Annotated in this window: 96 protein-coding genes and 3 pseudogenes (1 of these 99 running past the window's edge); 59 read left to right on the forward strand and 40 right to left on the reverse strand. The window is 70.7% G+C overall.

Annotation, left to right across the window (positions count from 1 at the left end; genetic code table 11):
* Window positions 1-627 precede the first annotated feature (627 nt).
* From ACXJMZ_RS08140 to ACXJMZ_RS08200, 13 genes and pseudogenes are all read left to right on the forward strand, one after another.
* Complete coding sequence (locus tag ACXJMZ_RS08140) at window positions 628-1,143, forward strand: hypothetical protein (RefSeq protein ID WP_457029289.1); 516 nt, start codon at window positions 628-630, stop codon at window positions 1,141-1,143.
* 80 nt (window positions 1,144-1,223) lie between these two features.
* Window positions 1,224-1,706: a hypothetical protein gene (locus tag ACXJMZ_RS08145; RefSeq protein ID WP_457029290.1), complete on the forward strand. Its 483-nt coding sequence runs from the start codon at window positions 1,224-1,226 to the stop codon at window positions 1,704-1,706.
* Window positions 1,707-1,797: 91 nt separating this feature from the next.
* Entirely contained in the window at window positions 1,798-2,796 is a 999-nt protein-coding gene (locus ACXJMZ_RS08150) for a DUF2637 domain-containing protein (protein ID WP_457029291.1), read from the forward strand.
* Window positions 2,759-3,607, forward strand: coding sequence for a phosphoadenosine phosphosulfate reductase domain-containing protein (locus ACXJMZ_RS08155; RefSeq protein WP_457029292.1), 849 nt, complete (start codon window positions 2,759-2,761; stop codon window positions 3,605-3,607). The genes ACXJMZ_RS08150 and ACXJMZ_RS08155 overlap by 38 nt, the downstream gene beginning before the upstream one ends.
* Window positions 3,604-4,935, forward strand: coding sequence for a hypothetical protein (locus ACXJMZ_RS08160; RefSeq protein ID WP_457029293.1), 1,332 nt, complete (start codon window positions 3,604-3,606; stop codon window positions 4,933-4,935). Before ACXJMZ_RS08155 ends, ACXJMZ_RS08160 begins: the two co-directional genes overlap by 4 nt.
* Window positions 4,936-4,994: 59 nt before the next feature.
* Window positions 4,995-6,005, forward strand: a complete 1,011-nt coding sequence (locus tag ACXJMZ_RS08165) for a helix-turn-helix transcriptional regulator (protein WP_457029294.1) — start codon at window positions 4,995-4,997, stop codon at window positions 6,003-6,005.
* A gap of 735 nt (window positions 6,006-6,740) precedes the next feature.
* On the forward strand, window positions 6,741-11,756 hold the full coding sequence (gene mobF / locus ACXJMZ_RS08170) for a MobF family relaxase (RefSeq protein ID WP_457029295.1): 5,016 nt from the start codon (window positions 6,741-6,743) through the stop codon (window positions 11,754-11,756).
* A gap of 603 nt (window positions 11,757-12,359) precedes the next feature.
* Complete coding sequence (locus ACXJMZ_RS08175; protein ID WP_457029296.1) at window positions 12,360-12,905, forward strand: hypothetical protein; 546 nt, start codon at window positions 12,360-12,362, stop codon at window positions 12,903-12,905.
* Window positions 12,906-13,241: 336 nt separating this feature from the next.
* On the forward strand, window positions 13,242-14,012 hold the full coding sequence (locus ACXJMZ_RS08180; RefSeq protein ID WP_457029297.1) for an HNH endonuclease: 771 nt from the start codon (window positions 13,242-13,244) through the stop codon (window positions 14,010-14,012).
* 220 nt (window positions 14,013-14,232) lie between these two features.
* A pseudogene (locus ACXJMZ_RS08185) lies at window positions 14,233-15,294 on the forward strand (IS630 family transposase).
* A 746-nt stretch (window positions 15,295-16,040) separates the two neighbouring features.
* On the forward strand, window positions 16,041-16,982 hold the full coding sequence (locus ACXJMZ_RS08190; RefSeq protein ID WP_457029298.1) for a hypothetical protein: 942 nt from the start codon (window positions 16,041-16,043) through the stop codon (window positions 16,980-16,982).
* Window positions 16,983-17,154: 172 nt separating this feature from the next.
* Window positions 17,155-18,603: a hypothetical protein gene (locus ACXJMZ_RS08195; protein ID WP_457029299.1), complete on the forward strand. Its 1,449-nt coding sequence runs from the start codon at window positions 17,155-17,157 to the stop codon at window positions 18,601-18,603.
* Between the two features lie 306 nt (window positions 18,604-18,909).
* Window positions 18,910-19,068 (forward strand): hypothetical protein, encoded by a 159-nt coding sequence (locus ACXJMZ_RS08200; protein WP_457029300.1) that lies wholly within the window; start codon window positions 18,910-18,912, stop codon window positions 19,066-19,068.
* 5 nt (window positions 19,069-19,073) lie between these two features.
* On the opposite strand, the gene ACXJMZ_RS08205 is transcribed toward ACXJMZ_RS08200, so the two are convergent.
* The 3 genes from ACXJMZ_RS08205 to ACXJMZ_RS08215 are packed head-to-tail and all read right to left on the reverse strand — an operon-like array spanning window position 19,074 to window position 20,503.
* The gene (locus ACXJMZ_RS08205) at window positions 19,074-19,466 is read right to left on the reverse strand and encodes a hypothetical protein (RefSeq protein ID WP_457029301.1); all 393 of its coding nucleotides are present in this window, start codon (window positions 19,464-19,466) and stop codon (window positions 19,074-19,076) included.
* A 15-nt stretch (window positions 19,467-19,481) separates the two neighbouring features.
* Window positions 19,482-19,910 (reverse strand): hypothetical protein, encoded by a 429-nt coding sequence (locus ACXJMZ_RS08210; protein WP_457029302.1) that lies wholly within the window; start codon window positions 19,908-19,910, stop codon window positions 19,482-19,484.
* Window positions 19,911-19,939: 29 nt separating this feature from the next.
* Window positions 19,940-20,503 carry a hypothetical protein gene (locus ACXJMZ_RS08215; protein WP_457029303.1) on the reverse strand — a complete coding sequence of 188 codons (564 nt, stop codon included), beginning with the start codon at window positions 20,501-20,503 and terminating at the stop codon, window positions 19,940-19,942.
* A gap of 173 nt (window positions 20,504-20,676) precedes the next feature.
* On the opposite strand from ACXJMZ_RS08215, the gene ACXJMZ_RS08220 reads away from it, so the two are divergent.
* Complete coding sequence (locus ACXJMZ_RS08220) at window positions 20,677-21,009, forward strand: hypothetical protein (protein ID WP_457029304.1); 333 nt, start codon at window positions 20,677-20,679, stop codon at window positions 21,007-21,009.
* A 16-nt stretch (window positions 21,010-21,025) separates the two neighbouring features.
* Here ACXJMZ_RS08220 and ACXJMZ_RS08225 read toward each other — a convergent pair whose 3' ends face one another.
* Window positions 21,026-22,237 (reverse strand): PIN domain-containing protein, encoded by a 1,212-nt coding sequence (locus tag ACXJMZ_RS08225; RefSeq protein WP_457029305.1) that lies wholly within the window; start codon window positions 22,235-22,237, stop codon window positions 21,026-21,028.
* Window positions 22,238-22,489: 252 nt separating this feature from the next.
* Entirely contained in the window at window positions 22,490-23,671 is a 1,182-nt protein-coding gene (locus ACXJMZ_RS08230; RefSeq protein ID WP_457029306.1) for a PIN domain-containing protein, read from the reverse strand.
* Between the two features lie 173 nt (window positions 23,672-23,844).
* Here ACXJMZ_RS08230 and ACXJMZ_RS08235 point away from each other — a divergent pair.
* A pseudogene (locus ACXJMZ_RS08235) lies at window positions 23,845-24,279 on the forward strand (transposase); the annotation flags it as partial.
* A gap of 122 nt (window positions 24,280-24,401) precedes the next feature.
* On the opposite strand, the gene ACXJMZ_RS08240 reads toward ACXJMZ_RS08235, so the two are convergent.
* Complete coding sequence (locus ACXJMZ_RS08240; protein ID WP_457029307.1) at window positions 24,402-27,845, reverse strand: NACHT domain-containing protein; 3,444 nt, start codon at window positions 27,843-27,845, stop codon at window positions 24,402-24,404.
* A 421-nt stretch (window positions 27,846-28,266) separates the two neighbouring features.
* Between ACXJMZ_RS08240 and ACXJMZ_RS08245 the strand changes: the two genes are divergently transcribed.
* Together ACXJMZ_RS08245 and ACXJMZ_RS08250 are read left to right on the forward strand one after the other, a co-directional pair.
* Window positions 28,267-28,533: a transposase family protein gene (locus ACXJMZ_RS08245; protein WP_457029518.1), complete on the forward strand. Its 267-nt coding sequence runs from the start codon at window positions 28,267-28,269 to the stop codon at window positions 28,531-28,533.
* Window positions 28,534-28,621: 88 nt separating this feature from the next.
* Complete coding sequence (locus tag ACXJMZ_RS08250; RefSeq protein ID WP_457029308.1) at window positions 28,622-29,020, forward strand: hypothetical protein; 399 nt, start codon at window positions 28,622-28,624, stop codon at window positions 29,018-29,020.
* On the opposite strand, the gene ACXJMZ_RS08255 is transcribed toward ACXJMZ_RS08250, so the two are convergent.
* Both ACXJMZ_RS08255 and ACXJMZ_RS08260 read right to left on the reverse strand, forming a co-directional pair.
* Window positions 29,012-29,647 (reverse strand): hypothetical protein, encoded by a 636-nt coding sequence (locus ACXJMZ_RS08255; protein WP_457029309.1) that lies wholly within the window; start codon window positions 29,645-29,647, stop codon window positions 29,012-29,014. The two genes, ACXJMZ_RS08250 and ACXJMZ_RS08255, sit on opposite strands and share 9 nt — an antisense overlap.
* A gap of 307 nt (window positions 29,648-29,954) precedes the next feature.
* Window positions 29,955-32,150, reverse strand: coding sequence for a HEAT repeat domain-containing protein (locus ACXJMZ_RS08260; protein WP_457029310.1), 2,196 nt, complete (start codon window positions 32,148-32,150; stop codon window positions 29,955-29,957).
* Window positions 32,151-32,385: 235 nt separating this feature from the next.
* Between ACXJMZ_RS08260 and ACXJMZ_RS08265 the strand changes: the two genes are divergently transcribed.
* On the forward strand, window positions 32,386-32,595 hold the full coding sequence (locus ACXJMZ_RS08265; protein ID WP_457029311.1) for a hypothetical protein: 210 nt from the start codon (window positions 32,386-32,388) through the stop codon (window positions 32,593-32,595).
* Window positions 32,596-33,188: 593 nt separating this feature from the next.
* Here ACXJMZ_RS08265 and ACXJMZ_RS08270 read toward each other — a convergent pair.
* Together ACXJMZ_RS08270 and ACXJMZ_RS08275 are read right to left on the reverse strand one after the other, a co-directional pair.
* Window positions 33,189-33,450: pseudogene (locus ACXJMZ_RS08270) on the reverse strand (tyrosine-type recombinase/integrase); the annotation flags it as partial.
* Window positions 33,451-33,536: 86 nt separating this feature from the next.
* Entirely contained in the window at window positions 33,537-35,486 is a 1,950-nt protein-coding gene (locus ACXJMZ_RS08275) for a S53 family peptidase (RefSeq protein ID WP_457029312.1), read from the reverse strand.
* 290 nt (window positions 35,487-35,776) lie between these two features.
* Between ACXJMZ_RS08275 and ACXJMZ_RS08280 the strand changes: the two genes are divergently transcribed.
* A complete protein-coding gene (locus ACXJMZ_RS08280) occupies window positions 35,777-36,658 on the forward strand; it encodes a hypothetical protein (protein ID WP_457029313.1) in 882 nt (293 codons plus the stop codon).
* A gap of 63 nt (window positions 36,659-36,721) precedes the next feature.
* On the opposite strand, the gene ACXJMZ_RS08285 is transcribed toward ACXJMZ_RS08280, so the two are convergent.
* Entirely contained in the window at window positions 36,722-37,231 is a 510-nt protein-coding gene (locus tag ACXJMZ_RS08285) for a hypothetical protein (protein ID WP_457029314.1), read from the reverse strand.
* Between the two features lie 202 nt (window positions 37,232-37,433).
* On the opposite strand from ACXJMZ_RS08285, the gene ACXJMZ_RS08290 reads away from it, so the two are divergent.
* A complete protein-coding gene (locus tag ACXJMZ_RS08290) occupies window positions 37,434-37,805 on the forward strand; it encodes a hypothetical protein (RefSeq protein WP_457029315.1) in 372 nt (123 codons plus the stop codon).
* Between the two features lie 132 nt (window positions 37,806-37,937).
* Here ACXJMZ_RS08290 and ACXJMZ_RS08295 read toward each other — a convergent pair whose 3' ends face one another.
* Entirely contained in the window at window positions 37,938-38,291 is a 354-nt protein-coding gene (locus ACXJMZ_RS08295) for a hypothetical protein (protein ID WP_457029316.1), read from the reverse strand.
* A gap of 32 nt (window positions 38,292-38,323) precedes the next feature.
* A complete protein-coding gene (locus ACXJMZ_RS08300; RefSeq protein ID WP_457029317.1) occupies window positions 38,324-45,619 on the reverse strand; it encodes a polymorphic toxin-type HINT domain-containing protein in 7,296 nt (2,431 codons plus the stop codon).
* Window positions 45,620-46,417: 798 nt separating this feature from the next.
* On the opposite strand from ACXJMZ_RS08300, the gene ACXJMZ_RS08305 reads away from it, so the two are divergent.
* Window positions 46,418-50,116, forward strand: a complete 3,699-nt coding sequence (locus ACXJMZ_RS08305; protein ID WP_457029318.1) for a LamG-like jellyroll fold domain-containing protein — start codon at window positions 46,418-46,420, stop codon at window positions 50,114-50,116.
* Between the two features lie 63 nt (window positions 50,117-50,179).
* Here ACXJMZ_RS08305 and ACXJMZ_RS08310 read toward each other — a convergent pair whose 3' ends face one another.
* Entirely contained in the window at window positions 50,180-50,479 is a 300-nt protein-coding gene (locus ACXJMZ_RS08310) for a DUF3303 domain-containing protein (RefSeq protein WP_457029319.1), read from the reverse strand.
* 130 nt (window positions 50,480-50,609) lie between these two features.
* On the reverse strand, window positions 50,610-52,442 hold the full coding sequence (locus ACXJMZ_RS08315) for a cholesterol oxidase substrate-binding domain-containing protein (protein ID WP_457029320.1): 1,833 nt from the start codon (window positions 52,440-52,442) through the stop codon (window positions 50,610-50,612).
* Between the two features lie 442 nt (window positions 52,443-52,884).
* Between ACXJMZ_RS08315 and ACXJMZ_RS08320 the strand changes: the two genes are divergently transcribed.
* The 4 genes from ACXJMZ_RS08320 (at window position 52,885) to ACXJMZ_RS08335 (ending at window position 57,232) form a co-directional block, all read left to right on the forward strand.
* Window positions 52,885-53,169: an acylphosphatase gene (locus tag ACXJMZ_RS08320; protein ID WP_457029321.1), complete on the forward strand. Its 285-nt coding sequence runs from the start codon at window positions 52,885-52,887 to the stop codon at window positions 53,167-53,169.
* A gap of 84 nt (window positions 53,170-53,253) precedes the next feature.
* Entirely contained in the window at window positions 53,254-54,180 is a 927-nt protein-coding gene (locus ACXJMZ_RS08325; protein ID WP_457029322.1) for a pseudouridine-5'-phosphate glycosidase, read from the forward strand.
* Window positions 54,177-55,067: a carbohydrate kinase family protein gene (locus ACXJMZ_RS08330; protein WP_457029323.1), complete on the forward strand. Its 891-nt coding sequence runs from the start codon at window positions 54,177-54,179 to the stop codon at window positions 55,065-55,067. The genes ACXJMZ_RS08325 and ACXJMZ_RS08330 overlap by 4 nt, the downstream gene beginning before the upstream one ends.
* Before the next feature lie 164 nt (window positions 55,068-55,231).
* Window positions 55,232-57,232, forward strand: coding sequence for an oxidoreductase (locus ACXJMZ_RS08335; protein WP_457029324.1), 2,001 nt, complete (start codon window positions 55,232-55,234; stop codon window positions 57,230-57,232).
* A gap of 16 nt (window positions 57,233-57,248) precedes the next feature.
* On the opposite strand, the gene ACXJMZ_RS08340 is transcribed toward ACXJMZ_RS08335, so the two are convergent.
* Window positions 57,249-57,383, reverse strand: coding sequence for a hypothetical protein (locus tag ACXJMZ_RS08340; protein WP_457029325.1), 135 nt, complete (start codon window positions 57,381-57,383; stop codon window positions 57,249-57,251).
* 256 nt (window positions 57,384-57,639) lie between these two features.
* Between ACXJMZ_RS08340 and gcl the strand changes: the two genes are divergently transcribed.
* Window positions 57,640-59,421 carry a glyoxylate carboligase gene (gcl, locus tag ACXJMZ_RS08345; protein ID WP_457029326.1) on the forward strand — a complete coding sequence of 594 codons (1,782 nt, stop codon included), beginning with the start codon at window positions 57,640-57,642 and terminating at the stop codon, window positions 59,419-59,421.
* 95 nt (window positions 59,422-59,516) lie between these two features.
* Here the strand turns inward: gcl and ACXJMZ_RS08350 are convergent, their stop codons facing one another.
* Window positions 59,517-60,914 (reverse strand): RICIN domain-containing protein, encoded by a 1,398-nt coding sequence (locus ACXJMZ_RS08350; protein ID WP_457029327.1) that lies wholly within the window; start codon window positions 60,912-60,914, stop codon window positions 59,517-59,519.
* A 250-nt stretch (window positions 60,915-61,164) separates the two neighbouring features.
* Here ACXJMZ_RS08350 and ACXJMZ_RS08355 point away from each other — a divergent pair, with 250 nt between their 5' ends.
* From ACXJMZ_RS08355 to ACXJMZ_RS08400, 10 genes are all read left to right on the forward strand, one after another.
* Window positions 61,165-63,018 carry a ricin-type beta-trefoil lectin domain protein gene (locus ACXJMZ_RS08355; RefSeq protein WP_457029328.1) on the forward strand — a complete coding sequence of 618 codons (1,854 nt, stop codon included), beginning with the start codon at window positions 61,165-61,167 and terminating at the stop codon, window positions 63,016-63,018.
* Between the two features lie 109 nt (window positions 63,019-63,127).
* Window positions 63,128-63,970: a S1 family peptidase gene (locus ACXJMZ_RS08360; protein WP_457029329.1), complete on the forward strand. Its 843-nt coding sequence runs from the start codon at window positions 63,128-63,130 to the stop codon at window positions 63,968-63,970.
* Window positions 63,971-64,111: 141 nt separating this feature from the next.
* Window positions 64,112-64,486 carry a sortase-dependent protein gene (locus ACXJMZ_RS08365; protein ID WP_457029330.1) on the forward strand — a complete coding sequence of 125 codons (375 nt, stop codon included), beginning with the start codon at window positions 64,112-64,114 and terminating at the stop codon, window positions 64,484-64,486.
* Between the two features lie 71 nt (window positions 64,487-64,557).
* Complete coding sequence (locus ACXJMZ_RS08370) at window positions 64,558-65,079, forward strand: class F sortase (protein WP_457029519.1); 522 nt, start codon at window positions 64,558-64,560, stop codon at window positions 65,077-65,079.
* An 81-nt stretch (window positions 65,080-65,160) separates the two neighbouring features.
* Window positions 65,161-65,931, forward strand: coding sequence for a hypothetical protein (locus tag ACXJMZ_RS08375; RefSeq protein ID WP_457029331.1), 771 nt, complete (start codon window positions 65,161-65,163; stop codon window positions 65,929-65,931).
* Window positions 65,928-66,650 carry a two-component system response regulator CseB gene (gene cseB / locus ACXJMZ_RS08380; protein WP_457029332.1) on the forward strand — a complete coding sequence of 241 codons (723 nt, stop codon included), beginning with the start codon at window positions 65,928-65,930 and terminating at the stop codon, window positions 66,648-66,650. The genes ACXJMZ_RS08375 and cseB overlap by 4 nt, the downstream gene beginning before the upstream one ends.
* On the forward strand, window positions 66,647-67,867 hold the full coding sequence (locus ACXJMZ_RS08385; RefSeq protein ID WP_457029333.1) for an ATP-binding protein: 1,221 nt from the start codon (window positions 66,647-66,649) through the stop codon (window positions 67,865-67,867). The genes cseB and ACXJMZ_RS08385 overlap by 4 nt, the downstream gene beginning before the upstream one ends.
* Window positions 67,868-67,923: 56 nt before the next feature.
* Complete coding sequence (locus tag ACXJMZ_RS08390; protein WP_457029334.1) at window positions 67,924-68,544, forward strand: TetR/AcrR family transcriptional regulator; 621 nt, start codon at window positions 67,924-67,926, stop codon at window positions 68,542-68,544.
* Window positions 68,531-70,165, forward strand: coding sequence for an acyl-CoA dehydrogenase family protein (locus ACXJMZ_RS08395; protein WP_457029335.1), 1,635 nt, complete (start codon window positions 68,531-68,533; stop codon window positions 70,163-70,165). Before ACXJMZ_RS08390 ends, ACXJMZ_RS08395 begins: the two co-directional genes overlap by 14 nt.
* Complete coding sequence (locus tag ACXJMZ_RS08400) at window positions 70,158-71,045, forward strand: amidohydrolase family protein (protein ID WP_457029336.1); 888 nt, start codon at window positions 70,158-70,160, stop codon at window positions 71,043-71,045. The genes ACXJMZ_RS08395 and ACXJMZ_RS08400 overlap by 8 nt, the downstream gene beginning before the upstream one ends.
* A 14-nt stretch (window positions 71,046-71,059) precedes the next feature.
* Here the strand turns inward: ACXJMZ_RS08400 and ACXJMZ_RS08405 are convergent, their stop codons facing one another.
* Complete coding sequence (locus tag ACXJMZ_RS08405; protein ID WP_457029337.1) at window positions 71,060-71,542, reverse strand: DUF2269 family protein; 483 nt, start codon at window positions 71,540-71,542, stop codon at window positions 71,060-71,062.
* 204 nt (window positions 71,543-71,746) lie between these two features.
* On the opposite strand from ACXJMZ_RS08405, the gene ACXJMZ_RS08410 reads away from it, so the two are divergent.
* On the forward strand, window positions 71,747-73,150 hold the full coding sequence (locus tag ACXJMZ_RS08410) for a choice-of-anchor A family protein (RefSeq protein WP_457029338.1): 1,404 nt from the start codon (window positions 71,747-71,749) through the stop codon (window positions 73,148-73,150).
* Window positions 73,151-73,165: 15 nt separating this feature from the next.
* Here ACXJMZ_RS08410 and ACXJMZ_RS08415 read toward each other — a convergent pair whose 3' ends face one another.
* Window positions 73,166-73,663 carry an ATP synthase F0 subunit B gene (locus ACXJMZ_RS08415; protein WP_457029339.1) on the reverse strand — a complete coding sequence of 166 codons (498 nt, stop codon included), beginning with the start codon at window positions 73,661-73,663 and terminating at the stop codon, window positions 73,166-73,168.
* 153 nt (window positions 73,664-73,816) lie between these two features.
* On the opposite strand from ACXJMZ_RS08415, the gene ACXJMZ_RS08420 reads away from it, so the two are divergent.
* The 4 genes from ACXJMZ_RS08420 to ACXJMZ_RS08435 are packed head-to-tail and all read left to right on the forward strand — an operon-like array spanning window position 73,817 to window position 79,572.
* The gene (locus tag ACXJMZ_RS08420) at window positions 73,817-74,167 is read left to right on the forward strand and encodes a CU044_2847 family protein (protein WP_457029340.1); all 351 of its coding nucleotides are present in this window, start codon (window positions 73,817-73,819) and stop codon (window positions 74,165-74,167) included.
* Between the two features lie 9 nt (window positions 74,168-74,176).
* Window positions 74,177-76,009, forward strand: coding sequence for a VMAP-C domain-containing protein (locus tag ACXJMZ_RS08425; RefSeq protein ID WP_457029341.1), 1,833 nt, complete (start codon window positions 74,177-74,179; stop codon window positions 76,007-76,009).
* A 16-nt stretch (window positions 76,010-76,025) separates the two neighbouring features.
* A complete protein-coding gene (locus ACXJMZ_RS08430; protein WP_457029342.1) occupies window positions 76,026-77,033 on the forward strand; it encodes an AAA family ATPase in 1,008 nt (335 codons plus the stop codon).
* Entirely contained in the window at window positions 77,023-79,572 is a 2,550-nt protein-coding gene (locus ACXJMZ_RS08435) for an SAV_2336 N-terminal domain-related protein (protein ID WP_457029343.1), read from the forward strand. Before ACXJMZ_RS08430 ends, ACXJMZ_RS08435 begins: the two co-directional genes overlap by 11 nt.
* Here ACXJMZ_RS08435 and kynU read toward each other — a convergent pair.
* Both kynU and ACXJMZ_RS08445 read right to left on the reverse strand, forming a co-directional pair.
* On the reverse strand, window positions 79,565-80,803 hold the full coding sequence (kynU, locus tag ACXJMZ_RS08440; RefSeq protein WP_457029344.1) for a kynureninase: 1,239 nt from the start codon (window positions 80,801-80,803) through the stop codon (window positions 79,565-79,567). The genes ACXJMZ_RS08435 and kynU overlap by 8 nt on opposite strands.
* Window positions 80,800-81,633, reverse strand: a complete 834-nt coding sequence (locus tag ACXJMZ_RS08445; RefSeq protein ID WP_457029345.1) for a tryptophan 2,3-dioxygenase — start codon at window positions 81,631-81,633, stop codon at window positions 80,800-80,802. The genes kynU and ACXJMZ_RS08445 overlap by 4 nt, the downstream gene beginning before the upstream one ends.
* Window positions 81,634-81,787: 154 nt before the next feature.
* Between ACXJMZ_RS08445 and ACXJMZ_RS08450 the strand changes: the two genes are divergently transcribed.
* A complete protein-coding gene (locus ACXJMZ_RS08450) occupies window positions 81,788-82,222 on the forward strand; it encodes an Lrp/AsnC family transcriptional regulator (protein ID WP_057238959.1) in 435 nt (144 codons plus the stop codon).
* Window positions 82,223-82,229: 7 nt separating this feature from the next.
* Here the strand turns inward: ACXJMZ_RS08450 and ACXJMZ_RS08455 are convergent, their stop codons facing one another.
* The 4 genes from ACXJMZ_RS08455 to ACXJMZ_RS08470 form a co-directional block, all read right to left on the reverse strand.
* A complete protein-coding gene (locus tag ACXJMZ_RS08455; protein ID WP_457029346.1) occupies window positions 82,230-82,856 on the reverse strand; it encodes a MarC family protein in 627 nt (208 codons plus the stop codon).
* Between the two features lie 61 nt (window positions 82,857-82,917).
* A complete protein-coding gene (locus ACXJMZ_RS08460; protein WP_457029347.1) occupies window positions 82,918-83,316 on the reverse strand; it encodes a RidA family protein in 399 nt (132 codons plus the stop codon).
* A gap of 10 nt (window positions 83,317-83,326) precedes the next feature.
* Entirely contained in the window at window positions 83,327-84,079 is a 753-nt protein-coding gene (locus ACXJMZ_RS08465; protein ID WP_457029348.1) for an IclR family transcriptional regulator, read from the reverse strand.
* Entirely contained in the window at window positions 84,076-85,095 is a 1,020-nt protein-coding gene (locus tag ACXJMZ_RS08470) for a sugar kinase (protein ID WP_457029349.1), read from the reverse strand. Before ACXJMZ_RS08470 ends, ACXJMZ_RS08465 begins: the two co-directional genes overlap by 4 nt.
* Window positions 85,096-85,210: 115 nt before the next feature.
* On the opposite strand from ACXJMZ_RS08470, the gene ACXJMZ_RS08475 reads away from it, so the two are divergent.
* Genes ACXJMZ_RS08475 through ACXJMZ_RS08485 form a run of 3 tightly spaced genes read left to right on the forward strand, consistent with a single transcriptional unit; the run spans window position 85,211 to window position 88,691 of the window.
* Entirely contained in the window at window positions 85,211-86,470 is a 1,260-nt protein-coding gene (locus ACXJMZ_RS08475; protein ID WP_457029350.1) for an alanine racemase, read from the forward strand.
* On the forward strand, window positions 86,470-88,068 hold the full coding sequence (locus tag ACXJMZ_RS08480) for an N-acyl-D-amino-acid deacylase family protein (RefSeq protein WP_457029351.1): 1,599 nt from the start codon (window positions 86,470-86,472) through the stop codon (window positions 88,066-88,068). Before ACXJMZ_RS08475 ends, ACXJMZ_RS08480 begins: the two co-directional genes overlap by 1 nt.
* Window positions 88,065-88,691: a bifunctional 4-hydroxy-2-oxoglutarate aldolase/2-dehydro-3-deoxy-phosphogluconate aldolase gene (locus tag ACXJMZ_RS08485; protein WP_457029352.1), complete on the forward strand. Its 627-nt coding sequence runs from the start codon at window positions 88,065-88,067 to the stop codon at window positions 88,689-88,691. The genes ACXJMZ_RS08480 and ACXJMZ_RS08485 overlap by 4 nt, the downstream gene beginning before the upstream one ends.
* A 3-nt stretch (window positions 88,692-88,694) precedes the next feature.
* On the opposite strand, the gene ACXJMZ_RS08490 is transcribed toward ACXJMZ_RS08485, so the two are convergent.
* Window positions 88,695-88,988, reverse strand: coding sequence for a barstar family protein (locus ACXJMZ_RS08490; RefSeq protein ID WP_457029353.1), 294 nt, complete (start codon window positions 88,986-88,988; stop codon window positions 88,695-88,697).
* A gap of 99 nt (window positions 88,989-89,087) precedes the next feature.
* Here ACXJMZ_RS08490 and ACXJMZ_RS08495 point away from each other — a divergent pair, with 99 nt between their 5' ends.
* The gene (locus ACXJMZ_RS08495; RefSeq protein WP_457029354.1) at window positions 89,088-89,642 is read left to right on the forward strand and encodes a DoxX family protein; all 555 of its coding nucleotides are present in this window, start codon (window positions 89,088-89,090) and stop codon (window positions 89,640-89,642) included.
* Here ACXJMZ_RS08495 and ACXJMZ_RS08500 read toward each other — a convergent pair.
* Window positions 89,639-90,079: an N-acetyltransferase family protein gene (locus tag ACXJMZ_RS08500; RefSeq protein WP_457029355.1), complete on the reverse strand. Its 441-nt coding sequence runs from the start codon at window positions 90,077-90,079 to the stop codon at window positions 89,639-89,641. The two genes, ACXJMZ_RS08495 and ACXJMZ_RS08500, sit on opposite strands and share 4 nt — an antisense overlap.
* Before the next feature lie 97 nt (window positions 90,080-90,176).
* Here ACXJMZ_RS08500 and ACXJMZ_RS08505 point away from each other — a divergent pair, with 97 nt between their 5' ends.
* Window positions 90,177-90,569, forward strand: a complete 393-nt coding sequence (locus ACXJMZ_RS08505; protein ID WP_457029356.1) for a VOC family protein — start codon at window positions 90,177-90,179, stop codon at window positions 90,567-90,569.
* A gap of 14 nt (window positions 90,570-90,583) precedes the next feature.
* Here ACXJMZ_RS08505 and ACXJMZ_RS08510 read toward each other — a convergent pair whose 3' ends face one another.
* The 4 genes from ACXJMZ_RS08510 to ACXJMZ_RS08525 form a co-directional block, all read right to left on the reverse strand.
* A complete protein-coding gene (locus ACXJMZ_RS08510; protein ID WP_457029357.1) occupies window positions 90,584-91,585 on the reverse strand; it encodes an NlpC/P60 family protein in 1,002 nt (333 codons plus the stop codon).
* 86 nt (window positions 91,586-91,671) lie between these two features.
* On the reverse strand, window positions 91,672-92,172 hold the full coding sequence (locus ACXJMZ_RS08515) for a hypothetical protein (protein ID WP_457029358.1): 501 nt from the start codon (window positions 92,170-92,172) through the stop codon (window positions 91,672-91,674).
* A gap of 82 nt (window positions 92,173-92,254) precedes the next feature.
* Window positions 92,255-93,130 carry a M56 family metallopeptidase gene (locus ACXJMZ_RS08520; RefSeq protein ID WP_457029359.1) on the reverse strand — a complete coding sequence of 292 codons (876 nt, stop codon included), beginning with the start codon at window positions 93,128-93,130 and terminating at the stop codon, window positions 92,255-92,257.
* On the reverse strand, window positions 93,127-93,510 hold the full coding sequence (locus tag ACXJMZ_RS08525; protein WP_457029360.1) for a BlaI/MecI/CopY family transcriptional regulator: 384 nt from the start codon (window positions 93,508-93,510) through the stop codon (window positions 93,127-93,129). Before ACXJMZ_RS08525 ends, ACXJMZ_RS08520 begins: the two co-directional genes overlap by 4 nt.
* Before the next feature lie 99 nt (window positions 93,511-93,609).
* Between ACXJMZ_RS08525 and ACXJMZ_RS08530 the strand changes: the two genes are divergently transcribed.
* The 3 genes from ACXJMZ_RS08530 (at window position 93,610) to ACXJMZ_RS08540 (ending at window position 96,881) form a co-directional block, all read left to right on the forward strand.
* Complete coding sequence (locus ACXJMZ_RS08530) at window positions 93,610-94,110, forward strand: hypothetical protein (protein ID WP_457029361.1); 501 nt, start codon at window positions 93,610-93,612, stop codon at window positions 94,108-94,110.
* An 84-nt stretch (window positions 94,111-94,194) separates the two neighbouring features.
* Window positions 94,195-94,773, forward strand: coding sequence for a Uma2 family endonuclease (locus ACXJMZ_RS08535; RefSeq protein WP_457029362.1), 579 nt, complete (start codon window positions 94,195-94,197; stop codon window positions 94,771-94,773).
* 302 nt (window positions 94,774-95,075) lie between these two features.
* A complete protein-coding gene (locus ACXJMZ_RS08540; protein ID WP_457029363.1) occupies window positions 95,076-96,881 on the forward strand; it encodes a glycosyl hydrolase family 18 protein in 1,806 nt (601 codons plus the stop codon).
* A gap of 109 nt (window positions 96,882-96,990) precedes the next feature.
* Here ACXJMZ_RS08540 and ACXJMZ_RS08545 read toward each other — a convergent pair whose 3' ends face one another.
* Window positions 96,991-97,551: a MarR family winged helix-turn-helix transcriptional regulator gene (locus ACXJMZ_RS08545; RefSeq protein WP_457029364.1), complete on the reverse strand. Its 561-nt coding sequence runs from the start codon at window positions 97,549-97,551 to the stop codon at window positions 96,991-96,993.
* 122 nt (window positions 97,552-97,673) lie between these two features.
* Between ACXJMZ_RS08545 and ACXJMZ_RS08550 the strand changes: the two genes are divergently transcribed.
* The 5 genes from ACXJMZ_RS08550 to ACXJMZ_RS08570 all read left to right on the forward strand — a co-directional run bounded on the left by ACXJMZ_RS08550 (window position 97,674) and on the right by ACXJMZ_RS08570 (window position 103,476).
* A complete protein-coding gene (locus ACXJMZ_RS08550) occupies window positions 97,674-98,969 on the forward strand; it encodes an MFS transporter (RefSeq protein WP_457029365.1) in 1,296 nt (431 codons plus the stop codon).
* A gap of 37 nt (window positions 98,970-99,006) precedes the next feature.
* A complete protein-coding gene (locus ACXJMZ_RS08555; RefSeq protein ID WP_457029366.1) occupies window positions 99,007-100,284 on the forward strand; it encodes an FAD-binding oxidoreductase in 1,278 nt (425 codons plus the stop codon).
* A 91-nt stretch (window positions 100,285-100,375) separates the two neighbouring features.
* Window positions 100,376-101,923: a dolichyl-phosphate-mannose--protein mannosyltransferase gene (locus ACXJMZ_RS08560; protein WP_457029367.1), complete on the forward strand. Its 1,548-nt coding sequence runs from the start codon at window positions 100,376-100,378 to the stop codon at window positions 101,921-101,923.
* A complete protein-coding gene (locus ACXJMZ_RS08565) occupies window positions 101,923-102,666 on the forward strand; it encodes an ABC transporter permease (RefSeq protein WP_457029368.1) in 744 nt (247 codons plus the stop codon). Before ACXJMZ_RS08560 ends, ACXJMZ_RS08565 begins: the two co-directional genes overlap by 1 nt.
* A 225-nt stretch (window positions 102,667-102,891) precedes the next feature.
* Window positions 102,892-103,476, forward strand: a complete 585-nt coding sequence (locus ACXJMZ_RS08570) for a TMEM165/GDT1 family protein (protein ID WP_457029369.1) — start codon at window positions 102,892-102,894, stop codon at window positions 103,474-103,476.
* A gap of 14 nt (window positions 103,477-103,490) precedes the next feature.
* Here the strand turns inward: ACXJMZ_RS08570 and ACXJMZ_RS08575 are convergent, their stop codons facing one another.
* Window positions 103,491-104,456, reverse strand: coding sequence for a peptidoglycan-binding protein (locus ACXJMZ_RS08575; RefSeq protein ID WP_457029370.1), 966 nt, complete (start codon window positions 104,454-104,456; stop codon window positions 103,491-103,493).
* A gap of 249 nt (window positions 104,457-104,705) precedes the next feature.
* Here ACXJMZ_RS08575 and ACXJMZ_RS08580 point away from each other — a divergent pair, with 249 nt between their 5' ends.
* Both ACXJMZ_RS08580 and ACXJMZ_RS08585 read left to right on the forward strand, forming a co-directional pair.
* The gene (locus ACXJMZ_RS08580; RefSeq protein ID WP_457029371.1) at window positions 104,706-106,760 is read left to right on the forward strand and encodes a DHA2 family efflux MFS transporter permease subunit; all 2,055 of its coding nucleotides are present in this window, start codon (window positions 104,706-104,708) and stop codon (window positions 106,758-106,760) included.
* An 88-nt stretch (window positions 106,761-106,848) separates the two neighbouring features.
* Entirely contained in the window at window positions 106,849-107,277 is a 429-nt protein-coding gene (locus ACXJMZ_RS08585; RefSeq protein ID WP_457029372.1) for a PPOX class F420-dependent oxidoreductase, read from the forward strand.
* Window positions 107,278-107,290: 13 nt separating this feature from the next.
* On the opposite strand, the gene ACXJMZ_RS08590 is transcribed toward ACXJMZ_RS08585, so the two are convergent.
* Entirely contained in the window at window positions 107,291-108,145 is an 855-nt protein-coding gene (locus tag ACXJMZ_RS08590; RefSeq protein ID WP_457029373.1) for an N-acetyltransferase family protein, read from the reverse strand.
* A gap of 201 nt (window positions 108,146-108,346) precedes the next feature.
* Here ACXJMZ_RS08590 and ACXJMZ_RS08595 point away from each other — a divergent pair, with 201 nt between their 5' ends.
* Window positions 108,347-108,898, forward strand: a complete 552-nt coding sequence (locus ACXJMZ_RS08595; RefSeq protein ID WP_457029374.1) for a hypothetical protein — start codon at window positions 108,347-108,349, stop codon at window positions 108,896-108,898.
* A gap of 25 nt (window positions 108,899-108,923) precedes the next feature.
* Here ACXJMZ_RS08595 and ACXJMZ_RS08600 read toward each other — a convergent pair whose 3' ends face one another.
* On the reverse strand, window positions 108,924-109,220 hold the full coding sequence (locus ACXJMZ_RS08600; RefSeq protein ID WP_457029375.1) for a hypothetical protein: 297 nt from the start codon (window positions 109,218-109,220) through the stop codon (window positions 108,924-108,926).
* A 309-nt stretch (window positions 109,221-109,529) separates the two neighbouring features.
* Between ACXJMZ_RS08600 and ACXJMZ_RS08605 the strand changes: the two genes are divergently transcribed.
* The gene (locus ACXJMZ_RS08605) at window positions 109,530-109,865 is read left to right on the forward strand and encodes an antibiotic biosynthesis monooxygenase family protein (RefSeq protein ID WP_057239003.1); all 336 of its coding nucleotides are present in this window, start codon (window positions 109,530-109,532) and stop codon (window positions 109,863-109,865) included.
* Window positions 109,866-110,108: 243 nt separating this feature from the next.
* Here the strand turns inward: ACXJMZ_RS08605 and ACXJMZ_RS08610 are convergent, their stop codons facing one another.
* The 5 genes in view from ACXJMZ_RS08610 to ACXJMZ_RS08630 are tightly spaced (at most 26 nt apart) and all read right to left on the reverse strand, a layout consistent with a single transcriptional unit that may run on beyond the window.
* Window positions 110,109-110,381 carry a hypothetical protein gene (locus tag ACXJMZ_RS08610; RefSeq protein ID WP_457029376.1) on the reverse strand — a complete coding sequence of 91 codons (273 nt, stop codon included), beginning with the start codon at window positions 110,379-110,381 and terminating at the stop codon, window positions 110,109-110,111.
* Window positions 110,382-110,407: 26 nt separating this feature from the next.
* Window positions 110,408-111,271, reverse strand: coding sequence for an ECF transporter S component (locus tag ACXJMZ_RS08615; protein ID WP_457029377.1), 864 nt, complete (start codon window positions 111,269-111,271; stop codon window positions 110,408-110,410).
* Window positions 111,268-112,875, reverse strand: coding sequence for an ABC transporter ATP-binding protein (locus tag ACXJMZ_RS08620; RefSeq protein ID WP_457029378.1), 1,608 nt, complete (start codon window positions 112,873-112,875; stop codon window positions 111,268-111,270). The genes ACXJMZ_RS08615 and ACXJMZ_RS08620 overlap by 4 nt, the downstream gene beginning before the upstream one ends.
* Window positions 112,872-114,017: an energy-coupling factor transporter transmembrane component T gene (locus ACXJMZ_RS08625; RefSeq protein ID WP_457029379.1), complete on the reverse strand. Its 1,146-nt coding sequence runs from the start codon at window positions 114,015-114,017 to the stop codon at window positions 112,872-112,874. Before ACXJMZ_RS08625 ends, ACXJMZ_RS08620 begins: the two co-directional genes overlap by 4 nt.
* A 1-nt stretch (window position 114,018) precedes the next feature.
* A protein-coding gene (locus ACXJMZ_RS08630) for an SCO2322 family protein (protein WP_457029380.1) crosses the window boundary here: on the reverse strand, window positions 114,019-114,329 show its end. Its footprint extends 367 nt past the window's final position; the window shows 311 of its 678 coding nt (coding positions 368-678); its start codon lies beyond the right edge, outside the window — the gene reads right to left on this strand; it ends in the stop codon at window positions 114,019-114,021.

Here is a 114,329-nt window from a genome sequence, read left to right on the forward strand (position 1 = left end):
GGAGCGCCGGGCCGACATCTTCGCCCACTTCATCCAGGGCGCGGACCTGTCCGCCGGTGGAGTCCTGCACGCCGTGACGTCCGTCGCCCAGACCCTCCCCGACGCCGATGAGGCCCACGAACTCGAATCGCTCGGCATCCGCGCCATGGAGCTGGCCGCCTCCCTGTGACCGCCCCGCCGCCCGGCCCACTGTGGCCGGGCGGCCCGGCCCGGCCACCACAGCTCAGCCGCGATACCGGGAGAGCCCACCTACAGGCTCTACGAGGATCGCGCGGCCAAGGCCCGCGAGCAGCTCCACCGGACGACCATCGGCATCGAAGCCGCCATCCGCGAGCTGACGGACACCGCCGCCGAGGCGGACCGGCCCGGCTGACCGAAGCCCCGGCTGCCCAGCGCGAAGCCGGGCGGCCCCCGGCAGGGAGCGCCGGGCCGACATCTTCGCCCACTTCATCCAGGGCGCGGACCTGTCCGCCGGTGGAGTCCTGCACGCCGTGACGTCCGTCGCCCAGACCCTCCCCGACGCCGATGAGGCCCACGAACTCGAATCGCTCGGCATCCGCGCCATGGACCCCGCGTGGCACTTCCTGCTGCCTACCTTCACCCTTGACGCACCACCAGGAGAACCACGTGCGCACCTTGCCCCACACCGGGCTCCAGACCCCCGACCAGCCCCGCTACGAGATCACCAGCTGCCAGGAGTTGGTACTGCTCCGCGGAACCCCCTTCCTGGCTGCACTCAGCCACGCAGGCCACAAGATCGGCACCGCCCAGAACTACGGCGACGGGGACGCCACGGAGTTCGTGCCCCACGGGGACTTCCCGATGGCCGACATCGCCCGGTTCGCCGACGCCTGCCGGCTGAACGGCAAGCAGGTCGGCCTCTCCCTGCTGCTGGACCTGCTGATCGAAGAGTTCAACGTCAGCCGCTCGCTCCGCGCACAGGCGCTCCACGGCCGCACCCTGCTCCGCGAAGTCGGCCCCGACGGCAGCACCGCCATCAGCGGCACCATCCCGACACCCGCCACCACCGACGACCGCCGCCGCCTGCGCGAAGCCCTCGGCCTACCGCTCACCCCGGCCGCCGCGACCCAGTTCTGGAACGGCAGCCACTGGGAGAACCTGACCGGCACCGGCGAGTCCTGACTTGCCCCGGCGCGGGCACGGACACCTGTGAGCGCACCGCGACCAGCCCCCCTCACCCGAGCAGCGCAGGAGTCAGCAGCATGCCCCAGTACATCGTCGCCGTCGACGTCATCAACGTGCACGTGGTGCCCGTGCTCGCGCCCACCTCCGAGGCCGCCGAGGCCGAAGCCGAGCGCATCGTCCAGGCCGACCGGAAGACCTGGTTCGACCACACCGAGCCCCTGGTGGTCGGCGACGCCCAGCCCGAAGCCGAGTGGCACGCCGAGCAGGAGGCGCTCAGCCGCATGGGTATCGGTGGGATGCCGGGCCCGCTCCGAGCCAGCCGGCCCACGGACACCGCCCCCGAAGCCACGTTCACCGCACCCCGCACCGACCATCACACCGACGGCACCCCGTGCCCTCCCGAGCACCGGCACACCACCAGCGGCACACCACTCGTTGAGGGATGCCCCGGCCGCGCGTACTCCAAGGCCGCGTGCACGTGCCGCGAGTGGTCGATCGAGTCCCCCGGCAAGGGCTACGTGGACGACGAACGCCGCCGACACCTGCGCACCACCCACTGACACCAGGCCCCCACCCCGACCCACCAACAGGCGCCGCCCGGAGGGCAACCGGACCGCGACCTGCCCACGAAACCCGAGAGAACACGACCACGTGACCCCGACCCGCACCGGCAGCGCGGCCCGCGATGACACACCCGCGCAGCCCGCACCGCACCCGCCCCAAACTCTCCTCGACAGGGACGCACTCACCGCCGACATCACCGTCGGCATCCTCGGCGTTGCGAGCTTCGCCGTCAGCTTCACCCACGTCGTCCAGACCGCCACCGCGGCTGGCCAGACCGGGTGGGTGGCCTACGCCATCGCCGTGTCCGTCGAGCTGATGGCCCTCGGCTCCGTCTCCGAGATCCGCCGCCGCAAGCGCCACGGACAACCCGCCCGCTGGCCCCGCGGTGTCCTGGTGCTCGGCGTCGTCATGAGTCTGGCCGCCAACCTGGCCGTCGCCCAGTCCACAGCCTGGGGATACGTGATGGCCGCCTGGCCCTCCCTCGCCTTCCTCGCCGCCGCCGGAATCATCGAGTCCCGCCCCTCCGGCCCGCAGGCCGCTCCGGCACAGCCCCAACCCGCCGACCCCGGCACCGACGAGCAACGAGCCGCTTCCGACGGCCACCCCCTGCCACCCCACGCCGACCCGGACCAGTCACTGGCCCCGGCGGACGACCGGCTCCAGGACCAAGCCCCCGTCGAACCCGCCGCCGCCATCGAGGCCGCCCACCCCGACGAGCAGCCAGCCCCGCAGTCACCGACGGAACGGCCGACCAAGCTGCGCGTCATGACCGAGCTGCTGGCCGCGCTGCGCGCCGATCCGCAGTGGAAACCGGACTACGACGAGCTGCTCCGCACGACCGGCTACAGCCGGTCGTGGTGCGAGAAGCGCGTAGGCGAAGCCCGCACGCTTCACCACGGCCGCGCCGAGGCCGACCCCGTCCAGGAGCCCTCCGACCGTACGGCCGAACCGTGGCCCCTCAACCCGGTCCGTACGTCCCAGGACGCCGACGGCCGGCCTCTCACCCCCACCTCCCGGCCCGCACCCAACCCGTACGAGGAACCTGCACATGAGCACCACCCTCCACATACCGCCGCAGCTGCGTGACGCCGACGCCTATGTGCTGAACAACAGTGCGGGCAAGGACAGCGCCGCGATGCTCCACCTGTGGGCCACCAGCGCCACCGACGAGATGCTGGAACGCACCACTGTGTTCCACCTCGACCTCGGCAGCGCCGAGTGGGAGGGAGTCCCGGCCCTTGCTGCCGAGCAGGCCGCCGCGTACGGACTGCCCTTCGAGGTCCGCCGCCGCGCGCGCGGCGGCCTGCTCGACCTGGTCCGAGCCCGGGGCCGCTGGCCCGGCCCCGGCACCCCCTTCTGCCGTTCGTACTTGAAGCGGGACGTGGCCAGGAAGTACTACACCGAGCTGACCACCCGACTCGGCGTCACCGGCCGCCCCGCGCACATCGTCACTGCCCTCGGACTGCGCGCCACCGAGAGCACCGTACGGGCCCGCCGCCCGGCCGTCGCCCCTGACCGCGCGGCCGGCTCCGGACGGCGCCAGATCACCACCTGGCTGCCCGTCCACCAGCTCAGCACCGACGCCGTGTGGAAGACCGTACGGGCCAGCGGCATCCCGCCCCACCCCGTCTACCGGCGACTCGACCGCCTGTCCTGCAAACTGTGCCCGTTCGCCGGACGCAACGCCCTCATCACCGCCGCACGAATGGCACCGGACACCGCACTCGACTACGCCCTGGTCGAGGACGAGATCGGCCAGCCCTTCCGCCGCGACCTGTCGATGGCCCGGATCATCGAAGCCGCCGAGCGTGAGGAGCCCAGCCCCGTACGGGCCCTGCGCTCGTGCGGGGCCGACCCTCGTACGCTCCCGCACCGTACGGGAGTGTGCGCCGCATGATCCGTACCGACCCCGCACCGGCTGCAGCCGGCCTGCCGGTCGTCCTCAGCTTCGGCATGGGAGTGGACAGCACTGCCATCGCCCTCCGCTGGCTCACCGAACCGGCCAGCCGGAACTTCCCCCTCGACCAGCTGACCGTGCTCACCGCGATGACCGGCGACGAACCGGACATCACCCGCAGGCTCACCGAGCAGCACCTGCTGCCGCTGCTGCGCGACACCGGCACACGCTTCGTCCAGATCAGCCGGACCAGCCAGCGCGGCGGATACACCGTGCTGGACGACTCCCGCACCCCGCGACGACTGATTACGCGCGGGCCGTGGCGACTGTCCGATGAACTCCGGGCCAGCGGCACCGTCCCCCAGATCGCGGCCAAACGCCGGCTGTGCAGCTTGCACGCGAAAGGCGCCGTGCTCGACGGGTGGCTGGGCGACGAGTTCGGCGGCCGACCCTTCCGGCACATCCTCGGCTTCGCCGCAGAGGAACTGCGCCGGGCCGAGCGCGACGAGGGCTTCACCGCCATCGGCCGCCGCCCCGAGTACCCGCTGATCGACGAGTGGGGATGGGATCGCCACCAGTGCGAGCAGTACCTGCTCGACACCTTCGGCGAACCGTGGTCGAGGAGCGCGTGCGGGTACTGCCCGTTCTCGGCCGGCCGCCACGGGCGGGCCGAACTGATCGAACGCTGGCGGGCCGAACCAGCGGTCGGTGCCCAGGCCCTCGCCCTGGAATACACCGCGATGGCCCTCAACCCGCGCTCGAAGCTCTACGGCACCGCCTCCGCCCAGGAGCTCGCCCGCAGGCACGGACTGGCCGGCGTCCTCGGCGAGTTCGAGGAGCACCTGCGACGGCAGCACTGGAGCGTCTACGAGGTCCGGAGGATCATCCACTCCCGCCGCGACGACCCCGCCGCGAAGGGCGCCGCCTGGCGCAGCGTACGCACCAGGTTCACCGGCAGCCGGGCCGAGGCCGCCGCCGCGCTGGCGTCCCTCACCGATGGGGGAGCCGTCACCGACCAGTACGGGATCACCCGGTCCGAGATCATCCCCCGCACCAGCGGGTACCCCGCGATCGAGATGGCACTGGCCCTCGCACCGGCCGGGGTCACCGACAAGGAACGACCGGCGTTCGGGGCGTGGTGGGAACGACTGCACCACCAGGCCGACCTCACGTCTTCGGTCGCGCTCGCCGCGCGACCGAAGCGGAAGTCGGGGGCCAGCGGCACGGCCGAAACCGTACCGACCTCGATGGGCCGGCTTGGGCAAGCCGCTGACCCCCTCCCACGAAGACCGATCCCGAAAGACCGCTACCTCGCATCCGTAAACTAGTACATGTCGAGCCGGGGAAGCGCTCGCCCCTTGAACATCCACCCCGAGGAGACCAGCCGATGGCCCCCGCCCCGACACTCGCCGAACGGTTGGCCGGCGCCACCACCGACAGCCTCAGCGTCGCCGACATCGTCACCACGACCGGCCTGTCCGAGTCCACCGTCCGGCGCCTCACCAAGGAGCCGGGGTGGCCCGCCCCCGACGAGCCCGGCGACCACCACGAGCAGCGGTACCCGCGCGAGGCGTGCGCCGCGTGGATGCGCGACAACCAGGCCGCTCGGATCGACGTGGCGGAACTCCCGGGGGCCGACAGCGACCGCGTCACCATCACCGAGATCGCGAACCGAACCGGTGCCAAGCGCGCCGCCGTCAGCCCGCTGCCCACCAACTACAAGAACAGCGCCGACCCGTTCCCCACCGCCGACGCACTCGGCACCTACAACTGGGGCGAGGTCAAGCAGTGGCTCGGCCGGCGGTCCCGCCGCACCGGCCCTCGCGGCACAACGGAAGTTCCGGCCCCGGCCCCGGCCGAAGCTCCGACCACCACACCGGTGCTCGACGTGCTCACCACCGCCATGATCGAGCGGCTGACCGGCCGCACCAAAGAAGCCGTCAAGACCCTGGTCCGCCGCCCCGAGATCGCCGACCTCAGCAGCGGCAAGGTCGGCCGCTCCCGGGTGTGGCCCGCCGCCACCCTGCTGCCGCTGCTCTGGCAGCTCGGCTACCTGCCCGCCTCGGGCCCGCTCACCACCGAGCAGACCACCGTCCTGGTCGAACTCGGCTACCTCCCCGCCAAGGGGAAGCCGACCCTCGAACAGGCCGCCACACTGCTCGAATTCGGCTACGACCCCAAGGGCAGCGTCGAACACCGTGCGTGGCTCGCGGGGCCCCACCGAACGGCGACCGAGCTGGCCAAGCACTACGGCGTCACCATCAGCGCGATCAGCCAGCGGATCAGCCGCGCGCAGAAGGCCGGCCAGCCCGTGCCGCACCCTGCCGACACCGAGGACGGCAAGCGCTACGACCCCCGGGCCTTCGACGCCTTCTGGAACCCCCCGGCCGGCCAGTAGCCACCGAACACCACGACGGCGCTGCCGACCATCATGGGCCGCTGCGGTACTCCGTTCATCAGCCTTCGGCTTCCCGCAGCTGGCCGCCTCCGCCAGGACCGCCCGTACCTCCGCAAGCATCAGCCCCGTCAGCTCCGCGATCTGATCACGCGGCTCACCCAGATCGTGGAGCCTCACGACGGCCAAGTTCGCCAGCCGCTCCGGCTCCTGCGCCGCTGTCTCCGCGTCCGCCAGGATCTTCGCCGCCCGAGTGCTCGCGCTCGCCCGCAGTTGCTCCGCCCTCCCCGTCTGCTCGTAGTAGTCGGTCAGCGCCGACTCCACCTGCCGCTCGCGCCGGAGACGCTCCGCGTCCCGCGCTGCCTTTGCCTGCTGCGCCGTCCGAGCCGCACTGGCCCGCGACGCCGAAATTCGTCCGCTCATGCATTGAACATAGCTGAAAAGGCTTAAGTCACAAACCCCTTTGAATCCCTCTCGATAAACGTCGATAAACGTCGAGAGATTCCGATATGAAAACCGAGGCGCACGTCACAAGTTCAACGCAGCGAGCGTCCTAAGCTGGCCATCTGCCAGCACCACCAAGCCATCAAGACACCTCTTGCAGATATTCTGAGCATGGTCCGCTGCGCGGGGCTAAAGTGCCCGTATGGCATTTGATGAGGCAGGTGAATCGGCGGCTCGAATAGCCGCCACGCCTACCCTCATCCAGGGCTCGGAAAGCTGGGGGTGGTCGCGTTGATGACCATCCACAAGCTCACCGCAGGCAACGGCTACACCTACCTGACGCGCCAGGTCGCGGGCGGCGACGTACAGCGTCAGCGGGGACAGTCGGCAGCCGACTACTACACCCAGAAGGGCAACCCGCCGGGCATCTGGCTCGGACGCGGTACGCCCCTGCTCGGGCTCGACGGTGCCACCGTCACCGAGAAGCAGATGCAGGCGTTGTTTGGCCTCGGGCAGCACCCGGATGCCGAGCGGATTATCGCCGAGCACCTGGCCGCCAACGTGCGGGCCGACATGGACGACGAGCAGCTCAAGGCCGTTCGCGCCGACGCGATCAAGGCCGCGACCCTCGGCCGCAAGTACCCCGAGTACAAGCCGCTCGACCCGTTCGCCGAGCGTGTCGCGGCACGTCTGGCCATCGTCGAGAAGCAGGCCCGCCGCGAGCCCAGCCGCGAGGAGATCAAGAAGGTCCAGCACGAGGAGTCCACCCGTCAGCGTGCCGCCGTTGCGGGTTTCGATCTGGTCTTCGCCCCGGTGAAGTCCGCTGCGGTGTTGTGGGCGCTGGACGAGCGGGAGGAGGTCCGCGCCGCCGTACGGGCGGCTCACGAGGCCGCCCGCGACGCCGCGCTGGAGCTGTTGGAGGAGCACGCCGCGTTCACCCGCACCGGCAGCACCGGCCAGGCCCAGATCGAGACCAAGGGTCTGGTCGCGGTCGCGTTCGACCATTTCGACTCCCGGGCCGGCGACCCCAACTTGCACACCCACGTCGCCGTCGCGAACAAGATCCAGGGCATCGACGGCAAGTGGCGCTCGTTGGACGCCCGCGGCCTGCTGGCGATGACCGTGGCCACCTCCGAGTTCTACAACAGCCGCTTCGAGACCGAGCTGACCGCCCGGCTGGGCGTTACGTTCGAGGCCCGCGAGGACTCCGTCACCAAGCGGCAGCCGGTGCGCGAGATCGTTGGCGTGCCGACCGAGGTGATCGCGCACTTCTCCTCCCGTCGGACGGAGATCGAGGCCCGCTACGAGCAACTGCTGAGCGAGTACCGGCGCGAGCATGGCCACGACCCCTCCCGGGGTACCTCGCACAAGCTGGCCCGCCAGGCGAACCTTGACACCCGCGAGGGTAAGAAGGCCGCCCGCTCCTTGGCGGACATGCGCGCCGACTGGACCCACACCGTCACCACCGCCCACGGTGAGGGCGTCATCCAGCGCGTGATGGCCGTCGTTCCCGCGCCCGGAACCGCCTCGGTCGCCACCTCGCAGGATGAGCCGAAGCCGGTCGAGATCCCGACTCTGGCGAGCGCTGTGCTGCACGCTGCCGCCGAGGAACGGGCGGTGTGGACGGTGTGGAACCTGCGTGCTCACGCCGAGCGCTTGGCCCGCTCCGAGCACCCCACCACCAGCACCACCGAGCACCAGCAGCTGGTCGAGGCGATCGTCACCGAAGCGATCTCCCCGGCGCACAGTATCCGCGTCGACGCCCCGGCCCTGCTGAGCGAGCCCGAGGAGCTGCGTCGCTCCAACGGCGACTCCATCTTCGTCCAGCACGCCTCCGCCCGGTACACCAGCAGCACCATCCTGGACGCCGAGCGTCGCCTGGTCACCGCCGCCACCACCCCCGTCACCGCCGGACTGTCCGCCGCGTTTGTCGGCGCCGCGATCGACGGCTTCGAGGCCCGCAACCGCGCCCTGGACGAAGGCCAGCGCGCCCTCGTCACTGCCTTCGCCACCGACACCCGACTGCTCTCGGTCGGCCTCGGACCGGCCGGCTCCGGCAAGACCACCGCCATGCAGGCGTACGTCCACGTCGCCGCCCAGGCCGGCCAGCGCGTCGTCCCGCTCGCCACCTCCGCCGCAGCCGCCGCCGTCCTCGCCCGCGACCTCAAGCAGCCCGCCGAGAACGTCCACAAGTTCCTGTGGGAGTACACGCGCGGCACGTACGCGGGCCGCCTCCGGACGGGCCAGCCGGTGCCCGACAACCGAGCCGGCTTCGCGCTGAACCCGGGCGACGTGGTCCTGGTGGACGAGGCCGGAATGGCGGGCACTCTCAACCTGGACAACCTCACCCGCATTGCCGCCGAACGCGGCGCGACCGTGCGCCTGCTCGGCGACTACCGCCAGCTCGCCTCCGTCGAATCCGGTGGCGCGCTGCGCCTGATCGCTGCCGAAGCCGGTGCCGTCGAGCTCACCGAGCTCCACCGGTTCAGCGACAAGGCGGAGGCCGCCGCCACCCTCAAGATCCGCGTCGGCGACGGCGGCGGCCTGGACTTCTACTTCGCCAGCAACCGGGTCGTCAGCGGCTCGCTCACCGCGATGACCGAAGCCGCCTACCAGGGCTGGAAGTCCGACATGCTCGCGGGCCGCACCACCCTGATCAGTGCCCGCGTCGGCACCGATGTCACCGCCCTGTCGGCGCGTGCCCGCGAGGACCGCGTGGCCGCTGGCCAGGTCGACACCGACGGTGTCCTGCTGCGCGACGGCAACCGCGCGGGCAAGGGCGACTGGATCGTCACCCGCGACAACAACCGCAAGATCACCACCAACCGGGGCCGCGACTTCGTCAAGAACGGCGACGCCTGGCAGGTCCTTCGGCGCTACGAGGACGGCTCGCTCACGGTCCGCCACATGGAGCACCGCGGACGCCTCACTCTGCCCGCCGAGTACGTCGCCGCAGGCGTCCAGCTGCTCTACGCCTCCACGATCATGCGCTCCCAGGGCGGCACCGTGGACACCGCGCACCCGCTGGTCACCGAGGACATGACCCGCGAGGAGCTGTACGTCCAGCTCAGCCGTGCCCGCCACAAGACCACCATCTACACCGCCACCCACGAACTGCTGCCGTTCGAGACCGACGAGCAGCTCGACCAGCCCAAGAACGACCCCGACTCCTTCGCCGCCCGCGAGGTCCTGGAGCGCGTTCTGGGCCGCGAGGGTGCCCAGTTCTCCGCCACCGACGCCATCCGAGGCGCCCAGGAAACCGCCGTCTCACTGGCCACGCTGGCCCCCCGCCACCAGCACGCCATCGAGACCCTGACCACCCCCTACTACCACCAGCTGATCCACCGACTCCTCGGCCCCGCCCTCGCCGAGCAGATCACCACCGACGACGCGATGACCGCCGTCGTCCGTGCCCTGCGAGGCGCCGAAGCCGCCGGCTGGCAGCCCGAGCGGCTGATCGCCGCCGCCACCTGGCGCGGCGACCTCGCCACCGCAGACTCCCCGGCCCAGGCCCTCGCCTGGCGCCTGAACACCATCACCGAAGACCGCCTCGCCCCCGCCCACCTCAACGCCCCGACCACCGCCGACACCACCCGCTACGCCGCCCTGGTCGCGCAGCTCACCAACCTGCCCGCCCACCGGCTCGACCCCCAGACCGCGACCGCCGAACCTGCCGCCCTGCGCATCGCCCCCACCGCCGCACAAGCCCCCGACGCGCACCCGCACGTCTCCGCCGAAACCCTCAACCGCTACGCCACCGCCACCGCCACCGCGCTCAACACCAGCACCGACAAGGTCACCGTCCACCCGCAGTGGCCCCACCTCGCCGGCGCTCTGGCCGCCGCCGACCGCACCGGCCGCGACACCACCACCCTGCTCACTACCGCCGCCACCCAGACCACCAACACCAGCGACCCGGTCACCGCCCTGACCCGCGCCGCCCGCACAACGCTGGCCACCGACGGCATCCCCGAGAACCACCAGCAGGCCCCCCAAGCCCTCCGCCACCAGGCCCTCGTCGCCGACGTCCTCGGCACCGAGTACGCCACCCGCGCCCGGGGCGAGAACACCTGGCCCGCCCTCACCACGGCCCTGCGCCGCGCCGAGACCGCGGGCCACGAACCCGCCGCCCTGCTGCGCCAGGTCGCCGAACACCGCACGCTCACCGGTGCCGACAGCCTGAGTCAGGTCCTCGCCTGGCGCGTCGGTCGCCACCTCGCCACCGAGGCCCCGGCCACCACGGGGCAGCCGACCGATAGCGCCGAAACGGAGCTGTGGCGCACCCTCGCCTGGACCCTCAAGACCATCGAGAACACCGGCACCACCGCGGAGTCCGCCCTCTCCCAGGTGACCGGCCGCCCGGCCCTACCCGAACTCCTCCTGCACGCCCAGCAGCAGGCCCTCGCCAACACCCGTGCCGCATCCGGTCGCGCCGACCTCCCGGCCTGGATCAGCGCCGTCCCGCGCTCCACCACGGCCAACCTGGACCACCACGGCTACCTCACCGAGAGCACCGCACTGATCTCCACCCGCGTCTCGGCACTCGCCGACCGCGTACTGGAGAACCGCCCGGAGTGGAGCCGAACCCTCGGAGACGGCCCGGCCGATCCCACCCTGCGCGCCCAGTGGCAGCAGCAGCTCGCTGTCGTCGCCGCCTACCGGGACCAGTACAAGGTCACCGACGACAACGCCGCCCAGCCCGCCGGCCCCTACATCGAGGAAGGCCGCACCGGCCACGACGCCTTCTGGCACGCCACCGAAGCCGCGATCACCGCCCGGCGCATCGCCACCACCCCGACCACCCCAGCCGTCACCACCACGTACGCCGACCAGAAGGCCCTCCGCCAGCTCGCCGCTGACGTCTACCGAGCGCTGCCCGAGGCGGACCAGGCCGAGATCCTGCGGACCGTCGCCACCCGCACCGGCGCCACCTGGCTCACCAACCTCCCGCGCCTGGACGACGCCGCCCTGGCACAGCAGCACGTCGCCGAACACGTCAGCACGGTGCTCGCCGAGCGCCGCCAACTCACCACCGAAGCCGTCCAGCCCCAGCAGCCCCAGATCGAGGAGCGCCGCCAACCGACCCTCGCCGAGCGTCGCCGAGCCGGCCGCCAGGCCGAACGCCAAGCCCACCGCGAACAGCTCCAACAGCGCGGCGGCCAGCCCGCCGCCAAGGCCCGCACCACCTCGCCGCGACGGACCACAACCACAGACCAGCGCCCCGTCGAGGCACCGGTCCAGCGCCCCGTCGTCCAGCAGCCCATCCAGCCCCCACAGCAGCAGGACCGGCAGGGCCCGCGGATCCGCTGAGCATCGGACCACCAGTGGCAGGCTGACCGGCGATCTGCCCGTTCGTCTGGTCAGGGCAGCAGCCGTCGGTGGCACCGGGTACGGTGCAATTCCACAACAGGTCAATCAGGGGATGCGCATGGGGATCAGTGGACTCGTCCGGGTGGAGGACCGCGAGCTGGACATCCTTGGGCCTGCGGCGCCGCCCTCGAAGAGCTCCTACGGCAGGCCGACGACAACGGCACCCGCCCCAGCGTCCTCGTCCTGGCCCGCCGGTTCTTGATGAGCAACGCCACGTTCCGGCGCCACTTCCCCAGACCTCGCCCAACGGGTCGCCACCATGCGCTCGACGCCACCGCCCCCGGCAGAGTCAAGGCCGGCCGACCCGCTACGACACCTTCATCGCCCGGAACGCGAAGCTGAAGCGGCGGAACCGGGATCTCACCCAGCACCCGGCCATCGCCGCGCCCAGATCATGCGGCTCACCCTGGAGGACAGGAAGCTGCTGGCAGAGCTGGAGGCTGCCCAGGGCATTACCAGGCTGGACATCGGCCCCTCGCTTCGTCCCTCCCCCAACTGAGCTATCACTTCTCGAACCCCAACTCGCACGGTCCCGAGAGTCTCTTGTTCCAGCTCAGGGACGCGCTCCGCGCGGACGGCTACGACCTGCAGTGGGAGGACCCGACCGTCCGGAAGGACGACGGTCCATTCGGACGGACCGAGTTCGACATGGGTCCGGTCGTCTATCACATCTGCCCGACCGAGGCCCCGGGCACGGAGATGGCCGAGGAGATCACTGCCCTGGAGGCCCAGCTCGACGCCGCTGGCTACGACGTCGCTCTCAACCACTACAAGCAGGCGGTCGACAACCTCGGCCACCACAACTACGAGGCGAGCAACGGCGCGCTCCGGCCCATGCTCGAAGCGGTGATCCTCGAAGTCGCCAACGCCTATGCCTACCAGGGCACCCAGAAGGGCGGCGCCGTCAACTGGATGGTTGATCAGAAGAAGGTCGTGCCCGAGAACTGGGGCCGTCTCCTGCAGGGGGCCTGGGACATCTCCCACCCCGAAGGCGCCCACCCTGGCCGGTCCAACGCCGACGAGGCGCGTTTCCGCATGGTGATGATCACCGGCGTCACCTGGAGGCCGCTGCAGCACGCAGGGGCCTGACCAGCTCCATCGGCAGGTCACCCACCTCAGCGAACGGCGTCGGCCGGGGTGGCGAGCGACTTCGGAAAACGGCGAGCCCACGGGCCCCGCCCTGGAGGAGCATGGAGCCCGAACGCCCACGAGCAGCGACTCGGCGGCTGCATGATCGGAGAACCGCATGAGTGACAGATGGCACCTGTTTTTGCGGATGGGCCAGCCGGTGTGGTCCGCCGCCGGGGCGGGCTGCCGACCCCCATGCCGCTTGTCCTCGCCCTACGCCGGTCTGACCAATGGGATGGGGCCCGACTCCCATACACCCCGGGGACCGGAGTCGGAGGCACCTGGGAACATGGCGGGATGAGCGAACAAGGGGTTGGGGCGAGCGGGGCGGATGCGGGCTGGTCCCGGCCGGTCGGTCTCCCGGGACCGCTGAAGGCGGCACTTGAGGTATTGGAAGATCAGAGCTGCGCGCTCAGCCACCTCGACTTGTGTGATCCGGGGCTCCTCGCCGACCTTGGGGAGTCGTCCAGCGCGGAATCCGTCGAGACGCTGAGAGGTTTGCATGCTTGGCACTCGATCTTGAGCCAGTTCCCCGAGGCGGTACGTCGAACGCTCCTGGACCACGCGCACATCGCTCCGTGGCCCGAGAGGCGACGGGGTCGTAGCACCAAGGAAGAGGCCAAGCGAGAGTTCCACCGTTGGACGAACCTTGTCGTCCTCTGCAATTCGTGCCACAAGATCTTCGACGGCAAGGTCGGGCCGATCCCCCGGTCGCTCGTTGTGAAGGCCCGCACCACCGTTCTGGGTACGCCGACGGGCAAGGCGGCGCTAGAGATGTACCTCGCACGTTTCCTCGCCTATCGCGGCGGGCGGCCGGCTGACTTCCCTATGGGGGATGAGGCGTTCGCGATGTTTGAGCTGAACAAGCTGCACGGTGGCCCGGACCGTCGGTTCTCGGTGACCCCGCATCGTCTGGATGACCGATGCGTTGAGTCCACCGTGAACCCAGAGGTTGGACTGATCACTGTTGGACGGCCCGGCGAGGACGGGTTCTTCTTCGGTTACACCGTGACCGACGTGCCACCGCCTGAGCCGGGTATGTATCGGGACGGTGAGCGTGTGGAGTGAGAACTACGTGAACGGTCCGGGCTTGCCCGGACCGACGACCTATTCCACCAACACAGTCAACTCGCTGTTGCCGTCGGGACGCCGCCAGTAGTTGTCTTGGTGGGCAGGGGTGGCCGGTATATGGGGCCAGCTACTGAAGTTGAATGCGTGATGTCGCTCGGATGGGTGAAGCAGTAGCGTTCGCCTGCCGGCGGAGGGACGGTCCCGGTAGTCATGTGCTGTGAGGTATGCACAGGGCGGCGGTCTGACCGACGCGGAGAGGGCCGCGCGGGAGCGGATCCGGCAGCAGGCCGTGGAACGCTTCGAGGGCGGCGAGAAGAACCGGGAGATCGCGGCCGGTCTGCGGGTGAGCGTGCGTTCGGTGGAGCGCTGGCGCCGGCAGTGGCGCGAGGGCGGTGCGGCAGGTGTGGCTTCGAAGGGCTCACCCGGTCGTTCGAAACTGTCCGCCGCCCAGATCGCGCGACTGGAGCGGGAGTTGGAGCGTGGGCCGCTGGCCCACGGCTGGGAGGACCAGCGGTGGACCCTGGCACGGGTGAAGACGCTGATCAGCCGACTGTTCCACGTCTCCTACACCGTGGAGGGCACCTGGGTCCTGCTCAAGCGCCACGGCTGGTCCTGGCAGCAGCCGGCCCGCCGGGCCATCGAACGCGACGATGCGGCAGTGGAGTTGTGGAAGAAGGACACGTGGCCGCGGGTAAAAGCGCCGCGGCGGCCCGCGGGGCCTGGCTCGTCTTCGAGGACGAAGCCGGGCAGTCGATGAGGCCGCCGCGTGCCAGGACCTGGGGCAGGCTCGGCTGCACGCCGGTGGTGCGGGTGCGGGGCCGGGGAGCCGGCCGGGTCTCGATGGCGGGGCTGAGCTGCTACAAGCCCGGCAGGCGCTCCCGGATGTTCTACAGCTTCCACGTCTACCGAGGCCGCAAGGGCGAGAAGAAGGGCCTGACCTGGCAGGACTACCGGGACCTGCTCATCCGCGCGCACATCCAGCTCGGCGGCCCGATCGTTCTCGTGTGGGATCCTGCGCGCCCACCTGATGCCGCCGATGCAGGAGTTCATCCAGGCGAACCAGGACTGGCTGACCGTCTTCCAACTCCCCTCGTACGCACCTGACCTCAACCCGCAAGAGGGCATCTGGTCGCTGGTCAAGCGCACCATCGGCAACCTCGCCGCCGCCGACCTCGACCAGCTCGCCCGAGCCGTCAGACGCGGCCTGAAGAAGATCCAGTACCGCCCTCACCTCATCGACGCCTGCCTCACCACCACCGGCCTGATCATGGACGGCTGACCATCCTCAGACCGACATCACGAATTCAAGTTCAGTAGTTCGACGGCGGCAGTGCCGAGCGTCAGTAGGCTGACACCAGGCTCCCCGGTTCAGGAAGCATGCGTGGCCTCCGCGATCCGGATGGCGCTGCTGACGAGCAGATCTCCATCTCGGAACCGGAACGCCCGTTGCGCCACTGCAAGCAGCGGCTGGTGTTGCTCCGGCGCGCTGGAGGCCGAGGTCAGCCGGGCCACGATGAACCGCGCTCACTCCATCCTGAAGGACTGGGGCACCCATGTGGCCAAGCACGGCAGCACGCCACCCAGCGAGGCTCGTCGGGATGAGGAAATCCGGGAACTGCGAAAGAAGTTGGCGGACAAGACCCGAGAATGCACCACTCTGCAAAGGCGCCTGGAAGCGGCCCGGCACCGCCATCGGTGCCCTCCACCATGACAACACACTCCTGCGGCAGGAGCTCGCAGCCCACGGCGCCTCCGTAATTCCCCTGCACAGTCCACGCGGTCACGCGCGCGATGAGACCTGACCGGGCAGAGTGACGCCACGCGACCTGTCCAGGCCGCCATGCTGAGACACTCGCGCGTTGCCTGATCATAGAACGCCGCCCGAAGGTTGATCCGAGTGACGAAGCGTCAGTTGGTGGCGTCGTGCTCGGCGTGAGGGCGTGAGGGGCCGGATGAATTTCCCCGCGTACCAACTCATCCGCTTAATTCCTCCGCCTAGCGAACCGGGGGTCCTAACGTAGGTGCATGCCCAAGCCGCAGTTCACGCCGGATGACTACGTCAACCCTGACGCCCCCGAGAACGAGCTCAGACTCAGGCCCGACCATCGGCACGTCCGTGACCGCTCGTACGAGTACTCGCGGGGGTCGCAGCAGATCGACCTGTGGAAGTCGTCGCTGATATGCACCGCGATGGAGCCCTGGGGAGCCTTCCTGAACCAGGGGCAGGCTGTTCTTGGCGATGCCGAACCCGGTCCGCGCCTGGTTCTGTTCATCAAGGAACGCGAGCGCGGCGAAGGCTACGTAGCCGACTTCCTCTACGATGCCGCAGATCTGCCCGTCACGGTGTACGGGATCCTCGCCAACGAAGGTTCCGGTCTCGGGGTGGTCGAGCTCGAACTGTGGCGACCAGGCTGGGGCTACTGGGACGACTGGGGTGACTTCGTCGGACCGGGACACCGCGACGAGCAGACTGATGGGGACGACGAAGAGTCAACACGCCCTGTCAAGGCGCCCATTACCAGTGATGTCCTTCGTCGCATCCCGCTCGGGCAGATCATCGCCCGGGCCCAGGCCGAGCTCGCCGACCGTTCCTGGGAACAGGACGGCATCACCATCTTCGGAGGGCCGGGGCCCAACTGCACGCCGGACCCCACCTCGGCATCGGCCTTGGCAAACGCCAACAGGCTTTCGCGACCCGGAAAGCGGGGCCGGCCCCTGCTAGAGGACGAGCTGCTTCGCCGGGTTGCGCACGCCTATCTGAACGAAGCTGTTCGGGGTCCCGGGCTGACTGCACGCCTTGCTGAGCACTTCGATCGGCCGGTGCCGACGGTCAAGGACTGGATCAAGGCTGCCCGTGACCGCGGCTTCCTGTCGCCGGCGATCCCAGGTCGACGCGCAGCGGGCCCCGGCCCCCGGCTGAGCTACCCCGAACTGCGCGGAGACCAATTCGCCTCCCAGGGGACCTGAGAGGCCAGCCAGCCGTTTCCCCAGCAGCCTGTCTCCTGGGGAGTCGCTGGGCAGGTGTTGCCACTGGTGGTGCAGCAGCCGGAACAGAAGCGGAGGATCGAAGCTGCGGGGCCCAGCGGTCAAATCTGGTGGATCAGCTCATATCGATCTTGAAAGGGATGCAAGGTACGGCATGAGATACAGCGAGTTGGTCGGCATCACGCGAGGAGCCGAGGACGACTGGTTCGACCCGGTGCTGGGCGAGGACACCCCGCTGTACGTCGATCCACTTTTGGTCTTCGAGGACGAGGCTCCCGCGTTCGCAGATGCGCGTGACAGTGTGGTGCGGTTCTTCGCTACCTGCCGCGATCTGATCCACCAGGATGGCGGTCGGCACGGCCCCGCATGGGCGAAAGCCGTGAGGCTACTGACGTTCCCCGAGCCCAAGGAGTTCGCGCTCGGGCTAGCCATGGGGTCACCGTTCGGGTCAGGTACAGATGAGTTCTACGCCGAGCAGATGGCCGAGTCCCTCGACGTGATCGGCCACGTCCTGGACCGTCAGATGGACTATGTGGAAATGTTCGCGCTCTTCGTGCCCGGCCTGGGAGTTGATCGGATCAGCGACATTTTCTGCAACATCCTCAAGTCCCATTTTATTACCTACACCCAGCAGATCTGCGCACGGCATGGGGTGACTGCCGAGGCCATCAGCATCCGCAATGCCGGGTGGAGTGCAAGATCCGCCCGGTGGACCGATGCCCGGTTCCACCTTCCGACTAGTCCCGTCACCCGAGGAGCAGTGCTCCTGGCTCCTGAGCGATTCCTTCAGGATATTCCCCAGCGAATCACCGCCAATGGCTTCTATAGCTGGGCGGAGTCGAACGTCAACCAGGTTCTGCGTGATGACCTCAATTTCGACCTTGCCGAGGACGTCAGTCACGCCGTCCGCACCGAGCGCGGACGAAGGTTGGCACGTTATCGGCCCGACATCGCCTTCACTTTTGTCGATGAGGTAGCCGAGGCCGCCGACCCCAGACCCTACGATGTTGGCGCCGACCGGGACCTTTTGGTTGGGTGGTACGAAGCGGGCCGCACTGCGGGCCGCGCAGAAGCAGATCGGCCGCTCAGACAACCGGGACAGGGAGACTTCCACGCCTGGCTGGGCAGTCTGATCGACCGCTTCCAGCACTCGGTGGAGCACAGCGACTTGTGGCGAGTCCTGTGGAACGACGAGCTCACCAAGCCCCGCAAGGAGAAGATCGTTCAGGCCGTCGCGGGGCAACTGTGGATACCGCTGTGCGAGGTCTCGGACGTGGACGTCAGCCGCGAGGCAAACGTTGGGCGCGGGCCGGTCGACTTCAAGTTCTCCGCTGGCTGGAAGCGCCGCGCACTCATCGAGGTCAAGCTCCTTAATAGCCGGAAATTGCAGCAGGGTGCAGAAGCACAGCTTCCCCAATATATGGTCAGCGAACGAATCGCCAGTGCGTATTATGTATGCGTTGGATTCACTGACTCGGACTTCTCCGAAAATCGGCTCAAACTCGTCGTGGACACCTGTGCTGCCTACGAGCGGCAGTCTGGATACACCGTCACCCCACGGTTCATTGATGCCCGACCTAAGGATTCTGCCTCGAACTTGTAGCCAAAGGTTATAAGTGCAGCAGTTGGGGCGAACTGGGCTTGGTCTCCGCAAGCCAGGGCCTCGGCGTTGGCGAGGGATGTCCGATTCGTGCGCATGTGGCCTCAAGAGGATGGGAGGCATTCACGGCTCGGATGTCCAGCCCGAAACTAGCCTTACGACTGCCTCAAGCTGTCGACCAGTTGCACCTGGGGATCCCACCCCGCCGGTCGTTCGCTCACCGATCCGCGCCAAGGGCAGCTGGCCTCGATCCATGCAGCTCGCGCGGTCATGACCCCCGCGTTCGAGGCGTCCTTATGGCCGAACTCGATGAAGCAGCAGCTGCAGATTGCGAACGACGGCGTCAGTCCGTCGGAACCCCAGGGATCGAATCCCGGCTGCGAAGTTCATCACCGTCGGCTGGGCACCCACCTTCATCAGCACCCCGAGGCCGGCCTCGTCTCCGGCGTCGAAGCGGTCGGCCGATGACCGACCTACACGTCGGGATCGTCGGGGCGCAGGAAACGGCGAACCACGGTGTACCCGTCCGGCAGCTCCTTCCCGCCTGTCAACTCCCTGTACCGCTGCCTGGCCTCCGGGCTGGCCCGGTGGCCAGCCCGGAGCCTCCGCAGGAACGGGTCGCGGTCGGGGTCGATAACCACCTGCCCGACCGGCGGAGCCGCCTGCGCCCTGACCTGCCCCCGCGGGTCGTCGGCGTCGACCTCGCCGGCCGGCTGCATCAGAGCCCGAGCAAGAGCAGTCAGGGCCAAGCCGCCGACCACCCCAGCCGCGACCGCCACCTTCGGCTTGTGCTTCGCGTACAGGGCCTTCGTGCTCTCAACGAAGGACGCAGGCTCGTTGTCCTTCGACGGCGTGGAGTCAAGCACGTGCACGGGCTCCTTCTACGGCTGGGTGATCGCGGCCGGATCCGTCGGCGGGGCAGCGGCAGCGGGCTGCTGGGTCGGAATCGGAGCCTGCTGACGGGACAGCAGCTTCAGGTCGGCGGTGGACGGCGACCGCTTGAGCACGAACATCGCGACCAGCGTCACCAGGGTTGCGGATCCGCCGAAGCCGGTAATCCCCGCGATTAGCGGGTGGCTCTGCGCGAGGATCCCGGTCAGCGCCAGCGAGCCAAGCGACAGCGTCCCGCCGATCGCCATCCCGGTCAGCTCGGCGCGGTGCTTCCGCTGCTCAGCCAGTCCCTGTAGCTCCAGGGCTCGCATTCGCTCGGCGTGCTCGCGCTCCATCTCCTTCTCCAACGCCCCCATGGCGATCTTGAAGTGGGCGGCGGGCAGCTTCGACCACTGGCGGGCGTACTCCAGCGCGCTCATCTGCCCCGCCTGCTGGCCCTCGCTCCGCGTCACCACCGCACTGTCCTCTCCCGGAGATCACTGTCATCGAACTGCGGCTCGTCCGGCGCTGCCCCAGGCGGGGGATCGTCGACACCCCACGTGCCGTCATCCGGCGTCGCGTCCGGCGGCGGGCCAAGCCGTTCGAACAGTGCCCCCATCCGGTCGTTCAGGTGATGCGCAGCCTCCTCGGCCTCAAGGCCGACAGGCACAGTCGGAACCACCACCGAGGAGTTCTCCTCCGACGGCAGCTCCCTGGCGGTGGTCCGTATCCAGACCCCGTTGCCGCTGTAGTCGACCACGGGCGACTCGCCGAAATCCTCCCGCTCATACACCCAGCAAGGAGGGTCGTACTTCGCCCGCCCCGCCGACGCCACGAGAACCTCAACCGTCGACCCGTCGGTCTGGACGTACACAACCCCGCCAGGGTCCCGCGGTCGGGTGAGAACGCGGTTGAAGGCCCCCGATGCGAGGAGCGACACGGACGCGGCAACTGCTCCGAGATCAAACACGATGCCGTTTCGCCACACCGCGAAGTACGTCAGCGCCATCGTCAGGGAGACCGCGCCAGACACCCAGGTCACCACCCCGAGCGGGCCGAGCAGCTTCGGGCGGCGCGGCGAGCCAACTGGCCTGCTGCTTGGACCCTTTGACGCCACTTCACCTCACCCCCTTCGCGTCGGAGACCAGAGTACTGGCTCCCGACCGACACCAACCTCTGAACCAGATCCGAAGCGAGGAGCACAGCATGGCCGACATCGGTGAACCCGTCCGCGAAGTGGAATGGATCCCCATCCCCGAAACCGTTCCCGCCCCCGAGGAGGCACTGGTCGCCGTGCCGCAGGCCCCCGCCCGAGAACCGCAGCCACAGCAGAACCGCATGCGACGCCTGGCAACAACTCGACTGGACACCGCCCCCGAACTGCCCGCGCCGCAACAATCCAAAAGGCCCGCCGACCTGCAATTCCTGCGCGCCGCGCCGCCCCCATTCAAGCCCGCCGCCTCGGCCCCTCAGTCGATGGGCAGCGCGGTGCAGCAGAGGTCAGCGGCCGGCCTGTACAGGTGCCGGATCGGCAGGTGACCAGGATCGGGCACTGCTACAGCGACTGCCCATCGTCGTCAGGGTCGTACTCGTCGGCGTAGTCGTCGGGGCGGTCGTCAGCTTCGGGCAGGTCGAGGAGGGACAGCTGAGTCGAGTTCCACGCGGCCTGGATGCGTTGGTGGTACGGGTCTCGCTGCCGGATTGGGAAGGCAGCGGCAAGGTCCTCCGCGCCTACGGTGACCTGTCCCGACAGGCCCGGGAAGAGTTCGGCGTCGTCGTCCTCTGCCGCCTGAAGGCGATCGGCCTTCAGCATGGTGAACCCCTCGGAGTCGGCAGCCTCACTCGCCATCACGCGGTTACTCCAGCGCTGGAGGAAGAACCCGTCGCCACCAAAGGGGGTGGGCACAGGGCAGGCGATCACCCAGTGAGCGTCTGCGGTGTACCAGGTGTGGCCCGAGATCTCGTACGCCCGGGGGTCCACGACCTCGGCGAGGACCATGGTGAGGCCGTCCTTGAGAGCGGCCTTGAGGTAGTTCCTGAGCAGCGGTTCGTACATGGGGTAGTCGACGAGGATGGACCTGAAGTAGACCCGCGCCGCCCGCTGGCGCGTGAGCCGCTGGCACAGCTCGGAGTTCAGAAGGTTGGTCACCTGTTCCGCAGTGACGGTCACCGACGTCGCGAACTCGGCGAGGACTTCGCCGAGGGTGGTGTACGTGTGGAACCTGTCCTCCAAGTCCTCGATGTCCTGCTGGAGTGAGCGCCCGCTCTCGGTGACCCTGCGGAAGTCGGAGTCCCGGCTCACGAAGCGGATGATCTCGTCCGGGTGCTCTCGGGCGTACTCGACGGCAGTCAACCAGATCACGGCGTCGCGGGCGCCGGTCTTGGCGTCCTTCCCGACGGTCTTGCACGGCGGGAGAACGTTGGCCTCGCGGAACAGCGCCTCCTCGTAGACCTTGACGCTCGGCTTGATCGGGTCGACCACCTTCAAGTACTGCGCGCGCCAGTACTCACGGGCGTCGCCTGGGCGGCCCAACGGCACCGGCGGGATCGTCATCCACGGGCTGGCTCTCCGCAGCTCCTTCAGCGCGTCCTCGACCGCCTTCAGCTTCGCCTGGTGGCGGATGTGCTCCTGCGCGGCGAGCTCCACTAGGACGGTCTCCGGCGCTGCGGCCCGCTCGGCCTTGACGGTCCGCAGTACGTGCAGAAGCTCGGCTTCGGGACCACGGAGGGACACGCCTTTGAGGATGTTGGTGTCCAGGAAGAGCAAGTCGAGCTCCAGGCGCAGAGGTTGATCAGCTTGGTGGCCAGCTTGTCAGATCATGGCGTAGCCGGCTGACGTGGTCGCCGGATCGGCAGATGACTCCGGGAGCGGTTGCCACCGAGTGCGGTTCGACCTTGGCGCTTCCCACGGGCACTGGCAGCAAGCCGGCCACCGCCCCCGGAAGGCGGCAGTGTAGCGACCAGCCAGACTCCGGGTACGGCCCTCGCGCCGAGCCTGCGCGGCGGGTGTCCAGGTCGGCTACTCGCCGTCGTCGATCAGGTCCTCCAGCAGCACCGGCGAGAGGTCGCCGTGGAAGGCCGGGCCGCCAAGCGTGCCGGGGGAGGACGAGATCGTCGCCGCGACCCTGGAGACGACATCGCCGAAGAAGGCCCAGCTGGACTCGGGAGTGGTCCACGACCCCTCGACGACAGGGAACCGTGCCCGGTCCTCCTCGCTGCCATCCGTAGGGAGGTCAGCCTGGAGGACCGTGACGTCGTGGCTGTCGGGGGCAACCATCACACGGGTCGTCCAGCTCCAGAGACGCAAGAGCGGAGCGCCGGCTGGAGAAGTCTGCTCGTCGAGGAGCAGCCACCTGGCCGACGCGGTGAACCACCGAGCCCCGTCGATCTCGAAGGAGCGAGGCGTGGTGACTTCGGCGAGCGTGGCGCGGGCTTCCTCGCTGAGCCTTGCCACGAAGGGCAGGTAGACCGGGTTGATGCGGGGCACCTCGACACGCCGGCGCAGCTGCATCAACCGCGCCCGGCGGGTGACAACGCCGAGACTCTCCGGGCGGTTCAGTAGGCCGCGCACCTCTTCCTCGGTCGTAGGGACCTCCTTCCCGAACTGGGCGAGGACGCTTCCAAGGGTGAGGTGGAGGAAGAACCGGCCCTCCATGCCCTTGATGTCGGACGAGAGTTGGGGGACATCACCGATCTTCTTGCCGAAGTCCTTGCTGTTGTTGCTGACGAAGTACACCGACTCGGTCGGGTTCCGCTTGGCATAGTCGACGGCGGTGAGCCAGATCGCGGCGTCCCGCGCCCCAGTCTTGTACTGGTTCTTGCCCTCGCCGACCAACTTGCAGGGTGGGATCAAGCCCGCCTCCCTGGTCAGCGCGAGCTGGAGGACTGGCCCACGGGTCTCCAAGACCTCGGCTACTCGCTGGTACCGCTCGATCCAGTGCTGACGCACCCGGTTTGGGTCGTAGTCGTCCGGGCCGTCCACGGTCTTCCACGGAGTGGCCTTGTTCAGCTGCTCCGCGGCTGACACAGATGCCTCGTGAGCCCGCTGGTAGGCGAGTACGTGCTGAGCCAGGAGCTCATCTAGGACAGTCCGGGGCATTCCGACCCGCTCGGCGCGGGAGGCGCGGAGCGTCCGCAGCAGCTCCTCCTCAGGGCCGCCAGTCTTGGCACTCCGGATGGTGTTCGTATCCAAGACGATCAAAGCGGTTCCCCTGCCCAACTCCGGCTGCGTGTACGGGAGATCATATTGCCGCGCCGGGCAGGAGTGGCGCGGCAGAGGTTCGGGCGGACGAAGGGGAGCCCTGTGCGCCCGCCGCGCATGGCGTGGCTGGCTGCTTCGACCGCGGTCACCTGGTCGGCGCGCCAGATGGAAACATGCGGCCTGGTTCACGCACTCGGCTGTGCCACCGCCTGATCACTCATCCCGCAGGCCGGGGCAGGCGCCGCAGCATGGGCGAGCGCGACTTCATCGCCTTGATCGACGGCGTCCACCAGCTCGTCAAGGCACCACCGATCGTGCTGGTCTGGGACCGTCTGAACACCCATGTCTCCCACGCCATGCGCGACTTGATCGGCGAGCGGGAGTGGCTGACGGTGTTCCTGCTTCCCGCCTACTAGCCCGACCTCAACCCCGTCGAGTGGGTCTGGGCCCACGTCAAGCACAGCCTGGCCAACCTCGCCGTCATGGCCCTCGACCGACTCGAAGCCCTCGTACGCAACCGGCTCAAACGCCTGCAGTACCGCCCCGAAACCCTCAACGGCTTCGTAGCCGGCACCGGCCTGACCCTCGACACCACAACGTCACCCTGACAAGCCGAAGCCAGTAGCGACGGCGAACGCTCCAGGGATGTCGCCTACCAGCACTGCCTGAATAGCAGAGCCATCCTTGCCCATCTCCAGAATTGCAGCGCCGCTCATTCATACTGCGCTAATCAGTGAGCGCCCGGGGCGACCGCTTTCTGCAGGGACTCACTCGCGAGCTTCGCTGGATCAGCGCCAACACTGAAACACTTTTCATTCGAGCATGAAGTGCGGCCCGGAGGAGGGTTCACTGTTCGACAACTCAGACACATCCATCCCGGTGCTGGTCGGCCGGCGACCCTGTTTAGGGTTGCGATCAAATCCGGAGGCTGAACACTGACGATGTGGTTGATGGCTGCCACTTGAACATGACCATCGGGGTCATCCAAGAGCTCTCGGAGCTGATTGCTGAGAGCATCTCCACTCATCGGCTCGATCATGGTCGCTGCTACAGCACGCAGCACAGGATCATCGCTGGCCACCCAGCACTCGGGCTCAGGGCCCGAGGCGAGTGATGCCAACGTCGCGGCCCCGATTCGCTCATGCCTCGGGCTTTGGACGAGTCTCGGCAACAGGGCTCGCAACAGCGGGGCAGCCTGATCGGCAACGGGCGCCTCCCACAGTGATCTTGCTGCGAACCGTGCCTGACCAATACCGAGTGGAAACAGCAGCACAAGCAACCGCACTGCCGCCTCGCGATCGTGCACACCGGACCAGTCCGGGTTGGAATGTGCATGCGCATTGTCGAAAAGTGCAAAGTAGGGGACGTTGTCGTTCCAGTGCTCCATTCGCACCAAGGCAATCTTTGCCTGGGCGGCGAGGACCGCATGGTCGAATCCGTACAGGGATGCCGTCACTCCGATGAGCTCTTGGAGAATGCCGTCCGGTTGCTTGTGCAGGTGCGACACTCCGCCATCGTTCATATACATCGTCTCGACGAAATCGGCCAGCTCGTCGAGGACGGTTGCCTGCGCCATCGAGAGCTCAGCCGTTGCGTGTCCGGCGACCAGTCGAAGGAAGTGCGCATATACGGAGGGGCCGAGATCCGGAAACCACGATGGAAACTGCAGACTCCTGGTCTCCTGTGCCATCACCTCACGAAGAGCTCGAACATCGTCGTTGAATCCCCTATCGAGGAGAAGCTTCATGAGGGATCCCCGTAGGCCAGATGGGGCTTCTGCAGCGCAATCGGCGACCAAAGGAGCCGAGCCCGGGACATGGTCCAGCAGAAATTCAGCTGCATTCTCCCGCGTCCTCGTCAGAATGTCGTCCGCGAGCAGTTCCTTGAGGGAGAGGATCCCGCTTGTATTCGACGATGGCAGGCGCGGCAATGACTGCAGGACAAGTACGTCCTTCAGTATCTGCGGGTTCCCTACACTCGAAGAATTCGAGCGAAAATGAAGGTCCAGCGAGGCACGCGCAACAAGGGCATGCTCGGGGCCGTGCTGCATGGAGGCCGCTTCCGCAGCTGCACGGAGCTCAGCGGGGATAGGCAGCCATAGAAGGTCCTCCCAGCTCTGCCACCCTTCCTGGGTTCCGTCGGCGACCTGAGCAATCAAACACTCGCAGACCTGTCGGATTGTGGAGTCGTCAAGTTCGGCTCCTTCCCTAGCAGCCTGCACGAGCGCCCTCGCCAGCGATGCATGGCCAGGGTTGCGTTGTAGGGCGCTAGCGGCGGCGGTAGCCACGGCGGTGTCGAGAGTGCATGCGAGCACAAGCGGTTCGAACTGCTGGCTAGCAATCCGCTCATCGACCCATCGTGCGATCTCGTCCGGGCGGGAGATGATCCGCAGGGCGTCCCCGATCTCTGCGAATAGAGCAATCCGCGGAGCGACGGTTTCATCGGCCCCCGACAGCACGAAGATCCCGGTTTCGTCGAAGAGCCGGACCGCCTCCCACCCTGCAGTCGTGGCCTGGGCCGGCGCCAGACCCCAGGGTTCGCGGAGGTCGGCGGCAATGGCGTTGACGATCGATTCCGCGGTGGCTCGGCCCTGACTGTTCAGGATCTCGGCAGCCTCGCTGGTGAACGCCTGCATGATGCTCAGTTCGTTGCCTACCAGCGGTCCTAGCGTGCGCCCGTCGCCACGCTTTAGCTCGCGGCTGGCTACGACGTCCTTCACCACAGCTTCGAGGATCTTCGCGCGAAGCTTCGGGAGCGTCTGGGCTGATCTCCGAACAGCGAGCAGTGCCAACAGCACTGGGATGAGTGGCGTCTCACGAAGTAGTTCGTCCTGCTCCAGCGCCGATAGCACCCATTCCTCGCGTTCGGCAACCCAGCCTGATCTGTCCGCAGCCTCGGGAACCTTCTGGGACGCGGCCATCTCCAAGACTGCGGTCACCGTACTTTTAATGCTGGACGGTGGCCGCAAGCGCAAGGCCGGCCAGTTGAGAGTCGCCGCCTGCCCATAGGCGACATCACGCGTGGCCAGCAGGACGCAAACGCCTTCCGGCAGATCAGCGGCCAGCGTGGCAATCTCGCTTACCACCTTCGCGCGCTGGTCGTAGGTCTCGTCAAGCGAGTCGAGGAGTAGGGCGATCCCGCCATCTCGGTCCAGGCGCTCATTGATCTCCCTAGTGAGCACCGCCCGGTCTGCGGGCCTGTCGTCGCGTACGGCGACGGCGATGAGTCGGTCCCGAAAACTGGTTTGTCGATCGGCCGTGTTGATCTCGCGGAGCGATGCCCGCACGGGAAGGGGAAACGTCTCGTCCGAGGCCAGTTGCGCTGCTAGGCGCTTCAATGCGGTGCTTTTCCCACCTCCAGGCAAGCCTGTCAGGACGACACGGCCACGGCGGAGGAAAGCCCAGATCAGCTCGCTATCAGCCCGGTCATCGTCTGGGTTCGTTCCGACACTGATGCCCGCGTCTGCCTGGCTCATAGAGAGCTTGGGCAACTCGGCGCCCAGCGAGCTCAGATCGACCTCTGTGCCCTCTCGGTCAAGGCGCGCGATGTACCTTTCCAGCGTTTGCCGCCGGGTCTCAAGAACCGCCGCAGGTGCTGCGCCGGCGCTGCTGATCTCGATGCCTTCACCCTGAAGGGCGTTTAGCCAGCTAACGAGCTTATGCCCGCCGCGGAGCCGAGCGGTGCGGCCCGAGCTCTTCATCAGGGCCTCCCAGGCCCGACGTGCCATGTCATGTCCGCCGTCGGCAACAACGTGGCGCAAGTGATTCATAGCCTGCTGTGAATCCGGATCATCTGGTTCCTCAACCCGCAGTTCCCAGATCACCGCGCAACTTAGGACTAGGTCGCGTCTGGGCTCGTCCAAATCGCCCAGGAGTGCCCGAACACGGGACAGAATGCTCGCCTCAGCCCCTGTGGGGGTGCCCGGGTGATCGGTCCGCTCACGATTCAGAACGCGCTGGAGGTCTTTCATCGGGCGGCTCAACGAGCCTGCGACGATCACCAGACGATCCTTAGTCGGATCCAGGCCAGCCTTAGCGGCCTGCACCCACTGGGCCACAGCCTCCGTCAGAGGCTTACCGGCCACCAAGCGCCGCTTGGCCTGCACTAGTGCGCGCAGCCCTAACTCGAAATCGATCCTGACGTCATCGACCGCATCGTCGGTCTCAAGCGACACGGATGTCACTTTGGCGTACGCGGGAGGGATCTCGATTCCCGGCAGCGGAACTCCTGCGAGACCGCACGCGACTGCGTACGCCGCAACGCCGCGCCGATACTCGGTGCCAGCATCACCGGAAGCGCCTGCAATGCTCCCACGCCTCGCCTCTGAGCTACCGATCACACACAAAGTCTAGAGGCAGCAGCCCCAGGGCGTTTCAAAGTTCCGTTGATCACGTGAAACTGCAGGCCACGGCGGTTCGAGGGGTCCGGGTTGGCCCGTCACGAACGCAACGAAACTCCAGTTGAGCAGGGGTGACCTTCCCAAGTCGACCTGAACCACTGGAGTTTCGATGTGCCGTCAGCCTGCCACCGTCTGCCTCGTCAAGTCGCCTTCTCTGGAGGGTGCGGCGGGACTGTCGCCGGTGGAGCGGTTGCGGATGCTGCCGGATCCGCGTCGGCGGCGCGGGGTGCGTCACCCGTTCGTGGCAGTACTGCTGGTTGCCGTGTCAGCAGTGGTTGCCGGCGCGCACTCGTATGCTGCCATCCGCCAGTGGTCCGCGAGCGCTCCGCAGCAYGCCCTGGCCCAGCTGGGTGCCCGCGCGGTGGGTGCGCTGGGCGTGCGCTGGGCGTGCGTGTCGCGCCGAGTGCCGCCACTATCCGACGGGTCGTCAACCTGGCCTGCCCCGGCGGCCTGGCCGACCTGACCGGTGTCGATCCGCTCAAGCGGCACGGCTGGTCGTGGCAGCAGCCAGGGCGCTGCGGCGGCGGAGTGACGAAGCCGGATCGCAGACGGTGCCCAGCAGCAGTCCTGACGATGTTGATCCCCAGGAGCGCCACCTGGACCTGCCTGAGAACCTGGACCGGCCCACCCTGGTACTCGCCAGCCGCGAGCAGGCCGGGCTGCGGCGCGCCAGGTTGCGGGGCAAACCGATCGTCAGGTGCGACCTGTGCGGGCGGACATTGCCGGCCATCCTGGTGCGTGCCGCACACGTGAAGAAGCGCTCCCGGTGCAACCTGCGGGAGCGCTCCGACCTGTGGAACCTCACGGGCGCATGTGTGCTCGGCTGCGACGCCCTGTTCGAGGACGGCTTCATCCACGTCATCTCCGAGGGCTTCATCGAGATGTCGCCGAAGGCCGAGGCATCCGAGGACCTTGTCTCGGCCGCTACTGAGGTCGGCGCTTCAGGGTGACCAGGTCGCCACGAAGCAGCTGACGCCGTCCACGGTCTCGGCATACAGGAGGCGGTGGGTGGCCAGATCCCAGTCGGCCCCGTCCAGCAACTGCCAGGGCGAGCGACCCGACACCCCCAACTCACGAGCGAGGCCCGCGTCCAAGTCCGGGAAGAATCCGTCCACGTCACCGCTGGCCAGTGCGGCGGCGATGCCCACGTTGATCTCCTCGGCCCGCGGGTCAGGACGCCCGGCTCCGTCCGCGCCGGCGCGGGCCGGACCGTTCCCCAGCACCAGCAGCCCGACGCGGTCCGCCCACGCCGCCAGGTGGACGCCGTCCTCGCCATTCGTGGGCCAACTCCGGTCGTCGTCCAACTCGTAGGCACGCACCGGACCGGTCCAGCCCGCCTGCTGCAGCAGCCACGCACCGAGGCCGAGATCCCGACGGGCCCACAGTGCCCCCTCCTCATGGAGAAGGGAATGCGTACCCGGGCCGACCACGGCCACAATCTCGGGCTCCTCGGCCAGTACGGCTGCTACCGCCTTTGCGCACGCCGCGCGCAGCCGTTCCGCCGCCGCAGGCGCGCCCACGCCCGCCTCGAACACGAGCGACGGCAGGCAGGGACAGATAGCAGCGGCCACGAGCATGCTCCGCAGCCTAGCCGCCGCCTCCAGACGGTCACGCCGATGGGTAAGACCGAACCCGTCACCCTGAAGCGCCGACCTCAGTAAGGTGCTCTCGGGCAGGACCTGCACCGCTCACCATGACGAGAGCGAGCAGTACTTCGCCTGGCACCGGACCAACGTCGCCTCCACTGGACGGAGTGACCGCATGGGCACCGCCAAGTCGCCGGCCCGCCGTCAATAGGCTTACCTGCCCCTCAAGGTGGGCAACCTGACGGTCGTCCTTAAGCAGAGGCCCCGGAGGGCCAGGCGCCGCACCCTTGAGGCGGATTTAGATCAACAGCGGCGGGCCGTCAGGGAGTTTCGTTGGATCGAAGGAGGCGGTGCGGTGGGCGCTTCGGTCGATCTTGATGACGCGGGCCGTGGGGAGGGCGGTCCAGGTGGTTTGCGCCGAGGTAACGATCAGCTGGAAGCCCTGGTCTGCGAGTTCCGAGAGTGTGTCGAAGTGCCTGGGTTCCACAAGGGGATGCTGGAATCGGAAGGGATCGTCGATTAGGAGGACCCTGTTCGGCGCACCGTCCGACTTGGCCAGGGAACGCAGGTGCGACTGCCAAGTCTCTAGCCTGGAAGCCCTCTTGTTGCGAGTCTGGACGGTGTGGTCGGTGAGGTAGATGCAACTGTACGGAGTCCGCCGGTCGTTCCAGGCGATCCGGAGGTGCGCGGCCAGACTCTGGCTCGCTGGTGCCGGCTGACCGGCGGGAAAAGCGGAGCGCGCCAAGTTCATCGACAAGGCCAGGGCGTTCAGCAGGATGGTCTTCCCGCTGGCGTTGGCGCCCACAAGTACGGTGATCCCCTCGTTGAAGTCGATTCTCTGGCGTAGTGCCGCAGCGACCGGCAGGTCCCCTAGTTTCTGGTAGGAAGGCGGCAGTTCGGCAGCCTGAAGGATGGCGTTGGTCGTCACTGGCCAGGTGGTCGTGGTGTAGCCCTGGCGCGCGAGTCCCTGTATGGCGATCCAGCGGACGGATTCCGCAGGATCGTCGCAAAGGGAGCGGAGTGCGTCGAGTGCGACGCCGTCGTGGGGCCAGCGCTCGGTGAGGAACTCTGCGGCAACCGCCCGGACCAGTACCTCGCTGTCGCGGGCCAGGGCGATCAGGCAGTCGCGGACCACGGGGTCATCCGCCCACCCGTGAACGAGCGCCTGCGCGGCCCTCTGCCTGACTTCCGGATTTTCGTGCTGGACGAGCCGGGCCAGCGCGTCGCGCGTTGCGTGGTCGCCCGCCCAACCGTGCACCAGCCCCAGTGCTGCCGTCTCCCGGACGCGGTGCTCGGGGTCGCCGGTCAGCGCCGCGACGGCGTCCCGGGCCTCGGGGTTTCCGGCCCAGGCGCTCGCCAGGCCCCAGGCCGCGTTGTTGCGGATGGCTGACTGGTCGTCATGGACGAGTCGCAGGAGTGTGTCGCGGGTGCTTGGGTGGTGGGCCCAGCTCGCCAGGACGGTCCGCAGGGCGGCGTCGCGGGCGAGCGGGTCGCTCAGGCGGGTGGCGGCCAACAGGATCGCCAGTTCGTCGTCGGGGGCCAGAGGCGCGTTGTCCGCGAGGGTGCGTCGCAGCTCGGCGATCTTCTGCTCTTCGGCGTCGTTGTACTCCTGGACCCGGCCGAGGGCGGTCGCGATGTCCGCGAGCGCGGGCTCGGCGTGGAGGCCTGGGGAGAGGACGCTGAGGGTCGGCAGTGGCGGGAGGTCGGGCAGCGGCCGCAGGTGCCCGTCGTCGGCGTGCGTGGCCAGCCGCCGCAGGTTGCCCTGCGCCTGGTCCCACAGCAGCTCCAGCACCCGCCGCCGGTGGTCGACCCGGTCGAACTCCGCCGCCGCCGCCGTCTTGTACCCGACTGCCTCGGTGCGCTGCCGCTCGGCCAGCGAACGCGGAATTGTTCGCCCGGCTGTGCGTGATGTGCCGAACAGGTCGAGATCGAGCTCGGTGATGATGTCCCGCAGCGCGTCGATGATTTGCAGCAGCGTGCCCATCAGTGCCTGGGTGTCGCTCAGCTCCCGGCGGAGGTGGTCCCCGGCGCGGTGCGCCCGTTCGAGGTCGAGCTGCGCTTGGAGCGTGGCGATGGCCGCCGCCGTGGTGGGTGCCTCCGGTTGTGGCTGGGGCAGCGCGGGTGGACGCGCCTGCAGCTGCCGGGCCTTGGTCAGCAGTTCCGTCGCCTCCCGCCACAGCGCCTGGTGGCGCTGTGCAGGTAGGTCGGCGGCGGTGCTGGTGATCTCCAGGAAGACCCTGAGGAACCGGACGGGCGGCAGCACGGCACTGCCTTTGAAGAGGCGGTCGAGATGTGACTTGGAGAAGCTCATTCCGCCCACCGAGTCGGCCGGCCTGCCGGCCCCCGCCGCGGTCCGCGCCTGCTCTCCGTCGGCCCGCTGTTGGAAGGCGCGGGCGATCTCACGTGCGCTCAGGCCCGCCTCCTGAGCCCGGGTCCGGAGGAAGTCGCCGAGTGCACACGCTGCATCGGTGCTGACTCCCTTTGATGCGCTCATCGCTGGTTTTCCTCGATCTCCTGCCCCGGGGCGCCTCAGGCGCGTCCCTGGGGCGGGCCAGGGACACCCGCCATCCTCCCAGGGTGGACCCTCGGCCAGCGGGCGAATGCCCCGAGCGGTCCCGGGCTGTCCCAGCCTGTCCCAGCGCGGGTTGGGGGCACCGCCCGCGCCGAGCACGCTGGCTGCGCGGTCGACGGCGGCCGTGAGGTGTTCCGAGCAGCGGAGGCGTACTGCGATGTCGACAGAGATCAACGAGGCAGTCCAGGCAATCGGCGAGGGATGCGCCGACCATCTGGGCGGCATTCCGGAGCTGCTGGTTGCTGCAGTGCCGGAGTTCCTCGGCGGACTCGCGGTGGCGTTGGTCACCACGCTGGCGGCCTGGGGCCTGCGCCGACGGCGCGCCCGTCGGGCGGTCCCGGTTGTTGCTGAGAGGGAGCCAGGCTGATGTGTCGCTGTTCGGTGCTGCTGGTGCGGTAGTTGGTTGGCTGCTTCCGTGGTGGTGGCCCAGTGTCGGCGTCGGCGGCGCGCCCGTCGGGCGGTGCTGGCAGCCACCGGCAGGGAGCCAGGCTTACCCTCACCCCGGCGCCAACCCTGCCAGCCCCGCCCACTCTGCGGGTCTAGGTGTACTCGGTCATGAGGTTGGTGACAGTCGGCTGATCGGTGGCTGGCCGTCGAGTTTGCGGAGAGGTTCAGCCCTGTCCAGTGCTTCAAAGGGAGTTGTGGGCTTGCGATACCAGTGAGAACGTCGAGGGGTCGAGCAGCACAGGCCGTCGGCGGCCGCCGGGCCAGCGGGCCGCTCGCAGCACGGATTCGGTACACATGAGGCCGAGAAACGCGCAGAGGTTGCGAGAGCCCCGGAGAAGCATTTTTGCAGGTCAGCGCCCAAGTGGCCATCGTTTCTGCAGGTCAGGGGCTTGCTCGGGGAAAACTTACAAGGCGGATGTCGGCGGTTCGAAACCGTCTGCGCCCACAGTGCTTGAACTGCACAGAAGCCCCGAACCGTTCCCGGTTCGGGGCTTCTGACATCAGAAACCGACATCAACGGGGCTTGCGCAGCAGCCGATCCATGTTGGCCAGGGCGTCCCGCTGGGAGTCCTGGGTGACGTGGGTGTAGACGTTCATCGTCAGCCCGATCTGGCTGTGGCCCAGGATCTCCATCACCACCCGCGGCGACACCCCACAGGCGACCAGCAGCGTCGCCGTGCCGTGCGTCGTGCAGCCGGACCACGGGCACCTTCGTGTCGGCCGCGATCCTGCGGAACGAGCGGTAGACGTTGGTCGGCTCGACCGGGCGCCCGGAAGGCCGGTTCGGAGCCGACGCGTGGATGGCCGGTCGGCCCCGAGGGTCTCGGGGTCGACCGGCCATCCGGTGCGGTGGGGCCGGGGTCAGTGGAGCGGGCTCGCGTAGGAGGCGACGTAGCCCGGGGCGGGGGTGCCGACGCCGGTGACGTCGTCGTAGCCGCGTACCGCGTGCAGTGAGCTGTCCTTGCCGAGGCTCCGCACCGAGGTGCGCAGGCCGTCGGCGGCGTCCACGGTGTTGATGAAGTCGACGCGGGCGACCGCGAGTTCACGGTCGGCGCCGAGCGGCCGGTCGGTCACGTCGTGGTAGAGCGGCGAGTCGTAGCGGGCGTAGATCCCCGGGTTGGCGAAGCCGATCGGGAAGTGCCGGGCCTGCTGCGCCAGCGCCTGGACGCCCGCGATGACCGGGGCGGCCAGCGAAGTGCCGCCGATCCGGTACTCGTCGTACGCGACGGTGCCGTCGGGCCAGGACTGGGTCTGGCCGACCAGGAAGCCGGTGTTGGGGTCGGCGACCGCGGCGATGTCGGGGATGGTGCGCATCCGGGTCGTGCCGTTGGCCTTCGCCAGCGAGTCGGGCACGACCCGGCGCTGGTAGAAGGGCTGCTTGACGGTGGAGCTGGTGCCACCGCCCGCGCCGCCGGTGTAGGTGCCGGGGAAGTCGGTCCAGCTCTTGCCGTCGGCGGACAGGACCGCCTTCTGGGTGCCCCAGCCAGTCTCGAACTGGTACCGGTCGCCCTTGCCGACGGCCAGCGAGGTGCCACCGACGGCGGTCACCCAGGCCGAGTTGGCGGGGGTGTCGACCTGCTTCTTGCCGGTGTTCGCTACCTCGTCGCCGTCGTCGCCGGAGGAGAAGTAGAAGCCGATGCCCTCGATCGCGCCCAGCTTGAAGGTTCGGTCGTAGGCGGCTGCGGTGTCCGAGGTCTCGTTGGCCTCGATGTCGCCCCAGGAGTTGGAGACGATGTCGGCGAGTCGGCTGTCGACGATCTTGTTGAGGGCGTCGAGCAGGTCGGGGTCGTTGCAGGAGGCGCCGGCGACGTACACGATGTTCGCGTCCGGGGCGAGCGCGTGCACCGCCTCGACGTCGAGGGACTCCTCGCCGTACCAGCCGGAGGCATCGCAGTCCTCCACGGTGTTGTACGAGGACGGCAGGACTTCGGTGTACTGGCCCTTGCGGTAGGCCTGGTCGCCGTTGCGCTTGGCGTACGCGGCCGCGTCGGCCGCCATCGTCGGCGATGCGTAGGCGTCGGTGATCGCCACCGTCACGCCCTTGCCGGTGTACTTGCCCGCACCGTAGGCGGCACGCAGCTGTGTGCCGGTGTAGCCGCGGATGGCGTACGGGACCTTCGCGCCGTAAGCGTCCGGCAGCGTGTCGGCGGTGTTCGAGCCGTAGTAGGTGGAGAACGGGCCCGAGTTGCGGAAGCCGGCGCCGGGGCCCGGCAGGGTGTCCTTCGGCTTGGCGCGGTGCGGCGCGTTGTCCAGGCCGGTGACGGTGAGCACCGCGTCGGCCAGCTCGCGCGGGGCGGAGGCGGCGTGCGCGGGGGCGTGGAACGTGCGGCCGTCCTTGCGGTAGTCGTGCAGCGGCGTGGCGAACGCCTTCTGCACGGCCGCGGCATCGCCGGTGATCGAGAGGTAGTGCCGGCCGTCGCCGGTGACAGTCAGACCGGCGGACTTCAGCCACCCGGTGACCGACTCGATCTGCTGCGGGCTCGCGCCGAAACGCTCCTCGGCCTGCTGGGGCGTCAGGTACTTGCCGTACGAGGGCGAGGAGGGGTCCGAGACCGCGGTGGCGTAGGCGGTCAGCCCTTGGGCGTCCCGGCCGGTGAGGTAGACGCGAGCACTGACCTGGGTGGATCCCGCGGTGACGCCGGCGTCGGCGGCGGCGGTCCACTCGGGGGCGGTGCCCTCCAGTGCGGTGCGGCCGTTCGGGACGGTCTCCGCCTGCGCGGACGGAATGCCGACGGCCAGCGTGCCTGCCAGCAGCGACACGGCTGCCGCGGCCCGCAGGCCGGTACGGCGCCGGGTGTGATCGGTGGTCATGGAGCGATCCCCCCTGGGATGTCCTGGCGGATTGTCAGGGGCGGATCATATCGACCAGTTGTTGCATTCCCCAGTGATCGGTGCCAGATGATTCCTCGTCAGGCGAAAGCTTTACCCAGCCGCCGGCGACTCCTGCCGGGGGGACGACGGCTACGAGTTCGGCACCTCAGCAGGGGAGGCTGGGCTGTACCCCTGGGAGACGGCACGCGTCTGCTCCGTGGACAGCCCCGCACCCCCGGGCCGCCGAAATCAGGTGGTCAGCAGCCGGTGGTCCTGGCCATCCTGTCCCGATGGGAGACAGAGCCAACGTCATCGTGGTCCGCGAGAACGGTACGCATGAGCTGTACCGGACCGGCTGGGCGGTCGGGATCGACCTCGACCTGCTGGACGGGTCGGCGGCTGTTCTCGCGATGCTCCCCGAACTCCGCCAGGATGGCTGGTGGTTGGACGACGAGATGGCCCAGGGCGGGGTGCTGCTCGACCTCGGCCGAAAGGTTCTGTTGTTCTTCGCCTGGGAGGGCCCGAGCACCGAGCTTCGGCACCGCGCGGCGACCTTCGAGCTGATCCGGGCGGCGTTTCCGGACTGGGAGGTCCGTTGGTTGTACGACGGCGCGGCCGAACTGCGCGGGCACCTCGGGCTGGATCCGGAGTACGTCCGCTGCCGCGACTCTGCCCTTTCGGTGACCCCGTTCCTCGCCCCGGAGGACGAGGACCTGGCCTGGCCGGACCCGGGCGGTGTGGTGGTCACGGTCGGCAGTGAGAGTTGCCACGTCGCCGCCGGCGGTTTCGACCACCCCGTCCATGAGGGCGCCGCCCTGTTCGACCGCCTGGCGGATGCCCCCGAGCACGAGGTGTGCCGCCTGCACGTGAACTCCGGCATCCACCTGGACCCGGAACGCCGCCGTCTGGGCTGGTGGTCTCTCTACTCCTCCCCGCAGACGTACGAGGCACCGAAGCTGTGGCCAGGCTGGACGGTGGAGTTCTGGCAGGACGGCTGGGAACGGCACGTCCGGGCCTCAGGCGGCCGCTTCTCCCCGGCACCGTTCGACGCCGGGGAGGAGGCCAAGGCCACGGTGCTCGCGGAGGCCGAGGAGCGCCGGGCCCAGCGGGCCCGTCACCGAGCCCAGGTCGCACATGTCCGGACCACACCGGTCCGGCCCTTGGCTGGCTGACCCTGCGTCAACTCTTGATTGTGTGCAGTCGGCGTTGGCGGTGGTACTGGCGGTGTCGGCACTTCAGGGTGACCAGGTCGCCACGAAGCAGCTAACGCCGTCCACGTCACCGTCGGCCAGGGCGGCGGCGATGCCCGCGTTGATCTCCTCGGCCCGTGGGTCGGGGTGCCGGGCGCCGTCCGCGTCGGCGTGGGTCGGACCGTTTCCCAGCACCAGCAGCCCGACGCGGTCCGCCCACTGCGCCAGGTGGACGCCGTCCTCGCCGTTCGTGGGCCAGTCCCGGTCGTCGTCCAGCTCGTAGGCACGCACCGGATCGGTCCAGCCTGCCTGTTGCAGCAGTCGCATGCCCACGGGGATCCCGAAGTCCCGAGAGGCCGGCAGGGAGCCCTCCTCGTGGAGAACGGATCGCGTACCCGGGCCGACCACGGCCACGATCTCGGGTTCCTCTGCCAGTACGGCAGCCACCGCCTGCGCGCACGCGACGCGCAGCCGCTCCGGTGCCGCGGGTGCGCCAACATCCGCCGCGAGCGCGAGCGACGGCAGGTGCGGACAGATGGCGGCGGCTATGAGCATGCTGTGCAGCCTATGGCTTGTCCCGCAGAGGTCTTCTGACCAGCGGGCTGGGCTCGAACTCACGCCCACCGAGAGCAACGGCCAGTCACGTCAATCCCGTTGCGGTCTCAGCCGCGCAGGGCCGAGCATGGCAGCCATGTTCGAGGTTCTTCCAGGAGTCGGTCTTGTGCTGCCGCACCGGGCCGGTGTGCTCCGGTACGGAATGTCCGAAGCCAAGGCCGAGTGGGTGGTCTCCACCGTGGCGGACGTCCGGTCGGGGGGCTGGGTCTGCGGCGTCGGGTGGTGCTTCACCGCGTACTACCAGGGACTGAATCTGCGCGTCAGTGGAGACGCCCTCTCCCGGCAGGCGGGGGAGGAGGACGAGCTCGGGCTCTTCGATATCAGGATCGAACGACTCCAGGAAACCTTGGCGGGACCGGCCGCCGTGCCGGTGGTCCTGGACGGCATCGACGTGTTCGGCTTCCCCTCCCGGGAGGTGGCACAGGCCGTCAGTCTGAACGCCCATCCCGATGTCCGCTTCGGGCCCCTGGAGGCTCCGTATCTCGCGGGCTTTCGTATGGTGCGCCTGCGGTAACTTCACCCGAACGAGTGACGTCGAGTCGGGGAAGACGGCACGGACGCGACCCCTGTTCATGATCCGGCTTCGAGAACCTTGATCGTCAGGAGTCGCGTCCGTCGTTTCCAGTCGGGTTGCAAAACCCTGAGGCTAGAGACTATTCGTCGGCCGAGATGCTTCGGGACTGAACTGATGGTCCCATGAATACGGACACGGGGTGATCTCTTCCGGCCATATCGAGGCAACCTCGACGCCGTCGACGATGGCGTCCAGAATATCCACCGCCTCAACTTCGACCAGGGCAACCCGTGCCATTCCACCAGCCGCGTTGGCGTAGACCTTCTCCTCCTTCTTTCCGATTTCAATCGCGCGCAGCTTGGCGTCATCGAAGTCAAGAGCCCGCAGCAAGTACGACGAAATCCTGAGCGAAAGCGTCGGGTCATTATCCGAATAGTGTGCAAACCGAAGCCTGCAACTGAACCAGTCGCCGTCGGGAGTGGTCATTTCTCGCTCGCCTCCAATCGTGGTCTTCTCGCCTAGCAAATCTTGCCCTTGTAGTTGCTGTTTATGTCGAACCTGCCGTCGACAAGCATCTTCCTGGCCTGCGAGTCGCCATCGGCCTTCGCGGCCTTCAGTGCATCTTCAATCGTCATGCCGAGATAGTCGTTTCCAAGCTTCTGCTTGACGCCACCCTTGCGGAATTTGGCGATGAAGTCGGATACGGTCATGCTGCGATTCTGTACAGCGGCGCTGTCGGCCGGCAGGTTGACCGATCGGGCGAACTTCTTGTCTGCGGCACTCGGTTCGGAACCATCATTGTGGACGAGGATCGGGATCTCACCGGCGAGCACATAATACGTGTGCAGGTCTTCGACGGTGAGGTTGTACATGTCCGCGTCGCCCGGCACCACGGACACAGCGAGGACGTAGGCGTGCGCGCCGGACGGCGTTTCGAGGGCGTCGCCTTCGCGCAGGTTCCCCGCAGCTGTCCAGGTCTTCTTCGTGTCGTCCCAGAAGGGGTGCCTGGCCGTCGTGTGGAGGACGGCGGTCCCACCGTCCGGAGTGCTGATCGTGAGGTCGATCAGATCGTCGTCGTGGTTGACGAGCAGGGCGGTGACCTTGCGGCTGCCGACGTGTTCGCCGGTCTCGGGGTCAGCCGAGTCGACCTGGTCCCCGATGCGGATCTCAGCGATCGGCTTCGAGGTGCCTCCATCCAGAAGGACGGGGGTATCGGGCGAGAAGCTGCATGCCGAGCCCACCGCTCGTGCAGCGTCCGCCGCGGCGAGCTCGGCGCTCTCCGTGAGCTGGCGGCCGAAGAAGCCCCTCATCACCTGGCCCATCACGCCCGCACCGGCGACTGCGGCAGCGACTTCGGGTGCCATGGCGCCGCCGGCCGCCGCGTCACCGATGGCTCCGACGACACCGACCCCGCACGCCAGGACCGCTGCCGCGCAGGCAGCCGCGGCGCTCGCGCCGGCTTCGGCCGCGGCTACGGCCAGCACGGCGCCGGCCGCGACGACGATGGTGCCCGCGATGGTCAGTCCGGCGACCTCGAGGAGATGCGGGTCGTAGATGTTCGGGTTGCCGTCGAACGGGTCGCTCTGGCACTCCTTGGTCGAGTGGCCGGTCATCTGGCAGAGGAAGTCCCAGCCCGCTTCGCTCTCCTGCGCCCACTCCAGGGCCTCGCCGATCGTGTAGGCCTGGGATCCGTGGTAGTCCCATCCGCGACCGGTGATGACCTTGTACGTGTTGTTGTTGAGGGTGTGCCCCAGGGCCGAGGACCCCAGGAAGGTCTTAGTCGTAGTGCTGCCGTTCTGGGTCCCCTTGGAAGGCGAGTCCGCCGGGGCCGGATTCTGGCCGTAGCCGTCGCACATGTCCTTGGGGCACAGGCCCGTCGGGTCGCTGAGGTTGACCGGGTCGTTGTTGCTGTACGCGTAGCCGTTCCACTGCTGCGGGTTGGCCGTGTCCAGCAGTGGGTCCGGGTTGAGGAAGCGGCCGGTGAGCGGTTGGTACTCGCGGGCTCCGAGGTTGGTGAGGCCGGTGGCATCGTCCTTGGTGCCGCCGACGAAGCCGTGGTCGCCGGCCCAGCCGGTGGGCTGGGTGCCGCGGGGGCTGCCGAACGGGTCGGTGAGGCGGCGGCTCTCCGCCAGGGTGGTGGCGTCGAGGGAGATCGTGCCGGTGCCGTGGTGGTCGGTGATCTGGTAGGTGGACTTGCCGCCCTGGCGGACCAGGGAGGTGCCGCCGGGGATCTGGTAGTAGCGAACGCCCGTGGGGGGAGTCTTGGCGACCGTGTCGTAGACCAGCTCGTCACCGCCGAGGGTGATGGTGGTCTTGCCCGGGTCGCGCCGGATGAGCTGGTTGCCGCCCGCGTCGTAGAGGTAGGTGGTGGTGGTGTTGGGGACGACCCACTTCTGGCCGGCGGGGACGGTGGTGCCGCAGTCGGCGAGCAGGACGTCGGTGCCGTTGGTGGTGACGTCGCCGGGGACGGCGAGGCAGCGGTTGGCGGCGGCGTTGAGCAGGGTGCCGTCGGTGCGGCTGGTCCAGGTCTGGGCGGGGGTGCCGTCACAGGTCTGGAGCTGGACCGGCGAGGCCGCCGCCGTACCCATGGCGGTGAGGCACTTGCCGAAGGCCTTGAGGAGGTTGCCGGTGGTGGTGAGCTTCTGCCCGCCGCCGGTGTTGCAGGTGTAGATCTGGGCCGGGGTGCCGGCGGTCGAACTACCGCCCTGCGTCTCGAGGCACTTGCCGCCGATCCCGGTGATCTGCCCGGAGCGGGTGAGGGTGTTCAGCTTGCCCTCGACGTTCCAGGTCAGGTCGGTGGTCTTGTCGGCGGTGGTGTAGGTGGAAGTGGTGTTGCCACCGGCGTCGTAGCGGTTGCTGTTGGTGGCCGTGGTGGTGCCGTTGACCTTGGTGGTGCCCACGTTCAGGGCGTGCGGACCACCGTTCCCGTTGCCGCTGTTCAGGGTCGCGGCGGCCGGGAAGGTCTGCGTGGTGACGGCGTCCTTGGTGGTGTCGCCGGCGAGGTCGTGCTGGGTGAGGCTGGTGCGGTTGCCGGTCAGGTCGTAGCCGTAGCTCTGCCAGTACGGGGCCGGGCCGCCGACGGTGGTGGTGGCCGGGGCCACCACGCCGCTGGTGGGTGTGGAGTTGGTGCAGGAGCCGCGACCGCCGACGGTCGGCTGCGCGGCCTGGGTGAGGGTGCCGTTGTCGGACCAGGCGGTGGTCAGCCGGCCGAGGTGGTCGTAGCCGAAGCACTGCAGGTCGGCGGCGGACGGTGTGTTGTCGGCGATGCCGCGGATCGCGGTGATCCGCCCCGAGGCGTCGTAGGTGTAGGTGTTCTGCTGGACCGCCCCGGTGCCGGCGGTCTGCTTGTCGACGAACTGCGACAGCTGACGGCCGGTGGACTCGTCGTAGGTGTTGGTGACGACGACCTGGGTGCCCCACGGGTTCATCGTGGAGCGGATGTTGCGCCCGTAGGCGTCCCAGTCCGACGACAGGTCATAGGTCGTGGCGCTGCTGCCGAAGCTGCTCAGCGGGCCGTTGACGTCGTAGGTGTAGTTGACGGTCTCACCGGCGATGTCGCCGACCGCCGAGCGGTTGTCGGCCTTGAGCGCGTCGGTGATCGGGTCGTACGCCGCCTGGTAGGTGTAGGTGAACGGGGTGGTGCCCTGCCCGACCTCGGTGCCCGGGACGGTGACGGTCGTCTTGGTCGGGTGGTACGCGGTGTCGTACGCCAGCACCGAACTGGTGTACACCGCACCGGAGTTGCCGCCGACGTACCGGGTGGAGGTACTGGGCTGTCCCTTGAGGACCGTGTCGTAGGTGAAGGCGGTCAGCTGGTTGGCCGGGCTGACGGTGCCGGAGTAGGAACCGGTCGTTCGGCCGAGCAGGTCGTAGGTGTAGGCGATGGTCTGGCCGCGCCCGTTGGTGGTGGAGGCCAGGCGCCCGGCCACGTCGTACGTCTTGGCGTTGGTACCCGTGTCCGGGTCGACCGAGCTGGTCTCCCGGCCGCGCACGTCGTAGCCGTACGTCCAGGTGTTGCCGGCCGCGTCCTTGTGCGTGGCCAGCTGACCGTTGGGCGTGTAGGTGTACGTCGTGGCGTCCGCGTCCGCCGGGTTTCCGGTGGCGGTGGGCGTCCGGTACTGCCACAGCTGACTGGTGCGCCCGCGTGCGTCGGTGACCGTCGAGGTGGCGGTGCTGCCGGTGGGCGGGGTCACGTCCGTGCGGTCCGCACCGGGATACGCGGTCGTGGCGCTGCTCTGGACCACGCCGTAGGCCACGAACTCGGTGGTCACCGGGCGGCCGAGCCCGTCGAAGACGGTGTGGGACTGGGCCGGGACCTGCTGGGTGCTGGTCTGGTACAGCGTCGTGCTGGGTCCGGCGTCGTTGTTGTACCAGCCGGCGTTGGCCCGGACGACCCGTCCCTGGGAGTCGTAGACCGTATCCGTGATCAACCGGCCGGTGTAGGCGGAGTGCGCCGGGCTGGACTGGGTCTGCACGGTCCGACCCGTGCCGTCCATGATCTGGATGCTGACGCCGTAGGACCCGTTCGGGCGGAGCATGGAGGTGGTGACCGTCGGCGGGACGGCGATGCCGTTGACGATGCCGGGGGTCGAGTACGCGAAGGTCTGGTTCGCACTCAGGGTGGTGGCCCGGCCGGGCATCCAGACGCTGGTCAGCCGGCCCAGCGCGTCGTAGGCCTCGGTGACCGTACGGCCGTTGGAGTCGGTGGCGGTCAGCGGTTGGGCGCGGGCCGAGTCCAGCGTGGTGGTCGTGGTCCGCCCCGTGAGGGCGTCACTGGCGCCGGCCGGGGCCGGGGTGACGACCGTCATGCCGGTGGGCAGCTCGCCGGGCTTGGGTGCCGTGAAGGCGGTGGTGACGGTGGCGCCGGACAGGTGGGAGCTGTCGGTGGAGTTGGGGTCGGTGTTGCCGGCGAGGCGCCCGTAACCGTCGTAGGCGGCCGTCGTGGCACTGAACTGCGGCGTACCGCCGGTGTCGAAGTGATCGAGCGTCAGCGCGGAGCTCGCGTCGTGCTTCGTTCCCAGCTGTCCGACGGACAGGCCGTCGTAGGACATCCGGGACCAGGCGGTGGTGTTGGCGGCGGTCGGCGTGACGGTGCACGCGTTGGCGCCGTTCACCGCGATCACCTCGGAGGTCAGCGCCAGCACCTGCGGGTCGGTGCCCGCCGCGTAGGCGGTGCGGGTGCAGACGTCCGGCAGGCCGTCCGCGCTGCTCAGCGAGGTGGTGGTGCGGTTGCCGTGCGCGGAGTCGCTGGTCATGGTGCTGCTGCTGGTCCGCCAGGTGGCGTCCGCCTTCAGCGACTTCGAGACGGCGGTCGCGCTGGTGGCCGCGTACCGGGCGATCAGTTTGGGCAGGCTGCCTTGGTTGTGGGTGGCCGTGGTGACCGGAGCGCTGCTGGTGTTGACCGTGTAGGCGGTGATGGTGCCGCCGGCCTGGGTGTAGGTGTCGCTCTCCAGGACCTGGCCGGCGAGCCAGTCGGAGTCGGTGACCTGGCCGCTCATCGGGCCCGCGACCTTGACGCTGCGGGTACCGGTCGAGGTGAGGTCACCGTCCATGCCCTGGTAGAAGACGTTGGTCGTCTGGGACTTGGGCCCGTCACCGCCGCTGCCCGCGACCGTCGTGACGGACGCGTAGCCGCGGAACTGGTCCCACGTACGGTTGATGTCCTCGGTCAACGGGGAGTTGTTGCGGTGCCAGGCGGCGTTCCCGTACGAGTAGGCCGTGGTCACCGGAACCGCGCCCGGGGTGTTCGGGTTGGCGGTGACCGTGTTCACCGGGTAGCGCAGGAACCAGTCGTCGATCGGCGGGGCGTCCGGCTGCTCCGTCGGCGGGTGCCACTTGACGTTGTAGCAGGACAGCGTGTCGGTGTCGGCGGAGGCCGGCATGACGTTGTTGACCCGGGAGCAGGCGGCGGGCTTGTAGTCGACGCCGATGGTGGCACCGGTCTCGGTGGTGATCAGCTGGATGCGCGGCCGGTTGAACGCCGGGCGGGACGGGACGAGGTTCGTACCGTCGACCCGGTTGGCCAGCAGCATCGAGGTGAACGACACCGGCGGCAGGGTCACCGGGGTCGCGGAGGCCTGGGTGTCACTGCCGGTGCGGGTGACCGAGGCGAGCCAGGGCACCTTGGTGTTCTCGGTGGGGTTCTGGACGTTGATGAACTCGTGGTTGAGCGCGTAGGAGTCCACGTTCTGGTAGGCGCCGTTGAACCGGACCTGGGTGGTGATGCCGGTCAGCCACTTGGTGGACCAGAACGTCGGGCCGTAGTTGGTGCAGGTGCCGGTGGAGGCGCACTGCTGGTCCAACGGCACGTCAGGCCAGTTGGCGGCGTTCGCGGCGGTGCGGTTGGCCGGGTCGCAGGCACTGGTGGAGGTGACGCAGCGCTCGGCGGTGGCGAAGACGATCTTCGAGGCCGGGTTGTACGCGCCGTTGGCGGTCAGCTGGTCGGACAGCAGTTGCCCGTAGCCGATGGAGGACAGCACACCGGAGCGGGTGTAGGAGGTGTTGGTGCCGGTGCCGTTGTTCTGGCCGCCGCCCCGGGAGTAGTGGTTCGTCTCGGGGGTGTACGTGTAGGTGGTCAGGTTGCCGTGCGGGTCCACGATGAAGTCGAGGTTCCACCGCCACGCCGTCTGGCACCAGGAGGCCTTGCCCTTGGCCGAGTCGTAGCAGGGGTCGCCGCTGTTGGGCGAGTACACCGGCACGGTCCACGCCGAGCCGCTGTCCGCGCCCTTGGTGGTGGGGTTGCCGCTCGCGTCGGGCAGGTGGTTCAGACCGAAGTAGTAGACGGTGCCGGTGGTGTCGGTGACCTTGATGTACGAGCCGTTCCAGGTCCCGTTGGTCGCACCCGTCAGGAACTGCACCTTCGAGCCGTCGTCACCCTTGATCCGCCAGGTGCAGTTGGACTGCTCGGTCGTGCCGGGGGCGCCGGCCTGGCAGGAAGTGTCGTCCTGCACCAGCTCACCCGAGTGTCCGGCCAGTGAGAGCGTCAGGTTCGCGCCCGCCCAGCACTGGTCACCCGAGTTGGTGATCCCGCCCTTCGAGCACGGCTTGTGGGCGCGCTCCACGAAGCCCGCGCCGTAGTCCCAGCCGTCACCGATCCACGACGCCTGGGAGTTCGTGGAGGAGGTCCTGCCCTCCACCGAAGAGGAGTCGTAGGAGAGCCCGACCTGCGGCACGGCGCCGCCGAGGGTCGGCGGTGCCTGAACCGCGTACGAGTAGGTGAAGGCGCCCGAGGTGCTGCCGGCCGCCCAGGCCTGCGACGGGTTCAGCGAGGTCGCCGAGTACGTACCCGCGCCGCTGGACGAGCCGGAGACCACGCCGACCGTGGTCGAGGTGGTGGAGGTGTCGGCGGTGAGTGCCTGGATGCTCGTGCGCGCCGTGCCGTCGTCGGCGGGCAGCGTCACATCGGCGACGAGCTTCTTCGTCGACGGGTCGTAGTGCGAGGGCAGCGGTGTCTGCTGCAGGCAGCCGGTCACCTGCGGTGTCGTCAGGGAGCAGTCCGGCAGCAGCACCAGACGCGCACGCGAGGCCCAGTTCGCGCCGTACATGGTGTCCAGGTCGGACGTGTCGATCCCCAACCTGACCGGACCGGCGTCGCCCCGGCCTTCGCGGGAGAGCGTCACCGCGAGGCCGGATATACCCGCAGCCGTGGTGGCCTCGGAATCCGCCACCGTGACCTGAACCGTCTGGCCGGCCGCGGCGGAGCCCGCCAGCGGCGCCAGCGATACGGGCAGCCCGGAGGCGGCGGTCTCCGAACCCGCTTCCGAGGTCTTCCCGGCCGCCATCGACTGCACGGCGGGCGCGGTTCCCAGGTGCACGCTCGCGTGTCCGTGCGGCGGCAAATGCCGCAACTGCGGCGGCTGCCATTTCGCCGGCACCGGATGAGTCGGCGTCGCCACCGGAGCAGCGGCTACGTTCTTTCCCTTTACCGACGCGGTCTTCGGCAGTGCCGTATTCGACGGCGTCCATTTCCGCGAGTAGTCCGGCCCGGCCGCGGCAGCCACTGACACCGGTGCCAGCATCGCCCCGATCACAGCCGCGGCGATGACTGTCGCCAGTCGCCGCCTCCCCCGCCGATAGGTGCTTGGTGAAGCACCCGCGTTTCCCGACAGCAACACTGAGTAACCCCCAGCCGACCGGGCATCCGCCCGGTTCAAGATCTCGACATAGAACGCGCGGAGCTTACTCGCGGCTTATAAGACCAGGTCAATGGCTGGAGCCAGGCTTTTCGGGGGTGAGGTATCTCACAGTATTCGCAAAATGGGAGTCCTTGCTGCAATTCGGACAGCGGTCCGCAATTCACATTGCGTGTGCATGCCGTGCCCGGGAGCATGCTGTCGACCTCCGTGTCTTGAGCATCGAGGCTTCTCCACACATGCAGGGGACTTCACTTGAACAGACGTCGCCGTCACGGCGCGCCATCTCGCGCCCTGACCGTCGCTGCGGCCTTTACCGTCGCCGCCTCCCTGGCAGGGCCGGCGGCCTTTGCCGACTCGGTATCGCCTTTTCCGTCGCGGAGCGCCGTCGCGGAAGTCGACGCGCTGCGTACGCAGGAGCGTCCGCCGGCTGATGACGCCGACCGTGCGATCGCGAAGGCGAAGGCGACCCAACAGCGGGTGGCGGTCGATTCGTTGACCACCGAGTTCAGCGAGACGGTGGCGACGCCCGAAGGGCATCTGGCGCTGACCAGTCACCCGGATCAGCAACGGGTCAAGCGCGACGGCTCATGGGTCGTGCTGAACGCGGACCTGGCCGCGAACGCGGACGGTTCCTTCTCGCCGAAGGCGGCGGCCGGGAGCCTCGTCCTGTCCAAGGGCGGGGCCGGCCCGCTGGCCACAATGACCAGCGCGGACGGCAAGAAGCTCGCGCTCGACGCGCCGTTCGGCCTGCCCGCTCCCACCGTCAGCGGCGACAGTCTGCTCTACCCCTCCGTCGCTCCGGACATCGACCTGAAGGTCACCGCCACCAAGCTGGGCGGCCTGACCACCGTACTGGTCGTCAAGACCCAGGCCGCTGCCGCGAATCCGGTCCTCAGGACCCTGCACTTCGACACGATCGCCGACGGTGTCACCGTCAACAGCGACGAGGTCGGCAACATCACCGCCGTCGCCGCCGACGGCAAGCCCCGGTGGATCGCCCCCACCCCCCAGATGTGGGACAGCTCCACCGCCGCACCCAGGGCCAAGGCTCTGGCGCAGGCATCGCCGGACAGCTCCAATGCCTCTGACAAGGCGTCCGGCGTCAGCACTCCCACCGGCCCCGGTGCCGCGTCCAAGGTCGCCAGGATGCCCGCCAGGGCCAACGGCAAGGGCATCGACCTGACCCCCAGTCAGGACCTGCTCGCGCACGGCACAGCGCCGTACTTCATCGACCCCGCCTGGGTGCCGTGGAGCACGTCGGCGAACGGCTGGACCTGGATCCAGTCCGCCTACCCCGGCACCTCCAACTGGAACCGCACCGGTGGCAACGACTCCGACCACCCCGGCGTCGGCATCTGCGCGTACTACCCCAACGGCGGCAGCTGCTCGCCCTCGGACACGCACCGCACCTTCTACCAGTTCAACACCAGCCCGCTGCGCGGCGCGGTCTTCCACTACGCGACCATGAACATGCAGGAGTACGTCTCCGCGGACTGGTCCTGCACCAACACCTACCCGCTGGACCTGTACGTCACCAGTGCCATCAGCAGCGGCACGACCTGGAGCAACCAGCCCTGGCAGGTGGGTAGTTCGCTCGGCCGGCAGTGGGTCGGCGGCTCCGGCCACACCAACTGCTACAACAACGTGCCGTTCAGCTACAACATCACCGGCACCCTCCAGTCGTACGGTGCCGACCACGACACGCTGACCTTCGGCCTCTACGGCGACGAGAGCAACCAGTACGCCTTCAAGCGGTTCATCTACCAGCCCTCGCTCTACGTCGAGTACGACCGTGCCCCCAACACCCCCACCAATCCTGCCGTTTCACCGGAACCGAAGTTCGTGAGCCCCTCGCAGACCTACCAGGCCTGCGACAACAGCGGTGCGGGCTCCTGGGGTTGGCTCGGCGCCGGAAGTGACCAGAACGGTGCGGTCGCCCTCAACGCCAACGTCTCCAGCCCCACCCAGGGCCAGCTGTACTCCTGGTCGCACATCTGGGACTACAGCCTCTCCGGCAGCCCTGACGTCGACTCCGGCTACTCCCCGCTGGTGGGCAACGGCTCCAACGCACCGTTCACCGTCAAGGCCGGTGCGATCAAGGACGGCCACGCCTACGGCTACAGCATCATGGCCTCCGACCAGCTGCCGGGCACCCCGTGGTCGGGCGCGACCCCGACCTGCCACTTCCGGGTCGACACCACCCCGCCGGTCATGACCTTCCCGGCCACCGTCAGCGACCCGACGAAGCAGTTCCCGCCCTCCGGCAACGGTCAGACCCCGCAGATCTACGCCGGCCAGACCGGCGCGGTCCCGATCACCGCCGCCGACCCCAACCCGTCCGGGCTGAACACCTCCGGCCTCGCCTGCCTGCGCTGGAGCTGGGACCCGCAGCTGGCCGGCGCCGCCTGGCAGTGCGGTGCCGCGATGCCCACCGGCGGTCAGATCCCCGGCATCACCCCCGGCCACTGGGGCACCAACATCCTCTACACGCAGGCCGAGGACAACGCGGGCAACCTCTCGCCGATCGCCCCGTACGCGTTCTACGTCCCGTGGAACCCCAACGGTCCGGCGCCGGTCTTCGGTGACGTCACCGGCGACAGCGTCCCCGACATCCTGGCCGCGGACAGCGGCGGCAACCTGCGGGCCTACACCGTCCCCGGCAACCCGATGGCGAAGGCTCCCGCGACCGTCCTCGCCGCCACGCAGGCCAACACGCCGGCTTCCCCGGCCAGCGACTCCTGGGCCAACTACCAGCTCACCCACCGGGGGAGCCTGAGCGGCGGGAAGAACGTCGACGACCTGATCGTCCACAAGCCCGGCGCCGCGAGCCTCTTCTTCTACAAGAACCCGGGCAACACCTACGTCCCCGGCACCTTCGACAGCCACAGCCTGCTGGAGAAGCCCGCCTGCGACCCGGCCCTCGCTGATTGCACCGGTTACGCGGCCGACTGGTCCACCACTCTGCAGATCGCGGCCAGTGGTGACCCCGTCACCACCGACCTCGACACCAGCAAGCACTTCCAGAACCGCACCGGTCTGTTCACGGTCGAAACCAGCTCCGACGGCAACGGCGCCCTCTGGTACTACCCCGAGATCAGCGACGCCGTCTTCGGCGCACCGATCAAGCTGACCACCACCGGCTGGAAGAACTGGGAGCTGATCTCCGCCGGCGACTGGGCCGGCCAGGGACACCCCGGTCTCTGGGCGCGCAACTCCCTCAGCGGCGACCTGCGCGGCTACACCTTCACCACCGGCCTGGTGACCGAGAACGACGTCTTCGGCAGTCCCCTCGGGACCTTCCCTGCCATCACCAAGCTGGTCACGAACAACCTCATCGGCACCGGCATCAGCTCCACCACCTGGCCCCGGGTCGGCTCCGAGGGTGACCTCACCGGCAGCGGCCACCCCACCCTGTGGGGCATCACCACCGACAACCGGGTCCAGATCTGGACCGGTACGCCCACCACGAGCACCGTCACCCCTGGGGTCTACGTCGGCGCGAACGCCAGTACCGTCCTGAGCACCGCCCTCGGCGCGGACCAGTGGCCGCTCAGCGGCGCCAGTACCAACAACGGCATCGCGACCGACAGCAGCGGCCTCAACCGCGCCACCATCAACGGCAGCGTCACCTTCGCGGCCGACCACAAGGGCATCGCCAACGGGGCCACCGTGCTCAACGGCAGCTCCTACCTCAAGACGGCCACCCCCGCGGTCGACACCAGGCTGGCCTACTCGGTGTCGGTCTGGGCGAAGATCAGCAACCTCGACAGCTACCAGACCTTCGTCACCCAGAACGGCAGCGCGCGCGGCGCGTACTACCTCCAGTACTCCAAGGCGTTCAACGCCTGGGCCTTCGTCGCGCCGTCCAACGACAACATCTCGCCCGCCGCCTACTACGCCGCCTTCGCCTCCACACCGCCCCAGACGGGCCAGTGGACCCACCTCGCGGCCACCTACGACCCGGCGACCAAGGCCATGACGCTCTACGTCAACGGCAAGTTCGCCGCCGCCGGCTACAACCCCACCCCGTGGAACGCGACCGGCGCGATGACCATCGGTGCCGCCGTAACCACCGGCTACCCGGTCGACAACCAGGCCACCGGCGCCGTCAGTGACGTCCGGACCTATCCGTACGCGCTGACTCCGGATCAGGTGACCGCCATCTTCAACAGCTGACGGTCGAGCACGCACGAGGGGCGCCGACCKCGGKCGGCSCCCTTCGTGTGCGGCGTCGCGGGCTCAGCTCTGCGCCTGCCAGGCCGCAAGGCCCTTCTTCAGGTCCTCGGCAGTCATCACCGGCTGGATCTCGAACTCCGCGCCGAGCTCCTGGAAGAGCGGCTCCGCGATGCTGGGGAGCTGGGAGCTGTCCTGCATGTCGAAGACGAAGGTGCAGTGCCTGCCGCCTTCGCCGGGGCCGAAGTAGGCCGCTTCGGGCTTGAGGCGTTCGATCATGGATTCCACGATCTTCGCCAGGGTGCCGTCCTTGATCGCCTCGTTCGAGGCCTGGGTGTCGAGGCGGGCTCTCAACATGACCCTCATCGCACTCGCTCCTTCTGCGCACCACGACCGGCACGGTTCTGACCGCGCTCGCTTGGACCCGGTGACGTCCCGCTCAGGCTCTCCTCGGGAGGCAGGGGCGGCAACATCTCGTCCTCCATCAGTGCTGCCGTCAGGCGCGGAGCAGCCCGTCCAGGAAGGTGTTGCCGAAGACCCGGTGCGGGTCGTGGCGGTCCAGGGTGGCGATCGCCTCGTCCCAGCCCGGGCGGCCGGCTGCGCGGAGGCTGTCGGGGATGGCGCGGCCGAGGACGTCGGGGTCGGCCCAGGCGGCGGTTTCGGTGAAGGCCCAGCCCTTGGACCACTCGACCCGGAGGCCGGCCCGGGTGCCGTCGAAGGTGCGGAGCAGGAACTGTTCGAGGTCGCGGCAGAACCGGGGCAGGCCGGGGGTGCCGGGCAGGCTGAGGATGTCGAGCCAGACAGCGGTGTCCCACTCGGGCTTGTCCGGGTGGGGCCGCAGGGCGGAGAGCAGGGGTGGCTGGGCGCCGGGGATGCCGGTGGCGGCCGGGGTGTCCAGGCCGGTGGCCCGGATCTCGACGGCTCCGTTGACCGGGTACTCGCCGCGCTGCTGGTACTCCGTCAGCAGGTTCTGGTAGTAGGTGGTGAACTCGCTGACCACCCACTGGAGGTCGGCGCGCCGGGCCAGCACCGCGTACCCGTTGGCGGTGACCCGCAGGGTGGTCGGCCGGACGTACTGGAGCAGTGTCCGGGAGGGGCCCCACAGGTCGGAGTGCAGGCCGTCCGCGAGCAGGTGGGTGAGCAGTTCGCCGGTGAGCAGGCTGCGCAGCAGGCCGGTGGAGAGCAGCACGTCGGTCAGGTCGCCGGTGAGGCCGATCTTCGTGATCAGGAACTGGAGTTGGCCGAAGGTGGGGGCCAGCCCCCAGGCGCCCGAGACCAGTTGGCCGGCCAGTTCGGCCACCGGCTTCGGGATGTTATCGGAGAAGGGGTAGTTGTACGGCTCGGTGACGGTACGGGCGGCGAACGGGCGGGTGGGGGTGACCCGCCAGGTCTTGAGCCAGGGGTGCGAGGTGAAGGCGTACCAGATCGCCTCGGCCCGGCCGTCCCGGTCGACGAAGTCGGCGAAGGTCCGGTTGCCGGACGTCCCCGGTGCGGCGAAGAGTTCGGTGGCCGGGATGTCGAGGCGGCTGACGCAGCGCAGGTTCCGGTCGGCGCCGACCCGGAGCACCACCTCGGTGAGGAAGGCCCGGCCCAGCTGGACCAGAAAGGCGGCGCTGTCGGCTTCGGCCCGGTCGAACTCCCGGAGTACGTATCGGCCTTGGGCCTCGTCCCAGACCACCGCGGTGAGCGAGGTGACCTGGTTGCTGAGCGAGCCGTAGCCGTGACCGGCCGGCAGGGTCTCGCCGGTGGCCGGTACGGCGGTGCCGTGGCCGCCGATGGCGAGCACGCCGCCGACGGTGAGATCGCCGGGCGCCGGGCAGGCGGTGACGCCGAGGCCGTGACCGGCCAGCTGGGCGAGCAGGTCCTCCATCGAGGCGCCGGTCTGCACCCGGACGGTCGGCGCCCCGGCCACCGAACTCCCGGTCAGGGCAATGGCGGTGAGGTGCTGGGTGGTGTCGAGCAGCAGCACCTGGGCCGTGGCGGGGGTGCCGGGCGCGACGGTGAGCGGTGCCCAGCCGTGCCGGTGCCCCTGTGGACGCAGCCGCCAGCCTGCGGCGCGGGCCCAGTCGGCGAGCTCGGCGACCTGTTGCGGGCTGCTCGGTGCACAGACCCAGAGCGGGTCGGTACGGACCTCGCCGGCCCAGTTCTCGTACACCCGCTGGTAGGGCGTCACCCCGGCCGGGAGGCCGGCGGGTGCGGTGCCCACGGCCTGCGCGCTGTCCGGCCCGATGGTGCCGCGCAGGAGCCAGGCGGCGCCGCCTCCGCCGAGTACGGCGAGTGCCTTACGGCGGGTCAGGCCGCTTTTACTGTCGTGCTGTTGGTCTGCCACGCGCCGACGCTACCAACGGAGATCACGCCGCGAGGCGCTTTCGGGCCGCAGGATGTCGGGGCTGCGACCGCATGTTGCACGTGATCCGGTCTTCCACCCCTGCCGGGCACGGGAGCGTGGGCCGCCCCGAAGTCGCCGACCGCATCGGCCGCGCGCGTGGGCGCGTCGTAGAACGACGGATCCACCATGCAGTACACCTCATACCGCTTGTCCACGTGAGCCTCCGCCCCAGGGCATCCGAATCCGCAGCTCGGTTGTCCGAACATCCCTTCGACACCTGCCAGTTCCGACGATCCTCGGGTCACCCCAGGTGCACCACCACTTGTCACGCGATCGGTGTGAGATCGACATCCTCGTACCGTGAACTCCGCACGGTGCGTCTCGCGGCGACCTCGGCACGGCGAACCCGGTCCGGACGGGACACCTGGCTAGGGTCGGTGGAATGGAACGGATTCGGAGCAGGGTGGTCGTCACCGGTGAGGTCCAGGGCGTGTTCTTCCGGGACACCTGCCGCCGCACGGCACAGGAGCACGGGGTGGCCGGCTGGGTGCGCAACCTGGCGGACGGGACGGTGGAGGCCGTGTTCGAGGGGGAGGCCGCTGCGGTTGGTCAGCTGGTCGCCTGGGCGGAGCGCGGGCCCAGCCGGGCGGTGGTCGATCGGGTAACGGTCCGCCAGGAGGAGCCGGAGGGGCTGGCCGGGTTCGAGATCCGGCCGACGCCGTGGTGAACGCGCCCTGGCGTTCGGCTTCGGCCGGTCCGCAGTTCGGCCCGGGGACGTTTGAAGCGGGTGCCGGCACGCCAGACATGGGGGATGACGGAACCTGCACTGCGCCTCTCCGACGAGGTCCGTGACGCGCTCGCGAGCCGCCGGACTCCCGTGGTCGCCCTGGAGTCGACGATCATCGCGCACGGCCTGCCCAGGCCACGGAACCTGCTGGTGGCGGGGGAGTTGGAGGAGATCGTGCGGGCGGCGGGCGCCGTCCCGGCGACCATCGCCGTGCTGGACGGTGTGCCGCACATCGGGCTCGGCAAGAGCGAGTTGGACCGGGTCGCGAACGACCCCGACCTGCGCAAGTTCGGGTTCCGGGATCTCGCACCAGCCGTGGCGGCCGGCGCGAGCGGGGCGACCACGGTGTCGGGGACGGCGTACCTGGCGGCGCGGGCCGGGATCCGGGTCTTCGCCACCGGTGGGCTCGGCGGGGTGCACCGGGAGTGGGCGACCACGCAGGACGAGTCGGCCGACCTCGGGCTGCTCGCCCGGACCAGGATCACCGTGGTGTGCGCGGGGGTGAAGTCGATCCTGGACGTACCGGCCACGCTGGAGCGGCTGGAGACGCTGGGGGTCGCGGTGCTCGGGTACCGGACGGCCGAGTTCCCCGGGTTCTACCTGTCGAGTTCGGGGCGGCCGGTGGACTGGACGGTACGGGAGGCGTCCGAGGTGGCGGACGTGATGCGCGCTCAGGACACGCTCGGGGGGCTGGACTCGGCGCTGGTGGTGGCCAACCCGGTGCCGGAGGCCGAACAGCTCGACCCCCGGCTGCACGACCGGGTGCTCGCCGAGGCACTAGCGGCCGCCGACCGCGCGGGTGTCACCGGACAGGCCACCACGCCCTTCCTGCTGGCCTACCTCACCGAGCACACCGAGGGCGCCTCGCTGGAGGCCAACCTGGCGGCCGTGCGCGGCAATGTCCGGCTCGCTGCCGAGATCGCCGCCCACTGGGCGGGGCCGGGGGAGTGACAGGCGCGCTGCTCGTGATCGGCGACGTCGTCACGGACGTTGTCGCGCTGCACGACCGGCCGCTCGCTCCGCACACCGACACCGCCGCCCGGATCGCAGTCCTGCCGGGCGGATCGGCTGCCAACTCCGCTGCCTGGGCGGCGTATTCGGGCGTGGACGTGCGGCTGCTGTCCCGGCTCGGCGCCGACTCGGCCGACTGGCACCGGGCCGAACTGCTCGGCGCCGGAGTCCGCCCGCATCTGGTGGTCGACCCGGAGCTGTCGACGGCCGTGGTGATCTGCCTGGTGGACGCCGAGGCCGAGCGGACCTTCGTCACCGACAGCGGTGCCGCCGCCCGTCTCGGCCCGGCCGACTGGGAGCCGGCGCTGCTCGACGGCGTCGCGCGTCTGCACCTCTCCGGGTACCTCTACTTCACCGGCCAGGGACGTCAGTTGGCGGTACGGGCGGTCGCGGCGGCCGAGGCGAGGGGCCTGCCGGTCAGCGTCGACCCGGCCTCCACGGGCTTCATCGAACGGCTCGGCGTCGCGGCCTTCCTGGCCGCGATCGACGGCACGGACCTGCTGCTGCCGAACTCGGCGGAGGCGCGGCTGCTGGCGGGAACGGACGATCCGGTGACGGCGGCCGAGCGGCTCAGCGCGGTGTACGGCGAGGCCGTTGTGAAGCTCGGCCCGCAGGGTGCGCTGGCCGCACGGGGCGGGAAGGTCGTCGCGAGGATTGCCGCCGTCCCGAGTACTGCGGTGGACAGCACCGGCGCCGGCGACGCCTTCACCGGAGCTTTCCTGGCCGCACGGCTCCGAGGCGCCGACCTCGCCGAGGCGACGGCCGCCGGCTGCGGCGCGGGGGCGGTCGCCGTCGCTCGGACGGGCGGCAGACCGCCGACCCGGTGAGCGGCGCACGCTGTGCCAGGAGCTGCTCGATCCGCAGGTGGTCGCGTTCCTCCGGGAGCACGGACTGTAGAAGCGGCGGGGGGGGGGGGGGATCGCTGTGACGGCGAGCACAGGCCATGTGCAACTTGTTGCATAGGGCGGCGCCGAGCCCCTACCGTGACGCCATGACCGCGTACCCGAACCTGCTGCGTCCGCTCGACCTCGGCTTCACCACGCTCCCGAACCGGGTGCTGATGGGCTCGATGCACGTCGGCCTCGAGGAGGCCGAGAACGGCTTCGAGCGGATGGCCGAGTTCTACGCGACCCGGACCAGGGCCGGGGTCGGCCTGATCGTCACGGGTGGCATCGCGCCGAACGAGGCGGGCCGCCCGTGGGAGGGCGGCGCCAAGCTGACCACCGAGCAGGAGGCCGCCGAGCACCGGGTGATCACCGAGGCGGTGCACGCGGCGGGCGGCAAGATCGCGCTCCAGCTGCTGCACTTCGGCCGGTACGCCTACCACGCCGAGCTGGTCGCGCCGAGTGCGATCCAGGCGCCGATCAGCCCCTTCCCGCCGCGCGCGCTGACCGAGGACGAGGTCGAGCAGACGGTCGAGGACTTCGCCCGGGCGGCCGAGCTGGCCAAGTCGGCGGGGTACGACGGCGTGGAGATCATGGGGTCCGAGGGCTACCTGATCAACGAGTTCATCGCCGCGCCGACCAACCGGCGCCAGGATCGCTGGGGCGGCAGTTACGAGAACCGGATGCGCTTCCCGGTGGAGATCGTCCGGCGGGTGCGCGAGCGGGTCGGGGCCGAGTTCATCCTGATCTACCGGCTCTCCATGCTCGACCTGATCCCCGGTGGCTCCACGCTCCCCGAGGTGGTGCAGCTGGCCAAGGCGGTCGAGGCGGCCGGGGCGACCATCATCAACACCGGCATCGGCTGGCACGAGGCCCGGATCCCCACCATCGCCACCTCGGTGCCGCGCGCCGCGTACGCCTGGGTGACCAAGCGGCTGATGGGCGAGGTGGGCATCCCGCTGGTGACCAGCAACCGGATCAACACCCCTGAGCTGGCCGAGCAGTTGCTCGCCGACGGGCACGCCGACCTGGTCTCGCTGGCCCGGCCGTTGCTCGCCGACCCGGAGTTCGTGGCCAAGGCCGAGCGCGGTACCCCCGAGGCGATCAACACCTGCATCGGCTGCAACCAGGCCTGTCTGGACCACACCTTCAGCGGGCGGATCACCTCCTGCCTGGTGAACCCGCGCGCCTGCCACGAGACCGAGCTGGTGCTCGCCCCGACCCGGCGCCGCAAGCGGATCGCCGTGGTCGGCGCAGGCCCGGCCGGGCTCGGCTTCGCGGTGGCCGCCGCCGAGCGCGGGCACGCGGTCACCCTGTACGACGCCGCGGACCGGATCGGCGGGCAGCTGAACGTGGCCCGGCAGGTGCCGGGCAAGCAGGAGTTCGACGAGACCCTGCGCTACTACCGGTACCAACTGGCGGAGCGTCAGGTCGAGTTGCGGCTCGGTGCGGCCGTCACCGCGGCCGGGCTGCTGGCCGAGGGCCATGACGAGGTGGTGCTCGCCACCGGCGTCACCCCGCGCGTCCCGGCGATCCCCGGCGTGGACCACCCGAGCGTGGTCGGCTACCTGGACGTGCTGCGCGGCGAGGCGACGGTCGGCGAGCGGGTGGCGATCATCGGCGCGGGCGGGATCGGCTTCGACGTGGCCGAGTTCCTGACCGACCAGGACGGCGACTTCTACGCGAGCTGGGGCATCGACACCGAGCACCGCGAGCCCGGCGGGCTGCGCGCCCCCGAGCGGCCGAAGCCGCCGCGTACCGTGCACCTGATCCAGCGCAAGCCCGGCAAGGTCGGCGCGGGCCTCGGCAAGACCACCGGCTGGATCCACCGGGCCGAGCTGGCCCACCGCGGCGTGCACACCGTCTCCGGCGCGAGCTACCGGCTGATCGACGACGAGGGGCTGCACCTGACCGTGGACGGCGAGGACCGTACCGTCCCGGTGGACACGGTGGTGCTCTGCGCCGGACAGGAGCCGCGCCGTGAGCTGCACGCCGAGCTGCTGGCCGGCGGCGCCTCGGTGCACCTGATCGGCGGCGCGGACGTGGCCGCCGAGCTGGACGCCAAGCGGGCCATCGATCAGGGCACCCGGCTCGCGGCCGAGCTCTGACCCGTAACCGTCGGGATCAGCGCCAGCTGTCCGGGCCGCCGCCGACCTCGGTGAACGCGGCCAGGGCCAGTGCGCCGAGGAACAGCGCGGCCATCAGCAGCAGGGTCAGACAGCCGACCGCGTCGGCCCTGGCCTGGCTCTGGCTGCGCATGGCGCCCCCTCTGTCCGGCCCGTGGGGGTCCTCGGCGCCGGGGCCCCCACCCTAGCGACGGACCCCCGCCCTGCCCAGACCTCCCTTGAAGGCCCCCGGCTGTTGCCGGGGGCCTTCGTCGTACCCGCCTACCGGACGGAAGGGCTCACCCTGCGGACCGGCCTTGACGATTTGTTGAAAGCGGCTTACTTTTCTTTTCGCATACCAGAATCATCCTTCCGTATCGTGGAAGTCTGACGGACGCAGGAGTAAGCCGATGCCTCGAATGACAGCCGCCCGCGCGGCAGTTGAGATCCTCAAGCGCGAGGGCGTTGACGTCGCTTTCGGCGTGCCGGGCGCCGCGATCAACCCCTTCTACAAGGCCCTCAAGGAGGGCGGTGGCATCAGCCACACCCTCGCCCGCCACGTCGAGGGCGCCTCGCACATGGCCGAGGGCTACACCCGGGCCAAGGCCGGGAACATCGGTGTCTGCATCGGTACCTCAGGACCGGCCGGCACCGACATGATCACCGGTCTGTACTCGGCGATCGCGGACTCGATCCCGATCCTGTGCATCACCGGCCAGGCCCCGGTCGCGAAGCTCCACAAGGAGGACTTCCAGGCCGTCGACATCGCCTCGATCGCCAAGCCGGTCACCAAGGCCGCGACCACCGTCCTGGAGGCCGCCCAGGTCCCCGGCGTGTTCCAGCAGGCCTTCCACCTGATGCGCTCCGGCCGTCCGGGCCCGGTCCTGATCGACCTCCCGATCGACGTCCAGCTGACCGAGATCGAGTTCGACCCGGAGACCTACGCGCCGCTGCCGGTCTACAAGCCGGCCGCGACCCGTGCGCAGATCGAGAAGGCGATCGGCTTCCTGCTGGAGTCCGAGCGGCCGCTGATCGTCGCCGGTGGCGGCATCATCAACGCCGACGCCGCCGAGCTGCTGGTCGAGTTCGCCGAGCTGACCGGCACGCCGGTGATCCCGACCCTGATGGGCTGGGGCATCATCGCGGACGACCACGAGCTGAACGCGGGCATGGTCGGCCTGCAGACCTCGCACCGCTACGGCAACGCGAACTTCCTCGAGTCGGACTTCGTCCTCGGCATCGGCAACCGGTGGGCCAACCGCCACACCGGCGACCTGGCCGTCTACACCAAGGACCGCAAGTTCGTCCACGTCGACATCGAGCCGACCCAGCTCGGCCGGATCTTCGCGCCGGACTTCGGCATCGCCTCCGACGCCAAGGCCGCCCTCGAGCTCTTCGTCGAGGTCGCCAAGGAGCTCAAGGCCGCGGGCAAGCTGCCCGACCGCAGCGAGTGGGCCGCGTCGACCCAGGAGCGCAAGGCGACCCTGCTGCGCCGCACCCACTTCGACAACGTGCCGCTCAAGCCGCAGCGCGTCTACGAGGAGATGAACAAGGCCTTCGGCCCGGAGACCCGCTACGTCACCACCATCGGTCTGTCCCAGATCGCCGGTGCGCAGATGCTGCACGTCTACAAGCCGCGGCACTGGATCAACTGCGGCCAGGCCGGCCCGCTCGGCTGGACCATCCCGGCCGCGCTCGGTGTCGCCACCGCCGACCCGGAGACCCCGGTCGTCGCCCTCTCCGGCGACTACGACTTCCAGTTCATGCTGGAGGAGCTGGCGGTCGGTGCCCAGCACCGCATCCCCTACGTCCACGTCCTGGTCAACAACGCCTACCTCGGCCTGATCCGCCAGGCCCAGCGCAACCTGGACATCAACTTCCAGGTCAACCTGGAGTTCGAGAACATCAACTCCCCGGAGCTGGGCGTCTACGGCGTCGACCACGTCAAGGTCGTCGAGGGCCTGGGCTGCAAGGCCATCCGGGTCACCGAGCCGGACCAGCTGCTGCCCGCCTTCGAGCAGGCCAAGAAGCTGGCCGCCGAGTTCCGCGTCCCGGTCGTGGTCGAGGCCATCCTGGAGCGCGTCACCAACATCTCGATGGGTGGCGCCGGTATCGACGCCATCAACGAGTGGGAGGACCTGGCCACCGAGCCCGGCCACGCCCCCACCGCGATCAAGGCCCTCAAGGCCTGATCCCGCACCAACAGTCGGGCCCGGTACCGCCGTTCGGCGGTGCCGGGCCCGACGGCGTGCCCGGACCGGGTTCCGGTGGGCCGTCAGGTGGACGGTCAGGAGGGCAGCAGCCACTGCTGGTTGGCGGCACCGAAGCAGTCCCAGATCTGCAGCCGGGTGCCGTTGGCGGAGCTGGGTCCGGTGGCGTCCAGGCAGCGGCCGGAGGCCGGGTTCACCAGGGTGTTGCCGCCGCCGACCTGCCACTTCTGGGCGCCGGTCCCGTTGCAGTCCCAGAGCTGGATCTTGGTGCCGTTGACCGTCCCGGCGCCGGTGACGTCCAGGCACTTGCCGAGCGCCTGGAGCGAACCGTCCGACGCCACCGTCCAGTTCTGCGCGGTGGTGCCGTTGCAGTCGTAGAGCTGGACGGCGGTGCCGTTGGTGTTGCTCGCCGCCGCGACGTCCACGCACTTGCCGCCGTATCCGGTGATCTGCCCGCTCGGGCGCGGTGAAGTGCCGCCGCCGGTGACCGAGTTGAAGGTGCGGGTGAACTGGTACGGGCTCTGCGAGGTGCCGCTGCACGAGTCGGAGAGCGTGCCGTTGCTGGCGCAGGCCTTGTCCCGGCCGAGCGACCAGAAGGCCAGCAGCTGGATGCCCCTGGCGGCAGCGAAGTTGGCCAGCGTGGTGGCGTTGGCGGTGCTGAACACCTCGGCCTGGGTGTCGTTGACCCCGATCATCGGGGTGTTGCCCTCCATCGCCCAGAGCTGCTGGTCGGTCCTGCCGGTCCAGATGTTCCCGAGCTGGCCGCGCAGGGCGGTGGCGGCGTCGGTGGCGGCCTTGCCCATGTCCATCGCGGGACCGTAGTCCATGGTCATGATGTTGACCACGCCGACATCCAGGCCCCGGCTCTTGGCGTTGTTCAGCAGACTGAGTGAATTCCCTTCCAGACCGGTCGGGTTGACCGGCAGGGTGTAGTGCACGGCGAGTTTGCGGCCGGCCGCCGCGTACTCCTGCTGGAGCTGGGCGAGGGCCTGGTTACGACGGTCGTTGGCGGTGGTGTCGTTGAGCGAGCCGCCCTCGATGTCCAGGTCGATCTTCGTCAGGTTGAGGGTGTCGACCACCCGCTTGTACTGGGTCTTCAGGCTGCTGACCGAGGTGCAGGCCTGGCCGAGCTCGGTGCCGGCCGCGCCGCCGAAGGAGGCGATCACGTCACCGCCGGCCGCCCGCAGGCTGTTGATCGCCGACTGCCAGCCACCGTCGGTGATGGGCGTGTTGCCGTTGAAGGTGGCGTTGCAGCTGCCGTCGCTGATCACGAACGCCAGGGTGAAGTACTTCAGTCCGGTGGCGGCCCGGGCGTCGGCCATCGCGGACGGCGAGTTCCAGGTCTCGACGTAGGGCGCGGCGTACTGGGCGGGGAAGCCGGGGCCGGGGTTGGCGGCGGCGTGCGCGGTGGCGGCGGGGAGCAGGCCGAGGGGGACGGCGAGCAGGGCCGCCCCGGCAAGGGCGCGACGGAGCATGTGGGTCTCCTGGGGCGTGGGGGGAGCGCTCTCCGGGGGTGAGCGCCAGTGAGTCAACTGGAGTCGTCGACGGTCCGTCAAGTGGTCAGGAAAGAAGGTTTACTGATCGAGTAGCGAATCGGCGGGCTGACCTGCGGGGCTTTCGACGTTCAGAAGTTGACGGTTGATCAGCGGAAACGCGGAGCCTTGACGCACTGCCGCGTACAGGAGTTGAATCGGCGGCCATCCCCCACCCCTTGAGGAGTTCACCGTGCTCCGAATCCCACGGGCCGCCACCGGCCTGCTCGCCGGGGCCCTGGTCGCCACCGGTCTGCTGGCCGCCGCCCCCACCGCGACCGCCGCCGGAGAGTCCGTCTCGGTCTGGCTCACCACCACCGACGACGCGGGCGGCCGCCATGTCACCCGCGGGCTCCAGCAGCAGGCCGCCGTCGCCTTCGCGGCGGGCAGCGGCGCGGGCCAGCAGATCACCGTGGACGAGAGCGTCCGCTACCAGCAGTTCACCGGCGGCGGCGCCTCGTTCACCGACACCGCCGCCTGGCTGCTGAACAGCAGCGGCGCGCTCTCGGCGGCCACCCGGGACGCCACCATGCGCAAGCTGTTCTCGCCCACCGAGGGCATCGGCCTCTCGCTGACCCGCAACCCGATGGGCGCCTCCGACCTGGCCCGGTTCGGGTACACCTACGACGACCGCCCGGCCGGGCAGACCGACCCGGGCCTGGCGAACTTCTCCATCGAGCACGACCTGGCGGACGTGCTGCCGCTCACCAAGCAGGCCAAGCAGCTCAACCCGGCCCTCACCACGATCGCCAGCCCGTGGACCGCCCCGGCCTGGATGAAGGACAGCGGCAACCTGAACGGCGGCTGGCTGAAGTCCGAGTACTACGCCGCCTACGCCCAGTACTTCGCCAAGTACGTGCAGGCGTACCAGAGTCAGGGCGTGCCGGTGGACTACCTCACCGTGCAGAACGAGCCGACCTGTTGCGGCGGTTACCCCTCGATGAGCTGGAACGGTACGGGCCTGGCGTACTTCACCAAGAGCCACCTGCTGCCCGCCCTGCAGAGTGCCGGGCTCAGCAGCAAGGTGCTCGCGCTGGACTGGAACTGGGACCAGTACGCAGGCTACGGCGCCCCGGTGGTGGACGACCCGGCGATCCGCAGCCACCCCAACTTCGGCGGCATCGCCTGGCACGGCTACGGCGGTGACGTGGCGACCCAGAGCGCCGTGCACGACCAGTACCCGGCGGTGGACGCGTTCGGCACCGAGCACTCCGGCGGCACCTGGATCGCCGACCAGCAGCGCGAGGACATGCGCAACATCATCGACTACACCCGCAACTGGGCGAAGTCGGTGACCAAGTGGAGCCTGGCGGTGGACCAGAACATGGGCCCGCACTACGGCGGTTGCGGCACCTGCACCGGGCTGGTCACGGTGCAGAACGGCGGCAGCCGGGCCGGTCAGGTGGACTACACGGTGGAGTACTACACGATGGGCCACCTGACCAAGTTCGTCCGCCCGGGCGCGTACCGGATCGCCTCCACCGCCAACTCGGCGGTGCCGAACGTGGCCTGGCGCAATCCGGACGGTTCGAAGGCGCTGATCGCGTACAACGACAGCGGCTCCACCCAGAGCGTCCGGGTCAACTGGGGCGGCCAGAGCTTCGGTTACCAGCTCCCGGCGAAGACCTCGGCGACCTTCACCTGGAACGGCGGGCCGAGCGGCGGCACCGGCGGCCGGATCGCCGGGCTGGCCGGCAAGTGCCTGGACGTGGCGGGCGCGAGCAGCGCCAACGGCACCGCCGTGCAGCTGTACGACTGCAACGGCACCGCTGCGCAGACCTGGACGGCCGGCGTGGACGGTACGGTGCGCGCGCTCGGCAAGTGCCTGGACGTGGCGGCGGCGAACAGCGCGGACGGCACCAAGGTCCAGCTCTGGGACTGCAACGGCAGCGCGGCGCAGAGCTGGGCGCCGAACGCGGACGGGACCCTGCGGGCGCTCGGCAAGTGCCTGGACGTGACCGGGAACAGCTCCGCGAACGGGACGCCGACCCAGCTGTGGACCTGCTTCGGCGGGGCCAACCAGCGCTGGACGATGCCCGGCGCCTGACCGTCCGGTGTGGGGGTGGGCGAACCAACTGGCGGGTCCTGCCGATGCATTGACAAAGAGTCATGTGCGCGCCAGCTTTGTCCCACCCCCACACCGAGAGGCAGTTCTCATGAAGAAGCCGCTCATCGGAGCGCTCTGTTCGCTCCTGCTCGCCGGAGTGACCGCGCTGACCGGCGCCGCCCCCGCGACGGCCGCCAAGACCCCGACCGCCACCGTCGCGGCGGTGGACTTCGCGGGCACCGTGGCGCTCAGCAACTGTTCGGGATCGCTGGTCCGGATGCCCGACTCGCTGGCCACCGACCCGGCTCTGGTCCTGTCCAACGGCCACTGCCTGGAGAGCGGCATGCCGACGGCTGGCCAGGTGCTGGTCAACCGCAACTCCAGCCGGAGCTTCTCGCTGCTCAACTCCTCTGGCAGCAAGGTCGCCACGCTGCGGGCGAGCAAGATGCTCTACGGCACGATGACCGATACCGACGTGTCGATCTACCAGTTGAAGACCACTTACTCGGCGATCAAGAGCTCGTACGGGATCGACCCGCTGACCATCTCCGCGAGCCACCCGGTCGCCGGTACTGCGATCAAGGTGGTCTCCGGCTACTGGAAGCGGATCTACTCCTGCAACGCCGATGCCTTCGTCTACCAGCTGAAGGAGGGCGGTTGGACCTTCAAGGACTCGCTGCGCTACACCTCCGCCTGCAACACCATCGGCGGCACCTCGGGCTCCCCGGTGGTCGATGTGACCACCGGTCAGGTGGTCGCGGTGAACAACACCGGTAACGAGGACGGCCAGAGCTGCACCCTCAACAACCCGTGCGAGGTGGACGAGAACGGCACGGTGACGGTCCGCCAGGGCATCAACTACGCCCAGCAGACGTACCGGATACCGGGCTGCTTCGGCACCGGCAACAAGCTCGACCTCGCCAAGGCGGGGTGCGCGCTGCCCAAGCCGTGACCGGTGGCCGGGCGGCTGTTACAGAGCCGCCCGGTGACCGTTACACGACCGGCCGGGCACCGTGAGGTCGGGTTCCTAACGTCTGTCCTACCAACTCCCGGCCACCGGGCCGGAAGTGGTGAGCATTCGGGAGGAACTCTCATGGCAGGTATCTCGACCGTCCGGCGCGCCGTGCGTCTCGCGCTGGTCTCCGCAGGTGTCGCGGGTGCGGTGGCCCTCTCCGGTCCGGCCGCCTTCGCCGACGGCACGCCGTCGGCGGCTCCCGCCACCCCGGGGTCGGGCCCCTCTGTGTCGGCTCCGGCGGGCACCGGGGTCAAGCCGACGGCGGCGCCGAGCACGCCCGCCAAGGCCGGGGACGCGCAGGTCAAGGTGGTGCCCAAGGGCGGCGCGCAGACCGGCGAGGCCGACAACGGCACGTCCACCGGCACCCTGGTGGCCGGCTCGGGCCTGGCCGCGGTGGGCGCGGCCGGGATCGGCTTCGCCATCGTGCGTCGCCGTGCCGGCGCACGGGGTTAAGGGCGGTCGCCGTCGTCGCCGGCGCCCCTTGTGGGTCCCCCGACCGTCCGCCGGTACGGATCAGCACCGCGCTGTCGGCCCCGGCCGACCTCCCGTCGGCCGCCGTCCCGCCGAGTACTGCTCCGAGCCGGGCGGCGACCGGGCCGGCCGCACCGCCGGTCCGGCTGACGATCCCTCGGATGGGCGTGGACGCGCCCGTCGAACCGAGCGGGTTGAACGCCGACGGCACGGTGGAGGTCCCGCCGATGGACCGCCCCGGCCAGGTCGGCTGGTACCGCAACGGTCCGGCCCCGGGTCAGACCGGCCCGGCCGTACTGCTCGGCCACCTGGACACCCGCAAGGGCCCCGCGGTCTTCAACCGCGTCCGCGAGCTCAGACCGGGCGACCGGATCGAGATCCGCCGCCAGGACGGCAGCAGCGTCTCGTACCGGGTGCGCGAGCTGCGGCAGTTCGCCAAGAACGCGTTCCCCACCGAGCTGGTGTACGGCGACACCGACACCCCACAGCTGCGGCTGATCACCTGCGGCGGCACGCTGTCCGGCAACGGGCACTACACCGACAACATCATCGTGCTCGCCGACCTGATCCCCTAGAGCCGCCGGCCCGGGCCGCTCCGTGCGTCAGGCAGACTGGACCACCGACCCCGGCCACCGCTCCCGAAAGGCGCCCCCGACGTGAGGACATGGCTCAGCCGCACTGCCCTGAGCTGGGGCGTCGTCGTACTGGCGGCGGTCGCGGCCGTCTCCGGCTGCGGCGCCGCCGGGCGGCTGCACGATGCGGGCCCGGCCAGTCCGATCGCCGTCCGCCCGAGCCCCCAACTGCTGTGGGCCGCAGCCGAGACACCCTCCGTACCGGTGGCCGAGGCGGCCGACCAGGCGCCGCCGCCGACCCCGCTGCCGGGCATCACCGTGCCGGGCGGCGACCTCCGCGCCGTCGAGGCCCGGAATGTCCTGGAGAAGGACCCGGCGCTGCGGGGCGAGGAACTGAAGGCACTGACCGGGTGTCAGGGGTGCACGGTGCGGCAGGCGGAGTACCGCGACCTCGGTGGGGACGGCGGGGCGGAGCTGATCACCGCCGTGCTGACCGGCTCCGAGACCGGCTACCTGCACGTCTACACCCTGCGGGACGGGCAGCTGTACGCGGCGCTCGCCCAGCGGGTGGTGGCCGGCTTCACGGCCGAGACGGTGGGCCGGGACCTGGTCGTGCGCGAGCCCATCGGCCCGCAGGCCCGGACCGACACCACTTACCGCTGGACCGACCTCAGGCTGGCCCCGCTCACCGGTCCGGCGGCCGAGGCCACCCTCTGCGAGCCGGCCGGGGTGGTGCCCTCGGCCGCGCCGACCAGCCACCCCAAGGCCGGCAGCCCGGAACCGAAGGTCTCCGTCGTCCCGACCCTCCCGCCGGGCAAGGGCGCGGCCCCCGTCCCGGTGAAGCCGACCTCATGAGCAGCCCAGTGAGCACCACCCCGCGCATCCTGCTGGTCGAGGACGACGAGGTGATCCGCGAGGCCACCCGGATGGCGCTGGAGCGCTACGGGTTCCCGGTCGACACCGCCGCCGACGGGCTGGAGGGTCTGGAGAGCTTCCGCGCGCAGCGGCCGGACATCCTGCTGCTCGACGTGATGCTGCCGCTGCTCGACGGCGTCGGGCTCTGCCGCCGGATCCGGGAGGAGAGCCAGCTGCCGATCCTGATGATGTCGGCCCGCACCGAGCCGATCGACGTCATCTCCGGGCTGGAGGCCGGGGCCGACGACTACATCACCAAGCCCTTCGAGACCGCCGTCCTGGTGGCCCGGATCCGCACCGTGCTGCGGCGCACCAGGGCCGTGGCCGAACCGCCAGCCGCCGCCTCCCCGGCGCCGGAGCCGTCGCGCGCCGTGCGGGTGATCGACGACCTGGAGGTCGACACCGAGGCGATGGAGGTCAAGGTGGCGGGGCGTCAGGTGCCACTCACCCCGACCGAACTGCGGCTGCTGCTGGAGTTCACCGCCGCGCCCGGCATCGTGTTGGAGCGTCAGACCCTGCTCGAACGGGTCTGGGACTACTCCTGGGGCGCCGACAGCCGGGTGGTGGACGTCCATGTGCAGCGCCTGCGCGCCAAGATCGGGGCGGCCAGGATCGAGACCATCCGGGGTTTCGGCTACAAGCTGCGGCGGTCCGGGTGAACCTGCGCCGTCAGATCGCCGCGACCGTCGCACTGGTCTCCTTCCTGGTCGCCATCACCGTCGGGCTGCTGGTGCACCGCGCCTCGGTCGCCCAGCACGTCGAGCAGTCCCGGAAGTCGGCCGAGAACGCCCTCGACTCGGTGCTGGCCGGCTACGAGCGCAACGGCAACCTGGTCGGCTGGAAGGCCACCACCGACGACCCCGAACTCCCGGCGGAGCTGCGGCGGCTGGCCGAGCGGGGCCGTCGCGGTTCCCTGCTCGGTCCCGGCCCGAACGGCACCGCGATGTGGGCCGCCACCGGCCTTGGCACCGGGGTCCCACCCGCCCTGGTGGTCTCCGTCCGGGTGGACTACGCCGACGACGAGCAGGCGATCGCCCAACTCGACCGGACCATCCTGATCTCGGCCACGCTGTCCGTCGCGATCACCGTGCTGGCCGGGGTCTTCGCCGCCGACCGGATCAGCAGTCGCCTGCGGACGGCCGCCCGGACCGCCCGCAGCATCGCCCAGGGCGATCTGACGGCCCGGATCGGATCGCTCGGCCGCCCCCGCGACGAGGTCGCCGACCTCGCGGCGGCGGTCGACTCGATGTCGGCGGTGCTGAGCACCAAACTGGCCAACGAGCAGCGCTTCACCGCCGACGTCGCCCATGAGCTGCGCACCCCGCTGACCGGGCTGCTGACCGCGGCCGAGCTCCTGCCGCCCGGTCGCCCGACCGAGCTGGTGCAGGGCCGGGTCCGGGTGCTGCGCAGCCTGACCGAGGACCTGTTGGAGGTCTCCCGGCTGGACGCCGGGGCCGACCGCCCGGAACTCTCCGTCGTGCCGCTCGGGCCGGTGGTGGCCCGGATGGTCGCGGCCGCCGGGGCGCCGACCGAGCTGCTGGTCGGCTCGGACACCGAGGTCAGCACCGATGTCCGCAGGCTCGACCGGATCGTTTCCAACCTGGTGGCCAACGCCCATCGGCACGGCCACGCCCCGGTGCTGGTCCGGGTCGACGGCGCCACCCTGACGGTCCGTGATCACGGTCCCGGCTTCCCCGAGGCGATCCTGCGCGAGGGCCCGCAGCGGTTCCGTACCGGCGCCCGCGAGCGGGGCCACGGCCACGGTCTCGGTCTCACCATCGCGCAGGGTCATGCCGAGGCGCTCGGGATCACGCTGCGCCTGCGCAACGACCCGGCCGGCGGGGCCGTCGTCGAGCTGCGCCTGCCGACGGGCTGACACGCGGCCAGCCACGGGCCTTCTCGAAGCTGTGAATCAGTGCTTCAATTCTTGCTGTGGCATACCGACGCACCCCCGCCGTACAGGCCAGGCTCGACGCCCAGCGCGTGCTCGTGCTGGCAGCCGCCGTGGACCTGCTGGCCGAACGCGGCTACGCGGGCTGCTCGATGGCCGCCGTCGCGGACCGGGCCGGGATCGCCACCGGCAGCATGTACCGGTACTTCGCGGGCAAGGCCGAGCTCTCGGTCGAGCTGTTCCGGGTCGTGGTGCTCCGCGAGGTGGCCGCCGTCGAGACGGCCGTGGCCAAGGCCGAGGCCGATGGCGCGGGCCCGCACGGGCGGGTCGCCGCCGTGGTGCGGACCTTCGCGGCCCGGGCGCTCAAGGCGCCCCGGCTGGCCTACGCCCTGCTGGCCGAACCGGCCGACCAGGTGGTGGACGCCGAGCGGCTGGTCTTCCGCCGGGCCTTCCGCGACCTGATCGCCGCCCAGATCGCCCCGGCCGTCGCCGACGGCCGACTCCCGGACCAGGACGTCGAGTTGACCGCCGCCGCACTGGTCGGCGCGATCGGCGAGGCCCTGGTCGGTCCGCTCGCGGCAGGCCGGGCCCAGGACGACCTGATCCCCGCTCTGGTCGCCTTCACCCAGCGCGCTCTTGGAGGACAGAATGCCGACGCATGAGGTCACCAACCAGGTGCCCGACCTGTACGGCCACGACGTGGCCGCCGACCCGACCCTGCTGGCCGCCCTGCACCGGGCCGGCGCGGGCTGGGCCGAGCCCAGGCTGCACGATCTCGGCCGGCTCGCCGGGACCGAACAGGCCGCCGACTGGGGCCGGTTGGCCAACGACAACCCGCCGGTGCTGCGCACCCACGACCGGTACGGGCACCGGATCGACGAGGTGGAGTTCCACCCCGCCTGGCACCAGCTGATGACCGTCGCGGTCGGGCACGGCCTGCACGCCGCCCCCTGGGCGGACAGCCGGCCCGGCGCGCACACCGCGCGGGCCGCCGGGTTCTACGTCTGGGGCCAGGTCGAGGCCGGGCACAGCTGCCCGGTCTCGATGACCTACGCCTCCGTTCCCGCACTCCGCGCCACTCCCGAACTGGCCGCGCAGTACGAGCCGTTGCTCACCGCCACCGACTACGACTTCGGCCTGCGCGAGCCGCACGGCAAGCGCGGGCTGATCGCGGGCATGTCGATGACCGAGAAGCAGGGCGGCTCGGACGTCCGGACCAACACCACCACCGCGACCCCGCACGCCGACGGCACGTACCGGATCACCGGCCACAAGTGGTTCACCTCGGCCCCGATGTCGGACCTGTTCCTGACGCTGGCTCAGGCACCCGGTGGGCTGAGCTGCTTCCTGCTGCCCCGGGTGCTGCCGGACGGCGGCCGAAACCGGCTGCTGATCCAGCGGCTCAAGGAGAAGCTGGGCAACCGCTCGAACGCCTCCGCCGAGCTGGAGTACGACGGCGCGGTCGGCTGGCTGGTCGGCGAGGAGGGCCGGGGTGTGCCGACCATCATCGAGATGGTCAACATGACCCGGCTGGACTGCACGCTGGGCGCCGCCTCCGGGATGCGGCTCGGCGCGGTCCGCGCACTGCACCACACCACCCACCGCCGGGCGTTCGGCGCCGCGCTGGTGGACCAGCCTCTGATGCGCAACGTGCTGGCCGACCTGGTGGTCGAGTCGGAGGCCGCCACCGCCGTCGCCCTGCGGCTGGCCGAGGCCACCGACCGGGCGCTGGCGGGGGACCAGCAGGAGGCGCTGGTCCGGCGGCTCGGCCTGGCGGCGGCCAAGTACTGGGTCTGCAAGCGCGGCCCGATGCACGCGGCCGAGGCGCTGGAGTGCTTCGGCGGCAACGGCTACGTGGAGGAGTCCGGCATGCCCCGGCTCTACCGGGAGGCCCCGCTGGTGTCGATCTGGGAGGGTTCGGGCAACGTCGCCGCGCTGGACGCGCTGCGGGCGATGGCCCGTCGGCCGGAGACCGTGCAGGCGCTGTTCACCGAGCTGGACGCCGCCGCCGGGGCAGACCGCCGGCTGGACGACGCGGTGACCACACTGCGCAAGCAGCTCGGTGACACCGCCGAGCTCGAGTACCGCACCCGGCGGCTGGTCGAGCAGATCGCACTGGTCTTCCAGGGTTCGCTGCTGGTCAGGTACGGCGACCCGGCGGTGGCCGACGCGTTCTGCGCCTCCCGGCTGGGCGGCGAGCACGGTGGCGCCTTCGGCACCCTGCCGACCGGGGTGGACACCGCCGCGGTGCTGGCTCGGGCGGAGGCCGTGCCGGGTGTCTGAGGCGGCGTCTGAGGCGGCCGAAGTGCAGGCGTTCTGGCGGGAGTTGGGCCTGCCCGGGCTGGTCGACGTGCACACCCACTTCATGCCGGAGCGGGTGCTCGCCAAGGTCTGGGCCTACTTCGACGCGGCCGGACCGCTGACCGGCCGGCCCTGGCCGATCTCCTACCGCCAGGAGGAGCAGCAACGGCTGGAGCAGCTCCGGGAGTTCGGGGTGCGGGCGTTCACCGCGATGCTCTACCCGCACAAGCCGGGGATGGCCGCCTGGCTGAACGGCTGGGCCGCCGACTTCGCCGCCCGCACCCCGGACTGCCTGCACACCGCGACCTGCTTCCCGGAGCCGACCGCCGAGGAGTACGTCGGCAAGGCGCTGGCCAATGGCGCCCGGGTCTTCAAGATGCATCTCCAGGTGGGCGGGTACGACCCGGCCGATCCGCTGCTGGACGGGGTGTGGGGGCAGCTCGCGGAGGCCGGGGTGCCGGTGGTCACGCACTGCGGCTCCGGACCGGTGCCCGGCAACCACACCGGGCCAGGACCGATCGGTGCGGTGCTCGAACGGCACCCCCGGCTGCGGCTGGTGGTGGCCCACCTGGGGCTGCCCGAGTACCAGGAGTTCCTCGACCTGGCCGAGCGCTTCCCGGAGGTCCGGCTGGACACCACCATGGCGTTCACCGACTTCACCGAGGAACTCTCGCCGTTCCCCCGGGAGTTGCTGCCCCGGCTGGCCGCCCTGGGCGACCGGGTGCTGCTCGGCACCGACTTCCCGAACATCCCCTACCGCTACCTGCACCAGCTGCAAGCGCTGGCCGGGCTCGGCCTCGGCGAGGACTGGCTCCGGGCGGTCTGCCACGACAACGCCGCCCGGCTGTTCGGGCTGGACTGAGCGGGCCCAGACGCTCAGGCGCCGGTGGTCGAACCCGGGCGGATCACCATCAGCACGACGACCACGGCCCACAGGAGGTTGAAGGCCCCGGCGGTCATCGGCAGCAGGCGCAGGCCCTTGGTGGCGCGGCTCTGCTCGTCGGCGTTCTCCGGGGCGTCCAGCGCATCGACGGTGGCCTGTTGGCCCGGGACCACGAACAGCAGCAGCAGGCCGGCCGCGACGGTGGTCAGCACGATCGAGGTGATCAGCCAGGGATCGCCCATCACGTCCATCACCTGGGCCGTGCCGATGCCGAGCAGCGGTACGGCCAGACCGAGCATCGCGTAGACCTGGGTGATCCGGTGCAGCAGCCGGACGGAGGCGGCGGCCTGGAGCTGCCCGGGGCCTTCGGCCAGTGCGGCCTGGGCCCGGCGCGGGAACATGCTCACCGCGACGGCCACCGGGCCGATGAAGAGCACCGAGGCCAGCACGTGCAGGCTCAACAGCAGCTTGGCCATGGGGGAGTCCTTCCGACGACCGATCGGATCCGAACCTAACACCCGGACGGAGCAGTTCCGCGGGGTGGGTGGCGGGACCGGGATCGGCCGTCCGGAGGATACTGCGGGGCTCGCGGCGGGGCAGAGCAAATCCGGGCGAATCAGGGCATTGGATAGGTCGGTCGAGCCGCCTTCCCGGCGGACACATCCGATCGGAGCAGTTCCGTGCGCGACCTCCCGGTCCAACTGGCCCAGCAGCGTTCGCCTCTGGGTCGGCGGCTGGCCCTGGTGGCCGCAGCCGCTGTGCTGCCGGTGGCGGCGCTGAGCGTGCTGGGGACCGCCGCTCCGCTCTCCCCGCCGCTCGGTCCGTGCAGCGGCCCGGACTGCCCGAGCGTCTGGCCGCCGCCGAACAACGGCAACGTGGTCGGCCGGGACGCCACCATCAACGTCTTCGTCGGCGGCGACTACTCGGTCCAGGGCCGGACCGCCGAGGTCGAGGGCAAGGTGGTCGCGCTCGGTGACCTGACGGTGAACAAGGACGGCGGCGGTCTGTTCAACATGGCCGTGGCCGGGGTCGGTTCACGTGTGGTGCCGCCGGACGGCACGGACTTCGTCACCGTCGGCGGCAACGTCACGGTGCAGCCCGCCAACACGGTGGAGATCGGCGGCACCTCCGACCTCCTCGGCACGCTGGCCTTCGGCAACCTCCGCTACGGCGGCACCCTGACCGGCACGGTGAACGTGGTCCCGACCGGGCAGACGATCCAGGACGCCACCGCGAAGAACCAGTACGCGGGGCTGCCCGACCAGATCGCCGAGCTCTCCACCTGTGCGGGCACCGCGACCGCCAACGGCACGGTGACCGTCTCGGGCAACCAGGTGACCTTCGCCGGGGACGGCACCAGCGCTCGGCAGATCTTCAACGTCCCAGGAAACATCGGGTCGTTGACCACCGCGGCCGACCTGATCATCTCGGGCATCCCGGCCGGGGCGACCGTGGTGATCAACATGCTGGGCACCGACCCGGTCATCAACACCAACACCGGTACCGGGCTGGCCGGTGACCCGTTCACCGACCTGCGCTCGCGGCTGATGTGGAACCTCCCGAACGCCACCAGCTCGACCATCATGGGCGGCGCCCAGTTCCAGGGCTCGATGATGGCCGCCAACCCGGCCGGGACCACGATGATCAGCACCCCCGGCTTCAACGGCCGGGTCTACCTGGCGGGCAGCCTGGTGCAGCTCGGCAGTTCGGGCAGCGAGGTGCACAACTACCCGTTCGACGGGGACCTGCCGGAGTGCGCCACGCCTACCCCGACACCTACCCCAACGCCGACTCCGACGCCGACTCCGACGCCGACGCCGAGCCCCTCCGACAGTACGACGCCGACCCCGACCCCCAGCCCGTCCGAGAGCACCCCGGCGCCCAGCGGCAGCACCCCGGCCCCGGAGAGCTCGAGCGCCGGGCCGAGCACCTCCGGGTCCGCGAGTGCGTCCGCGAGCGGCGGTTCCCAACTCCCGGTCACCGGGGCCGGATCGGCCGTCCCGCTCGGACTGGCGGCCGGCGGGCTGGTCACCGCAGGCGGGGTCGCCTTCTGGGTCGCCCGCCGCCGGGGCCGCCACAGCTGACGCCGGCCGACAGGCTCAGTGCTCTGCGAAGAACCGTTCCACGCTGTCGCGCCGGTCGGCGAACTCACCGAGGGGTTCGCCGACCACCCGGCCGGCCAGCTCGACGGCCAGCATGCCGACGTCGGCCCGGAGTTCGAGCTCGGCCAGCTCGCGGTCGACCGACAGCGCCGACCGAGCCGCCGCCACCAGGGCCTCCCGCTCGGCCAGGCCCTCGGCCCGGGCTGCCGCGACCAGGGCGGCGCCCTCCTCGGCCGCCTCCTGGCGGATCCGTGCGGCTTCGTGGTGCGCCTCGTTGAGCACCTGGCGGTACTCGGCGTAGGTCTCCCGGGCCGTCGCGTGGAGCTCCTCGCTGTATTCGAGCCGGCCCTCGATCGCGTCGTGGCGATCGGCCAACGTCCGCTCCAGGCGGGGGAACAGCACCCGCCCGAGCACCAGCAGGATCACGGCGAACAGCGCGAGGCCGAACAGCATCGAGGGCAGGTCGGGGCTGAGTGGGCCGATGTCTATATCCATACCGGAACTGTACGATCTGATGTTCCGTCATGTCCGGTGAGTGGCACTTCCGGTACGGAAGACTCGGTCGGAACCGGTGCGCGTGAGGCCACGCTGTGCGACGATCTCGGGACGTTCGTACGGTGATCCGGCCAACGCTCGGTGGGGGAAGTCTTGTCGGAGTACACGGAGTTCGTGACCGCCGACGGTGCGGTGGTCCGGGTCGAGCAGCAGTTGTCGCCCGCCGCCCCGGACGAGTACGGGATGCGGCCGGTCGGCCGGGGAGCGGCAGCCGCCGCCGGGGTCGAGCGCGCGGGCGAGACCTTCGAGCAGGCGCTGGCGGGGGTCAGGGCGGCCGCCGGAGCGGCGCTCGCGGTCTTCCGGGACGGCAGCCTGAAGCCGGACGGGGTGGAGATCGAGTTCGGGGTCAAACTCACCACCGAGGCAGGGGCGTTGATCGCGCGGACCGCCGCCGAGGCCCATCTCACCGTCAGACTCAGCTGGGCGCCCGGACGTTCGGCCTGAGTCCGCCCGATGGCGAACCCGTACTGGCTGGCCCGGATCAGTGTCGGCGGGCCCGACCCGACCGTCGGCGCGGGGGTGCTGGTCACCGACCGGCTGGTGCTGACCTGCGCCCACGTGGTGCACGGCCGGGCCACCGCCGAGGTCAGGCTGGTCAACCGCCCCGACCACCCCGAGCTGTCGGCCACCGTGCTGCGCCGTGGTCCCTGGCCGAGCGGACGGCACGGTCGGGACGGCACCGGGGACGTCGCCGTGCTCGAACTCGCCGTCCCGGTGCCGGACCGGGTCGCCCGGCCCGCGCTGTTCGCCCCGCTGCACCACTGGGACCGGCCGCCCTATCCCGGGCTGACCGCGCACGGCTTCCCGCTCGACCACGAGGCCGGGCGGAGCAGCGAGATCCGGCCGACCCGGGGCGGCATGCTGATCGGTGGCGAGCTGGTGCAGCTGGAGCACGACACCCACGGCATGCCGCTGTCACCCGGCTTCAGCGGCGGCCCGGTGGTGGACTCGGCCAGCGGCGAACTGGTCGGCATCGTGACGGCGGTTCAGGACACCCTGGACCGCCCGCCGGTACCGGGCCGGGACGGCAGGGTCCGCCCGGCCGTCCGGCTCGGCCAGATGCTGCCCGCCGGGGCGCTGGCCCGGTACGTCCCCGAGCTGGCCGACCTGATCCCCGGTGCGGCCCTCCCGGCGGACCAGGTACGGGAGTTGCGCACTCTGGTGGCCGCGGCCGGGCCGGTCGCCGACCCGCTGGAGCTGTACCGGGCGGCCACCGCCGCGCAGGGCCTGCTGGACCCGCCGACCCGGCCCGCGACGCTCTGGGAGACCTGCTGGTACCTGCTCTCCGAGGTCACCGAGGCGCCGGGCGCCGCGCACCACCCGGTCCGCGAGTTCGCCGGACTGCTGGCCGCCGCGGCCACCGAACCGGCGCAGCGCGAGCGCTTGGACCGGCTGGCGGCGGGCGCCGGAGCCGGGGCCAGGGCCGGGGGCACGACGACGACCGGCGAGCGGTGGCGGCCGATCCTGGTCGAGATCGGCCACAGCGGCGCCGGCCGGGGGAAGTTCACCGTCGGGGTCCGCACGGTGCGTGGCGGGGAGTACGGGCCGCCCCGGCTGCGCACGCTGGGCCGGTCGGCGCTGCAGGGCGAGGTACTGGCCGAGATCGACCGGCAGCTCGGCCTGCTGGCGGCGGACGGTGCCGAGTTGATCGTCTTCGTGCTGCCGCGCACCCTGCTCACGGTGCCGGTGCACGGCTGGACCGGTAAGCGGTCGTTCGGCCCGCTCGGCGCCGACCACGCCGTGGTGGTGGTGGACCGGCAGCGCCGCGACAGCGCGGTGGACCGCCGCAAGCTGGAGATGAACTGGGCGCTGCGCAAGCCCGAGCGGCGCACGGTGGTGCACCGGGTGGAGTGCGCCGAGCCCGGCGAGCCCCGGGCGCTCTACCACCTGCTCGGCCCGGTCGAACGCCCGCAACTGCCCGCCCTGCCGGGCCTGCCGAAGGGCCGCCCGTACGGCCCGCTGCTGGACGCCGCGCTGAGCGCCGGGGCGCACGCGGTGATCTGGCCGGAGTGGAGCTGCGGTGAACGGCACCACCCCGGACGGAACTGCCGGGGCAGCCGCTTCACTGCCAGACTGGCAGTGGAACTGGCCGGCACCCCACCAGGAGAACTGCCGTCCCGGATCAAGGAGTTGCGCCACCAGGCGGAGGAGAGCGGAGACCCGGCCGGGCACTGGGCGGCCGGCCTGGTCCTGCTCTGGGAGGACCCGCAGCTGCTGCCCAGCCCGCACCGACCGTACCCGGTCGCCCCGACCGTCCGTCAGTCCCGCCCCGGCGCGGGTGAGTAGCAGGAGAGTCAGCACGATGCCGCTGCAACGGATCTACCGGGGCGCCGAGCACCCCCACGACGGCCTGGCCGACCTCCCCGCGCCGCCGCCCTGGCGCGCCTTCGACGGCGGCCCCGAGCTGCCCACCCCCGAGGCCGCAGCCGATCCGGGCGCCGCCTCGGCCGGTCACCGGGCCGCCACCTTCCGCCCCACCCCGGAGACCGTCGAGCTGGTCAACGCCGCCCTCCACCTGCGCCGCCCCCTGCTGGTCACCGGCCCGCCCGGCAGCGGCAAGTCCAGCCTCCCGTACGCGGTCGCCCGGGAGTTGGGCCTCGGGCCGGTGCTGCGCTGGAACATCACCAGCCGCAGCGCACTGCGCGACGGCCTCTACCAGTACGACCCGCTGTCCCGGCTCTACGCCGCCAACCAGGCAGGCCCGGACGGTGCGGGCGCGGGCCTGGAGGAGCACCTGCGGCTCGGCCCGCTGGGCACCGCGCTGCTCCCGTACCGGCGGCCCCGGGTGCTCCTGATCGACGAGATCGACAAGGGCGACCTCGACCTGCCCAACGACCTGCTGCACGTGCTGGAGGACGGCCAGTACGAGATCGACGAACTGGTGAGGGCCGCACCGCAGTTGCCCGAGGCCGAGGTGCTCACCGCGGACGGGCTGAGCCGGGCGCGGGTGCGCGGCGGGCGGGTGCGCTGCCGGGCCTTTCCGTTCACCGTGCTGACCAGCAACGCCGAGCGGGAGTTCCCGGCCGCCTTCCTGCGCCGCTGCGTGGTGCTGGAGCTGCGCCGCCCCGAGGGCGGCGAACTCGAGGAGATCGTCCGCTCGCACCTGCCGTCGGCGGACCACGCCCTGGTGGCCGAGATCCTCCAGGTCTTCCTGGACCGGCGGGCCGAGGGCGAGCTGGCCACCGACCAGCTGCTGAACGCGATCTACCTGACCGCCCGGCCCGAACTCGCCGACCAGGCCGACCGGGCGGCACTGGCCGCCCGGGTGATGCCCTACCTGAGCAGAGGCCGGGACGACGATGACTTCTGAGCGGCGGGGAGCCCTGGACCGGCTCGCCGCCCTGCTCACCGGCCTCGGCCGCCCCGAGCCGGACCCGGTGGAGCTGGCCGAGCTGCTCTGGCTGGCGGCCCGGAGCGAGCGCACCCCGGACGGTGCGCCCACCGACCACCCCGGCGGCCGGGCCGCGCCCGGCGCCCTCGGTCCTGACGGACCGTCACCAGGAACCCCGGTGGAGCCGGACGGCCCGCTGCTGCCACTGCACCTGCCGGTCGCCGACTTGGCCGACGGCACGGCCGCCGCCGGTACGGTGGCCACCCCGAGCGCGCCGATGCTGGCCCGGCCGCTGGACCTGCAGCGCGCGCTGCGCCCGCTCAAGCGCCAAGTGCCGGACCCGCGCCGGGCGTTGCTGGACGAGGACGGCACCGCCGACCGGCTGGCCGAGGCGCTCCGCGGCCCCGACCCGGTGCACTGGCTCCCGGTGCTGCGGACCGGCACCGAGCGGTGGCTGAGCCTGCGGCTGGTGCTGGACTGCGGCCCGACCATGGCGCTCTGGCGCCCGCTGGCCCGCGAACTCGCCCTGCTGCTGCGGCAGACCGGCGCGTTCCGGCAGGTCGGCTCGGCCCGGCTGGCCGCCGACGGCACCCTGACCGGGGCGCAGCCGGGCCCACGGGTGGTGACCCTGGTGCTCAGCGACGGCATGGGGCCGCAGTGGCGCCCGGGCCCGGCGGGGGAGCGCTGGTACCGGACGCTGGGTGCGCTGCTGCGGCGCGGCCCGGTGGCGGTGGTTCAGCCGCTGCCCGAGCGGCTCTGGCCGCTGACCGCGCTGCCCGCCGTGCCCGGGGTGCTCGGCGCGCCGGAGGCCGGGGTGCCGAACTCGGGGTACGGCTTCCGGCCGCTGGACCGCCCGGTCGGCCCGGGGCCGGTGCTGCCGGTGTTGGAGGCGGACCCGGAGTGGGTGGCGAACTGGGCCTCGCTGGTCGGCAGTTCGGGCGGCGCCGAGGTGGTCGGCGCGGCGCTGCGGATCGGCCCGGTGCCGGCCGGCGTCGAGGGGGCCCCGGCGGCCGGACCGGTCGGGCAGGACGCCGAGGAGCTGGTCCGGCGGTTCCGTGCGGTCGCCTCCCGGGAGGCGTACACGCTGGCCGGGCTGGCCGCGCTCACCACGCCCGCGCTGCCGGTGCTGCGGCTGCTGCAACGGGCAGCCTTCGCCCGGCCCCGGCCGCAGCAGCTGGCCGAGCTGGTGGTGAGCGGGCTGCTGACCGAACGGCCCGGCCAGCAGGACAGGTTCGAATTCCGGCCGGGTGTCCGGGAGTTGCTGGTCCACACACTGCCCAGGTCGGTCACTCACCAGGTGGTGGGCCTGCTGATCCGGGTCGGCGAGCAGATTGCTGCCCGGGCCGGTCTGGTGCCGAACGAGCTGGCCGCGATCGCCGCCACCGACACCGAGGGCGCCCCGCTCACCGCCGAGACCCGCCCGTTCGCCCTGGTCAGCCCGGCTGCCCTGGGCATCGTCGGCCTCCGGGAGCCGGTGACCGCGACCGTCGAGACCGCCCGGATCGGCCCGCGCGGCGCCCGGGTGGTGCTGTTCGCGCCGAACCAGAGCCCGGACGAGGTGGAACGACTGAACGAACTGGCCGCCGCCCTGGGCAATCCGGAGCTGGTCGGGATGCGCCCCGAGCACATCTGGCTCGGACTGCTGGGCTCGGTGGAGGACTTCCGGCTCGCCCTGCGCCGTGCGGACCAGGAGGCGGACAGCATCCTGCTGGTGTATCTGGCGGGCTGGTCGGCCGAGATCGAGCTGCTGCTCGGCGAGCTGCTCGGCCGCCACCGCCGCCTGGTGCTGATGCTCGATCTGGTCGGCGGGCGTGCGCCGAAGCTGCCGTACCCCCGGGTGGTGATGCTCCGTCGGCCGTCCGACCGCTCACTGGCCGCGGTGTGCAACGAGGTGCTCAGGACCGGCCGGTTCGGCGGGCCGCCCGAGCTGGACCTGCGTGACTTCGCGACGGAGCTGGCCGAGCGGGCCGACCCGGGCGTCCGGCTGCAGGTCGAGCTGCCCGAGCCGATGCTGTTCACCCGGAACCCGGCCGGCCAGCGCTACTGCTACCTGGGCCGGGCGCCGGGGGACGACCCCGCCGTGGACCGGTTTCTGGCCGATCTCGGCGAGGAGGTCTGGCAACTGACCGACCTGGCGGTGGCGACCCGGCAGCCGGGCTCGGTGGCCCGCTGCGAGGTGTTCGTCCCGCTGTACGAGCGGGAGTACTTCCGCAGCGCCCGCTGCGGCCGGGAGTGGGCCGCCTTCGCCCGCCGGACGGACCTGTCCCGGGGGTTCGTCCCGGTCTTCGGGCGGCCCGTCGGGCACCTCGAACTTCCGTATACTGCCCGCCAGTTGAACTACCGAGACCAGCAGTACGGGGACGACTACGCCAGGCTGGGCCTGTTCGGCCTGCCGCAGCAGCAGTACGAGCTCGCCGTGCACCGGATCGCCGCCCGGATCGTCGAGGTGGCCGAGCGGCACCGCATCCCGCCCGGCCACCCGGTCGACCTCGGTACGCTGCCGAACGCGTTCAGGTGACCTCGCCGCGCCGCCCGAACCGCTCCTCGCGCCACTCCTCGGACTCCAGCACCTCGGTCAACTGCTGCGCCGCATCCCAGACTTCGGTGTACGACAGGTAGAGCGGGGTGAAGCCGAACCGCATCAGGTCCGGCGCCCGGAAGTCGCCGATCACCCCGCGCGCGATCAGGGCCTGCACCACCGGGTACCCGTCCGGGTGCCGCAGTGCGACCTGGCTGCCACGCCTGGCCCGCTCACGCGGCGTCACCACCTCGACGCCGTACTTGGCCAGCGGCTCGACCAGCTCGATGAACAGGTCGGTCAGTGCCAGGCTCTTGGCCCGCACCTCCGCCAGGTCCACCTGCTCCCAGATCTCCAGGCTGGACTCCAGCGCAGCCTGCCCGAGCAGCGAGGGCGAGCTGGTGAGGAACCGGCCGATGCCCTGCACCGGCTGGTAGCCCGGCTCGAAGTCGAACGGCCTGGCATGGCCGAACCAGCCGCTGAGCGGCTGCTCGGCCGCGGCCAGGTGACGCTCCGCCACGTACAGGAAGGCGGGCGAACCCGGGCCGCTGTTCAGGTACTTGTAGGTGCAGCCGACCGCGAAGTCGACACCGTTGGCGTCCAGCTCGAAGGGCAGCGCGCCGACCGCGTGGCAGACGTCCCAGATCATCAGCGCGCCGGCCGCCTGGACCTGACGGGTGATCGTGGGCAGGTCGAGCAGCTCGCCGGTGCGGTAGTCGACCAGCGAGAGCAGTACGACGGCGGTGTCCGGGCCGAGCCGCTCGGCCAACTGGTCGGCGGAGTCCAGCAGTTCGGTGCGCGCCGCGCCGCCGGAGAGCGAGCTGACGCCCTCGGCGATGTACAGGTCGGTCGGGAAGGCAGCCCGCTCGGCCAGCACGGTGGACCGGCCGGGACGCAGCCGGAGCGCGGCGGCCAGCACCTTGAACAGGTTGACCGAGGTGGTGTCACAGACCACCACCTGCCCGGCGGCGGCACCGAGCAGCGGCGCCACCCGGGCACCCAGGGTGTGCGGCTTGGCGAACCAGCCCGCCTCGTTCCAGCTGCGGATCAGCTGCTGCCCCCACTCCTGCTCCACCACCTGCCGCACCCGCTCGGGCGTACGGGCCGGCAACACGCCGAGCGAGTTCCCGTCCAGGTAGATCAGGCCCTCGGGCAGCACGAACTCGGACCGGAAGCGCGCCAGCGGGTCGGCGGCGTCGAGTGCGGCGCACTCCTCGCGCGTACGGGTCACAGTGAGTTCCTCACGTTCCACAGCTCGGGGAAGACGTCCTGGTCGGCCGACTCCTTGAGCCAGCTCAGGCCGCTGGAGCCGCCGGTGCCCGGCTTGGCGCCCATCGAGCGCTTCACGGCCGAGTAGTGCCGCTGGCGCCAGCGGGTCACCCGCTCGGCGGTGTCCAGCAGCGATTCACCGAGCCGGGCCAGGTCGGCCAGCGCGGGGTCGGTGTAGACCTGCCGCCAGGCCGCCTCGACCTGCTCGGTCGGCCGGTAGCGGGCCGGGCCGCCGGTGACGTCCACGGTCAGCCCGCGCCGGGAGAGCAGCGCCAGCACCTCGTCGTACAGGCTCGGGGTCTCCAGCGCGGCGACCAGCTCGGCGTGCACGGCGGGCACGCCCTGGTACATCGCCAGCAGCCGCTCGCTCTTGTTGCCGAGCAGGAACTCCAGCCGCAGGAAGGCCGAGGACTGGAAGCCGCTGGCCTCGCCGAGCACCGGCCGGAAGGCGTTGAACTCCAGCGGGGTCATGGTGGCCAGCAGGTCCCAGGAGTTCACCAGCACGTCCTGGGTGTGCTGCCCGCGCCGCAGGGCGGCCAGCGCGGAGGTCAGGTCGTCCTCGCGCAGGGCGTGCTGGGCGGTGGTCCAGTCGTGCCGCAGCAGGTCGAACAGCAGCTCCATCACCTGGGTGCTGATGATGAACGACAGCTCGGCGTCCACCTTGCTGCGCGGGTGCTGGAGGCTGTGCAGCACGTCCAGCCGGACGTACTTGGCGTAGGGGGTGCCGACCTCGGGCTCGTCGGCCGGGCCGAAGCTGAGTTTGGGCGTACTGACCTCGGGTTGACCCGGCATGGTTCCTCCTGTGCTCACCACCCGCCATTGGGCGGCCCCCATTGTGCGGCGGGCGGGCCGCCGGATTGAATGGGCGACGGATGCGGGATCGGCCGGTCGGCCTTCCGGACGGAAGGTCTTTTCCGGTCCGGCCTGCCGAACGGAAAGGACCGCCATGGACGCCGTGGACCGACTGCTGCTGGCCGAACTGCAGGGTGATGCCAGGCTCTCCTACAACGAGCTCTCCCGCCGGGTCAGGCTCTCCTCCCCGGCCGTGGCCGAGCGGGTCCGGCGGCTGGAGGCGGACGGGGTGATCAGCGGCTACCACGCGCACGTCGACCCGGACCGGGCCGGGCTGAAGGTCACCGCCCTGGTGCAGATCCAGTGCTACGGGCCGCGCTGCGTGCTGCGCGACCCCGAGGTGGCGTCCTGGCCCGAGGTGCTCCAGCTGCACCGGGTCACCGGCGGGGCCTGCTGCGCGCTGCTGGTGGCGGTGGCCGGGATGGCCGAGTTCGAGCAGCTGATCGACCGGCTGGGGGGCTACGGGCAGCCGTCCAGCTCGATGATCCTCTCCAGCCCGGTGCCCTGGCGGCCGGTGCAGGTGCCCTGACGGCGGCTCAGTACAGGCCCTGTACGGACAGGTCGGCGAGCCCCGCGATGAACAGCTCCACGCCCACCGCTGCGAGCAGCAGGCCGAGCAGTCGGGAGATCACCTCCAGCACGGTCTGGTGGCTGTGCCGCAGCGGCCGGGAGAGCACCAGGACGCAGACGCAGTTGATCGCCACCACTCCCAGGTAGGCGCCGGCCAGCGTGGTCCGCCAGCCCCAGTCGTCCCGCTCCAGTGCGCCGACGATCAGTGCGGTCATCGCGAGCGGGCTGGCGATGTAGGGGAGCAGCAGCTCCCGGAGGCCGTCCAGCAGCTGGTTGGGCCGCTCGTTGTCGTCCTCGGGCGTGCCGCCGAGGTGGATGCCGAGCACCAGCGCGACGGCGTAGATGAAGAAGATCACCCCGCCGGCCAGCTCGAGCGACCAGTTGTCGATGTGGAAGAACGAGGCGAGGAAGTCCGCCGAGTACTCCACCGTGACACCGACCACGGCTGCGAGCCCGGTGGCCACCAGGGTCAGCTGCACCAGCTCCCGGTGCGAGCGGTTGCGGGCCAGCCGGGCGAAGGTCAGCAGGACCTTGGGTGGCCCGACCACGGCGAACAGGGTGACGAAGGCACTGGTCAGGTCGAAGTCGGGCATGGCTCCAGCATGCGTCAGCGAGGGCGCAGCCCCGTGGCGCCGCGCCCTCGCTGACGACGGTTCAGCCGATCACGGCCTGGGCGTCGATCTCCACCAGCATCGCCTCGTGCGGCAGCTCCACGAAGATCGTGGTCCGGCACGGCTTCACGCCGCCCTGCACGTGCTTGTCGATGAACTCGCCGTAGACCTCGTTCATCAGCGCGAAGTCCGCCCGCTTGGTCAGGTAGACCCGGAACATCACCACGTCCTCGACCGTGGCACCGCCCGCCTCCAGCACCGCGCGGACGTTCTCCAGGGTGCGCAGGGTCTGCGCCTTCACGTCACCCGGGTAGAGGTACTCCGAGGTCGCCGGGTCCTGCGGCCCCTGGCCGGAGACCTGGAGGATCGGGCCCTTGCGGACCCCCTGGGAGAACACCCAGGCGGGCGCGGGGGCGTCGGTGGTACGGACTTCGGTCTTCATGCGTCCCGTCCTAGGGGGTTGGGGTCCAGCCGCAGTCGGCGGAGATCGCGGCGGTGGTGGCCCGGAGCCGCGGCAGCAGCGCCAGGACCTGGTCGTACGGCAGCAGCATGTCCGGCACCGAGACCGAGGCGGCCGCGACCACCCGGCCGGTGGTGTCCCGGACCGGCGCGGCCACGCAGTTGATGAACGACTCGTGCTCGGCGTGGTCCTGCGCCCACCCCTGCGCGGCCACGGTGTCCAGCTCGGCCAGCAGCGCGGCCGGGGTGGTCAGGGTGTGCGCGGTGTACGGGGTGAACTCCAGCCCCTCGGCGATGCCCCGGCGCTCGGACGGCGGCAGGTCGGCGAGCAGCACCTTGGCCACCGCCGCGCAGTGCAGGGCGGCCCGCAGGCCGATCCGGGAGTACATCCTGACGGGGTGTCGGGAGTCGTACTTGTCGATGTAGACCACCTCGCCGCCCTCGTACGCCGCCAGGTGCACGGTCTGGCCGGTGGCCGCGTTCAGCTCGCGCAGGTGCGGGGCGGCGACGGTGCGGATGCCGCGCTGCTCCAGCGCCTGCCCGGCCAGCGCGAACAGCTGCGGACCGAGCCGGTAGCGGTGGGCGGCGTCGCGCTGGACGATCCGCTCCTCCTCCATCGGGCGGAGCAGCCGCAGCGCGGTGCTCTTGTGCACGTCCAGCACGGCCGCCAGCTGCTCCAGGCTGCGCTCGCCCTCGCCGAGTTCGGCCAGCAGGCGCATCGCGCGGGCGACGGTGGAGCTGCTCATGCCGGGGCCGTCCGGAAGCCGTCGGGGCCGACCTCGGTGGCCGCCCAGCCCGCCTCGTCGGCGGCCAGCAGCACGTCGATCACCGCGGTGGACGGCAGCACGCCCAGGTCGCCCCGGACGGTCAGCGCGGCGGCGGCGGACAGGTGGCCGAGCCGGAGCCGCTGACGCTCCGGCAGCTCCCGCAGGGTGCCCGCGAGATAGCCCGCCGCGAAGGCGTCGCCCGCGCCGGTCGGCTCCACCACCGAGACCCGCAGGGCGGGCTCGGCGACGGTCGAGCCGTCCTGGGCGATCGAGGTGGAGCGGTGTCCGTCGTCCTTGAGCACGATCACGCCGGGCCGGGGGAGCAGCTTGCGCAGCCCCGCCGGGTCGTCGGTGCCGAGCACCTCGCGGGCCTCGTCGGCGCCGAGCAACACGATGGTGGCGGCGTTCATCAGGAAGCGCAGCGCCTGCCGGTCCCGCCCGGCCCAGAGTGCGGGGCGCCAGTTCAGGTCGAAGCTGACGGTGCGTCCGGGGGCGCCGAGCAGGGTGCGCACCAGGCGGTGGCAGCTGTCCGAGAGAGCAGGCGTGATGCCGGTCAGGTGGATCAGCGGGGCGGCGGCCAGCAGCGGGGCGGCGGCCGGCTCGGCGAGCAGCTCGGGGCCCATCGCGGAGGCGGCCGAACCGCGCCGGTAGTAGTGCAGCCGGCTGCGCCCGGCGCCCAGGTCGTACGGGTGGTCCAGGCCCGCGCCGGTCTCCTTGACGTACAGGCCGGTCGGCCGGGAGGGGTCGGCGGTGACGGCGGAGGTGTCCACGCCGTGCGCGGCGATCCGCTCGACCAGGTGGCGCCCGAAGCCGTCGTCGCCGACCCGGCTGACCCAGGCGGCGGGTACGCCGAGCGCGGCCAGACCGCAGGCGACGTTGGACTCGGCGCCGCCGAAACTGCGGCGGAACCCGTCGGCGTGCTCCAGTGGTCCCGGGCTCTCGGGGATCAGCACGGCCATCGACTCACCGAGACAGACGGCGGGCGGGAGTGTCACTCGGGGCCTCTCGATCGGCGGGTCCGTTGACCAGTGGTCTGGACCTGATGTTAGATCAGGCTCGGCAGATATCGCAACGACCGTTGCATATAACGCAACGAAGGAACGGTGGGCCGTGGTGGAGCTGATGGACCGTGGACGGCTGGCGGAGCTGGCGGACGAGCGGCTGGACTGGCGTTTCAAGGCCGTCCCGGCCGGGGCCTGGGGCCTGACCGTCACCGAGTACCTGGCCGGAGCACCGACCCTGGACGACCTCGGCACCCCGCTGGTCACGCTGGACGCGGGCGCACTCGACCACAACCTGGCCACCATGGCGGCGTACTGCGCCAAGGGCGCCGTCGGCCTCGCCCCGCACGGCAAGACCACCATGGCGCCGGTGCTGTGGCAGCGTCAGCTGGACGCCGGGGCGGACGCCATCACGCTGGCCAACCTCCCGCAGATCCGGGTCGGCCGGGCCTTCGGCCTGCGCCGGATCCACCTGGCCAACGCACTGCTCGACCCGGCCGGCCTGCGCTGGCTCTCCGCCGAGCTGGTCGCCGACCCGGAGTTCCGGTTCTCCTGCTGGGTGGACTCGGTGCGCTCGGTCGAGCTGATGGCCGAGGCCCTGCGCGGCGCCCCCGCCCCGATCGACGTCTGCGTCGAGCTCGGCGCCCCCGGCGGCCGGACGGGCTGCCGCACGGTGGACGAGGCGGTCGAGGTGGGCCGCGCGGCGGCCGCCGCCGGCGAACTGCGCCTGGTCGGCGTGAGCGGCTACGAAGGCGCACTGGCGCACGACGCGAGCGCAGGCTCGCTCGGCACGGTGGCCGGATACCTGCGCGAACTCGGCCGCCTCTACCGCCGGTTGGACCCGCTCTTCGACCCGACGGCCGAACAGATCTGGGTCACCGCCGGTGGCAGCGCCTACTTCGACACCGTGCTCGAGGAGCTGGGCGCCGTGGTCGAGGGCCGGGGGCGGCTGGTGCTCCGCTCCGGCGCCTACCTCGCGCACGACGACGGCTTCTACCGGGGCATCTCGCCACTGGCCAGAGGCGGCGGCGAGGGCTTCAGGTCCGCCCTGCACGGTTGGCTGCGGGTGGTCTCCCGTCCCGAGCCCGGGCTCGCCCTGCTGGACGGCGGCAAGCGCGACCTGTCCTTCGACGAAGGTATGCCGGAGCCGCAACTGGTGCGCGGACGCGGCCCGTCGGGCGGCCGGATCACCGCGCTGAACGATCAGCACGCCTTCCTCCGGGAGAGTGACGTGCAGGTCGGCGAGGTGGTCAGGGTCGGCCTCTCGCACCCGTGTACGGTCTTCGACAAGTGGTCGCTGCTGCCGGTGCTGGACTCCGCCGACGCCGAACTCCCGCGCGTGGTCGACCTGGTGCGGACGTACTTCTGATGGCGGCCGACCTGCTGATCAAGGGTGCCTGGGTGATCGACGGCACCGGCGCGCCCCGCCGCCGAGCCGACATCGCGGTCGAGGACGGCGTGATCGTCTCCGACGCGGCCACCGCCGACCGGGTGATCGACGCCGAAGGGCTGGTGCTCGCCCCCGGGTTCATCGACATGCACGCCCACTCCGACCTGGCCGTGCTCACCGAGCCGGAGCACCTGGCCAAGATCAGCCAGGGCGTCACCTGCGAGGTGCTCGGCCAGGACGGTCTCTCCTACGCCCCGGTGGACGACCGGGTGCTGGCCGGGCTGCGCCGCCAACTCGCGGGCTGGAACGGCGATCCGGCGGGATTCGACTGGGACTGGCGCAGCGTCGGCGAGTACCTGGACCGGCTGGACCGCTCCCACCTCGCCGCCAACGCCTGCTACCTGGTCCCGCACGGCACCCTGCGTGCCCTGGTGGTCGGCTGGGACGACCGCCCGGCCACTACGCAACAGCTGGACCGGATGCGGGAGTTGCTCGACCAGGGCCTCTCCGAGGGCGCGGTCGGGATGTCCACCGGCCTGACCTACACCCCCGGCATGTACGCCGACTCCGCCGAACTGGCCGCGCTCTGCGCCGTGGTGGCCGCCCGGGGCGGCTACCACTGCCCGCACACCCGCTCGTACGGGGCGGGCGCGCTGGAGGCGTACGCGGAGGTGATCGAGCTGTCCCGGCGGACCGGCTGTGCGCTCCATCTCACCCACGCCACCATGAACTTCGGGGTGAACGAAGGCCGGGCGGGCGAGTTCCTGGCCCTGGTCGACGCTGCCCTGGCCGGGGGAGTGGACGTCACCCTGGACAGCTACCCCTACCTGCCGGGCTCCACCACGCTGGCCGCGCTGCTGCCGTCCTGGGCCACCGAGGGCGGCCCGGCCGCCACGCTGGCCCGGCTGCTGGAGCCGCCCGCCCGGGAGAAAATCCGGGTCGCGGTGGAGGAGACCGGCAGCGACGGCTGCCACGGCGTGGTCGCCGACTGGCGGACGGTGCAGATCTCCGGCGTGCGCAACCCCGACCTGGCCGACACGGTCGGCCTGACGGTGCAGCAGATCGCCGACCGCTGGGGGAGCACCGGCACCGCCGCCTTCCTGGAGCTGCTGGTCCGCGACGAGCTGGCCACCGGCATCCTCCAGCACGTCGGCCACGAGCAGAACGTCCGGGAGATCATGCAGCACCCCGCGCACTGCGTGGGCAGCGACGGCCTGCTGGTCGGCGCCCGCCCGCACCCCCGGGCCTGGGGCACCTTCCCGCGCTGCCTCGGCCACTACGCCCGGGAGTTGGGCGTACTGACGCTGGAGCAGGCGGTGGCCAGGATGACCGGCCGCCCGGCCCGGCGGCTCGGCCTGACCCGGCGCGGACTGATCCGGGACGGCTACGCGGCCGACCTGGTGCTGTTCGACCCGGCGACGGTGCGGGACACCGCGACCTTCGAGCAGCCCCGGCAGCAGGCCGAGGGCATCCCCTGGGTCTGGGTCGGCGGGGTCGGCGTGATCGAGGACGGCAAGGCGACCGGGGCCCGCCCGGGACGGTCACTGCGGCGACAGGCCGACGGAGGAGTGCGATGAGCAGCAGGCTGGCCGGACTGGAGCAGGACCGGGTGATCGCGGTGGTCCGTGCGCCGGTGATCCCCGACGCGGCGGAGCTGTGCGCCGCGCTGGTGGCCGGGGGCATCCGGTGGATCGAGTTCACCTGGACCACCCCCGGGGTGGAGGAGCACCTGCGCCGGGCCGCCGAGGTGGCGGAGAAGCTCGGCTGCCGGGTCGGCGTCGGCACCGTGCTGACCGCCGAGCAGGCGCGGCGCGGCGTCGCGGCGGGCGCGCAGTACCTGGTCACCCCCGGCGTACGCGCCGGCCTGGCCGAGGCGGCGGGCGGGGTGCCGGTGGTGATGGGCGCCCTGACACCCAGTGAGGTGGCCACCGCCGTGGACCTCGGGGCGGCGGCCGTGAAGATCTTCCCGGCCCGGGCCTTCGGCGCCCCGTACTTCCGCGACCTGCGCGGCCCCTACCCCGACGTCTCGCTGGTCGCCTCGGGCGGCGTCAACGCGGGCAACGCCGCCGAGTTCCTGGCGGCGGGCGCGCTGGCGGTCTGCGCCGGGAGCGAGGTGGTGGCCCCGACGGTGGTCGCGGCCGGCGGCTGGAGCGGGGTCGAGCTGCGGGCCAGGGAGTTCGTCGCCGCCATCGCAGGGTGACCGTTACTGCAGGGTGACGGTCACCCCGCCCTCGCGGAGCACCTCGAGCACCGCGTCGAAGTACCGCTGCTCCGACCCGGGCAGCCGCCGGGTGAGCGCCGTCCGGGCCTGCCCGGCGTCGTGCCAGACCAGCCCGAACGGCGCCTCCGGCCCGTATCCGCCGCGCAGGCAGTCGGCCAGCGCGTCCAGGTTGCGGCCGTAGTAGCCGTCCGGGGCGTCCAGCGCGTCGGCCAGCGCGCTGTAGAAGGACGGCTCGTCGGTGATCGCGGCACCACGCAGGTGGTAGGTGGTCGGCATCGGGTACCTTCGCTCGGATGGCGCGCCCGGGTCGAGGGCGTGCCGGGTCTGGGGTGGGATGGGGAAGCCGGTGTTTCTCCCGAGAACTGAGGCCCCATCATGACCTGTCTGAACCGCAAGGACCTAGGCCTGCTCGCGCTGCGCGGTGCGGTCGGCGGCGTACTGGTGGCACACGGCACGCAGAAGCTGTTCGGCTGGTTCGGCGGCGGCGGGCTGGACGGCACCGCCAAGGCGATGGAGCACATGGGCTTCGAACCGGGCCGGCAGAGCGCGATCTCCGCCGGCCTCGGCGAGACCGGCGGAGGCGCCCTGCTGCTGGCCGGCCTGGCCACCCCGGCGGCCGGCGCCATCGTCGCGGGCACCATGGCCGGCGCGATCGCCGTGCACGCCCCCGGCGGCTTCTTCGCCACCGCCGGCGGTTACGAGTACCCCGCCGTCCTCGGCACCTGCGGCCTGGCCCTCGGCGTGGCCGGCGCCGGCCGCTACTCCCTCGACCACCTGGTCGGCCACCGCTTCGACGGCGCGGGCCTCGGCCTGCTCGCCTTCGTCGCCAGCGCCCTGGGCGCAGCGGCCGTGGTGACCCGCCGTCAGGACGTGGTCCGCCGCCGCGAGGCCAGGGCGGCCGACGACGAGGCGGGCATCGGCCTCTCCTAGCCGGGGCTGCGCATCAAGTAGACGTCGGTCGGGTCCTCGGACTCCAGGGTGAAGCCGTACCGCTCGTACAGCCGGCGGGCCGGGCTGCCCTGCAGGACGTTCAGCCGGACGGCGACCCGCGCGGAGTCGGCCTCCGCCAGCAGGCTGCGCAGCACGGCCGAGCCGAGCCCCCGTCCCTGCCGGGCCGGGTCGAGGTAGAAGTGCTCCAGCAGCCGCCCGTCCTCGGCGGGCCGGACGGTGACACAGCCCGCGAAGGCGCCGTCCACGGTGATCACCCGGGTGTGCTCCGCCGAGAACGACTCCCGCAGCCGCCGCCGGACCCGGACCTCGTCGTACCGGCCCAGCCGCTCCAGGTCGGCCCGCAGCACCACGGCCCGCAGCTCGGCGATCGGTTCGACGTCGGCGGGCGTGGCGGGGCGCAGCGTCCAGGTGCTCATCCGGAGGATTTTAGGGTCCAGCCGTCACATTCCCCTGCCGGGGTCCGTCGGTGAGGTAACGACGCATCACCGACCGACAGATGGAGGGGACAACACAGTGCTGACGAACATCATGTACGTGACGCTCTACGTCACTGACCAAGAGCGTGCGCTGAGGTTCTACACGGAACAGCTCGGCCTGCAGAAGCGCATCGACCATCCGGGCCCGGACGGACGCTTCCTCACTGTAGGCGTCCAGGGCAGCCCGCTCGAGATCATCCTCTGGCCGCACGCCGCGGCCTCGGGACAGCCGGCCGAGCAGCAGCCGGGCGGCACACCCGGTCCGGTCTTCCTCGAATCGGACGACCTGCGGGCGGACTTCAAGGTGTTCCGCGACCGCGGTGTGACCTTCGACCAGTCTGAGCCGGAGGACTACGGGTTCGGCATCCGTATCGAGGCGGTGGATCCGGACGGCAACCGGATCTCGCTGCGCCAGCGCGCAGCACGCTGAAGTCACGCGGACACTCAGTAACGCATCGCACCGGAGTAGGGCATCACGTCGTACGGCACGATCTCGACCGTCTTGCCGGTGCGCGGGGCGTGCAGCAGCTGGCCGTTGCCGAGGTAGATCCCGACGTGGTGCAGGTCGGGGTAGTAGAACACCAGGTCGCCGGGCTGGAGTTGGTCCCGGGCGATCGGCTTGCCCGCCGCGTACTGGGCCTGCGAGGTGCGTGGCAGGGAGATGCCGCCCGCCGCGAAGGCGCGCAGGGTGAGGCCGGAGCAGTCGAAGGAGTTGGGGCCGGTCGCGCCGTAGACGTACGGCTTGCCGAGCTGGGCGTGGGCGAAGGTCAGGATGTCCTTGACCCGGCCGGTGGCGGGACCGGAGTACGGCATCCGGGCGGTGACGCTGCGGGAGGCGGCGGCGCCCCCCGCGTTCCCGGCCACCACCTTGGCGCGGTCCTCGGCCTTGAGGCCGTTCAGGATGGCCTGCACCTTGGCGAGCTTGGCCTGCACCTCCTGCTTCTTCCCGGCCGCGGCCTGCCGGGCCTGGTCGAGACCGGCCAGCTGGGCGGCGGTCTCGTCCCGCAGCTGGTCGAACCGTTTCTGCTGGGCCGTCAGCAGCCGCAGGGTGTCCGCCTGGGTTGCGGCGGCCGCGTCCTGCAGGCTCGCGCCGTCCAGGTACTCGGTGGCGTCGGCGGTCAGCATCAGCCGCAGCGTGGGGTCGAGCCCGGCCGAGCGGTACTGCTCGGCGGCCACCGCGCCGAGCGTCTCGCGCAGCCGGTTGAGCTGGTCCTGCTGGGTGGCCACCTGCTGCTGGAGGGTGCCGGCGCCGGCCTGCAGCTGTACCTGCTTCTCGTTCAGCCCGTTGTACAGCTCGGTGTCGGCCTCGGCCTCCTCGTAGAGGTCGTCCACCTGCCGCTGGACCTGCTCCAGTGAGGGCTTCGGCTCCGCCAGGGCGGGGGTCGAGGTGAGCAGCAGCGCGGCCCCTGCGGTGAGGGTTAGGGCGGTCAGACGGCGGGCGGCCAAGGGGTGCTCCCGAGCTGGACAACTAATCTCCTAAGGAAGTTAGTATGAGCAACGCCGCCATAGCAAGTGCCGAAGCTGAGAGACCCTCAGGCCGGGCGGTGCCCGGTGGTGTGGCGCCAGCGGTTGTGGGCGGCGGTCAGTTCGGCGCGGGCTTCGCGCAGGGCCCGGTCCTCGTGCTGCTGCTCCAGCAGCCGGTCCCGGTCCGCCCGGGCGGTCTGCTGGGGGATGGTGTCGGACCGGGCCAGCTCCAGGGCGCGGCGGGCCTTGACGGTCCGTTCGCCGAGCGACTCCGGCACGGTCCCGGCGCCGGGCTCGGCCAGCTCGGCCACCCGGTCCTGGAGCTCGGTGATCCGGCGGCGGTACTCGGCCTCGGTGGCGCGGATCTCCTGCTCGGCGGCGGAACGTTCCTGCGCCCGTCGGTGCTCCTCCTCGCAGACCCGGCGGCGGCCGGCCGCCAGCTCCGCCCGCTCGGCGGTGTACGCCCGGGCGAAGGCGTAGGCCCAGCCGCCCGGGTAGTTCTGCAGCCGGTTGCCGACCCAGACGGCGATCGCCGCCAGGACCAGTAGTGCCGACATGACGAACGCCATGTCCCCTCCCCCGAGGTCGAAGTCGAAGTCGATCGACGTACGGAGACCTGCCCGGGGACGGGGCGGGTGACACCTGTTCAGGTCAGGTCAGGTGCGGCAGGCAGACCAGGAGCAGCGGCAGCCCGGCCAGCCCGGCGGGGGCGGCCGCGGTGAGGGCCAGCAGCAGGCGGGGCGCCGGGCGGTGGGCCGCCAGCCGTTCGATCCTGGCCAGCGCCTGGTGGCCTGCGGTGAGCGCGGCGGCGGGGGCCAGGCCGGTGGCCACCACGCCCATCGCGGTGGCCAGCGCGCGCGGGGTGTGACCGCGCAGCGCCCGGTCGTCGGCGGCCATCTCCAGCAGGGTACGGACCTCGGCGGAGACCAGCCGCCCGAGCGGCAGCCGGCCGAAGGTGCCGGCCAGCGCCTCGGCGGCGCAGGCAGCGAGGTGGTGACGGCCGGTCAGGTGGGCCCGCTCGTGCGCCAGCGCGGCGGCCAGCTGCGGCGGGGTGAGCGCGGCCAGCGCGCCCCGGCTGACCACGATCCGGGCGTGCCGCCCCGGCAGGCAGTAGATGGTGGGCGTCGGGTGGTCCAGCAGCAGGGCGCCGGGGATCCGGCCGCGGTGCGCGGCCAGGTCGAGCAGGGCCCGGTGCCGACGGCGTCCCCGGTGGGCGCCGGCCAGGCTGTGCAGCAGCCGGGCGGCCGGGTAGAGCAGTACCAGGGCGGCCACCGCAGGGGCGGTGCCGGAGACCGCCTCGGGGGAGAGGCCGCACAGGTGCAGCAGGCCCACGTGGTGGTGCGGGGCCGGGTCGATCAGCTGACGGACCGTGAGCGAGACCGAGCTGACGGCGGAGAGCCCGAGCGCGAGCCAGGTGAACACGCCCAGCAGCGGCGTCCGCCTGGTCCAGCGCGCGCCGGCCAGCAGTGGCGGGAGCACGACGGCGGTCAGTACGGCCCAGAGCCCGAGCAGGGCGGCGGCGCTCACCGCTCGTCCGCCGGGTCCGAGGCGTCGAGTGCGGCCAGCGCCCGGCGCAGGGCGGCGACCTCGTCGGTGCTGATCTGTTCGACGAAGTGGGCCAGCGCGGCCGGGGTGTCGGAGGTGGAGCCGAGCGCCTCCTGCATCAGCGTGGCGGTGTACGAGTCTCGGCTGCGGGCCGGTTCGTAGACCCAGGCGCGGCCCGCCTTGTGACGGTTCAGCAGGCCCTTGGTGTGCAGGATCCCGGCCACGGTCATCACGGTGGTGTAGGCCACCGGCCGCTTGGCGTTGAGGTCGTCGACCACCTCCCGGACGGTGGCCGGGCGGCCCCAGCTCCAGAGCCGGTCCATGATTTCGGCTTCGAGTTCGCCGAGGCTGCGTACCACCATGCGGGCCATCGTAGTCACCCGGATGCTGCGCCCTGGTGGCCCCGGGCATGCGGCCCTTGAAGGGTGGGGGCAAGTCGTCCGGACGAGTGGAGGTCTCTGATGCGTCGGTTGGTCGTGGGTGCGGTGGTGGCGGGCGGACTGGTGCTGACCGGATGCTCCTCGGACGGTTCGCCTCCAGCAGCGGTCCAGTCGGGGGCCTCTGCGCTGGCCTCGGCGGCGAAGAGCGCGGCGAACAGCTTCGCGTCCTCGGCCACCTCGGCAGCTGCCTCGGCCGCCGCTTCGGCGGAGGCGGCGGCCTCCTCGGCGCTGGCGAGTGTGAAGGGCGGCCTCGACGCCAAGGACGACGTCACCCTCGGCGGCGTGGTGACCGACTCGGACGGCAAGTCCAGCGTCCCGCTCACGGTCACCAACAAGACCTCGCAGCCGTACAAGTACACGATCCAGATCAGCTTCGAGGACAGCGCGGGCCACCTCCTGGACGCCGCCGTGGTCACCGTCCCCGAGGTGGCGGCAGGCGGCACGGCCCAGGCCACGGCCAAGAGCAACCGCAACCTTGAGGGCACGGTCACGGCCAAGGTGGGCAGCGCACTGCGGTACTGATCGTCACTCACAAGAGTGGTCTGTGGCCGGTGGGTGCCCGTTACGCTGGCAGAGTCGGCGAGGATCACCCCCATGGGAGCAACGATGACTGCCGTACCTGACTGGCTCATCCCGCCGGAAGGCGGATTCACCGCCGACGATCTCGACCATATGCCTGGCCTCCCGCCGCACACTGAGCTGCTCGACGGGAGCCTGGTCTTCATGAGTCCGCAGAAGTACTTCCACAGCCTTGCCGTGGATCTGCTCAGTTACGCACTTCGGCGGAGCTGCCCGGAGCACCTGCGCGTGGTCCGTGAGATGAGTGTGGTGCTCGGGAAGCGGGACCGGCCCGAGCCGGACGTGTCGGTGGTGCGGGCCTCGGCGGTGACGGAGGAGGCCGAGGAGACGGGCTATCAGGCGGCCGATGTCGTCCTGGCGGTCGAGGTCGTCTCGCCGGATTCGGTGGAGCGGGACCGGGAGGTCAAACCGCGGAAGTACGCCGAGGCGGGTATCCCGCACTTCTGGCGGGTGGAGAAGGCCGAGGGGCGTCACCCCGTGGTCTACGTCTTCGAGTTGGAGCCCGCTACCCGGACATATGTGGTAACCGGGGTGCATCACGGGCGGTTGAAGGTCGGGGGTCCGTTCGAGATCGACATCGACCTGACGGAGATTGACCGGATGTGATCAAAAGTTTAAAGCCGGCTCCGCATCGTCCGGGGCCGGCTTTCTGCTGGTCAGGGGTCGGTCGAACCTTAACGGGAGCTCAAGGTCCAACAAGGGCTCTTGACGGGGGAGTTGGTCTAGTCCATTTTTATGGCCAGGTGCAGGGAGCCCCCGGCCGGCACCGGTGGTCCAGACCTCCGGTGCCGGTCCGGCATCCCCCGCTGATCGACCTCCACTGACGTGCCTCTCCGGTTGTGCGGCCCCACCCCGTGCGTCCGGTCGAAGTGGCCCGGCAGTTCCCCCACGACCTGGAGGGTCACGACATGACTCGAGTTTCCCTGGAGCCGACGCACCGTCGGCGTCCGAAGGGCCTGGCCGCGCTCGCGGTCGGCACGGCGGCCTCGCTGCTGCTGGGCGCCGGTCTCGCGCTGAGCGCGGGCACCACGGCCTCGGCCGCGGCCGGCAACACCACGGGCGCCCCGGCGACCAGCGGTGGCATCAAGGTCGCCTACTTCGACCAGTGGTCGATCTACGGCAACGCGTACTACCCGAAGACCATCCAGGACACCGGCGTCGCCAAGAACCTGGACTACATGATCTACTCGTTCGCCAACATCCACCCGACCAACCTCACCTGTTTCGAGGCCACCAAGGCCGCGTCCCAGGACGAGAGCAACACCAGCGCGGGTGACGGTGCGGGCGACGCGTTCGCCGACTACCAGAAGACCTTCGACGCGAACACCGCGGTCGACGGTGTCGCGGACGCCTGGGGCCAGCCGATCGCGGGCAACTTCAACCAGCTGAAGAAGCTGAAGGCGAAGAACCCCAACCTCAAGGTGCTGCTGTCGATCGGTGGCTGGACCTACTCCAAGTACTTCTCCGACGCGGCCGCCACGGACGCCTCGCGGAAGAAGCTGGTCTCCTCCTGCATCGACATGTTCATCAAGGGCAACCTGCCGGTGGACGCCGGTTACGGTGGCGCCGGTTCGGCTGCGGGCATCTTCGACGGCATCGACATCGACTGGGAGTACCCGGGCGGTGGCGGCCACGCGGGCAACCACGAGAGCGCGAGCGACAAGCAGAACTTCACCCTTCTGCTCAAGGAGTTCCGCACCCAGCTCGACGCCCAGGGTGTCACCGACAACAAGACCTACGGCCTCGCGGCCGCGGTCGGCGCCGGCCAGGACAAGATCAAGAACATCGAGACCGACAAGGTCGGCCAGTACCTGACCTTCCTCGATGTGATGACCTACGACATGCACGGTGCGTGGGACGCCCAGGGCCCGACCAACCACCAGGCCCCGCTGTACTCCGGCGCCAAGGACCCGATGACCCCGATCAAGCCGGGCACGGGCAAGTACTCGATCGACTCGGCCATCAAGGCCTGGACCGTCGGTGACGCCGAGTACGGCATCCCTGGCGGCTTCCCCGCCAAGAAGATCAACATGGGTATCCCGTTCTACTACCGCGGTTGGACCGGCGTTCCCAACAACGGTGTGAACGGCCTGTTCCAGAGCGCGACCGGCCCCGCCGCCGGTGCCGCGATGTCCGGCAACGTGCCCGGTATCCAGATGTACAAGGAGCTCGCGGGCTTCGTCGACAACCCGGCCAAGACCTTCTGGGACGACGAGGCGAAGACCACGTACTTCTACGACGGCTCCACCTTCTGGACCGGCGAGGACACCCGCTCGATCCAGGCCAAGGTCGACTACGCGCACTGCAACGGTCTGGGTGGCTCGTTCGCCTTCTCGCTGTACGACCTGGGCACCAAGACCACGCTGTTCGACAAGATGGTCTCGGCCACCAACGGCTCTGCCGCCAACTGCCCGGCCGCGCCGACCAGTTCGCCGTCGCCGAGCCAGTCGGCCAGCCCGTCCGCCTCGGCCTCGCCGACCGCTTCGGCCAGCCCGTCGGCCTCGGCCTCGGCCAGCCCGAGCGTCTCGGTCAGCCCGTCCGCCACGGCGACCGGCTGCACCGTGCCGAGCTGGAACGCCGCCACCGTCTACCCGACCGCCGGCACCAAGGTGTCCTGGAAGGGCCGGGTCTACACCAACAAGTGGTGGACCACCAACGAGGACCCCTCGACCACCGGTCAGTGGGGCGTCTGGGCCGACGCGGGTGCCTGCTGAACCACCTGTGAGCTGCTCAGCTGAGCTCTGAACCACTTCGCCCCGCCGGGCKGTGACCGGCGGGGCGAAGTCATGTCCGGGGGTAGGCGGCCCAAGGGCTGCCGGGGCGTCAGTTCAGGTCGTTGGTGCGGCCGAGGGCGTCAGGCTGGGTCTCCTCGATCCGCCGCAGCATCCGGCCGAGCATCTCGGAGAGGCCCGGGCGCTCGGCGGCGGTGATGTCCTGGAGCAGCTCCTCCTCGAAGACCGCGGCCATCCGCATCGACTCCAGCCACTTGGACCGGCCGTTCGCGGTCAGCTCGACGATCACCCGGACCCGGTTGGTCTCGTCCCGCTCCCGGGTGACCAGGTCCTCGGCCACCATCCGGTCGATCCGGTGGGTCATCGCCGCCGGGGTCAGGCCGAGCCGCTTGGCCAGCTCGCCGGGGCCGAGCTGGTAGGGGCTGCCCGCGACCACCAGGGCCTTGAGCACCTCCCACTCGGCGGATGTGATTCCCAGCACGGTGAGCTGCCGCCCGTAGGCGACGCTCATCCGCCGGGCGACCCGGGAGAGGGTCCCCACGATGGTCTCCACCTGGGGGTCGACCATCGGGAATTCCCGCTGGTAGACGGCCACCTGCTCGGCGATGGCCAGCTCGCCGGGGTTCGGCGACGCGGGTCTGGGAGTGCTCATGCCCCCCATTCTCCCACGGACCGATGCAGGCGTTAAGGCTTTGACAGCGAAGGCTTCCGATCCTTAGAGTTTAGCTCTGAAATCTTCCGAGCTTAAAAGTATCCAGCGAAAGGGTGTGCACGGTGGCCGGCACGGTGAAGCAGCAGGGCAGGCGTCTCGGGGCGGGAGGTCCGCTGCGCCGCGTCCAGATCGGGAACGCGCTCAGCGCGTTCGGCAGCGGCTTCACGATGCCGTACATGTTCGTCTACGTGGACCAGGTGCGTGGCCTGGGATCGCTGGCCGCCGGGATGGTCTTCACCGTCTTCGCGCTGGCCGCGCTCGCCGTGCTGCCGTTCACCGGCCGGGGCATCGACCGGTACGGGCCGCGCCCGGTGCTCTGGATCGGCGCCGCGCTGGCCGCCACCGGCGCCTTCGCGTTCGGCCACGCCACCGGTACGCCGGCGCTGCTGGTCTCCTCCTTCCTGTTCGGTGCCGGGGTGACGACCTGTCAGCCGGCCCTGGCCACGATGATCGTGCGCTGCTCCACCAAGGCCACCAGGTCGCGGGCGTTCGCGCTCCAGTTCACTCTGATCAACCTGGGGATGGGCATCGGCGCGCTGGTCGGCGGGCAGATCGTGGACGTCGCCGACCCGGCCAGCCTGACCCGGCTGTTCACCATCGAGGCGCTCACCTTCCTCGGTCTGGCCCTGGTCACCGGCAGTGCCCGGATCCCGGCCGCCGCCCCCGTCCTGGTGGCCGCGACCGGCCCGACCGGGCTGCGTGCGCTGGTCGCCGACAAGGCGATGCTGCGGCTCTGCCTGCTCGCCGGGCTGATCTTCTTCACCTGCTACGGCCAGTTCGAGTCCGGGGTGGCCGCCTTCGCCACCGACACCGTCGGCACCGCGCCGTCCACCCTGGGCCTGGCCATCGGCGCCAACGCGCTGACCATCGTGGTGCTGCAGATGTTCATGGTGAAGCTCACCGAGCGCCGCCGCCGGACCACCGCGATGGCCGCCGCCGGCGTGGTCTGGCTCGGCGCCTGGACGATGGCTCTGGTGGCCGGTCTGGTCCGCTCGGAGGCGCTGGTCGCCACCATCGCGATCGTGGCCGTCTACGCCCTGTTCGGCGTCGGTGAGTCGCTGCTCGCGCCGACCCTGGGCCCGATCATCGCGGACCTGGCTCCGGCCCGGCTGCTCGGTACGTACAACTCCGGCTACGCGTTGGTGAAGCAGATCGCCATCGCGGTCGGCCCGGCCGTCGGCGTGCTGCTGGTCGGCTCCGGCACCTGGCCGCTCTACCTGGCGGCGATGGCGGCGTGCACGCTGCTGATCGTGGTCCTCGCGCTGCGCCTGCGGCCGCACTTGACGGCGGCTCAGGACAACGCGGGCCCGGCCGTCCCGGTGCTGGTCCCGCACCGCGCGCTGGAGACGGCGGCCTGACGCCCGCCCCCCCCCCCCCGAGTACGACCAGGCGCGGGTGGTCTTCAACGCGATGATCGACCGCCACCCGCAGCTGATCGCCCAGTGCGCGGACCCGGCGGACGTGGCGGCCGCTGTCGCCTTCGGCCGGGAGCAGGGCCTGGAGATCGCGGTCCGGGCCGGCGGGCACGCGGTCTCGGGGGTCTCGGTCAACGACGGCCTGGTGGTCGACCTGCGCCGGATGAACTCGGTCGTGGTCGACCCCGAGGCCGGGGTGGCCCGGGTCGGCGGCGGTGCCACCATGAGCGACTTCGACCGGGCCACCCAGCCGTACGGCCTGGCCACCACCGGGGGCCGCGACTCCGGCACCGGCGTCGCCGGGCTCACCCTGGGCGGCGGCTCCGGCTGGTTGGAGCGCAAGTACGGACTGGCCTGCGACAACCTGATCTCGGCGCGGCTGGTGACCGCCGACGGCGAGCTGGTGGCGGTGGACGAGGACCGGCACCCCGAGCTGTTCTGGGCCCTGCACGGCGGCGGCGGCAACTTCGGGGTGGCCACCGAACTCACCTTCCGGCTGCACGAGTTGCCGATCGTCACGATGGCCATGCTGCTCTGGCAGCCGGAGGCAGGGCCGAACGTGCTGCGGCACTACGTGGACTTCATGGCCACCGCGCCGGAGGAGGTGGGCGGCGGCTTCGTGTACTTCACCGGACCGCCCGAGGAGTTCGTCCCGGCCGGGCTGGTCGGCCGGCTCACGGCGGCCCTGCTGCTCACCTACGCTGGCGGCGAGCAGGAGGCCCGCGAGGTGTTCCGGCCGATGCTGACGCTCGGGCACGCGGGCGAGATGATCGCCGAGCTTCCGTACGCGGAGCTGCAGTGCATGCTGGACGACCCGCCCGGTGAGCGGAACTACTGGTCCGCCGAGTACCTGGACAGCTTCCCCGCACCGGCCGCCGAGCTGTTCTGCGGCCGGGCCGCCGAGATGATCGTGCCCTCCGCCTCGATGCACGCGGTCTTCCCGATGGACGGTGCGGTGGCCCGGGGCGACGGCGAGTTCCCGGTGCCCTGGCGGGCCGCGCCCTGGGCGGTGCACCCCTTCGGCGTCTGGGAGGACCCGGCCGACGACGCCCGGGGCAGGCAGTGGGCGCACGACGTCTGTACGGACCTGAAGCCCTGGTCGATCGGCGCGGTGTACCTGAACTTCATCGGCGACGAGGGTGCGGACCGGGTCGCGGCCGGTCTCGGCACCGGCAACCTCCGACGGCTGGCGGCGGTCAAGTCGGCCTACGACCCGGAGAACGTCTTCCACCTGAACCACAACATCATCCCGGCCTGAGCCCCCGTCAGAGCTAGGATTCCCGACAAAGGCGACAAACAAAGCTGTCGGGCCATCAGGTTCGGGCAAGAGGCGATGAATCGGCGAGGTCATGACGCAAGCGGTGATGGGCGGGACCGTCGTCGAAGAAGAGGTACGAGCCCGGCCGTGGGTGGTCCGGCGGGCCGACTGGCTGGGGCCGCTGGCCGTCGCACTGTTCGCGGGGCTGCTGCGGTTCTGGGACCTCGGGTACCCGAACGCCTTCGTCTTCGACGAGACGTACTACCCGAAGGACGCCTGGTCGCTGCTCCGGCAGGGCTACGAGGGGACCTGGCCGGACAGCGCCAACGAGCAGATCCTGGCCGTGCCGCAGGTGATCCCGCTCAACTCCGCCGCCGAGTTCGTGGCGCACCCGCCGGTCGGCAAGTGGGTCATCTCGCTGGGCGAGTGGGCGTACGGGCTGCACCCGTTCGGCTGGCGGGTGATGGTCGCGCTGCTGGGCACCCTGACGGTGCTGATGCTGGCCAGGATCGGGCGGCGGCTGTTCGGCTCGACGCTGCTGGGCTGTGCGGCCGGGCTGCTGCTGGCGGTGGACGGGCTGCAGTTCGTGATGAGCCGGGTCGGGCTGCTCGACGGCGTGCTGATGTTCTTCGTGCTGGCCGCCTTCGGCTGCCTGCTGGTCGACCGCGACCACACCAGGGGCCTGCTGGCGGCCGCCAGGGCGGAGGGCGGCCGGGCCGGTGACCAGGTGCGGCTGGGCCTGCGCCCCTGGCGACTGGCCGCCGGGCTGCTGCTCGGACTGGCCTGCGCGACCAAGTGGAACGGGGCGTTGGTGCTGGCCGCCTTCGGCCTGCTGACCGTGCTCTGGGACCAGGCCGGCCGCCGCTGGGCGGGAGCGTACCGGCCCTGGCGGAGCATGCTGCGGCGGGACGCGCTGCCCGCCTTCCTCTCCCTGGTCGGTGTCGCGGTCGTGCTCTACCCGCTCTCCTGGGCCGGGTGGTTCCTCACCGGCGGCGGCTACGACCGGCACTGGGCCGACGACCGGTCGAGTGCGGTGAGCTGGGTGCCCGCGCCGCTGTGCAGCTGGTGGCACTACCAGTCGCAGATGTGGGACTTCAACACCGGCCTCAGCACCCCGCACACCTACCAGTCCGACGCCTGGAGCTGGCTGGTCCAGGCCCGCCCGGTCAGCATGTACTGGCAGCAGGTGCCGACCGGTCAGCAGGGCTGCACCGCCCCGGGCGGCTGCGCCTCGCAGATCCTCGCGCTCGGTACGCCGCTGCTCTGGTGGACGGCCTGCTTCGCCCTGCTGTACGCGCTCTGGCGGTGGTTCTTCCGGCGGGACTGGCGCTCGGGCGCGGTGCTCTGCGCGGTGGCCGCGGTCTACCTGCCGTGGTTCCGCTACCTGGACCGGACCACCTTCTCGTTCTACATGGTGGTGCTGGTGCCGTTCCTCTGCCTGGCGGTGGCCCAGATGCTGGGGGCGATGCTCGGCCCGCCCGGCTGCTCGGCCGAGCGGCGGCGGTGGGGCGCGGTGGGCGCGGGCCTGATCGTGCTCGCGATCGTCGGCTGCTTCGCGTTCTTCTACCCGCTGTACACGGCGGAGGTGATCCCGATGACGTCCTGGCAGGACCGGATGTGGTTCATCAGCTGGATCTGATGGTGGCTCAGCAACTGCTGCCGGTCGGCCCGTCGCTCTGGGCGGTCACGGCGCTGCTGCTGGCGGCCGGCGCGGTGACCGCCGGGTGGGGACTGCTCGGCCACGGCTGGGCGGTGCTGCGGGCGGGCGCGCGGGCGGCCGTCCAACTGGCGGCGGTCGCGCTGGTGATCGCCTGGGTGGCCGGGTCGATGTGGACCTCGGCTCCGTTCGTGCTGGTGATGTTCGCGGTCGCGGTGCGGACGGCCGGGCGGCGCATCACCGCAGGGTCCGGCTGGTGGTGGGCGGCAGTGCCGATCGGGGCCGGGGTGCTGCCGGTGCTGACGCTGCTGCTCGGCTCCCGGCTGCTGCCCTGGCAGGGACTGTCGGTGATCCCGGTCGCGGGCATCCTGATCGGCGGGGCGCTGACCGCCACCTCGCTGGCCGGGCGGCGGGCGCTGGACGAGCTGCGCCAGCGCCGGGGCGAGGTGGAGGCCGCGCTCGCGCTGGGCTTCGAGGGCCGGGACGCCCGGCTGGAGATCTGCCGGACGGCCGCCGCGACCTCGCTGGTACCCGCGCTGGACCAGACCAGGACGGTGGGTCTGGTCACGCTGCCCGGGGCGTTCGTCGGCATGCTGCTGGGCGGCGCGAGTCCGCTGGAGGCCGGGGCGGTGCAGCTGTTCGTGCTGGTCGCGCTGCTGCTGGTGGAGTCGGTGGCGATCCTGCTGGTACTGGAGCTGGTCGGGCGTGGAGCGGTCGCCGGGTAGACTTGGCGGCTGTTGAAGGGGAGTAGCCCTCCACCGGAGCGTCGACATACTGGCCTGCGCCTTGCGCGGGGGCCCGGTGCCCGGGACATCCGTTCGTTCTGCGGGTGTTGGCGAGACCTTCGGCCGCAGTGCTGTGATCATTTACCAGTGCTGTCGGGCCGGAGTGTCCCCTGACGGGTCATCATCGGCCAGGCAGCCCGGACCCGATGAAGGGCTTTCTCTCCGATGAGTCTGACCATTGCCGCGATTACCTTCGGCATCGTCTTCCTGGCCGAACTGCCGGACAAGACCGCGCTCGCCAGCCTGGTGCTCGGCACCCGCTACCGGGCGAGCTACGTCTTCGCCGGGATCGCGGCCGCCTTCGCGCTCCAGGTCGGTCTCGCGCTGGTGGCCGGCAGTCTGCTGGCGCTGCTGCCGCAGCGCTGGGTGGAGGGGGTCACCGGCCTGCTGTTCCTGGCGGGCGCGGTGATGCTGCTCTGGCCCAAGGGCGACGAGGAGGAGGACGGCGAGGCCAAGGAGCCGTCCTCGGACAGCTTCTGGAAGGTCGCGGGTGCCAGCTTCCTGGTGGTCGCGGTGGCCGAGTTCGGCGACCTGACCCAGATCATGACGGCCAACCTGGCGGCCAAGTACGCCGACCCGATCTCGGTCGGCATCGGCGCCTGGCTGGCGCTCTGCACGGTGAGCGGGATCGCCATCCTGGGCGGGCAGAAGCTGCTGCAGTACGTGCCGATGAAGGTGATCGTGCGGGTGGCGGCGAGCATCATGCTGCTGATGGCGGGCATCAGCCTGTTCAAGGCGATCACCGGCTGATGGGCCCGGCCCGGTCAGTCCGTCAGCTCTTCGAGGGCCGCACGGGTGGTGGGGCCGTAGACCCCCGGCGGGTCGTCGATGCCGGAGTCGCCGACGAAGCTCTGGAAGTTGGCGACGGCGTTCTCGGTCTTCCCGTCGAAGGTGCCGGTGATCAGCGACTTCTTGTACCAGGGCATCGCCTCCACCAGGCGGCGCTGCATGCTCTTGACGTCGTCGCCCTCGGTGCCGAGCTGTAGGACCCGGGGCCCGGTCGGCGCGGGGGGTGCGGTGGTCGGGGCGGGCGTGGTCAGGGTCGGCGAGGGTGAGGGCGGGGCGGAGGTGGCCGAGGGGCTGGGCTTCGGCTTGGCGCTGCTACGACTCGCGGACGGGGTGGGTGTGTTCGAGGGGGTCGGTGACGGGACGACGGCCACGGCCGGGGGTGACACGGTGGGCTGGTAGCTGCTGACCGGGAGGGGCAGCGCCTGGTCGTGGTCGACCTTGTCGTCACCGGGGGAGAGCACCAGGGCCAGGCCCGCGCCGATCACGGCGACGCCGAGCCCGGCCGCGATGATGACGGTCCGTCGGCGCCCGGCCGAGATCTGCTGCTGGACCCGCCGCTCGGCCCGGCCACCGGGGGCCGGTTCAGCGGGGCCGGGGCGGAAGCCGAAGACGCCGAGGTCGGTGTCCGGGGCGGCCTCGGGAGTCCACTGCGGCGGGGTCGGTATCAGCTGCAGGCTGGGCACGGTCTGCGGCGGCGGCGGGGCGTTGGGCGGGGCGGCCGGCGGAACGGGCGGCATCAGCTGGGTCGCGAAGGCGTCGTTCGACGGGGGTGCCACCTGGGTGGCGAACGGGTCGGCGGCCGCCGGGGCCGCCATGTACGGCCGGACCAGCTCGGGTGCGTCGATCGCGGGCAGCACGGTGGTGGGGTCCGAGGAGGCACAGGAGGGACAGCCGTCGAAGCCGTCGACGGTGCCGCAGACGGGGCAGCGAGCTCCCGACATTGGCCGGTCCTCCTCGGTGATGGTGGGGAATGCGACCTGATTATGCAGCAGGTTCCAGTGGGTGGACAGGCGCGTGGTGGGGCTTGTCCGGGTTGGTGGTGATACCGGACATGTGAAGGATCGATGGCCGCCAGAGGTACGGATGGCGCAAGCAGTTGACGGCAAATCGGACATAGCTGACTTATGGTGAGACTGAAGGATCATCAGCTCGGGCGCTGGCCAGGCCCGCCGTCCCACCGAGGAGCAGGTATGGCGGAGGCCGTCGCGCCGGAGGGTGTCCAGGAGGACCAGCAGCCCCCGGAGGTGACGGTCCACAACCTCTGGGTCCCGATCGGCGCTCTGCTGCTGGCGATGCTGCTGGCCGCGCTCGACCAGACCATCGTCTCCACCGCGCTGCCCACCATCGTCAGCGACCTCGGCGGCATGGAGCACCTGTCCTGGGTGGTCACCGCGTACATGCTGGCCGCCACGGCGGCCACCCCGCTCTGGGGAAAGCTCGGCGACATGTACGGTCGCAAGCGGCTGTTCCAGGCCTCCATCGTGATCTTCCTGGTCGGCTCCGCACTCTGCGGACTCTCCCAGAACATGGGCGAGTTGATCGCCTTCCGCGCTCTCCAGGGCCTCGGCGGCGGTGGCCTGATGGTGCTCTCGCAGGCGATCGTCGGCGACCTGGTGGCGCCCCGGGAGCGGGGCAAGTACCAGGGGCTGTTCGGTGCCGTCTTCGGGGTCACCAGCGTGCTCGGGCCGCTGCTCGGCGGTGTCTTCGTGGACAACCTGAGCTGGCGCTGGGTGTTCTACATCAACCTGCCGATCGGGATCGTCGCGCTGGTGGTGATCGCGCTGGTGCTGCACGGCAGCGAGGTCAAGCGGCGGCACCGCATCGACTACCTGGGCACCTTCCTGATCGCCTCGGTCGCCACCTGTCTGGTGCTGATGACCTCGCTCGGCGGGGTGACCTGGCCGTGGGGCTCGTGGCAGATCATCGGTCTCGGGGTGCTGGGCGTCGTCCTGCTGGGGTTCTTCGTCGCGGTGGAGCGCAAGGCGGCCGAACCGGTGCTGCCGCTCAAGCTGTTCGAGTCCCGGACCTTCAGCCTGGTCGCGGTGATCTCCTTCGTGGTCGGCTTCGCGATGTTCGGTGCGCTGACCTATCTGCCGACCTTCCTCCAGGTGGTCATGCAGGTCTCGCCGACCATGTCCGGCATCCACATGCTGCCGATGGTGCTCGGCATGCTGTTCACCTCGATCGGCTCCGGCCAGATCGTCGCCCGCACCGGCCACTACCGGGCCTTCCCGATCGCGGGCACCGCCGTGACCGCCGTCGGCCTGCTGCTGCTCTCCCGGCTGACCGAGAACAGCTCGACCACCGAGATGAGCATCTACTTCCTGGTCTTCGGCCTCGGGCTCGGCCTGGTGATGCAGGTGCTGGTGCTGATCGTGCAGAACTCGGTCGGGTACCAGGACCTCGGCGTGGCCACCGCCGGGGCCACCTTCTTCCGCTCGATCGGCGCCTCCTTCGGCGTCTCGATCTTCGGCACCATCTTCGCCAGCGGCCTCAACCGCCGGCTCGCCGAGGACCTGGCGGGGGCTCAGCTCCCGCCGGGCTTCCAGCCGGACAGCATCGCCCAGGACCCCCGGGCGATCAGCACCCTGCCCCCCGACACCCAGGCCGGCATCTACCACGCGTACTCGGAGTCGATCACCCAGGTGTTCCTGTACGCGGTGCCGGTGGTGCTGGTCGCCTTCGTGCTCTCGCTCTTCCTGCGGGAGCAGAAGCTCCGCTCCACCGTCACCGCCCCCGACCTCAGCGAGTCGATCGGCCTGAACCCGGTGGAGCGCTCCTCGCTGGACGAGATCGCCCGCGCCCTCGCGGTGCTCGGCACCCGGGACGCCCGCCGCGACCTGTTCCGCCGGATCACCGCCGAGGCCGGCCTCGACCTGCTGCCCGCCTCCAGCTGGCTGATCCTGCAGATGCAGCGGGACGGCTCCGTCGAGCCCGCCGAACTGGCCGAGCACAGGATCGTCCCGGTCGCGGTGATCGAGGAGGCCGCCCGGGAGGTGGAGAGCCGGGGCCTGGCGGTCCGCAACGGCCTGCCGCTGCGGCTCACCGAGCCGGGCGCCGAGGTGGCCGTCCGGCTGGTCGCCGCCCGCCGGGCCCAGCTCGCGAAGCTGCTCGGCGACTACGACGAGCAGCAGTTCGGCGAGCTGGCCGACCTGCTCACCCGGTTGAGCTCCCAACTGGGCGGCGACCGCCCCGACCGGACCGGCCCCGAACACCTCCAGCGCGGCGAGGGGCGGACGTACTGAGCGGAAGTACTGAGCGGACGTACTGAGCGGACGTCAGGCCGGACCGTGACCGGGAATACCCGTGCCCGGTGCTGACTTGGCGTCAGACATGACCGCCACCCCGTTCGACCCGCGCACGCTGCTGACGGAGAGCCGGCTCGCCGTCCTCGCCACGATCAAGGCGGACGGCCGCCCCCAGCTCTCCCCCGTCATGCCGTTCTACGACCGGCAGGCCGAGGTCGTCTACGTGTCGATGACCGAGGGACGCGCCAAGACGGCGAACCTCCGACGGGACCCACGGGCCACTCTGGAGGTCACCGCCCAGGACGGCTGGAGCTGGGCCACCGTCGAGGGCACCGCGACCCTGACCGGCCCGGGGACCGACCCGCACGGCCCCGAGGTCGAGGCGCTGGTGCACTACTACCGGCTGGCGGCAGGCGAGCACCCGGACTGGGACGAGTACCGGGCCGCGATGGTGGCCGACCGTCGAGTGCTGATGACGATGCCGGTCGACCACGTGTACGGCGCGCGGGCCTGACCGCTCTCGGGGGTCAGGGCAGGTCGATCGAGCGATACTCCTCCAGCACTGCGAAGCCGGTGGCGTCGTACAGGCTCATCGCGACCTCGTTGCCGCCGAAGACGTTGAACATCATCGCCTCGTCGCCGCCCTGCCGGGTGGCCCACTCGCCGACGGTCATCGCGGCCCGGCCGTAGCCCTTGCCGCGGTGCTCCGGGTGCACCAGCAGCGAGTAGCCGAAGGTGACGCCCGGCAGGAAGGCGTGGTTGACCCAGCCGGTGCCGATCTCCTCACCGGCGGCCTCCATGACGTAGAAGGCGTGACCCGGGGTCAGGAAGCCCTCCGGGAGGATCCGGGCCATGTCCTGGTCGGACTTCACCTTGGCCTGCTCCGGGGTGAGCGCCCCGGCCCGGACGATGTCGGCGATGTACTCGTCCTCCTCGCTCGCGTACCAGGCGGGGTACTCCTCCTCGGTCAGCGGGCGGACCGTCAGTTCCGGTGGCAGTTCGGGCTGCTCGGCGGCGGCCCGCATCCGGTTCTGCCCCCGGACTGGGTAGTCGGCGAACTGTCCCGGGCCGCCGACGAGCCGGACGTCCACCCGTTGTGCGCCCTGTTCGGCGCACCAGCGTTCGGCCCACTCGCGTCCGTCCGGCACCGTCAGGTCGTGGATCCGGCCGACGGTCGTCCCGTTGTCGTCGGTCAACCCGACCGCGATCCACCCGGTGCCGTCGGTGGCCACCGTCCAGTCGTCGACCCCCTTCAGGGCCCGCTCCAGCAGGGCCTGGGCCAGCGGCTCGGAGCACCCTGCCACCCGGTACGCGGCCAGTACCCGCTGCTCGAACCCGCTCCGCCACCCGCTCTGATCCGCCACTGCTGCTATCGCGCTCATCCGGTCACCCTAGGCGGGGCGCCTGGGTGGGAGGCGGCATTTATTTGAGGCTTCTCTTACGGACCGTCAGATCTCGGCCAGGCATCAAAGTATCGGCAATCCTGGTCATTTCGGGCTTATCGGCGGGCAGCGAATTGACCCGGAGGCTGAAATATAGGTAAGCCTTACCTAATGTCTATCTGAGCTGTTTGGAGGCCGTCTGTGTCCGCTCTGCCCTCGTCCCGGCCGCTGGGCCTGCACGACAGTTGGTGGACGGTCACCGCCGCAGCCCTGCTGGCCTGTGCCGGACTCACGGCGTGCGCCTGGATCTCCACCCACGTCCACTCGGACCCGACGCTGCACTCGGCGGCCCTCTTCGTCCACCTCGCTTCGCTGGTCCTCGGCTTCGGGGCCGTGCTGGTGGCCGACTACCACGGGCTGCTCTGGATGACCCGCCGGTGCACGCTGTTCGAGACCCTCCGCACCACCTCCCGCCTGCACGTCCCGATCTGGGCCGGACTGGCCGGGTTGGTCGTCAGCGGCATGATGCTCGAGCCCGACCTGGCCTCGCCCCTCACCCGGATCAAACTGATCCTGGTCCTCCTCCTCACCGTCAACGGCCTGCAGGCGGGCCTGCTCGACCGACGGATGGCCGATCACTCCGCCGCCGCCCTCACCCCGCGCCTGCTCGCCTGGGGCGCCGGCACCGCACTGCTCTCCCAGATCTGCTGGTGGGGCGCGGTCGTGATCGGCTTCTGGAACACCCGGCACTGACCAGCCGCGCCCCGCTCCATCGTGCCTACCGCTCGGTGAAGAACACCGAGCGCAGCTTCAAGCGGTCCGTGGCCGGGTGGCCGTGCGGGCGCAGCGTCCAGGAGTCACCGGTGCAGTCGGGCTCGGTGAAGACCATGGCCCAGGCGTCGGTGTTGTTGTGCGGGGCGAAGGCAGGCTCGGACGCGTCCGGGTCTGCGACCTCCGGGAGGGTGATGCAGGCAGGGCTCTCCGGGTCGTGGAGGGTGGCCGTCTGTGGCTGGCCGTCCAGGCCGACGAACCGGTAGCCGAAGTCGCCGGTAGCCGCCTGCGCGGGTGTCGCCATTGCCGCCGTGAGGGCAAGAGCACCGCAGACGGAGGCAAGGGTGTGTCGAAGACGCACGGAGATCCTCGTTTCGTGAAGGGACATTTGACGTCACCCGCACACCTACCGGGCCCACCGGGCCGGTGTCTTGAAGGCATTCAAGCGAAACGTATCTCCATCACCCGGGTGGCCTACGAGGGGTCGATGTCCACCAAGTCCGTCGGCGCTCCGGGGCGATGAGCCGCCGGCCCCGGCGGATGTAGGAGACTGCTGACACGTGATCAGGCTCAGGCCGCCGGTCGGGCGGTCGTGGAACGTACGAGGTGTCAGATGGCCAGCGTGGTGAAGATCAACGTGTTGACGGTGCCCACCGAGATGCGGGAGACCCTGGAGCAGCGGTTCGCCTCGCGGGCCGGGTCGGTGGAGAACTCGGACGGCTTCGAGTGGTTCGAGCTGCTCCGGCCGGTGGAGGGTACGGAGCAGTACCTGGTGTACACCCGCTGGGCCAGCGAGGAGCACTTCAAGGCCTGGATGGAGGGCCCGATGCAGGCGGCGCACCGTCAGGGCCCGCCGAACGCCGAGGGCGGCCAGCCGAAGCCCGCGGCCTCCGGCTCGACGCTGTGGTCCTTCGAGGTGGTGCAGTCGACCGGCCCGAAGCAGGGCTGAACAGACCCTGGGCTTGTTCTTCAACCCTTGCCCGTGGTCGGCCTGTTGGCTGACCACGGGCTTTCGTGTTCGCAGGACAGCCGGCTATGGCTGGACAGCCTCTTCAAGACCGCCCGCGAAGGCGAAGAGGTCAAGACCTACCGCTACCCGGTGGCCGACATCCGGGAAGCGTGCGCGTGTCGAAGAACGAGCTGACCTGTACCGTCACGGGCCCCAGTCGGAGAGAGCCACCGACGGTGTGGCCTAGGCGTCGCCGGAGAGGGAGGCGATCAGGAGAAGGACGCAGAGCAGCAGGCCGAAGCCGGACAGAGCCATGAGGAAGGTGCCGACCTTGCGGCTCTGGCCGAAGAACAGAAAGCGGCCGGCGTCGTGGCCCTTGAGGACCAGGTCTTCCACGGCGACGCGGTTTCGGGCAGACAGGCGGGTGGCGATGCCCCGGAAATCCGTGACCATGACCAGGCCGAGGCCGAAGGCCCCCGCGAGGATCAGGGTGAGCAGAATGGTGATGGTCAGCACGGAGGCGAGGATTCCAGCCCGACGCTTCACTGTCCAGGGGCGGATCCCTGCTTGAAGGTGACCGGGGCGTCGAAGGCCGCGCGGCGGACCGAGCGGCGCAGGGCGCGCAGGATCGGGCCGCCGACGGTGAGGCAGAGGACGGCGGTGAGGACGGCCCGGGGGAGGTCCCAGCCGAGGGAGGTGGCCAGGCAGTAGGCCAGGAAGTGGCCCAGGTTGGTGGTCAGGTCGGCGCCCGGGTCGAAGGACAGGGCCGGGGGGAGGCCGACGCCGAGGTAGGGCCAGAACTGAAGGTTCATCACGGTGCCGTACGCGACCGAGGCGAGGGCGCCGTAGCCTGCCAGCAGCAGGAGTTCGGGCCGGCCGCGCAGTCGGGCCGGTCCTGGCAGCAGGCCGGCGCCGAGGCAGACCCATCCCATGCTGAGCATCTGGAACGGCAGCCAGGGCCCGATCCCGCCGGTCAGCAGGGCGGAGGCGAACATGGTGACCGAGCCGAGTACGAAGCCGAAGCCCGGGCCGAGCACCCGCCCGGCGAGCACCATCAGGAAGAACATCGGCTCCAGTCCGGCGGTCCCCGCGCCGAGCGGGCGCAGTGCCGCCCCGGCGGCAGCCAGTACGCCGAGCAGCGCCACCGACTTGGCGTCCAGGCCGGCGCTGCCGTCCGAACGCCCCTCGGAGATCTGGGCGATGACCACGCCGAGCAGCAGCGGCATCAGCAGCGCGAACAGCCACGGTGCGTCGGTGGAGTGTCCGGCCAGCGCCGAGGACGGGTCGGCGAGCAGCGGCCAGCCGAAGGCGACCGCGCCGATCGCGGTGATCAGCACGAGCAGGAGGACGGAGCGTCCGCCGAGCGGCACCGGACGGGTGAGCGGCTTCAGGGTGGGTGGCTTCACGCGGAGTCCCGGAGAGCGAAAGCAACCTGGGAGACCGTCAGCCAGGGCAGCGGGGCGAGCACCTTGGCGACCTGCGGGGCGAACACCGGGGAGGAGACCACCACCTCGGCGCTCGGGCCGTCCGCGACGATCTCGCCCTCGGCCAGGATGACGGTGCGGTGGGCGAGTTCGGCGGCCAGCTCGACGTCGTGGGTGGCCAGCAGGACGGCGTGGCCGTCGGCGGCCAGTTCGCGCAGCACGGTGACCAGCCGGGCCTTGGCGGCGTAGTCCAGGCCCCGGGTCGGTTCGTCCAGCAGGATCAGGTCGGGGCGGGTGGTGAGCACCACGGCCAGGGCCAAGGTGAGGCGTTGGCCCTCGGACAGGTCGCGCGGGTGCAGCGTGTCGTCGATGCCGGGCAGCAGCCGGGCCACCAGTGCGCGGCAACTGCCGGGCGGAGCACCGGAGTCGTGGTCCGCGCCGGCGCACTCGGCGGTCACCGTCTCGGCGTACAGCAGGTCGCGCGGCTCCTGCGGGACCAGGCCGACCCGGCGGATCAGCTCCTTGGGCCTGGACCGGTGCGGGGTCAGCCCGGCGGTGCTGATGGTGCCCGAGTCCGGCTTGTACAGGCCGGCCAGGGCGCCGAGCAGGGTGGACTTGCCCGCGCCGTTGCGGCCCATCAGGGCGGTGATCTCGCCGGGGCGCAGGGCGAGTTCGACCCCGCGCAGCACCGGGTTCGGGCCGCGCCTGAGGGTCAGCCGGGAGACCAGCGCGACCGGTTCGGTGGTGACCGGGGGCACCACGGGCGGGGTCCGGCCCTCGAGTGCGGCCCGCAGCGGGGCGGCCCGGCGGCGGGCGTCCCGGACCGACAGTGGCAGCGGTGACCAGCCGGCCGCCCGGCCGAGGCCGACCACCGGCGGGTAGACCGGGGAGATGGCCATCAGCTCGGCCGGGTCGCCGAACCCGGCCGGTCCGTCCGGGGTGAGCAGCAGCACCCGGTCGGCGTACTGGACCACCCGCTCCAGCCGGTGCTCGGTCATCAGCACGGTGGTGCCGAGATCGTGCACCAGCCGTTGCAGCACCGCGAGCACCTCCTCGGCGGCGCCGGGGTCGAGCGCGGAGGTGGGCTCGTCCAGCACCAGCACCTTGGGGTGGCTGGTCAGTACCGAGCCGATGGCGACCCGCTGTTGCTGGCCGCCGGAGAGGGTGGAGAGCGCCCGGTCGCGCAGCTCGGCTAGGCCGAGCAGGTCCAGGGTGTCCTCGACCCGACGGCGCATCACCTCCGGGGCGATGCCCAACGACTCCATGCCGTAGGCGAGTTCGTCCTCCACGTTGTCGGTGACGAAGTGTGCCACCGGGTCCTGGCCCACCATGCCGACCAGGTCGGCGAGTTCGCGCGGGCGGTGCTCGCGGGTGTCCCGGCCGTCGACGGTGACCCGGCCGTGCAGGACGCCGCCGGTGAAGTGCGGCACCAGGCCGTTGACCGTGCCCAGCAGGGTGGACTTGCCGACGCCCGACGGGCCGACCACCAGGCAGAGTTCGCCCTCGGGGACGGTCAGGTCGAGGCCGCCGAGCACGGGCGCGGCGGCGTCGTGGTACTGGACCGAGACCTGTTCGAAGTGGATCACTTGGGGGCTCCGGGGCGGGGCGGGGCAGGGGCGACGAAGGCGGGCAGCAGGCCGAGCAGTACGGCGAGCGCGGGCAGCAGCGGGAGTTCGGGCACGGTGGGCGGCACGGCCGGCGGGTTGAAGGCGCCGGGGTCGCGGCCGGAGAGCCAGATCAGCAGGCCCGCGACGGCCAGGCCCGAGCCGGCCACCAGCCACTCCCGCCAGGCCCAGGGGTCGGGCCGGTAGCGGGTCCTGACGGAGCGTCGGCTGCCGAGCAGCAGCCCGGCGCCGAGCGCGGCCAGGCCGGCCAGCAGGACCGGCAGCGCCCAGCGCACGGTGCCCTCGGTGAGCAGGCCGTAGCAGGCCACGCAGACCGCGAGCAGGCCGGTCAGGGTGAGCGCGCCGATCGAACGGGCGACCCGGCGCGGGAGGTCGGCGGTGCGGCCGAAGCCCCGGCTGTCCATGGTGGCCGCCAGGCTGACGGAGCGTTCGAGGGCCGACTCCAGCACCGGCAGGCCGACGCTGAGCAGTGAGCGCAGGCCCGTGTCGGAGCGGCCGCGCAGCCGGCGGGCGGACCTGATCCGCTGGACGTCCGCGACCAGGTTGGGGGTGAAGGTGAGCGCCACCACGGCGGCCACCCCGGCCTCGTACAGCGCACCGGGCAGGGCGCGCAGCAGGCGGGCCGGGTTGGCCAGTGCGTTGGCGGCGCCGACGCAGATCAGCAGGGTGGCCAGCCGCAGGCTCTGGTAGAGCGAGTAGAGCAGCCCCTCCAGGGTGACGGCGCCGCCGATCCGCACCCCCTGCGCCCAGTCCGGTAGCGGGAGTTGGGGCAGCGTGAAGAGCACGTGGGTGCCGCCGACCCCGGAGCCGAGGAAGACCGTGAAGAGCAGCCGGATGCCGAGCACCGCCAGTGCCAGCTTGACGAAGGCGGTGTAGGAGCGGGCCCAGGGCTCGGTGCTGCGCCGGGCCGCGACCACGTAGCCGGAGACCGCGACGATCAGCAGGAGCAGCAGCGGGTTGGTGGTGCGGGAGGCCGCCGCGCCGAGCCCGATCGCCCACAGCCACCACGCGCCGGGGTGCAGATGGCGCGGGCCGATCGCGGAGCGGGTCGAGCGGACGGGGCGGGGCTGCCGGGTGCGGCTGGGCGTGGGCACGGATGACACCTCAGGAGTCGCGGCGGCGCCGGGCCTGCCAGACCGCGCCGGCGGCCAGGGCGGCGACCAGTGCGCCGCCCGCCAGCAGGCCGACCGACGGGCCCGAACTCTCGCTCTTGCCGGTGGAGTTGTCCGCAGCTCCGACGGTGTCGCCGCAGCCGGAGCGGGGGTAGCCGACGATCGCGCAGAGGATGCCGTTGGCGTCGTAGCGCAGCGGCGGGGCGACGGCGGCCAGCACCTCGGCCGAGCTGGCGGCGGTGGGGACCGCCGCGCACACCGTCCGGGCGGCGGGCGGGGTCTCGCCGGCCGGGGCGTCGGCGG

It is taken from the genome of Kitasatospora sp. P5_F3, from assembly GCF_054049135.1.

Excerpts from the sequence above, each read along its gene's own strand:
- ACXJMZ_RS08145 (WP_457029290.1), top strand. The coding sequence starts at position 1,224 with ATGCCCCAGTACATCGTCGCCGTCGACGTCATCAACGTGCACGTGGTG.
- ACXJMZ_RS08155 (WP_457029292.1), top strand. The coding sequence starts at position 2,759 with ATGAGCACCACCCTCCACATACCGCCGCAGCTGCGTGACGCCGACGCC.
- ACXJMZ_RS08160 (WP_457029293.1), top strand. The coding sequence starts at position 3,604 with ATGATCCGTACCGACCCCGCACCGGCTGCAGCCGGCCTGCCGGTCGTC.
- ACXJMZ_RS08165 (WP_457029294.1), top strand. The coding sequence starts at position 4,995 with ATGGCCCCCGCCCCGACACTCGCCGAACGGTTGGCCGGCGCCACCACC.
- mobF (WP_457029295.1), top strand. The coding sequence starts at position 6,741 with ATGACCATCCACAAGCTCACCGCAGGCAACGGCTACACCTACCTGACG.
- ACXJMZ_RS08180 (WP_457029297.1), top strand. The coding sequence starts at position 13,242 with ATGAGCGAACAAGGGGTTGGGGCGAGCGGGGCGGATGCGGGCTGGTCC.
- ACXJMZ_RS08190 (WP_457029298.1), top strand. The coding sequence starts at position 16,041 with ATGCCCAAGCCGCAGTTCACGCCGGATGACTACGTCAACCCTGACGCC.
- ACXJMZ_RS08195 (WP_457029299.1), top strand. The coding sequence starts at position 17,155 with ATGAGATACAGCGAGTTGGTCGGCATCACGCGAGGAGCCGAGGACGAC.
- ACXJMZ_RS08200 (WP_457029300.1), top strand. The coding sequence starts at position 18,910 with ATGAAGCAGCAGCTGCAGATTGCGAACGACGGCGTCAGTCCGTCGGAA.
- ACXJMZ_RS08210 (WP_457029302.1), bottom strand. The coding sequence starts at position 19,910 with ATGAGCGCGCTGGAGTACGCCCGCCAGTGGTCGAAGCTGCCCGCCGCC.
- ACXJMZ_RS08220 (WP_457029304.1), top strand. The coding sequence starts at position 20,677 with ATGGCCGACATCGGTGAACCCGTCCGCGAAGTGGAATGGATCCCCATC.
- ACXJMZ_RS08255 (WP_457029309.1), bottom strand. The coding sequence starts at position 29,647 with ATGCTCGTGGCCGCTGCTATCTGTCCCTGCCTGCCGTCGCTCGTGTTC.
- ACXJMZ_RS08260 (WP_457029310.1), bottom strand. The coding sequence starts at position 32,150 with ATGAGCGCATCAAAGGGAGTCAGCACCGATGCAGCGTGTGCACTCGGC.
- ACXJMZ_RS08265 (WP_457029311.1), top strand. The coding sequence starts at position 32,386 with ATGTCGACAGAGATCAACGAGGCAGTCCAGGCAATCGGCGAGGGATGC.
- ACXJMZ_RS08275 (WP_457029312.1), bottom strand. The coding sequence starts at position 35,486 with ATGACCACCGATCACACCCGGCGCCGTACCGGCCTGCGGGCCGCGGCA.
- ACXJMZ_RS08280 (WP_457029313.1), top strand. The coding sequence starts at position 35,777 with ATGGGAGACAGAGCCAACGTCATCGTGGTCCGCGAGAACGGTACGCAT.
- ACXJMZ_RS08285 (WP_457029314.1), bottom strand. The coding sequence starts at position 37,231 with ATGCTCATAGCCGCCGCCATCTGTCCGCACCTGCCGTCGCTCGCGCTC.
- ACXJMZ_RS08290 (WP_457029315.1), top strand. The coding sequence starts at position 37,434 with ATGTCCGAAGCCAAGGCCGAGTGGGTGGTCTCCACCGTGGCGGACGTC.
- ACXJMZ_RS08295 (WP_457029316.1), bottom strand. The coding sequence starts at position 38,291 with ATGACCACTCCCGACGGCGACTGGTTCAGTTGCAGGCTTCGGTTTGCA.
- ACXJMZ_RS08310 (WP_457029319.1), bottom strand. The coding sequence starts at position 50,479 with ATGAGGGTCATGTTGAGAGCCCGCCTCGACACCCAGGCCTCGAACGAG.
- ACXJMZ_RS08320 (WP_457029321.1), top strand. The coding sequence starts at position 52,885 with ATGGAACGGATTCGGAGCAGGGTGGTCGTCACCGGTGAGGTCCAGGGC.
- ACXJMZ_RS08325 (WP_457029322.1), top strand. The coding sequence starts at position 53,254 with ATGACGGAACCTGCACTGCGCCTCTCCGACGAGGTCCGTGACGCGCTC.
- ACXJMZ_RS08335 (WP_457029324.1), top strand. The coding sequence starts at position 55,232 with ATGACCGCGTACCCGAACCTGCTGCGTCCGCTCGACCTCGGCTTCACC.
- ACXJMZ_RS08340 (WP_457029325.1), bottom strand. The coding sequence starts at position 57,383 with ATGCGCAGCCAGAGCCAGGCCAGGGCCGACGCGGTCGGCTGTCTGACC.
- gcl (WP_457029326.1), top strand. The coding sequence starts at position 57,640 with ATGCCTCGAATGACAGCCGCCCGCGCGGCAGTTGAGATCCTCAAGCGC.
- ACXJMZ_RS08350 (WP_457029327.1), bottom strand. The coding sequence starts at position 60,914 with ATGCTCCGTCGCGCCCTTGCCGGGGCGGCCCTGCTCGCCGTCCCCCTC.
- ACXJMZ_RS08360 (WP_457029329.1), top strand. The coding sequence starts at position 63,128 with ATGAAGAAGCCGCTCATCGGAGCGCTCTGTTCGCTCCTGCTCGCCGGA.
- ACXJMZ_RS08365 (WP_457029330.1), top strand. The coding sequence starts at position 64,112 with ATGGCAGGTATCTCGACCGTCCGGCGCGCCGTGCGTCTCGCGCTGGTC.
- cseB (WP_457029332.1), top strand. The coding sequence starts at position 65,928 with ATGAGCAGCCCAGTGAGCACCACCCCGCGCATCCTGCTGGTCGAGGAC.
- ACXJMZ_RS08395 (WP_457029335.1), top strand. The coding sequence starts at position 68,531 with ATGCCGACGCATGAGGTCACCAACCAGGTGCCCGACCTGTACGGCCAC.
- ACXJMZ_RS08405 (WP_457029337.1), bottom strand. The coding sequence starts at position 71,542 with ATGGCCAAGCTGCTGTTGAGCCTGCACGTGCTGGCCTCGGTGCTCTTC.
- ACXJMZ_RS08415 (WP_457029339.1), bottom strand. The coding sequence starts at position 73,663 with ATGGATATAGACATCGGCCCACTCAGCCCCGACCTGCCCTCGATGCTG.
- ACXJMZ_RS08425 (WP_457029341.1), top strand. The coding sequence starts at position 74,177 with ATGGCGAACCCGTACTGGCTGGCCCGGATCAGTGTCGGCGGGCCCGAC.
- ACXJMZ_RS08430 (WP_457029342.1), top strand. The coding sequence starts at position 76,026 with ATGCCGCTGCAACGGATCTACCGGGGCGCCGAGCACCCCCACGACGGC.
- ACXJMZ_RS08435 (WP_457029343.1), top strand. The coding sequence starts at position 77,023 with ATGACTTCTGAGCGGCGGGGAGCCCTGGACCGGCTCGCCGCCCTGCTC.
- ACXJMZ_RS08445 (WP_457029345.1), bottom strand. The coding sequence starts at position 81,633 with ATGCCGGGTCAACCCGAGGTCAGTACGCCCAAACTCAGCTTCGGCCCG.
- ACXJMZ_RS08450 (WP_057238959.1), top strand. The coding sequence starts at position 81,788 with ATGGACGCCGTGGACCGACTGCTGCTGGCCGAACTGCAGGGTGATGCC.
- ACXJMZ_RS08455 (WP_457029346.1), bottom strand. The coding sequence starts at position 82,856 with ATGCCCGACTTCGACCTGACCAGTGCCTTCGTCACCCTGTTCGCCGTG.
- ACXJMZ_RS08460 (WP_457029347.1), bottom strand. The coding sequence starts at position 83,316 with ATGAAGACCGAAGTCCGTACCACCGACGCCCCCGCGCCCGCCTGGGTG.
- ACXJMZ_RS08465 (WP_457029348.1), bottom strand. The coding sequence starts at position 84,079 with ATGAGCAGCTCCACCGTCGCCCGCGCGATGCGCCTGCTGGCCGAACTC.
- ACXJMZ_RS08480 (WP_457029351.1), top strand. The coding sequence starts at position 86,470 with ATGGCGGCCGACCTGCTGATCAAGGGTGCCTGGGTGATCGACGGCACC.
- ACXJMZ_RS08485 (WP_457029352.1), top strand. The coding sequence starts at position 88,065 with ATGAGCAGCAGGCTGGCCGGACTGGAGCAGGACCGGGTGATCGCGGTG.
- ACXJMZ_RS08490 (WP_457029353.1), bottom strand. The coding sequence starts at position 88,988 with ATGCCGACCACCTACCACCTGCGTGGTGCCGCGATCACCGACGAGCCG.
- ACXJMZ_RS08495 (WP_457029354.1), top strand. The coding sequence starts at position 89,088 with ATGACCTGTCTGAACCGCAAGGACCTAGGCCTGCTCGCGCTGCGCGGT.
- ACXJMZ_RS08500 (WP_457029355.1), bottom strand. The coding sequence starts at position 90,079 with ATGAGCACCTGGACGCTGCGCCCCGCCACGCCCGCCGACGTCGAACCG.
- ACXJMZ_RS08515 (WP_457029358.1), bottom strand. The coding sequence starts at position 92,172 with ATGGCGTTCGTCATGTCGGCACTACTGGTCCTGGCGGCGATCGCCGTC.
- ACXJMZ_RS08525 (WP_457029360.1), bottom strand. The coding sequence starts at position 93,510 with ATGGTGGTACGCAGCCTCGGCGAACTCGAAGCCGAAATCATGGACCGG.
- ACXJMZ_RS08530 (WP_457029361.1), top strand. The coding sequence starts at position 93,610 with ATGCGTCGGTTGGTCGTGGGTGCGGTGGTGGCGGGCGGACTGGTGCTG.
- ACXJMZ_RS08535 (WP_457029362.1), top strand. The coding sequence starts at position 94,195 with ATGACTGCCGTACCTGACTGGCTCATCCCGCCGGAAGGCGGATTCACC.
- ACXJMZ_RS08540 (WP_457029363.1), top strand. The coding sequence starts at position 95,076 with ATGACTCGAGTTTCCCTGGAGCCGACGCACCGTCGGCGTCCGAAGGGC.
- ACXJMZ_RS08545 (WP_457029364.1), bottom strand. The coding sequence starts at position 97,551 with ATGAGCACTCCCAGACCCGCGTCGCCGAACCCCGGCGAGCTGGCCATC.
- ACXJMZ_RS08560 (WP_457029367.1), top strand. The coding sequence starts at position 100,376 with ATGACGCAAGCGGTGATGGGCGGGACCGTCGTCGAAGAAGAGGTACGA.
- ACXJMZ_RS08565 (WP_457029368.1), top strand. The coding sequence starts at position 101,923 with ATGGTGGCTCAGCAACTGCTGCCGGTCGGCCCGTCGCTCTGGGCGGTC.
- ACXJMZ_RS08570 (WP_457029369.1), top strand. The coding sequence starts at position 102,892 with ATGAGTCTGACCATTGCCGCGATTACCTTCGGCATCGTCTTCCTGGCC.
- ACXJMZ_RS08575 (WP_457029370.1), bottom strand. The coding sequence starts at position 104,456 with ATGTCGGGAGCTCGCTGCCCCGTCTGCGGCACCGTCGACGGCTTCGAC.
- ACXJMZ_RS08580 (WP_457029371.1), top strand. The coding sequence starts at position 104,706 with ATGGCGGAGGCCGTCGCGCCGGAGGGTGTCCAGGAGGACCAGCAGCCC.
- ACXJMZ_RS08585 (WP_457029372.1), top strand. The coding sequence starts at position 106,849 with ATGACCGCCACCCCGTTCGACCCGCGCACGCTGCTGACGGAGAGCCGG.
- ACXJMZ_RS08590 (WP_457029373.1), bottom strand. The coding sequence starts at position 108,145 with ATGAGCGCGATAGCAGCAGTGGCGGATCAGAGCGGGTGGCGGAGCGGG.
- ACXJMZ_RS08600 (WP_457029375.1), bottom strand. The coding sequence starts at position 109,220 with ATGGCGACACCCGCGCAGGCGGCTACCGGCGACTTCGGCTACCGGTTC.
- ACXJMZ_RS08605 (WP_057239003.1), top strand. The coding sequence starts at position 109,530 with ATGGCCAGCGTGGTGAAGATCAACGTGTTGACGGTGCCCACCGAGATG.